Source organism: Tardiphaga sp. GW822-FHT04G09 (genome assembly GCF_058800725.1).
On the sequence record NZ_JBXAMO010000004.1, the window covers coordinates 340,514 to 453,933 of the forward strand.

Consider the following 113,420-nt stretch of genomic DNA (forward strand, 5'->3'; position numbering starts at 1 on the left):
GCTGAGTGCGGCGAGCACGGCGGGCGTCGTCACCGGCCATGGGCCGTCGTCGAATGTCAGCACCACTTCGCCGGGCTGCAGAAAATCATAATCGCGATATTGCGACAGGCCGAGGCCGGGGCCGCCGGTGGTGTCGATCTGGACGGTGCGCGACACGCCAAGCGCATTGGGATTGTTGCAGACGGGCTTGGCGATGGCCGGGCGCTTCTCCACGGCCGGAGCGGCGGGCATCGGCGCGGCAGCCGGTGCGGCTGCGACAGCCTGCACGCGCGGCGGCGGTTCGGCCGGGGCGGTCGAATTCGACTTCGGCGCGCGCGTGTCGATCGAGGCGGTGGTGATCTCGCCTTTATCGGCTTTCGCGCCGGTCTGAGCGCCGGCGGGCCCGAAGAAATGCCAGGCGCCTGCGCCCGCAGCGACAACCGCCGTGAAAGAACCTGCAACGATCAAAAAAGGAAGTTTACGCATAATCACTCCGGCGCCCGAGGCCCACCTCGTTTCACCATTGAGCGAAATAGTTAATCAGGCGTATGCGCGGCGCACTCTCAACGAGAAAATTCGTGTTTGTTCAACGCAATGCGCGTTACGCCGGTACGATGACCTTGCCGATCGGCCATAGTGCGATGCCGGCGAGCTTCAGATGTGCCCAGGCAAAGGGAATGCCGACGATGGTGATGGCCAGGGCCAGTGCCGCGAGGAGATGGCCAATCGCCAGCCACCAGCCGGCCAGCACAAGCCAGATAATGTTGCCGAGCAGGCCGAGCACACCTGTGCCGATGTCGCCGCGGCCGGTGACGGCCTCACGGTCGACGGCCCGCTGGCCGAAGGGCAGCAGCGTATAGGCGGCAATGTTGAAGGCGGCGCGGGCCCAGGGCAGGCCGATGATGGTGACGGCCATGACGACCGCCGCAATCAGCCAGCCGACCGCCATCCCCAATCCGCCGAACACGATCCAGAGGATATTCAGAAACAGCGGGACGACGGGCATGGGGGCTCTCTGGTGATGCGCGGTAGATGGCGTTGTTTCCAACCTCTTAACAGATGGGATCTGGTTGCAGGATGACAATGACGGGGAGAGGGCAGTGCCTCAATATCCCCGTCCGCCGGCGCGGGAATAGGCGGGACGGGCATTGTCCGTCGGCCGCGCCGATGTGCCGCGCATCGCGTCGCCGCCGCTGCGGGCCTGCGGCGCGAGTTCTTCCAGGAAGATCGGCTTGGAGAAATAGTAGCCCTGCGCATAACGGATCTTGGTCGCGGCCTGCAGATAGGCGAGTTCCTCGAAGGTCTCGACGCCTTCCGCGATCACGGTCATGCCCAGCGCCTCGCTGAGCGACTCGATGGCGCGGAGGATGCCCTGGCTGCGCGGACGCTTGTGGATGTCCGTGATGAAGGAGCGGTCAATCTTGATCTCGTCGGCGGTGATGTCCGCCAGCGCCGAGAGCGACGAATAGCCGACGCCGAAGTCGTCGATGGAGATGCCGACGCCGAGCGCACGGAACATCGGCAGGATGTCATCCTGAAAATGCGTCTTGGCCACGAATGCGTCTTCGGTCACTTCGACCATGAAACGCGTCGGGCAACCGGTCTCCTCGAGCGCCCGAGCAAAGGAGAGCATGAATTCCGCATTGCCGGCCTGTTTGGCCGCGACATTGATGCTGATGCTGGCGCCGGCACCGAAGGTCTCGTCGATAAGCTCGATCGATTTCATGATCTCGGCGAGCACCAGATGGGTGAGCTCGTCGATCAGGCCGAGTTCGACCGCCAGATTGATGAAAGTACCGGGCGCCTGGATTACGCCATCGTCGTTGCGCAATCGCACCAGGGCTTCGATGCCTTTGATCTCCCGGGTCCGGATATCGACCTTCGGCTGAAACGCGCAGCAGAACTGCTTGTCGAGGATCGCCAGCCGCAGCGCCTGTTCGGTGGCCATGCGGGCCAGCGCCTCGCGCTCCATGCTGGAGTCGAAGAACACCGCGGCGCCCTTGGTCTCGTTCTTCACGCGATACATCGCGATATCGGCATTCTGATGCAGCGCGTCGTAATCGCGGCCGTGTTCCGGATAGAGGCTGACGCCGATCGAGGCCGAGGCGAACACTTCGGAGCCGTCGATGAAAAATGGTGCGCGCAGCCGCTGCACCAGAAGGTCGAGATATTCGGCGACTTCCTGCTGGCTCTGGATCGGGTTCAGCAGCAGCAGGAATTCGTCGCCGGAGATGCGTGACAGCATGTCGGTGCCACGCAGGTCGAGTGCCAGCCGCTTGGCAAACTGCACCAGCAGCGCGTCGCCGACGCTGTGACCGTAATAGTCGTTGATGTGCTTGAAATTGTCGATGTCGAGGAAGGCCAGCGCGAAATGTGATGCCTTGCCGGAATGGCCAATGACATCGCCGACGTGCTTCTCGATCACACGCCGTGACGGCAGATCGGTCAGCTCATCGTAATAGGCGCGGCGAAACAGCTCTTCTTCCATCGCTTTCTGGCGACTGACGTCGGTGGCGCTGGACAGCAGCACGCTGCGGTCGCCGATCTGAACGGGGCGATGCGTTGTCAGAAACACCCGCCTGTCGCGTTCGGAATTGACGCGTTCCTCGAAGACAGCGGATCGGCCGGACTGCAGCAGGTCGAGCGCGATGGCGCGCCGATGCGTCAGTGCCTGCGCCAGAAAATCTGATTGCGGGTCGGGCCGATTGAATTGATCTGCCGATGCATTGAACTGGATTGCCGCGGCATCGTTCACCAGCAAAAAGTCGCCCTGTTCGTCCTGCACCGTGACGGATGCCGGCAGCATGCGCACGATCTCGCGCAGCATCTCCAGTTCGCGTGTGGCATCGCTATCCACGAATCCGGTGGCGACCTCGGTCGACGAGGTTGCGGTCGGGCGGTCGCTGTCCATTGGAGGGGCCGACGAGCCTGGGGCGGATGCGTTCTGCATGGTGGCCGAGCCTCGCAAAACGCCTTGTCGATTTGGTTAAATCGGTTCGCAAAACGCGGGTAGTTGCGTAAATGCCGCACGATCTGGAGCGGTAGCGGTGCTGACGTCATTAACAAAGCGTCAATGACGGCGGCGAAAGTGCCAGATTGCTCAATGACGGCCTGTACGATCATTCTCATGATGAGCCTTTGAGCAAAGCAATCTGAGTGTCAGGCGCCGCGATCTCAGCATGAAATTCTCCGCTCAGTCGCACTGATCGCCCGTCAAGCTCTTGCATTCCGACCCACGCGGTTGTGATCGCTGCGGGATCCGGGATTGGCGGAGAAAAATGCGTTGCATATGCCCGGAAGTTTGAAAGGAATGCCTCGTCATTGACCTAAGTCACAGTGCGCGCGTCGCTATTTTCCCGGGCCACTCGACAGACCCATGGCATGACACCATCCTCTCGCGGTGCCGCAATGATCGCCCGATGCGAGAGAGACGTCGCCGATGAGCAATCCATCCAAAGCCAATATTCTCTGGTTCCTGCCGACCCACGGCGATGGACGTTACTTGGCATCGACCCATGGTGCGCGCGACATCGACTTTAAATATCTTCGCCAGATCGCGCAGGCCGCCGATCAGCTGGGCTATTTCGGCGTGCTGCTGCCCACGGGGCGCAGCTGCGAGGATTCATGGGTGGTTGCATCCGCCGTGGCCCCGTGGACCGAACAGCTCCGCTATCTCGTCGCCGTCCGGCCGGGCCTGCAATCGCCGAGCGTCGCCGCGCGGATGACCGCAACGCTGGACCGTGTCACCAACGGTCGTCTCCTGATCAATGTCGTGACAGGCGGCGATCCTGTCGAGAACAAGGGCGACGGCATCTTCTTGGCCCATGACGAGCGCTATGCCGTCACCCGCGAATTCCTCAATGTCTATAACGACCTGCTCGCCGGCAAGACCGTCAATGTGCAGGGCAAGCATATCCAGATCGAGGATGGTCGCCTGATCTTCCCGCCGGTCCAGTCGCCGCGCCCGCCGCTCTATTTCGGCGGTTCGTCGGATGCCGGCATCGATGTCGCGGTGGACACCGTCGACAAATATCTCACCTGGGGTGAACCGCCGGCATTGGTTGCCGAGAAGGTTGCGCGCGTCAAGGCTGCTGCTGAAAAGCGCGGCCGCAAGCTGTCTTTCGGCATCCGTCTTCATGTGGTCGTGCGCGAGACCAATGAGGCGGCGTGGAAGGCTGCTGACGAGCTCATTCAATATGTCACCGACGATGTCATCGCCAACGCGCAGAAGACATTGGCGCGGCAGGACTCGGTCGGCCAGCAGCGCATGATGCAGCTGCATGGCGGACGTCGCGACAAGCTCGAGATCAGCCCGAATCTCTGGGCCGGCGTTGGCCTCGTGCGCGGCGGCGCGGGTACGGCGCTGGTCGGCGATGCGCAGACGGTGGCGGCGCGCATCAAGGAATATCAGGACGTCGGCGTCGATACCTTCATCATGTCCGGCTATCCGCATCTCGAGGAAGCCTATCGCTTCGCCGAGCTCGTCTTCCCGCTGCTGTCGCTGCAACAGCACGACAACGTCACATCGCTACGGACCCGCACCGGCCCGGTCGGTGAAATCGTGGCCAATGAACATCGCGCGCAGAGCGCCTCGTAATTCCGACAGGCACGCCATCATGAGCATCGTTGAAATCCTTCCCCGCGTTCGCAGCTTCCGCTTGCCTGGTATCGATGGCCTGACCCAGTGGATCGTGCCACTGGTCATCCTGCTCGTCTGGCAGGCCGCTTGCGTGACGGGCTACGTGCCGGCGCGGGTAATGCCGGCGCCGACCGATGTCGCCCTGGCCGGGTGGAAGCTGCTGCTCTCGGGTGAACTCGCCCAGAATATCTGGGTGTCGTTCTGGCGTGCGTCCGTCGGCTTTCTGATCGGCGGCAGCATCGGGTTCGCCTTCGGCCTCGCCAACGGTCTCTCGCAGCTCAGCAGCAAGCTTACTGACACGACGCTGCAGATGGTGCGCAACGTGCCGCATCTGGCGCTGATCCCGCTGGTCATCCTGTGGTTCGGCATCGACGAGTCAGCCAAGCTGTTCCTGGTCGCGCTTGGCGTATTCTTCCCGATCTATCTGAATACGCTGCACGGCATCCGTACCGTCGATCCGCAGCTCATCGAGATGGGCCGTATCTACGGCATGAGCAACAGCGAGCTGTTCCGCCGCGTGATCTTCCCGGGTGCGTTGCCGTCGATCTTCGTCGGTGTCCGCTTCGCGCTCGGCATCATGTGGTTGACGCTGATCGTGGCCGAAACCATCGCGGCGTCGTCGGGCCTTGGCTACATGGCGATGCAGGCACGCGAGTTCATGCAGATCGATGTCGTCGTCCTCAGCATCCTGATCTACGCGCTGCTGGGCAAGGTCGCCGACAGCGCCTCGCGCGCGCTGGAACGGCTGACATTGTCCTGGCACCCGGCCTTTCAGAAACATTGAGCGAAATTCGGAAGCGAGAATTTGAAATGACCGTGCAACAGTCTCTTCGCCTCAGCCATGCCGATGCTCAGGTCATCGATGCGCCCGCCGATTTCGAACAGGCCCTCGCCACGCAGGCGCGGCGCCCGTCCGAGTCGAAGTCCCGCGGGCTGTCATTGACCATCCGCGGCCTCCGCAAGTCTTTCGGCAGCAATGAAGTGCTGCGCGGCGTCGATCTGCATATTCCTGCTGGCCAGTTCGTCGCCATTGTCGGCCAGAGCGGTTGCGGCAAGAGCACGCTGCTCCGCCTGATCGCAGGCCTCGACGCCCCGACCGCCGGCACGATCAGCTTCGGTGAGGAAACCCGTGCGGAAGACATCCGCGTCATGTTCCAGGAGCCGCGCCTGTTGCCATGGGCGAGCGTACTCTCGAATGTGGAAGTTGGCCTGGGGACCGACCGAACATCGGCCGATGCCAAGGCGCGCGCTGAAAGCGCATTGACGGAAGTCGGCCTCGCCGAGAAGCGCGATCAATGGCCGTCCGTCCTGTCAGGTGGCCAGAAGCAGCGTGTTGCATTGGCCCGCGCACTGGTCAGCCATCCGCGCGTGTTGGCGCTGGACGAGCCGCTCGGTGCGCTCGATGCGCTGACGCGTATTTCGATGCAGCAACTGCTCGGCCGCGTGTGGCACGACCAGACCTTCACCTCGATCCTGGTGACGCATGACGTGTCCGAGGCCGTGGCGCTGGCGGATCGCGTGCTGGTGATTGAAGATGGGCGCATCGCACACGATATCAATGTCGATATCGCCCGGCCGCGGCAGCGCGGCTCGGCAGATCTTGCGGCGCTTGAAGGTTCGATCCTGCGCAATCTGCTCGGCCCGGGAGCCGACGCCACTGGTTTGTGAGACTATTGTGACCTGCGAGGCTGCCATGAATTCCGTCGTTCGTAATATCGTTGTCGATCGTGAGGTTTCCTCCGGTCGTGAGGTCTCTTCGCAGGAATTCCGCGGCGCCATGCGGGTGCTGGCTGGCGGCGTCAGCGTCATCACCGTCGGGCGTGGCAAGGACATCACCGGCATGACGGTGACGTCGGTCTCGTCGCTGTCGGTCGATCCGCCGACGCTGATTGTCAGCGTCAACCGGGAGTCGTCGTCCTGGCCGCTGCTGCAGCGCTACGGCGTCTTCGGCGTCAACATTCTGTCGGCTGATCAGCTCGACGTGGCCGAGCGGTTTTCGGGCAAGGGCGGATTGAAGGGCGCAGACCGTTTCGTCGGAGCGCAGTGGGTGACCCGGGTAACCGGCGTGCCGCTGCTGGCGGGCAGCCTTGCGGCAATCGATTGTGACGTCGAGGAAGTCATCGAGCGCCACTCCCACGCCATCGTCATCGGCCGCGTCCGTGATGTCATCACCTCCGTCCCGCACACCGCGCTGACCTATTGGGACGGACAATATGTTGCGATCGACCAGAACGAAGACAATCTGAAGCTCGCCGAAGTCAGCGTGCCCAGTATGCGGGCGCTCCGGGAGATCTGAGGCCCGGTCGTTACCCCTCAGTGTGTTTGCAAGACTTCTCCGCCGTCATCCGGGCGCGCGGCCGGCGCCCCGGAATAACGGCGTTGGCTCGTTCGCAAACATTTTTTCCTATATCTATTGACAATATCCCTAGAAGGATTATCCTCCGCGCGTCTGGCTCACGAGGGGCGCTTCTAGAGGCGTCTTGAAGTTGGACAGGATGCGGCGCCTGCGGGCGTAGGGCGACGTATCCTGCGCACTCGGGAGGTCCTGGGTCACCGTCCGGCCCCACTACGGGGGACTGCCACTCAAGCTGGCTGGACGTGGCATTGGTGAACGGCGGGAAACCGCCGGGATGAGCGGAGCTCTGCCCTCTGCCCTCTGCCCTTTGCCCGGAAGAACGGTCCCGGGGACAGAAATCGCCCATAGCAGTCGCAGACTGCGTAAACTTGTCTGCGGTGTGGCGCGCCGTGAGGCGTTGCGCGGTTGCAGCTTGCCGGCGTTCCGGCGGAGCGGATCGCGACAGAAACCACCCCTTGCGCCTCACGGCGCGCTGCCACCCCTCATGTTTCGAGGGGACAACCGCTCACACCTCGGGCGCCATTGGCGCCGCGAGAATGCGACAGCGTGGCTGTTTGAAATTCACATCGGCAAGGACGGGCTGACGTCAGTGAAATCCATCCTGGCAGCGCGGATGGATAAGAAAACGAGCTTCACTTCGTCAACAATGCAAACGAGCCGTTCCAGTCCGCTGGCGGCGGGGTCTCCTGATAGGTGCGGACGCGCTTCTCGTAGAGATCGTAGAGCGTCTCGAGCGCATTCGCGACATCGGACTTGCGGCCGCGATCGATGGCGAACAATACGCCGTCCCAGTCGCGACGACGATAGCAAGCGAGCATTTCTATAGTCAGGTTGCGCAGCGTCTGGAAGCGTTCCGAATGCGTCACGTCCTCGCGTCCGGCGATGGCGTAGATCACTTCCGGTTCTTTCTTGCCCTTCACCATGATGAAGTCGAGTTCGAGAATGGCGAACCTGTCCTTGACGGCGAGCGCGGTCTTGGAGCCGACGATGATCGGGAAACCGTATTCTTTCGATTGCCCTTCAAGGCGCGACGCCAGGTTGACGCTGTCGCCCAGCACCGAATAGTCGAAGCGCAGGTCCGATCCCATATTGCCGACCACGCAGATGCCGGTATTGAGGCCGATGCCGACATTGATCGGGATATAGACGTGGCCGCCCTGCGCGGCTTCGTCTTCACGCAACTTGTTCAGCGCGTCGATGCGATCAAGCATGTCGAGGGCGGCGTGGCAGGCATTGATCTGGTGCTGGTCGTCATCGAGCGGTGCATTCCAGAACGCCATGATGGCATCGCCCATATATTTGTCGATGGTGCCCTTGCGATCGAGGATCGCATTGGTCAGCGGCGTGAGAAAACGATTCATCAGCGTGGTCAGGCCGTGCGGATCGTGCTTGTAGGATTCCGATATGGTCGTGAAGCCGCGCACGTCCGAGAACATGATGGTCATCTCGCGCTCCTCGCCGCCGAGCACCAGCTTCTCCGGTGACTGCGCAAGCTGCGCGACCAGCGCCGGCGACAGATACTGGCTGAAAGCCGAGCGGATGCGGCGGCGCTGCGCCTGCTCACGTACGAAATTGCTGAAGATGAGCGTGAGATAGATCAGCGTGGTCGATAGCAGGGGGTAGGTGAAGTCGATCAGCAGGCGATGTTGCGTGTAGAAGTACCAGGACGTGCCGGCGAGCGACGCCGCGAACACTGCGCCCATGATAACCAGAATAACAGGCCCGAACATCGGGGCCAGCCAGATCACGATAATGCCGAGAATAATCGCAATGCACAGTTCGGCGCCCCGCGTATAGGCCGGCTGCGACAGAACGGCTTTTGTCAGCGCGCTCTCCAGCACCTGGGCATGAACCTCGACGCCGGGAATCACCGCATCGAGCGGTGTCGTCTTGGTATCGAGCAGGCCGACCGCCGAGGTGCCGATCAGCACCAGATGCCGTGCGATCATGCCGGGCTGTACAGTGCCGTCGAGCACGTCGGCGGCGGAGACATAGATGCCGGGATCGTGCTTGGCGAAATGCACCCAGAGCTGGCCGTTGCTGTCGGTCGGAATTTCGAAGCCCCCGGCGCGGATGCTCTTGATGCCGGCGCTATCGGACTTGACGAGGACCGTGTCGGCACCCGAGGCGACGCGCAGCATCTCGAAGCTCAGAGAGGGCATCGTCACGCCCTGGGTCAGCATCAGCATTGGCACGCGGCGCACGATCCCGTCGCGTTCGTTGCGGATGGAGAACAGGCCGCGGCCTGCGGCGGCTTTCTCCAGCACGTCGACATTGCGTAGCAGCCCCGGGAAATCCACCATAAACCGCTGCGGCTCGCCGCCAAGCGTTGCGAGGCCGGTGGTCGGCAACGCCTTGTCGAGCCCCGGAACCTCATAAGGCAGGCCGGACTCGCCGAGCACCACGCGGGATCGCCGGATGGCGTCGGCGAATACCTGATCGTTACTTGGCAGCGTCTTCAGCCGGGCTCGCAGCTCGTCGTCGAGGCCGGCAAAGCTGTCGGCAGCCAGCGCCGGATTCAGCCGGTCGGGCTCGGGGAACACGACGTCGAAGGCGATGACGACGGCGCCGAGTTGAGTCAGCCGCATGACCAGTTGCGCGAGCAGCGTCCGTGGCCATGGAAACTGGCCGTATTTGGCAATGCTCTTCTCGTCGATATCGACGATGGTGACGGGTTTCGCCGTCTTCACGCGCGGCTGAATCACCTGATAGGTATCGAAGACGCGCAGCCGCAATTCCTCGATCGCGGGCGGGTCGGCGATGCGCAGCACTGCGAGGCCAAGCAGCAAGACAAGACAGAATGCACGTGCGCGACCGAACTGCGACGCCAGCCGTCTCACTTGCTGCATGCGCTTCATGGTTGCTGGATCATTTCTCGCGGAAGGCGCGCATCAACTGATCGCTCAGCGGCTTGGCGAGATAGGACAGCATGGTACGGTCGCCGGTCTGCACGAAGGCTTCGACGGGCATGCCCGGGATCAGGCGCACATCGCCGAGCTTGGCGACTTCCGACGCCGGCATCGAAATCCGGATCGTGTAATAGCTCTGTCCGGTGCGCTGGTCGGTCGTCGTATCCGGCGAGACGCGGCTGACGGCGCCGTTGAGCTCCGGCGTGGTGCGCTGGTTGAAGGCGGAGAGCCGCAGCAGCGTCTTCTGGCCGATCTGCAGCTTGTCGATATCCTGCGGATTGACCCGGGCTTCCACCGACAGATTGTCCGTCTGCGGCACGATCAGCATGATGGCGTCGCCGGCGGTGATCACGCCGCCGATGGTGTGCACCGTGGATTGCAGCACCATGCCGTCCTGCGGTGCGCGGATGTCGATGCGGCGCAGCTGGTCCTCGGCGGTGACCTTGCGTTCGACGAATTCACCGATCTTGTCATTGGTCTCGCGCAGATCCTTGGAGACCTCGCTGACGAGATCCTTGTCGATCTGGAAAATCTGCAGCTCGATTTCGGTGATCTTGCCCTTAGCTTGCGCGCGGGCAGCGATGAACTGCGCGCGTTCGCCGGCGAGGCGCGCGGCGTCGCGCTCCAGCACGGTCAGGCGCGAGATTTGCACGAGTTGCTGATCGAACAGGCCACGGACGCCGACCAGCTCCTTCTCGACCAAGGCGATCTCGCGGGTCTTGGCGGTTTCCTGCGCCGTCAGGCCGGCAATCTCCTCGTTGAGCTGGGCGATGCGTTCACGCAGCTGCTGCTTCTGGCCGACGCGGCCGGTCGAGCGGACATTGAACAGCTTTGTTTCGCTGGCGATGACATTCTTCACGTCGTCGTCGGCGATCTGCTCGAGCAGCAGCGTCGGAAAGGTGATGAATTCAGCACCGCGCTGCTCCGCTTCCAGCCGTGCCGCGCGGGCCCACAATCCGTTGAGGTTCTTGGTGACGATGGCGAGGCCGGCTTTGGTCACGGTATCGTCGAGGCGCACCACGACATCCCCGGCTTTCACCACGTCGCCGTCGCGCGCGCGCACTTCGCCGACGACGCCGCCGGTCGGGTGCTGGACTTTCTTGACGTTGGAATCGACCACCACGGAGCCCGGCGCAATCAGGGCGCCGGAGATCTGCGCAGTCGAAGCCCAGCCGCCCAAACCTCCGGCCAGAATGAGCACGACGGCAAGGCCGATCATGAGATGGAGGCGAATGGAACGGCGCGATCCCGTGAGCGGGGCGGTCATGGCTTGGCTACTCCGCCGTCGGCAACGATCTTGATCGGCTGCGGCGCCGGGCGTTGCAGCACCTGGCCGAGCACGGTTTCCTTCGGTCCGAAGGCCTGCATGCGGCCGTCCTTCAGCACCAGCAGCATGTCGACGCCTTCGATGCCGATCGGCCGGTGTGCAACGACGATGACGATGGCGCCGCGCGTGCGGGCCGCGCGGACGGCCTTGGTCAGCGCTTCGTCGCCTTCGGTATCGAGATTGGAATTGGGTTCGTCCAGAACGATCAGGAACGGATCGCCGTAAAGCGCGCGCGCCAGCGCGATGCGTTGCGCCTGGCCGGCCGAGAGAACGCCGCCGTGATCGCCGACCTGTGTGTCATAGCCTTCGCGCATGCCGACGATGAGGTCATGTACGCCGGCCTGCCGTGCGGCAGCGATGATATCGTCGTCCTTCGCGTCGGGATCGAAACGGCAGATATTGTCGGCAATGGAGCCTGCGAACAGTTCGACGTCCTGCGGCAGGTAGCCGATATGGCGGCCGAGATCGTCCGGCGCCCATTGCTCGAGCGCCGCGGCGTCGAGCCGAACATGGCCACGCACCGGCTTCCAGACGCCAACCAGCGCGCGCAGTAGCGACGACTTGCCGGAGCCCGACGGTCCGATGATGCCGAGGCCGTTGCCGGCCGTGAGTGCAAAAGTGATGTCGCTGACCGTGATCTTCTGCTCACCCGGCGGGGCGATGCTGACGCCTTCGATCGTCAGTTTCTGCGACGGGTTCTGCAACTGCGTCACGGCCGCCTGTGCCGGCAAGGCGTGCAACAGCCCGTTGAGCCGACGCCAGCTCTGCCTTGCGGTGACAAAGCCCTTCCAGTGCGCAATCGCCAGATCGACCGGCGCCAGCGCGCGGGCGCTGAGAATCGAGCCGGCGATGATGATGCCGGCGGTGGCTTCCTGATTGATCACGAGATAGGCGCCGACGCCGAGCACTGCCGATTGCAGGATCATGCGCATCACCTTGGCGATGGCGCCGAGGCCGCCGGCCACATCGCTGGTGCGCTGGTTGCCGGCCAGATAGGTCTCGTTGGCTTCGCGCCAGCGCTCTGTCAGCCGTCCGGCCATGCCCATCGCGACGACGACTTCGGCATTGCGCCGGCTGGCCGAGGCAATCCCGCTGCGGCGAGCCGCAAGACCGTTGGCCTCGCGCGCCGGTTCGCGGGTCATGATTTCGGTGAGGATCGTCAGGCCCACCAGCAGCAGCGCGCCGACCAATGCAGTGACGCCGATCATCGGATGAAAGGCAAAGCAGATCGCCAGATAGAGCGGCAGCCAGGGCAGGTCGAACAGCGCGCTCGGCCCCATGCCGGAGAGGAATGAGCGAACGTTGTCGAGATCGCGCAGCGGCTGCAGACCTTCGTTGTGTCCGCCGGCAAGGAGCGGAAGCCTCACGACAGTCTGGAACACGCGGGGGCTCAGCGCCTCATCCAGCGAACTGCCGATCCGCACCAGAATGCGGCCGCGCAGCAGGTCGAGAATACCCTGGGCCACGTAGAGTCCGCCGGCAAGGATGATGAGACCGACGAGGGTCGGCACGCTGCGGCTCGGCAGCACGCGGTCATAGACCTCGAGCATGAAAAATGAGCCGGTCAGATACAGGATATTGATCATGCAGCTCATCAGCCCGACGCCCAGAAAGGCGCCGCGGCAGGCGCGCAAGGCATCGCCGAGCTCGGTCCGCGCCGGCAGGCTGGAGGTTCGTGACAGGCTACGCTGCATCGTCAAACCTTTGCGGATCATGCGGAGAGAAGTCGTCAGGCGCCAAGCACCACCCCAAGCCTCGATCAGGCGGACATTATGCCATCAGTCAGGCGATTTGTGCAGGTGGCCGAACGCGGAACAGTTAACGCGCGGCGTGCGCTAAGCCACGCTGGAATAGGGGTGCACGATGAAGTCGCTGGCGTGCAGTTGGGACATGTGCACGTTAGTGAGTTGCAGCGTGTCACCGCCATCGAGGTGGATCAGGGTATTATTTCCCTTTTGCTCGATTCCGCCGGACAGCTCCCAAAGGGTTAGCTTCAAATCGCCGAAGGGGCCTGAAAGATTGGGCACACCACGAATGTGGTCGAGCACGATCTTGTCGATGCCGACTTCGAAGTCCTTGATGACATCCTTGTCAGCCGAGCCGCTATGTGGCCCGAAGACAAATTGATCGGCGCCTTTGCCACCCGTCAACGTGTCGCTATTGCCCGTCGCGAAGATGACGTCATTTCCGGCCGTGCCGTTCAGTGACACCTGTGTATTGGACTGAAGAGGCGCTGTATTGAAGATGAAATTGACATGATCGCTGGCGCCGAACCCGTCGGTGACCGTGACGGAAACCGTTGCCTGAGGCGTGTCCGAGTTGGTCGGCTTAAAAATGAAGCCATCTTCGAGATAATGATCGATGGACGACAGCGATCCTGACTTCACCACCGTGCCGTTGATGTCCAGCTGATAGTTCTCGCCGCCGGACCAATCCTTGTCCGACACCGAGATATCGGAAATCTTGAAAGAGCCGTCGCGGAGTTTGGAAAGTTCAGTCGATGACGTGTCGATGTCCGGCGCGTCGTTCTTCCAGGTCATCTCGGTGCCGCCGTGGTGGTCGGAGTCGATATCGAGATGTTTCAGTACGCCTGGATCGGTCAGGGTGAAGTAGTCGTTCTTGCCCCAGCCGTAATGGACGTCGACGACACCGTTGTGCTGGTCGAACCAGAGCTGCCAGGGTGAAATGCCCTGCAATTCGATCGAGTCGCCATAGGACAGACCGGAGACAGTCCCGACGAAGTGGGATCCGCGATCCAGGATCAATTCGTCGCTGCTGATGCCGGAGAATGTCACATTGGCATCCGACCAGCCGCCGAATTCCAGCGTGCCGCCGTTGATTTTCGCAGTGCCGTGACCGGTGACATTGCCGCCGATCTCGAACAGGCCGGCATAGGCTTCGATGGTCCCGTAATTGACCAGATCGCCCTTGATTTCGAGACCGCCGGTGGCCATCGACGCGATGACACCGAAATTGATCAGGCTGCCCTTGCCGGTGTCGATGATCAGCGCATGCGAATGGTCCGATGCGATGATCTTGCCGTCGCATTCATTGACGATGCTGAGCTTGCCGTCGCCGAGCTTGCCGTAGCCGTTGATCGTATTGTCTGCATTGATGAGCTTCGAGCTGAGCGAATCGCCGGTGATCCGGTCGGCGCTTCCGTCGAGCGTCACGGTGCCTTCGCCATCGAGCGTGACCGTGCCGTGGATCAGCAGGGTCGCGCCCGCCGTGTGATCATCGATCAGCAGCGTACCGGTATTTTGCACGACGCCATGGACTTCGAGCGTCGTGCCCGGTGCGAGTTGGATATCGCCGTCATTCACCAGTGTGCCGGTGACATTCAGCGTTCCGGTGCCGGTCAAATCGAGCTCGGCCTGGGGGCCGATGTGCAGCCCGGCGATTTCCAGCAGGCCGTTGAGATTGAAGGTGACTGTCCCCGTACAGATATAGACGATCTCGTCTGCCGTCGGGACGATTCCGAGCGACCAGTTGCCGGGCGTGTTCCAGTTGTTGTTGACGGTGCCAGTCCAATAGTTGGACGCTCCGTAGGGCGGCGGCGCAGGGATGATCACATCGGTTGGGCCACTGGTGACCATCTCGGGGGTTCCGCCGCCGTCGATGTAGCTGACGATAACATAGACGGTCACGCCGACATCTGCGGCAGTGAGGACGTAGCTGCTGCCCGTGGCCTGCGAAATCGCGACGGGTGCACTGGAGCCGGGGCTCAAGCGATACCATTGGTAGTGAAACGTCTCCAGCCCATCGACATCGGCCACGCTGCCAGTCTGGGCGGTGATCGTCGCGCCCTCCTGAAATGTTCCGGCGATCGTGACCTCTCCGGTGGGCAAATCATTGACCGGCGTGACGTCGAGCGCCGCATGGCCATCAACCGACGTCACGCCGTCGGAGATCCGATACGTAAATGACACGGGTCCGTTGTAATTGGCCGAAGGCGTGAAGGTCCAGGTGCCGTCTTCGTTTGCGGTGAGTGTTCCGCAGCCGTTCGCAATTTCAAGGCCGGTCACATGCAGCGTCTGGCCGTCGGCATCCGTGGCATTGGCCAGCAGTTGCGCTTCTGTGATGATCAGACAGTGGTCTTCCGCGATGGGCGCGAGCGCCACGTCGCTCCCGGCAACCGGGGCGTGGTTCTGGCCGGGCGCGACCGTGCCCTCATAGGGGGCGCTGTGATTGTTGTGGCTGCCGCCATCGTCCACCTGCACCGTAAAGGTGGGCTGACTGGTGTAGCCGTCACTGACAAAGCGGACATGATGTTGGGCGAGCTGTTCGCTCGTGAAGGTGTAAGAGGTCTCGGAGGTGCCCGTCTCGTTGGCTACACTCAGGCGCTGAAACACGGAATTCGTTGCCGGCACCCATTCGGTGCCGTCCCATATTTCAAACGCGCCGCCACTGACGTTGCTCACCGTGAAAGTGAAGTCGGTCGTTCCGTCGGGATCGCTGACCGTGAAGCTTGTATCGCTCAGCACCGTCACGCCGCCGAGGACGACTTCGATCGACGTGCCGGTGATCACCGGTGCGTCGTTGACGCCCGTGATCGTGATCGTCTCGGTCTGCGCCACGCTCGCGCTGTGGGCGTCGATGATATTGTAGGTGACAGTGATCGTCACCGTCTGGCCTTCGCCAAGATAGGCAAAGGCGTGTGGATCGACATGGAGGGTGGTGCCGGTCAGCGTCACGCCGGTCGGTGCTGCCGGCTGTGCGGCGCCGCCATTCAGCGCAAACTTGACGTTACCAACGGTCAGCGTCGCCGTTTCGCCGAGATCCGCGTCGGAAGCGCCGGCCAGCAGGTTGAAGCTCTGCGCGCCGTCATCCTGGTTGGCCGCAGCCGTCAGCGCAGACGCAACGACCGGCGCGTCATTGGTGCCATCGACGGTGAAGGTCAGCGTCTGATGCGTCGTATCCGGCCCTGACTGACTGTCGAAGCCGATGGTGTAGACGGCCTTCTGTCCTGCGGCGAGGAATTTGAACGCTGCAGGATCGTAGCTGACATGGCCGCTCACCGGATCGACTGTGATCAGTGTCTTGAGGTCGAGCGAACTGGGCGTGCCGCTCGGGCCCGTCGCAGAAATGATATGTGCAGTACCGGGGACGTAGGGAGTCGGAACGTCGCCAACGTCCGGATCGGTGATCTGGACCTGATCCTTGATCTCGAAGCTGGTCTTGTCGATCGGCAGCATCACGACAACCGGCGCAACGGTGATGGTCGGCGCCGTGTTGAAGCGCGTAACTGTAACGATGGTCGGTGGCGTAATCGGGGAGTCGCCCGGCAGGTTGATTGGCACCTGGAAGGGCTGGCCCGGCAACACATCTGGCAGCGGAATGAATTTCAGCGGGTCCGGGCTGGTGCCGGAATTGGGATCGGCCGGCGAAGATCCGCCGCCCGAGCCATTGCTGCGCGGATTGGCGTTCGGAACGTAGTTTGGAAAATAGGTCTGTAGCGTTTGCTCAATGATCGCCCGCGCGATCGGCGTCAGCGGGTCGGCGATGCCGGTGGACGTATCACCATTGCCGAGCACGCTGGTCACCTGACCGGCTGCATTCACGGTGCCGATGATCTGGCCGCTCGTCTTGCTATACAGCACGTAGGAACCGGTCACGCCGTTGGGCTCGACCAGAACCTGGAATTTCACCGGCGGCGCACTGCCTTGTCCCGGAACCTCGAAACCGATTTCGACCAGCACGGCGGTGCCGCGAATGCCCATGGTGGCAACCGGCGTATCGACGCGCATGTTGCCATGCTTGGCAGTTTCGCCGGCAACGAAGGTGATCGTGCCCTGAACGAGGCTGAGCAGAGATGAGTTTGACGATCCGTTGGGATCGTAGACCATCTCGTTCAGTACCATGCGTGCGTTGGCCGAGAGGCCAAACACGGTGCCATCGACGAAAGTCAGGGTCAGCGATGAGTCCCCGCCAGCCTGGACCACGTCGCCCTTCTGCACCTGATCGCCGACATTCAGCATCACCGACACGCCGTTGCGGATAGCGGTAGCGCTGCCGCTCAGCTTGCTGACGGTGCCGATGACCTGGGCTGCAGCATTGGCGCCGCCGCCGAGCTGGGCGAGCTGCACTTCGCCAACAAGGGCGGTGACGAGATCGCCGGACAGCTGCGCACCATCGGGCGACGACAGAGCTGCGCGCAGCGAACCCTTGAAATAGTCGGAGACGACGTGTTCGTGCCCGTCCTTGGACAACACGAGATCGAGGCCGGAGCGCTTGTAGTCGCCGGAGAACAGCAGGTTGGCATCCTGCACGACAATCGTGGGGCCGGCTGTATGGGCGGAAAACGTATGGCCAATACCACCGCCGCCAGCTGCCGGTTCAGTCGGCGCAGCGCTAGATTGCAAAAAATCGAATGTACCCGCGTAGCTCAATTCCGACCGCGCATGGTTATGGTTATTAATTGGCTAATTTGCGAGCCATGCATACCACCGCAGGGTGCAATGCGATAGTGGACGCCCGCGCATCTTTTTTCTGTCTATCGACTGATTTGTGAAATCATCCGGATATCACTGATCCATATAGTGAATTTCCGTTAACGATAAATCGAGTTCAGTCGGTGTTCCCTGTTGGGGAACTCGATACCTGCGGAACGAATGCCTGAGGTAATATAATCCTCCAGATAGCAGCTTGTCGACGATTTCGATAAAATTGTCGCCAAACCGGCGAGGCCCTTTTCAGCCTGTCCACGAACTTCGTCGACCCGGCTAACCCCTTTTAATCAGGCCGAAAATCAGCCGCCTCATGATCGCCCCACAAACGATCCGGTCACGTGTGAGCAGTCCCGCTCGCCGATGCTCGGACAGACGGGGCGTCTATCATGTGGACTTCTGCTGTTATGCGCGCGCGCTGCGCGTCTGTGCTGGCTCTGGGGCTGGCGATTTTCGCGGCGCCCGCTGATCTCATGGCCGGAACGGCCTTTCCTGACCAGGCAATCGGCGCTGTCGAACGGCCTTCGGAGCCGTTTGGCCTGGCCACATCGACGCTGCCGGACGGCGAACTCAAAACCAAGTGGCGTGGGGTGGAGCGCGAGCAGGACGACGAACAGCTCGCCCTCGAGCTTTGTGCCGAGACGCCTGCCCGCTGCTCGCCGGAGGCGGCGCAGTTCCTGGCCATCATCGGCGACGCCAGCGCACGTGACGGGCGCGCCCGCATGGGCGAGGTCAATCGCTCGATCAATCTGGCCGTTCGACCGGGTGATGATCTTGCGCTCTATGGCGCAATGGATGTGTGGCGCTCGCCCCTGGCACTGCTCGCCACTGGCGCAGGCGATTGCGAGGACTATGCCATCGCCAAGTTCACCGCGCTGCGCGCCGCCGGTGTCGCGGCCGATGACCTGCGGGTCGTGATCCTGCGCGACACGCTGCGCCAGGAAGACCACGCCGTTGCGGCAGCCCGTCTCGATGGCCGCTGGTTCATGCTCGACAACCGTCGCATGGCGATGGTCGAGGACGTCAACATGAAGAACTCAAGGCCGCTCTTCGTGATGGATCACAACGGTATCCGGCAATATGTCGATGCGCCGCTACTCGCAGCTACGCAGGGTCCCGTTGCGGATGAAGCGGCTCTGACCACGCTGGCATACAGCGCCAAAAGAGCATCGGGCCGCCCCGCGCTGTAAGCGGAACGGCCCGTATCGATCGAAGCTTCGATCGGTCGCCTGATTCAGGCCGCGCGGACCTTGGTGAGGAACTCCGTCACCGCCGATTGCAGCATGCCGGCCTGCCCGTCGAGTTCACGCGCGTCGTTAAGAACCTGGCCGGCCGCTTGTCCTGTGGCGGAGGCTGCCGCGTTGACGCTGCCGATATTGGTGGCGATTTCGCTGGAGCCAGTGGCCGCTGCCTGAATATTGCGGGCGATTTCACGGGTCGCAGCGCCTTGCTCCTCGACGGCCGACGAGATTGCCATCGAAATTTCGCTCATCTTCTCGATGGTCGCACTGATATTGCCGATCGCCGAGACGGCATCGCCGGTTGTCGATTGCATGCTGGCGACCTGCGCCGAGATTTCCTCCGTCGCCTTGGCCGTCTGCGTTGCCAGGGCCTTCACTTCCGAGGCGACGACGGCGAAGCCACGCCCGGCTTCGCCGGCACGGGCGGCCTCAATGGTGGCATTGAGCGCCAGGAGGTTGGTCTGTGCGGCAATCGTGTCGATCAACTGAACCACAACGCCGATCTTCTCAGCCGCGCCGGACAGGAGCTGAACCGTTGCGTTGGTTCGGTCGGCTTCGCCGACGGCCTGCCGCGCGATCTCGGTCGATTGTGCGACCTGCCGCGAGATTTCCTCGACCGACGCGGTCAGTTCTTCCGCTGCAGCGGCAACGGTCTGTACGTTGCTCAGCGCCTTCTCGGATGCCATGCTGACGCTGGCGACGCGATCGGTGGTTTCGGTTGCCGTGCTGGTCATGGACGATGCGGTGGCCTGCATTCCGGCCGCGGACGTCGCAACCGATTTCACGACGCCGTTGACGCTTTGCTCGAAGCCATCGGCAAGGCTGTTCATTGCCGACTTGCGTTCTGCAGCAGCGCGCTGCTGGACGGCGACCTCTTCCTGCTCAAGGCCATGCATGCGGATAGCGTTGTCCTTGAACACCTGCACCGTCGTGGCCATCGCACCGATCTCGTCGCGGCGGCCGGCGCCGGGAATCTCGGCTTCCAGCTTGCCGTCAGCGAGGTCTCGCATGCGGGTGCCGAGCTGGCTCAGCGGTTTCGTGATGCTGCGGGCGATGAACCAGGCGATCAGTCCGGCAATAACAGCGATACCGAGGATCGCTGTTGCCAGTGACCAGATGATCGGCGTCAGCTTCGCATCGAGATCGTCGAGATAGGCGCCGGTGCCGACGAACAGATTCCAGTCGGGCACGGCAACCGCATAGGAGAACTTGCGGATCGGCTCGGTCGTACCGGGCTTCATGTATTCATAGTACAGCGTGACATCGCCCTTGGCGGCGACGCCATCGCGCAACTCGCGGGTCAGGGCACGGCCGTTGGTCGGGATGTCCAGTCTGTTGGTGCCGTACTGTTTCGGATCCGGCGTCACCAGCGCGATGCCGTTCATGTCATAGGAGAAGATGTAGCCGTTGCCCTTGTCATAAGTCATCGTGCGGGCGCGCTTGAGGAATTCCTGGATCGCAGCGTCCTTTGTCAACTCGCCGGCCGCCACCTGCTTCTGCAGGCCGAGTGCCATATTGCGCGCCGTTTCGACAATGGCGTGAACCTGCTCCATGCGGGCAGTGCGCATCTCGGCGCTGACAAGGCGCGTCGCTTGCAGGCCGGCCACGCAGAGGCCGAGCAGAGTGACGGTGAGGAGAAGTCCAAGCTTGGCAGAAATCGGAAGATTATTGAGCAACTTCACGGAAAGGTTCTCCAGCAATCGCGAGCCATGCTTGGATGGCGGTACAATGCTGCACGATACGCAGATGCGTCTTAGAACTTCCTTAATCGTAATCTTCGTGCGTCAACGATGGTTGCGGCTTTGAAAGTTCGCCACGACGCCTGCAAATTCAGTGGGCTGCGGGTGGCGCTGACTCCAAATACGCCTTGCGCTGTCACGCTTCAGAGGCGTCAAATACAGTTTATAAAAACAACGGGGAAACGATCATGGGGCGTCTCGACAACAAGGTCGCTGTCATCACCGGTGCGACGAGCGGTATCGGGTTCCGTACGGCGGAAATCTTCATCGAGCAGGGTGCGAAAGTTGTGATTGCCGGGCGTCGTGCTCCGGAAGGCGAGGCACTTGCTTTGAGGCTCGGTGCAAATTGCAGTTTCCGTCAGACCGATGTCACCGATGAAGCGCAGATGAGTGCACTGATCGGTCACGCGGTCGAGAAATTCGGCCGCATCGATTGTCTGTTCAACAATGCGGGTGGTCCGGCGCAGACCGGCGGTATCGAAGGCCTCGAAGTCGATCGTTTCGATGCAGCTATGGCGACACTCGTGCGCAGCGTCATGCTCGGCATGAAACACGCCGCCCCGCATATGAAGAAGCAGGGCTCGGGCAGCATCATCAACAATGGCAGCATTGCCGGCCGGCTCGCCGGCTATTCGTCCTCGGTGGTCTATGGCGCCGCCAAGGCCGCGGTCATCCATTTGACCAAATGCGTGGCGATGGAGCTCGGCGAGAGCGGCGTGCGCGTCAACAGCATCTCGCCGGGCGCCATTGCGACCGGAATCTTCGGCAAGGCGCTGGGACTATCGGTGGAAGCAGCCGAGCAGACGCCGACGCAGATGCGCGAGGTGTTCAAGGCTGCACAGCCGATTCCGCGCGCGGGTCTGCCCGACGATATCGCCCATGCCGCCGTCTTTCTCGCCAGCGACGAGTCGTCTTTCGTCAACGGCAACGACCTGGTGGTCGATGGCGGTGTCACCGGCGGCCGCAACTGGAGCCAGCAGCAGCAGGGCTATGTCGCGATGCGCAAGGCGTTCGGCCAGGACAATGGCTGACGGGCAGGGGAGCCAAGAATGTCCATCCCATGCGATGCGATCGTACCGAGGCTGCCTGAAACACGGTTTGTGTCTGTGGCCGATGAAGGCGCGCAGCTTACGATGCCGCTGAACTAGTTGCGGTGGTTGAGGCTGGCGTCTTTGGCGCGATGCGGCCATGCTGTTGCAGAAAGGACAAACCTGCACCGGTCACCTGAACGACGGAGCCACGTCCGGCGATGTACCTGCGCGTGGCAAATCCACGGTCGGTGCAGTCTTCCCACACCGTCAGTCGTGGGCACGACGTCCGCCATGCATCGAGCACGTCAGCATAGGATCTGGGTTCGCGCGCGATCCATTCCAGGAGATCGAGGATCAGGGGATCGAGGTCATGAGAATCGAAGTCTTTGGGCATGGCTACACCGCCCTGTGCTATCGATACGCCTATAATTAGAACCGCGAGGCATTCCATGTCCAGAACTTTGCGAGCCATACTTGTCGCTGTGGCGACCCTTGTTGCTACGGCCGGTATGCTTGTTGCGGCGCAGGCCCAAACCAAACCCAAGGTCACGACGCTTGGTCCGGATTTTCCGAAGACCGAGATCTTCATCGGCAACAGCTTCTTCTATTTCAACAACAGCATGCACAGCCACGTGTTGGGAATGGTGCGTGCCGCCGATCCCGCTAACAGGACGAGCTATCAGGCGACCTCGGTGACCATCGGCGGCTCCGGCTTCGAATGGCACGATGTCGAGAGCTATTTCCGACCCAACGCCATCGCGTCCTATTCCTTCGACGATAATAACAACATCATCTTCAACAAGCGCGAGCCGTTGTTCGATGCTGCGATCATGATGGATTGCAGCCAGTGCCCGATCCATCCCAAGCTGAAGTCGGTCTTTACTGAGTATGCGAAAAAGGATGCGGACATCGTCAGGGCGCATGGCGCGAAACCGGTCTTCTTCATGTCCTGGGCCTATGAAGACAAGCCGGAGATGACGCAGCAACTGGCTGAGGCCTATACTGTTGCCGGCAATGAAAATAATGCCCTGGTGATTCCGGCAGGTCTGGCATTTGCCAGGATGCGCGCGAAGCAGCCCGAGCTCACTCTGTACCAGCCCGACAGGCGTCATCCGAGCATGGCAGGCACATACCTTGCGTCCTGCGTGGTCTTCAGTGCGCTGACGGGCCGCTCGCCGGTGGGCAATCCCTATCTCGCGGGTCTCGATGAAGCGACTGCGAAGATACTGCAGACGGCGGCGTGGGAAACGGTGCAGGACTATTACGGAAAGTAAGCGCCACATTCTCAGTCATGGCCGGGCCTGCCCCGGCCATCTACGTCTTTGCCCGGCAATTTAAGACGTGGATACGCGGGACATCTAGCGAAGCTCGCTTCGCGCTGCCCGCGCATGACGGAATTCCAGCTACCCTTTCTTCTGCAGATCCGGCGCATTCACCAGCGGGATCGCCACGCGTCCCGGCCCCGTCAGTGGCAATGCCGCGGCAGCCCTGTCATTGGCCATGATCTTGGCCATCACGGCTTGTCCGGCGCGCTCGAACACCTCGCGATTCTCGATGACGAATTGCTGCGACTTCCGCAGGCTCGCGATGTAGCCGTTGATCTCCGGCACTACATAGCGTGCCACCATGTCCCAGCTACGCCGTGTGTTCTCCGGATTGGCCCAGTCATGCACGAAGCCGATGATGGTGCCGACGCCACCCGAGACCTGCATCAGGTTCTTGATGGTCTTCACGAGATCATCGGGCGTGCCGATGGTGGAAGCGGCGGCTTCTCCGCCCGCGGTCTTCTCGACAGCGTCTTCCGGCGAGGTGAAGGGCTGCAGGCCCGGCCGCTGCAGCGTGCCGACATTATATTCGTTGTGCCAGCGCATCAGGCCGGGGCCGGCTTCGCGCGCGGCCTGTTCGCGGGTCTCGGCGATATGCCAGGACAGCAGCACGCGCCAGTTGGCGCGATCCACAGTGGTGCCGTGCTTCTTCGCGGCATCCTCGGCAAAGCCCCATTGCGTCGGCAGCGCCATCAGCCCCTGCGTCGACATCGAGCCAAGCGAGATGATGCCGATGCCGTATTTCCCGGCCAGCGTCATGCCCGAGGGCGAAATCTGCGACGCCACCACGAACGGCATCTCCTCCTGCAGCGGCAGGATCTGCAGCGCGGCGTCGTTCATGGTGAACCAGTCGCTCTTCGCGGTAACGCGCTCGCCGTTGAACAGACGGCGGATGATGGCGATGGCTTCGTCCTGGCGGTCGCGCTGGGTCATCGGGTCGATGCCGAGCGTATGCGCGTCGGAGGCGAGGGCGCCCGGCCCGGAGCCGAAGATCGCCCGGCCGCCGGTCATGTGATCGAGCTGCACCATGCGCTGCGCGACATTGTAGGGATGGTGGTAGGGCAGCGAGATCACGCCGGTGCCGAGCCGGATCCGCTTGGTGCGTTCGCCGGCGGCGGCGAGGAACATCTCCGGCGAGGCGATCGTCTCCCAGCCCGACGAATGATGTTCACCGCACCAGAATTCGTCATAGCCGAGGGCATCGAGCTGCTCGACGAGATCGAGATCCCGACGGAACTGCAGCATCGGGTGTTCGCCAATGGGGTGATGTGGTGCGAGAAAGGCGCCGAACTTCACGCGAGCCATAAGTATTTCCTCTTTGTAATGTTTTTTAATGTTTTTCGTGGCGCGCAGCCTATGGCCGCAGGTCGCAGCATTCAATGCAGTCCGCTGCATGGCCGCGACGCGCTGCCGCACAATGCTGCCTTGCGGAACGATTGGGCGGATCACCATTTGATGCCTGTACCGCAGCGCATCGCGCGGTCAGGAGGACAAATGAGCTACTTCAAGACGGCGATATTGCTGGCCGGTATGACCGCCCTGTTCATGGGCGTCGGCTATCTCATGGGCGGCGCGTCGGGTGCGATGATCGCGCTGGTGGTTGCGGCCGGCATGAACATGTTCGCCTACTGGAATTCCGATCGCGCGGTGTTGTCGATGCACGGCGCGCAACCGGTCGACGCACGCAATGCACCGGACCTGTATCGCATGGTCGGTGAGCTCGCCCACAATGCCGGCCTGCCGATGCCCAAGATCTACATCATGGACAATCCGCAGCCGAACGCGTTCGCGACCGGTCGTAATCCGGAGAATGCCGCCGTCGCCGTCACCACCGGCCTGATGCAGCAGCTGTCGCGCGAGGAACTCGCCGGCGTGGTGGCGCATGAGCTTGCGCATATCAAGCATCACGACACTTTGCTGATGACCATCACCGCGACAATCGCCGGTGCGATCTCGATGATCGCCCAGTTCGGCATGTTCTTCGGCGGCAACCGCAACAATAATGGTCCGGGCATGATCGGCCAGATCGCGCTGATGATCCTGGCGCCGCTCGCTGCCATGCTGGTGCAGATGGCGATCAGCCGCACGCGCGAATATGCCGCCGACGACATGGGCGCGCGAATCTGCGGCCAGCCCATGTGGCTCGCCTCTGCACTGGCCAAGATCGACAACGCCGCGCATCAGATACCGAACGAGGATGCCGAGCGCGCACCGGCGACCGCGCATATGTTCATCATCAATCCGCTGTCGGGCCGCGCCATGGACAACCTGTTCACCACGCATCCGGCGACACAGAACCGGATAGCGGCGCTGCAGCAGCTTGCGGGACAGATGGGTGTTCAGTCGCGCACGTCTGTGCGTCCAGCACCGCCCGCGGCCGGCCCGTGGAGCGGCGGTCCGTCGCGCCGGGGTCCGTGGGGCTAGCGAACGGTTCGACTTAACGATTGGTGCTTCTGCGCTACCGTGCCGTCATTCGATTCCACGCATCCAGCCCGGCGATCTTGTAGGCCTCGGCCAGCGTCGGATAGTTGAACGTGTTCTGGATGAAGTAGTCGATCGTGCCTTTGAGATTGAGCACGGCCTGGCCGATATGGATCAGCTCGGTGGCGCCCTCGCCAAGGATATGCACGCCGAGCAGGCGGCGGGTCCTGGTGGAGAAAATCATTTTCATCATGCCGCTATCCAAGCCCATGATGTGGCCGCGCGAGGTTTCACGAAAGCGCGCGACGCCCACCTCGTAGGGAATGCCCTTCTGGCGGACTTCCTCTTCGGTGAGACCGGTGGTTGAGATCTCCGGCACCGAATAGATGCCGTAGGGAAAGAACTCCGGCGGCGCCAACGGATCCATTCCGAGCGCGTGGCAGGCGGCCACGCGGCCCTGCTCCATGCTGGTGGAGGCCAGCGACGGGAAGCCGATCACGTCGCCGGCCGCATAGATGTGCGGCACGCTGGTCTGCAGCGTGACGGGATCGACATTGATACGGCCACGGTGATCGACCGCGATACCGGCGGCTTCGAGATTGAGCCGGTCGGTGGCGCCGACGCGGCCGGCGGCGAATAGCAGCATTTCCGAGGTGACGTTGCGGCCGTCTGCGAGTTTGGTCACGATGTGCCCGCTCGGTGCGTGCTCGATCGCATTGACCTTGGAGCCGAGCCGCAATGCGACATTGCGGTCGCGCAACTCATGCATGAATTCGTCGATCAGCTCCTTGTCGATGAAATCGAGAAAGGTCGGCCGCGGCTCGATCAACGTCACGGCGACATCGAGCGCGCTGAATATGGTGGCATATTCGACGCCGATCACGCCCGCGCCGATCACCGCCAGGCTACGTGGCAGTTTCGGCAGGTCGATGATCTCGTCGCTGTCGAACACTGTCTTGTTGTCGAACGGCACGTAATCGGGCCGGAACGGCCGCGTGCCGCAGGCGATCAGGATATGACCGGCGGTGACATTCTTGATCTCGTTCTTCTCATTGGCGATCTCGATCTGGTGCGGTCCGGTGAAACGCGCCTCGCCGAGCGCCGTCTTTACGGCATTGCGGCTGAACTGATGCTCCAGCACCTCGACCTCGTGGTCGAGTGTCTTCTGCAGCCGCATGATCAGGTCGCGGGCGTCGATGTCCTGTTTCACCCGATAGGAACGGCCGTAGAAGCCACGCTCGCGCCAGCCGGACAGGTTGAGCACGGTCTCGCGCAGGGTCTTCGATGGAATGGTGCCGGTATGGACGGAGGCGCCGCCGACCCGCCGGCCCTTCTCCACCACCAGCACCGATTTACCGAGCTTGGCGAATTGGACGGCTGCGCGCCGGCCCGAGGGGCCGGAGCCGATCACGATCATGTCGTAGTCATACATCGAAGAGGCCTCGAAACCGGAAGGGCCGGCATATGCAATCGTTTCGCCATGCAGCAATCGGGCCACTGGCGGTATCTTCCTGCATGAGGAATGCAAATTCGGTGTGACTTGGATGGGGAGATCAACCCGCGAAACCGGGCCCGCGGTCTGCGCGCCACCAGGTACGACGGGGAGAGTTCAATAAAGCTACCTCCGAGGTAATCGACGCGATGACTGGAAGCTGGGATCAAAGTGGACGGCTGCTTCAGGCCGAACCGTTGAGCGAGGCGCTTCCATGCACCAGATCGTTGCCAATCCCGTCGACTCCGCGCGCCGCTGGTGGGTGCTGGCGATCGTCGTTGCGGCGCAGTTCATGTTTGGCGTCGATGCCTTCATCGTCAATGTCGCGATCCCGACCATCGCGGTCGAGCTTCGTGCCAGCGCGGCGCAGATCGAGGCGGTGATTGCGGTCTATCTGATCGGATATGCGACGCTGGTGATCACCGGTGGCCGGCTCGGTGACATCTACGGCACCAGGAACACCTTTCTCGCCGGCGTGCTCGGCTTCACTCTGACGTCGCTGTGGTGCGGGCTCGCGCAATCCGGACCGGAGCTGATTCTGGCGCGGCTGGCACAGGGCGCCACCGCGGCGCTGATGGTGCCGCAGGTGCTGGCCACCATCCATGTGCTGTTTGTCGATGAAGCCCGCGCCCGGGCCTTCGCCGTTTACGGCATCGTGCTTGGCCTTGCCGGCGCTGCGGGCTTTCTGCTCGGTGGCCTGCTGGTGACGATGGATCTTGCAGGCCTCGGCTGGCGTGCGGTGTTCTTCGTCAATGTACCGGTGGGACTTGTCATCATCGCGGCGGCATGGCGGCTGATGCCATCCATTCCCCGCCGTCCAGGCACGCGGCTGGATATACCGGGCGCGCTGGTGCTGTTCGCCGGATTGCTCGGTCTGATCGGCCCATTGCTGTTCGGGCACGAATTGCACTGGGCGCCGTCGGTGTGGCTGGCGATGGCTGCGGGTGCGGCAGTGATCGCCGGCTTCGTCAGGCTGGAACGCCGCGTCGCGTTGCGCGGTGGCATGCCGCTGATCGATCTGGCGTTGCTCGCGGATGCTGCTTTCATGCGCGGGCTGTGCGCGGTGTTCTTTTTCTTCTTCGCCAATCTGTCATTTTATCTGGTGATGACGTTGTTCATGCAGAACGCGCTGCACATGCCGCCGCTGCGGGCCGGTCTCATTTTCATACCGCTGGCGCTGGCGTTCGTTGTCGCATCGCGTCACAGCGGTATGCGGTCGCGCCAGCGTGGCACGCTGGTGCTGATCGAGGGTTGCGTGGTGCAGGTCATCGGTCTTGCCGCGCTGGCTGCAACGGTACTGGCGGTGAATGCATCGTCTGCATTGCTGCTGGCGGTGCCGCTGGCCGTGTTCGGTTACGGCCAGGGTCTGGTCATGGCGCCGCTGTCCAGCGCCGTGCTGTCGACCGTGCAGACATCGAGCGCGGGAGCCGGCTCGGGCATGTACGGCACCACGACGCAAATCGCCAACGCCGCCGGCGTTGCTGCGATCGGCGCGGTCTATTTCGCGGTGCAATCCGCAGCATCGGCAGGCATCGCGCTGCTCGCAAGCTTAGCATTGTGCGTGTTGTCGGTCGCCGCCTGTGTGGGTTTTCTGCTGTGGATGCGCCGTGCCGGCAACGCATAAATCCAAGTACGGCAATCCAAAGACGGCGTTTGACCGTCCAGCACGCGCCTTGACAGGTCAATCGCGATGGCTTGATATTAGGGGCATGGGGACAAAGCGATCTCCCCACGAGGCGACATGCCCAAGTATCGCGTCCCGCACTCTTGCAAGGACGCGCCCATGTCATCGATTAACAGCATTTCCGTTGAAAAACTCGTTCGCCTGATTGGCACCCCGAAATGTCCCGCGCTCGTCGATGTCCGCACCGACGAGGATTTCGCTCTGTCGCCGTTTCTCCTGCCAGGCTCGGTCCGGCGGCCATTCGGCGACGTGAATGGTTGGGCGGCGGCGCTGCGCGGTCGGTCCGCCGTGGTGATCTGCCAGAATGGTTTCAAGCTCAGTCACGGCGTTGCCGCGCTGCTGCGCGATGCCGGTATCCCGGCAGAGGTTCTGGAAGGCGGATACCTCGGATGGGAGAGTGCAGGCCTGCCGCGCATTCCCGGCGGCAAGTTGCCGCCGCAAAACCCGCAGGGCCGCACGTTGTGGGTGACGCGGGAGCGCCCAAAGATCGACCGCATTGCCTGTCCCTGGCTGATCCGGCGTTTCATCGATCCGGCGGCACTGTTCATGTTCGTTGCGCCGTCGGAAGTCTCGGCCGTCGGCGAGAAATTTGATGCTGCGCCTTTCGATATCGAAGGCGTGTTCTGGAGCCATCGCGGCGAGCTCTGTACCTTCGATGTGATGATCGAGGAATTTGGCCTCGCCACACCGCCGTTGCTGCGGCTGGCTACCATCGTCCGCGCGGCGGATACAGCGCGGCTCGATCTCGCCCCGGAAGCGCCGGGCCTGCTGGCGGCATCACTCGGCCTGTCGCGAATGTATGCCGACGATCTCGAGCAGCTTGAGGCTGGACTGGGTCTGTACGATGCGTTCTATCGCTGGTGCCGAGATGCCAGCACCGAAACCCACAACTGGCCGACAGCAAAGACGAAAGCTTGAGATGGCAGAAGCAACTTCGGTCACACCACCGGCCATTCCCGAGCCGCAGACCCACGGCGTTTCCTTCTCGGAGGCATTTTCTGTGTGGCTGCGGATCGCGTTGCTTTCCTTCGGAGGTCCGGCCGGGCAGATCGCTGTGATGCATCGCATCCTCGTCGACGAGAAGCGCTGGGTGTCGGAAAGCCGTTTTCTGCATGCACTGAACTACTGCATGCTGCTCCCCGGTCCCGAAGCGCAGCAGCTTGCGACCTATATCGGCTGGCTGATGCACCGGACCGCTGGCGGGCTGATGGCTGGCGGGCTGTTCGTCCTTCCCGGTGCGATCTGCATCATGGTGCTGAGCTGGATCTATGCCGCCTTCGGGCAGGTCGGGTTTGTCGTGGCTGTGTTCTTCGGCCTCAAGGCGGCGGTCCTGGCGATCGTTCTGCAAGCCGTGGTGCGGATCGGTGGTCGCGCATTGAAGAACAACATGATGCGGACTTTGGCGGCGATTGCCTTCGTCGCGCTGTTCTTTTTCGATGTGCCGTTCCCGGTGATCGTTTTTGGTGCGGCAGCAATTGGTTTCTTCGGCGGCCGGGCCGGTCTGTCGGCCTTCACGGTGAATACGGGCCACGGGTCATCGGGCGGCGGCGATGCTGATAGTTTGCTCGGAGATGAGCTTCCCCTCCATGCCCGGTCGAGCGTCCGGCAGTCGCTCGGCGTTGCGGCCGTCTGGCTGGTGCTGTGGCTCACGCCCGTCGCAGTGCTGCTCGTGGCGTTCGGCAGCAATGACGTGTTCAGCCAGATTGCCGTTTTCTTCTCCAAGATGGCGATGGTCACTTTTGGCGGCGCTTACGCGGTTCTCGCTTATGTCGCGCAGCAGGCCGTCGATCACTACGCATGGCTGAAGCCGGGCGAGATGCTCGATGGTCTCGGCATGGCCGAAACCACGCCAGGTCCATTGATCATGGTGCTGCAATTCGTGGGGTTCATGGCCGCCTTCCGCGCACCGGGTATGTTGCCGCCGCTGCTGGCGGGCACGCTTGGTGGATTGCTCGCGACCTGGGTGACCTTTGTGCCGTGCTTTCTCTGGATCTTCCTCGGGGCGCCGTTCATCGAAACCATTCGTGGCAACCGCGCGCTGAGTGCTGCGCTGGCGGCGATCACCGCCGCAGTGGTCGGCGTCATCCTGAACCTGGCGATATGGTTCGCCATCCACACGATGTTTCGCGAGGTGAAACCAGTTCGTGCGCTCCGACTCAGCTTCGACATGCCGGTTCTGCACAGCGTCAATGGATGGGCTGTCGCGCTGTCGGTCGCGGCCCTGATTGGGGTATTCTATCTGAGGATTGGTCTGCTGCAGATACTGTTGGCTTGTGCCGGCATGGGCGTGCTTTTGCACATCGCCGGTCTGGTATGACCTCGCGAAACCGTGTGCGGAACTGGTAATTAACGGCCGACGGAACAGGAACGTTTCGAACCACTTCGCGTTATGCCGTTGACTCAACAGGAGCTGATCATGCGGAAAACCATTCTTGTTGCGATCTGCGCCACGGCCATTGGCGCTGCCCCGTTCGCCGCTTTCGCCCAGGCCACCGGCCCGTCCGGTCAGGATTCGACCAAGATGGGCACCGGCACCATGTCGAAGGACGGTGAGTCCAAAACCACCGGTACGCAAGGCATGTCGAAAGACAGGATGAAGAAGGATTCCATGCACAAGGACGGCATGAAGAAAGACCACATGATGAAAGACGAGATGAAGAAATAACTCGTCATTTTCTCCCCGACTCGCCCCATATGGCCCGGCCTGTTATGGCCGGCCATATGGGGTTTCCTTTGCATTAAAGGTAATTTTCGAAAGCCTCGCGCTTCAGTGATAGGTATATTGAAACCGTATTTGTTTTATTTTGCAGTGCAGCAACCATATGTCAGCAGTGCTGTTGTATAAGCCTGACGACCCAGGAGCTGCCGTGTCTCTCGCCGATAATATCGATTTCCTCCGCAACCTCCCAAAACTGCCCGGAATCAACACCTTGGACGGGTTGGCGCGGGGCCGTGCGCCTGCAGGCACGAGCCCGATCAGCGAATCAACGGGTTTCGGCAGCAATCCCGGCGACCTCCGGATGTTCAGTTACGTGCCCGCCACGCTGACGGCGAAGCCGGCACTGGTCGTCGTGCTGCACGGCTGCACACAGAACGCTGCTGGCTATGATGTCGGCACCGGCTGGTCGATGCTGGCCGATCGCTATGGCTTTGCGCTGCTGATGCCCGAGCAGAAATCATCCAATAACGGCAATACCTGCTTCAACTGGTTCAATGCCGATGACATCGCGCGCGACAGCGGCGAGGCGCTCTCGATCCGGGAAATGATCGAGCAGATGGCCGTGGACCATGATGTGGATCGCAAGCGCATTTTCGTGACGGGGCTCTCGGCCGGCGGCGCGATGACCTCGGTGATGCTGGCGACCTATCCTGAAGTCTTTGCTGCCGGCGCAATCATTGCCGGTTTGCCCTACGGGATCGCTACCACCATGCAGGAGGCGCTGAGCGGCATGTATCGCGCGGCGCCGCGTGCCGCGAACGATCTCGGCAATCTCGTGCGCAAGGCATCGTCGCATACCGGTGAGTGGCCGAAAGTGTCGGTCTGGCATGGCAGTGCCGATCGCACCGTCAATCCTGCCAATGCGGGCGAAATCGTCAAGCAATGGCTCGATCTTCACGGCCTAGCGTCCGCACCGATGTCCGCCATCGACGTCGACGGCTATCCGCGCGAGGTGTGGTGGAACAAGGACGGCGAGACCGTTGTCGAATCCTACACCATCACCGATATGGCGCATGGCACGCCGCTGGCGATTGCCGGACAGGACGAACCCTATGGTGCCGCGGGTGCCTTCCTGCTCGAAGTCGGCATCTCATCGTCCTATCATATTGCGCAGTTCTTCGGCCTGACCCGGCAACTCGCACCACGCAATGTCGAAACTGCAGCCGTGGAACCCGCGGCTCCGGCGGGTGCCATTGTCTCATCGGTGACGCAGAAGCCGCGCTCTGCAGGTGATCGACGCGACGCGCGAGGCGATCGTGCTGGCCGGCGGTCTATCGATATCAACACTGCCATTACCCGGGCACTCACGGCTGCCGGCCTCATCAAGTCACCCTGACAAGTAACAGGGCGCGATCGACGACGATTTGCGCGGGGTCTGACAGGGCGCTAAGTTCCCGAGATACGCCAGACTGGTCTTGCGTACCGATTGCTCGCAGATGTTGGACGTCCATCCATCGAACTCAGTCGATTTCCTCGCCGGTGGCGGCGAGATGGGCGCGCTCATGCGTGCTTACGACTGGAGGAGCAGCCCGCTCGGCGCACCGGATACCTGGCCGCAAGGTTTGCGGACGGCGATCCGCATCATTCTCAATACGCGCCATCCGATGTTCATCTGGTGGGGCCCGGAGCTCATCCAGTTCTACAACGATGCCTATAGCGAGACGATGGATGCACAACAGCATCCGCGCGCGCTGGGCAGCCGGGGCCGGGAATTCTGGCAGGAAATCTGGCCCATCATCGGCCCGCAGATCGAGCAGGTGATGTCCGGGCAGGGCGCCACCTGGCATGAGCACCAGCTGGTGCCGATGACCCGGCACGGGAAAGTCGAAAACAGCTACTGGACCTATGGCTATAGCCCGCTAGATCTCGATGACGGCATCGGCGGCGTGCTTGTCATTTGCAGGGACGTCACGCAGGACCACAGAGTCACGGTAGCTTTGCGTGAACGCGAGGCGGAGCTCGCGCGCGTGCAGGAGATCGGCCAGATCGGCGGTCTCGAAGTCGATCTGCGCACCGGATTCCGCAATCGCCGTTCGCCTGAATATCTGATCGTTCACGGCCTGCCACCGGACGCAGCAAACGAGTCCCACGAGGATTGGGTTAGCCGTATCCATCCCGAGGATCGTGAGGCGACCGAGCAGAAATTTCGCGAGGCCGTGAACAGCGGCGTGCGTGATTACACGGCGCAGTATCGCATCATTCGTCCGAGCGATGGTGAGACCCGCTGGATTTCCGTGCGGTCGTATATCGAGCGCGACGAGGCGGGAAAACCGCTGCGTCTGGTCGGTGCACATACGGACGTCACCGATCAGGTGCTCGCCGAGAAGGCTCTTCGCAAGAGTGAGGAAGAAGCGCGTCAGCTCGCTGCAAAACTCGCAGACCTCAATGCGACGCTGGAGCAGCGCGTGCGCGACAAGACGCGCGAGCGCGACCGGATCTGGAGCGTGTCGCAGGATTTGTTGATGGTCTCCGACTATGACGGCGTCTGGCGCACGGTGAATCCTGCGTGGACGCGTACGCTCGGCTGGAGCGAGGCGGAGCTGCTCAACAAGACCTCGCGCTGGCTCGAACATCCCGACGATCAGGCCAGGACGGTGGCCGAGATCGACAAGCTTGCCAGGGGGCAACCGACGATCCGCTTCGAGAATCGCTTCCGCCACAAGGATGGCTCCTATCGCTGGCTGTCCTGGACGGCGGTGCCGGATGAGAACCAGATCTATTGCGTGGCGCGCGACGTCACCGCCGAGAAGGCCGCCACCGAGCGGCTGAAAGTGACTGAAGAAGCGCTGCGGCAGTCGCAGAAGATGGAAGCCGTCGGTCAGCTCACCGGCGGAATCGCGCATGACTTCAACAATCTGCTCACCGGCATCGTCGGCTCGCTCGACCTGATGCAGACACGGCTCGATCAGGGCCGCACCGACAATATCACGCGCTATATCAACGCTGCGATGACCTCGGCCAATCGTGCAGCGGCGCTGACGCATCGGTTGCTGGCCTTCGCACGGCGGCAACCGTTGATTCCAAAATCCGTCGACGTCAACGCGCTGATCGTGTCGCTGGAAGATCTGCTGCGCCGGACCATCGGTGAGACGCTTGACCTCGATATCGCCGCAGCACCGGATCTGTGGTGCACATTGTGCGATCCGAACCAGCTGGAGAGTGCACTGCTCAATCTTGCGATCAATGCGCGCGATGCGATGCCCGATGGTGGGCGGTTGCAGATCGCGACACGGAATATGCGCGTCGATGCCGTCAATGCCGATGCCCCGGCACTGATGCCTGGCGATTATATCTGCATCAGTGTGAGTGACAGTGGCATGGGCATGAGTCCGGAAGTGGCGGCGCGCGCCTTCGATCCGTTCTTCACGACCAAGCCGATCGGGCAGGGCACCGGCCTTGGCCTGTCGATGATCTACGGCTTCGCGCGCCAGTCCAATGGACATGTCTGCATCGACAGCAGGCTCGGCGTCGGGACGACCGTGAAACTGTACCTGCCGCGTCATGAAGGCGACGCTGCCGCTCATGATGCCAATCCCTTGAAGGGCGATCAGCACGCGGCCACAGGAGAAACCGTGCTGGTGGTCGAGGATGAGCCGGTGGTGCGCTCGGTCATTATCGAGATGTTGCAGGACGAGGGCTACCGCGTGCTCGAAGCCGTCGACGGGCCATCCGGCCTGCGGGTTCTGCGCGAGACACCGCAGATCGATCTTCTGGTCACCGATGTCGGACTGCCGGGCATGAACGGCCGTCAACTCGCAGATCAGGCGCGCGAGACGCGACCGAATCTGAAAATCCTGTTCATTACCGGCTATGCCGAAAGCGTTGCCATGGCGAAGGGCTTTCTGCTGCCCGGCATGGAAATGATCACCAAGCCGTTCGACCTCGACAATCTCTCCCAGCGCATCCGCGCGATGGTCACGGACTGATCGTTCGGTTCCATATATCTCCCAGTATTTCAGTCTCTACGCGTGTGTTCGGACAGTTCAATCTCCGGAACCATTGCGCGGTCGCGAACTTGTATCGGCGTAATACCGATCAATCAAAACTGGAGATCATCATGATCCGCCGTCTTCTTGGAACCGCTGCCATCGTCGCCACGATGGCTCTTCCCGCTGTTGCTCAGGCTCAGGGTGTCCCCGGAGGCATTGAGCGTGGTGCACGCGATGGCGAGCGCGCCGCCGGCCCTGTTGGCGCTATCGTGGGTGGCACCATCGGTGGTGTCGTCGGCGGTGTGGCCGGTGTGCTCGGTGTCGACGACCGACCCCGTTTTCGCAACTATGTCGTGGAACAGCGTCGCCCATCCTACACCTATCGCGACGAAGTCCGTGTCGGCGCCGTGCTGCCGGAGAGCGGTGTGACCTATTACGAGGTTCCCGCCGAATATAGTTCCGCCCGTGAATACCGCTACACCGTGGTCAATGGTCGCACGGTTCTCGTCGAGCCGCGCACCCATCGTATTGTCGAAGTGATCGATTAAGCCGATCAATAAACGACTTTTCGAACAGGCCGCCGTCCGGCGGCCTGTTTTGTTCCGCCCCTTGCTGACAGCGTGTCTATGGTCAGTACCGATGTTCTCGCGTAGAGAAGTGTCGGGGAATCACACGAGCACCACGCGGCGATCAATCGCCCGGATGCGGAGTTAAATGGCCGTCAGCAATCGCGACCAGATCACCCCTGCCATCGCACTCGATGTTCCACTAGCCGATCGCGCCGAGACGGGTCTTGCATTACCGGATGGCGTGCAGCCCTATCGCATCGATTGGCTCAATACGCTCACCATTGGTGTTTTTCACGCGCTCGCACTGCTCGCTCTGATGCCAATGTTCTTCAACTGGACTGCGGTGATTGTCGCGATCATCGCAGCGCGGTTGTTCGGCCTCATCGGCATCAATATCGGCTATCACCGGCTGCTGACCCATCGCGGTTTCAAATGCCCGAAATGGCTGGAGCATGCCTTCGTTGTGGTGGCGATCTGCTGCGCCGAGGATACGCCGGCGCGCTGGGTTGCGATCCATCGCCGTCATCACGAGAAGTCTGATGAACAGCCGGATCCGCACAGCCCGCTCGCCGGCTTCTTCTGGGGCCACATGGGCTGGCTGCTGGTGAAGAATCCGGATCTGTCCCGTCTCGGTATTTATGACCGTTATGCGAAGGACGTCCTGCGCGACCCGTTCTATGTCGCGCTGGAGCGCAATCTCTGGCAGCTGAAGATCCTGCTGATCCAGATCAACGTGTTCTTCTTTGCGGGCCTGGTTGGCAAATTGCTGTGGGGCGGCTCATGGCCCGAGGCAGTGCAGTTCGCTCTCAGCATCGTCATCTGGGCGGTCTTCGTGCGAACCGTCTTCGTCTGGCACCAGACCTGGGCGGTCAATTCGGTCACCCATATCTGGGGTTATCGCAACTACGCGACCGATGAGGACAGCCGCAACAATCTGTTTATCGGCTACCTCGCCCATGGTGAGGGCTGGCATAACAACCATCATGCCGATCAGCGCTCGGCGCGCCACGGTCATCGCTGGTGGGAGTTTGATACCACCTATCTGACCATTCGCCTGTTGGAGAAGCTCGGGCTGGTATCGGACATCGTCCAGCCGCGGCATACGACGAAGAGCTAAGCGCGGTCAGGTCCGGCTATGCCACACGAGGTGCAACTTTTCGTCACAATCGACGTTAGTTCCCCATGATGACGAAGCCCGATATCTGGTACGTGGCATTTGGCCCCGACAAGTCCGTGAAATCCGATACCCGCGTGGCAAACGGTGTGCGGACGACCAGGACTTTCAAATCCGAAATCGATGCGAAGCTGTTCGCCCGGGAAATCCTCGCCAAGGGCTGGACCGCGACAGCCGGCACACTCAATCCCTACCAGCCCAAGCGCACCATTGCGGCATCGCAGGTCGAGGATTGGGCAAATCCTTGAAAGCCCTGGGAAGCATTCCTTGCTCCCCAAAGGCCCAGTCGCCGCTCATGGCAGGATTACGCCTGGCCGGTGAGGAACGGGTTGGTCATGCGCTCCTGGCCAATGCTGGAGCCGGGGCCGTGACCGCAGATGAACCCGACATCGTCGCCGAGCGGCAGCAGCTTGGTGGTGATGGAATTGATCAGCGCCTCGTGGCTGCAGCCCGGGAAATCGGTGCGGCCGACCGATCCGGCGAACAGGACGTCGCCGACATGGGCGAATTTCATCGCCTTGCTGTAATACACAACGCTGCCGGGTGAATGGCCGGGGCAGTGCAGGATGTCGAATGAGAGGCCGCCGACGCTGACGGTGTCGCCTTCCTCGAGCCAGCGGTCCGGCTTGAAGTTCCTGACGCCGGTCATACCATATTTGGCGCCGCTGTCCTCGACGAGATCGAGCAGGAACTCATCGGCGCGATGCGGGCCGATGATCTCGACCTTCAGTGCCTCGCGCAGTTCGTCGGCCCCGCCGACATGGTCGATATGGCCGTGGGTCAGCCAGATCTGCTCGACCTTCACATTGGCCTTGGCAATGGCGTCCAGGATCAGCGGCACGTCGCCGCCGGGATCGATCACCACGGCCTGTCGCGTGGCTTCATCCCACAGCAGCATGCAGTTCTGCTGAAACAGCGTCACCGGAATGATGGTGCCGCCGGCCTGGGCTTTATGTTCGGTTTCATCTGTCATCGCGCCACAATGCTGATTTTTGCGGGCGAGAAAAGGGGAATCTGGGCGTTTCTGCCCTGCCGTCATTGCCGGGCTTGACCCGGCAATCCGTCGTTCGAAGGCAGATGAATACGCCGGCTGAGCCCGCATATGGCTGCCTTTGCTTCTCGACTACTTCTTCAACTGCACCTTCAACGTCGCTTCCACCTCGCGGTCGAACGAGGATGCCTTGGCCGGCGCCTTGTCGCGCTGGGTCATGAGATATGCATCGCGCTTGGCCACCAGCACGGTCAGCCTGTCGTTCAGCGCCTTGCGATCGTTCATTTGCTTGTCGAGTTCATCGGCACGCTGCTGCGGCGACAGTTTGCGAATGGCCTCGGGCAATTCATCTTCCTTCACGCTGTCGAGCTTCTGCTTGCCGGCGGAGACGTCGCTGACAAGATCGCCGCCGCCAGTCACGGCTTCCGACGACACTTTCGCGCGCTTGTTGATATAGCTCGCCATATCGGAGGCAGAAGCCGGTGCCGCTGCTGCGACTTCCGACAGCTGCCGTGTCTGGGTTTCGGTGCGCTTCTGTAGCGCGCGGGGACCATAGGGGATCACCGTCTTGTTGATGTCGTTCTGCAGGATGATGATCTCTTCGTCATAGGGCGTTTCGATGATCACCACTTGCCCGCCATCCTGCGGGATCGCGATGAAACGGCCGTCGCCGCGCTGTGCGATATCGCGCCAGGCCTTTTCTGTATCGCGGGCGCCACCCGCCAGCACGGCATTGACGATGATGTCCTTCTGCTTCGCGACCTCAAGCGTGGTCATGTATTTGGTGTCCTGCGCGTAATCCATATGCGGCGGCGCATCGCCGACCAGGAAGACGATACGGCGGGCGGCGCTGCTCTTGGTCCATTGCAGCTTGTTGACGGCGACATCGAGCGCCTCGTTGACGCTTTCCGGCCAGTCGCCGCCGCCCTGGGCACGCACCTGCAGCAGGTTGGCATACAGATCCTGGATATCGGTGGTGAGCTCGAAGGTCTTGGTGACGTAATCGTCGCCGATGTCGCGATAGGCGACGAGGCCCATGCGGATGTCGGCATCGGGATTGCTGTCGAGGATCGTGGTCGCGATCGACCAGATCTTGCGCTTGGCACCCTCGATGAGCCCGCTCATCGAACCGGTGGTGTCGAGCACGAAGGCGACTTCGACGGTCGGCTTTGCATGCGCGGAACCGGCGAAAATCGCTTGCGGCAAAGTTGCGGCAGCGGCGATCAGGATGACGCGACTGATATGGGCTAAGCTCATGGGATTTCTCCGTAATCCGGGCTGCTGCGATGATTTTGGCACACGCCGTCGCTTGCGGCCGGCTTGCGACATCCGTGCGGCTGACTTGCGGGAGACGTGATGGGCGGTCCCGCCGAAATCGGCTAAGTTTGTCGCTATGGAATCGAATGCCGTTCACACCCCCGCGCTGATTTTCGACCGCCGTCAGTCGGAGACGGCGTTGGCGATCGCGCGCGGAACCACCCGATTGCTGCGGTCGCTGGGATTTTCATGCGTCAGTGAACTGTCATTGCCGTCCGGACGGCGCGCCGATCTGGTGGCGCTGAACGAGCGCGGCGACATCTGGATCGTCGAGATCAAATCCTCGATCGAGGATCTGCGGGCGGATCAGAAATGGCCCGACTATCGCGCCCATTGCGACCGGCTGTTCTTCGCCTTCACGCAGGATCTGTCTTGCGATATTTTTCCCGGCGACACCGGCCTGATCGTGGCGGATGCCTATGGCGCGCATGTGCATTGCGATGCGCCGGAGCATCGCCTGCCGGCGCCGACACGCAAGGGCATGATGCTGCGCTTCGCGATGACCGCAGCGCACAGACTCAATAGGCTTCACGACCCTCAGGGTCATGCAGCCTATCCGAACGAGATCTAGCTTTTAAGGAAGGCTCAGCGCGGCGCGCGCTTGGCGAGAATGCGCTGCAGCGTACGGCGATGCATGTTCAGACGACGTGCGGTCTCCGAGACATTGCGATTGCACATCTCATAGATCCGCTGGATGTGTTCCCAGCGCACGCGGTCGGCCGACATCGGATTGTTCGGCAATTCGGACTTGTCGTTGTCGATCGCGAGCAGGGCCGCAACGACGTCGTCGGCGTCGGCCGGCTTTGACAGATAGTCGACGGCGCCCATCTTCACCGCGGTCACGGCGGTGGCAATGTTGCCATAGCCCGTGAGCACGATAGCGCGCGCATCAGGGCGTTGCTGCTTCAGTGCCGATACGACATCGAGGCCGTTGCCGTCACCGAGGCGAAGATCAACCACGGCAAAAGCGGGCGCCGATTTGCTGATCTGGGCAAGACCTTCGGAAACGGAGTCGCAGGAGGTGACCGTGAAGCCGCGCGTTTCCATCGCACGCGAAAGACGCTCCAGAAACGGCTTGTCGTCCTCCACGATCAGGAGCGAGCGGTCGGTCTGTTCAGTCACTTCGGCGAGCGCATTCACGGTTCAAAATCCTCCATATCCAATACTCTATCATATGGCGGCGCTGAATGCAGCTGCCAAGGGTGTGAAGATTTGAATGGCTTGATTGTGAAGTTAATCCAATCGCGATTTTCACCGGTAAAACGGGTGGTTAATTCCGATCAGGATGGTACATCAGCGCGGCGTGTTGTCGCACAGCGGCATCATGGAGGAAACGTAATGAAAGCAGATCCGGAATGGACGCGACTTCACCTGAGATAAATGACGAGACATCGGCTCGTTACGACGGCTGGCGTATCGTCGGTGTTTGTTTCCTGCTCGCAACATTTGGCTGGGCGCTCGGCTTCTATGGCCAGAGCGTCTATCTCGCGGAACTTCAGCGCGTGCATGGCTGGCCGGCTTCGACCATCGCAACGGCCACCACGTTCTTCTATCTCGTCGGCGCATTTCTTGTCGCATTTGTGAGCGAGGCGATGCGTGCGCTCGGGCCACGCAACTGTTTGCTGGCCGGCGTCGGTGTGATGGCCTTTGCTACCATTCTGCTCGGACAGATCACGTCGCCGTGGCAACTCTACGCGGTGAATGTGCTGCTCGCATGCGGTTGGGCCGGCACCAGTCTCGGTGCCATCACCAACACGCTTGGTCTGTGGTTCGACAAGAAGCGCGGCATGGCCATCAGCCTTGCGCTGAATGGTGCCAGCTTCGGCGGCATCGTCGGCGTGCCCTTGATGGTCGCGGCGAGCAATGCTTTCGGCTTCGGCGGCGCAACCATCGCCGCAGCCGTCGCGATGCTCGTGCTGCTCGTCCCGGTGATCATCATCTTTGTCGGCCATCCGCCGCATCGCGCACTATCCGCTGCGCAGGGCGGTGCTGCCGCCACGGCCAATGCGCCATCGTCGACGCGGATTCGCGCGGAGGCGATGCGCAACGTGGCGTTCCTGACGCTCACCACTGCCTTCGCATTCGGATTGTTTGCGCAGGTCGGCTTCATCGTTCACCTGATCTCGTTTCTCGATCCGGTGATCGGCCGCGAACGTGCAGCGGCCGCAGTATCGCTGCTGACATTGATGGCGGTGGTCGGACGCGTGCTGTTCTCCACGGTGATCGACCGGCTCAATCAGCGACTGGCCTCGGCGCTGTCGTTTCTCAGTCAGGGCGTTGCGCTCGCCATTGTCATCAATTCGCGTAACGAGGCGCTGTTGTTCTTTGCCTGCGCACTGTTCGGATTCTCGGTCGGAAATCTGATCACGCTGCCGGCGCTGATCGTGCAGCGCGAATTTGCTGCACGGTCGTTCGGGGTGCTGGTCAGCCTGATCACGGCGGCGACGCAAGTCACCTACGCCTTCGGTCCGGGCATCGTCGGCTGGCTGCGCGATTTTTCGGGCAATTACGCCGTGCCGTTCTACGTCTGCATGGCGTTGCAGGTGGCCGCCGCCATGTTGATCATGGTGCGGGGGAAAAAGGCGAGCGTCTAGCTCACCCGCTGCTTCAGCAGCTCCTCGACGTCCAGCCGCTTGGTGAACATCGCAATGTCGCCATTGGCGTCCCGCGGCCACTCTGCCTCGGGGCGATCCCAATACAGTTCGACACCATTCTCGTCGGGGTCGCGCAGGTAAAGCGCTTCGCTGACGCCGTGGTCGCTGGCGCCGTCGAGCTGAATGCCCGCCGAGAGCACGCGGTGCAGGGCGTCGGCCAGCGCCGCCCGGGTCGGATACAGGATCGCGGTATGAAACAGACCTGTCGTGCCGGGCGCCGGCGGATGACCCCCTTTGCTCTCCCAGGTGTTGAGGCCGATGTGATGATGGTAGTCGCCGGCCGCGATGAAGACAGCCTGATCGCCATAGCGCGCTTTGATCTGAAATCCCAGCACGTCGCGGTAAAAGCCGAGCGAGCGCTCAAGATCGGCAACTTTCAGGTGAACGTGCCCGATCCGAGTACCTGCGGGGATCGGTCGGATTTGGTCGGGCATGGGAAGCTCCTGAGTGGCGTGACGCTCACGATGACTTAGTCACGCGATCGCAGGATGGGTAGAGCATCCCGGCGAAACCCATCGTTTCCGGAAACTGGATTGGTGGGTCTCGCTCCGCTCTACCGCATCCTGCGGGGACTCACGCGAGCTCGGAGACCTGCCCGTCCGGCAGGCCGAACTCGTAGGTGTTCAGCGTCATCGAGACCATTGTGTAATAGCCGCACAGGCCGATGATCTCGACGAGGCCCTGCGCGCCCAGTGTCTCGTTGGCTTCGTCATAGAGTGGCTTGGAGAGGCCCTGCGCTTCGTGCAGCGATTTGGCGACATCATAGATCACCCGCGCCTTCTTCTCGCTGAAACTCGGCGTCCGCCGGTTCTTGATATCCTCGATGATGGCCGGATCGAGCCCGCCATCCAGCGCCATCTTCTTGTGTGCGTACCATTCGAAATGCGCGGTCCAGTGCCGCGCTGTAACCAGGATCGCCAGTTCGGCATGCGCCGGTGTCAGCGTGGTGTCATAGCGGAGAAAGGCGCCGAGGCGCGCCGCATGCCGTGCCATGGTCGGGCTGGCGAGCCAGGCCATCATCGGCTCCGGCGGGCGTCCGCGCTTGCTGGCGATCGACTCGTCATAGATTGACTTCTGATCTTCGGACATTTCGCCAGGCGAAAGCAGCTTGATGCGCATGTTGTTTCCTCGTGTGGTTTGTTGGCTGTCGCTTCCGCGATACACCGGAACGCCGGTGCTGGCCACACTCTCTGCGCCTCGCAGCAGGCCATTGAATTCCGCGAACTGGCGAGTAAGCTCGCCGGCAACAACAAAGCAGATGCGCCAGCATCTTGCGCCAAAGTGGATGGAAACCCTGATGTCGGATCTCGAAAAATTCCGCAGCGATACCCGCGCCTGGCTCGAGGCCAATTGCCCGCCGGAAATGCGCAAGCCGATGAGCTCGGACGAGGATACGTTCTGGGGCGGCCGCAATGCGAAGTATTCATCGGAGCCGCAGCGCATCTGGTTCGAGCGGATGCGCGACAAGGGCTGGACCGTGCCGCATTGGCCAAGGGAGTATGGCGGCGGGGGACTCGACGGCGAACAGACGAAGATCCTGCGGCAGGAAATGGCCGCGATCTCCGCGCGCCTGCCGCTGGTGTCGTTCGGCATTTCCATGCTCGGGCCGGCGCTGCTGAAATACGGCACCGACGCTCAGAAGAAAGAGCATTTGCCGAAGATCGCCGCGGGCCTGATCCGCTGGTGCCAGGGTTATTCCGAACCCAATGCCGGCTCCGATCTGGCCTCGCTGCAGACGCGCGCCGAGAGCGACGGCGATGACTACATCATCAATGGCCAGAAGATCTGGACGTCCTACGCGAACTATGCCGACTGGATATTTTGTCTGGTGCGTACCGACGCATCCGGCAAGAAGCATGACGGCATCAGCTTCATCCTGTTCGACATGGCATCGAAGGGCGTTTCGACCAAGCCGATCCTTTTGATCTCCGGTAAGTCGCCATTCTGCGAGACCTTCTTCGACAATGTGCGCGTACCGAAATCCCATGTGCTCGGCACCGTCAATCGCGGCTGGGACGTCGCGAAATATCTGCTGCAGCATGAGCGCGCGATGATCTCCGGCATGGGCGAGCGCGGCGCCGGCCGGCCGCTCGGCCAGGTCGCAGCGGATTCGATCGGCTCGGACGCGCAGGGCCGTCTCGACGATGCAATGCTGCGCGCACAGATCGCCAGCTTCGAAGTCGATGAAGCTGCATTGGCCTGCGCAGCGGAGCGCGCGGTCGATCTGGCCAAAGCCGGGCAGGCGCATCCGGCCTTTTCGTCGGCCATGAAATATTACGGCACCGAGCTCAACAAGCGTCGCCATGAAATCCTGATGTCGTCAGGCGGCATCGATGCGCTGGAATGGGAAAGCCAGCGCTCGCATGAGGGTGCACGTCCGCGTGCGTGGCTGCGCACCAAGGCGAATTCGATCGAAGGCGGCACCAGCGAGGTGATGCTGGGGATCGTTGCGAAGCGCATTCTGGATTTGCCGGGGGCGTAGAGCGCGATCCTCATCCTGAGGAGCCGCGCTCTTTGCGCGGCGTCTCGAAGGATGTGCCAAGCAACTCATGGTTCGGGACGGCGCAAGAGCGCCTCCTCACCATGAGGCCTGCGAGTTTCACGTTATTCACGTCAGCAGTTACTCCGAACCACCGGGAATCAAAATGGCCCTCCTCCTCAACGAAGAACAGACAATGCTGCGCGACAGCGCCCGCGGCTTTATCGGCGACAAAGCGCCGGTCAGCCATTTCCGGCAGTTGCGCGATAGCAAGGATGCGACCGGATTTTCCCGCGACCACTGGCGCGCATTCTCCGAAATGGGCTTTGCCGGACTGCTGGTGCCGGAAGCCCTGGGCGGCAGCGGGCTCGGCGCTGTCGAGGCCGGCGTGGTGATGGAGGAAATCGGCCGCACGCTGATGCCGTCGCCATTCTTCTCCACCGGCGTGCTGGGTGTCTCGGCGCTGAAGGGCGGCAGCGATGCGCAGAAGGCGGAATACCTGCCGAAGATTGCCGGTGGTGCGCTGCTGGCGGCGCTGGCCATCGACGAAGGCGCGAAACATCGCCCGCTGCAGACGGCGATGAAGGCCGCGCGCTCCGGCAATGGCTTCAAGCTGAACGGCGCGAAGGCCTTCGTCGTCGATGGTCACACGGCAGATCTCCTGATCGTCGCGGCGCGCAGCGCAGGTGCGCCGGGCGAGCGCGACGGGCTTACGCTGTTTCTGGTGGATCCGAAGGCCAAGGGCATCGCGCTGGAGCGCACCGCGATGGTGGACTCGCACAATGCGGCGCGGGTCACGTTCGAGAATGTCGAGGTTACCGCCGACAGCGTACTCGGCGATGTCGATCAGGGCGGCGCATTGCTGGACGGCGTGCTGAATATCGGCCGGGGCGCGGTGGCGGCTGAGATGGTCGGCCTGTCAGACGAAGTGTTCGGCCGCACCGTGACCTATCTCAAGGAGCGCAAGCAGTTCGGCAAACTGATCGGTGAGTTCCAGGCGCTGCAGCACCGCGCCGCGCATCTCTATACCGAGATTGAAGTGACTCGTGCTGCGGTACTGAAAGCGTTGCAGCTCATCGACGACGGCGCACCGACGGTGGCTGCCGCGATTGCTGTCGCCAAGGCCAAGGCCGGCACCACAGCGACGCTCGCTGTGCAGGAAGGCGTGCAGATGCATGGCGGCATGGGCATGACGGACCAGTTCGACATCGGCTTCTTCATGAAGCGCGCGCGGGTCTGCCAGGAATTGCTCGGGGACAGCAATTACCACGCCGATCAACTGGCGCGGCTGAAGAATTATTGAGGCGCTGCCCTTAACCTCTCCCCGCCCGTGCGAAGCGAAGCTTCGCTAGGCGGGGAGAGGTTGGAAAGAAGTAGCTTACCTGATCGGCGGCGCGTATTGGATGCCGCCGGCGCTCCAGATCTGGTTGAGGCCGCGCGGGATCTTCAGTTTCGAGCCCTCGCCGATATTGCGATCATAGACTTCGCCGTAGTTGCCGACATGGCGGATGATGCGTGCAGCCCAATCCTTCGGGAGGTTGAGGTCTTCGCCATAAGCGCCTTCGGTGCCGACCAGGCGCATCACGTCGGGCTTCTTGGACTTCAGGGCCTCGTCGATGTTCTTCGAGGTGATGCCGAGTTCTTCCGCATTGATCATGGCGTAAAGAGTCCACTTCACGATCATCATCCAGTCGTCGTCGCGCTGGCGCACGACAGGCGCGAGCGGCTCCTTGGAAATGACATCGGGCAGGATCACATGATCGTCGGGCTTGCCCATGGTCAGCCGCAGCGCATAGAGCTGCGATGCATCCGCCGTGAAGGTGTCGCACTGGCCGGAATTATAGGCCTTGAGGACTTCGTCCAGCTTGGGAAGCTTCACTTCGGTGTATTTGATGTTGTTGCTGCGGAAGTAGTCGGCGAGGTTCAGCGCCGTCGTGGTGCCGTCCTGGACGCAGACCTTGCTGCCATCGAGCTCCAAGGCGGAATCGATCTTGCGGGACTTCGGCACCATGAATCCCTGGCCGTCATAATAGGAGACCGCGGGGAAATAGAGATCGTAATTGGTTTCGCGCGACATGCTCCAGGTGGAGTTGCGCGACAGGATATCGACCTTGCGGCTCTGCAGTTCCTTGAAGCGGTCTGAGGCGTCGAGCGGAACGAAGGTCACCTTCTTCGGATCGTTGAAGATCGCAGCGGCGACGGCGCGGCAGAAGTCGACATCGAAGCCGGTCCAGTTGCCTTGCGCATCCGGGGCCGAGAAGCCGGGCAGGCCGGTATTGACGCCGCACAGCACGGCGTCGCGTTTGACGGTGCGCTTCAGCGTCTTGGTGTCGTAGCGCTCATAGGTGATCGCAGCTGCGGCCACCGCCGTGGCAACCACCAGGCCAATGGCCAGCCCGGTCGTAAAAGTCCGCTTCATCCCCATGCGAAGTCCGCCCCGTAATCAGAGAAAGATATGTCAGTGAAAAACTGGATCGAAGAGCTGCGCGACGAGGCGCAGATCAGATTTCAGGCTTCTGCCGCACGATGACCTTGGTGCCCACGGGGATCCGGTCATAGAGGTCGGCGACATCCGCATTGACCAGCCGGAAGCAGCCGGACGATACGGCGGTGCCGATGGTGTCGGGCCGGTTGGTGCCGTGGATGCGATAGACGGTGGCGCCGAGATAGAGCGCACGGGCGCCGAGCGGATTGCCGGGGCCGCCGGCCATGAAACGTGGAAGGTAAGGCTGGCGCGCGATCATTTCCGGCGGCGGCGTCCAGTCCGGCCACTCCGCCTTGCGCGAGATCTTCAAGAGGCCCTGCCAGGTGAAGCCGTCGCGGCCAACACCGATACCGTAGCGCAGCGCGCGGCCATTGCCCTGCACCACATAGAGATGGCGCTCGGCGGTGGCGATGATGATGGTGCCCGGCGCTTCGGTGGTGCGGTACAGCACCATTTGCTTCTGGTATTCCGGCGGCAGTTCAACGCCATCATCAGCGATCAGGCCGGGCTCGTCGCCGACATCGGGGCGCTGCTGTTGCGCGACGCTGTGCGTGATCGACAACATCAAGCCGGCTACGACGGCAAGCTGAAGCCCAAGCAGGCGGCGGATGTTGATCATCGCAGGGATCTCCGGTTTCGCGTCCGTCAATTTTGTACCACCCCAGCCAAATCACGGGAACCATGAAATCATGGGCACTGCAACAGCGCTGCGTGTGCGCGCTGGGTTGTGCGGCAGTCTTGCCGGCCGCGAGTGACGATTTGATTAAAAGCCGCCGTGTTTATTTCGACGCGATCCAGAGGCGCAGCGCATAGCTGACAAGCGTCACGCTCGCGACGCCGCCGAGCCACAGGGCAACGAACCATAGCAGGCGCTGCATCAGCGGGCGTTTATCCGAAGGAACAGGCTCTTGCTGCGACGCAGGTGTCATCAGTGATAGCCCGCGCCGGCGCGAACCTTGCCGCGAAACACGTAATAGGCCCAGGCGGTGTAGCCGAGGATGACCGGCACCAGCACGGCGACGCCGTAGCTCATGAAATGCAGGCTGTTGTCGGGGGACGCCGCCTGCCAGATGGTGATGCTGCGCGGCACGATATAGGGCCACATGCTGATGCCTAATCCCGCATAGGACAACGCGAACAGCGCCAGCGACAGGAAGAACGGCCGATGATCCTGTTTGGCGGCGAGGCTGCGCATCAGCAGCGCGGTGATCGCGGCGACCGCGATCGGCACCGGCGCCGTCAGGAGCAGGTTGGGCCAGGCGAACCAGCGCCGCGCATATTCGGCATCCAGAAATGGCGTCGCTATGCTGACAAGGCCGATGGCGGCGAGCATGGCGAAGAGCAGCCACCAGCTCAGCCGATAGGCCTGATCACGCAATGCGCCTTCGGTCTTCATCACCAGCCAGGTGGCGCCGAGCAGACCATAGCCGGCCATCAGCGCGAGGCCGGTCAGCACGCTGAACGGCGTCAGCCAGTCCCACCAGCCGCCGCCATAATGCCGGCCGTTGACGGTGATGCCTTGCAGGATCGCGCCCAGCGCCACGCCCTGCGCCAGCGTGGCTATCAGCGAGCCGCCGGCAAAGGCGATGTCCCACAGATTGCTCTCGCGCGTGGTGCGCCAGCGAAACTCGAAGGCGACACCGCGAAACACGAGGCCGAGCAGCATCACGATCATCGGCGTGTACAGCGCCGGCATCAGCACCGCATAGGCCAGCGGAAACGCTGCCATCAGCCCGCCGCCGCCGAGCACCAGCCAGGTCTCGTTGCCGTCCCAGACGGGAGCGACCGAGTTCATCATGACGTCGCGGTCTTCCTTTTTCGGAAACAGCGGAAACAGCATGCCGAGGCCGAGGTCGAAGCCGTCCATCACGACATAGACGAACACGGCAAAGGCGATGATGAAGGCCCAGATGACAGCGATGTCGATCATGACGCGTGCCCCGATGCGGCTGCGCCGACAGCCGGTGTGATGCCCGCCGCACGGCTCGGGACGTCGCCGGCCGGGCCCTGCTCACCATGATGCGGTGGCGCGGCCATGAGTCGCAGCATATAGATCGTGCCGGCGGCGAACACCGCGAAATAAACAATAGCAAATGCAATCAGCGACGACGCAACGGCCGGTGCCGCCAGCGGCGAGACGGAGTCGCTGGTCCGCAGCAGGCCGAATACCGTGAAGGGTTGCCGCCCGGTTTCGGTGGTCACCCAGCCGGCCAGCACGGCGATGAAGCCGGCCGGTCCCATTGCGAGGGCGAAGCCGTGGAGGAAGCGCGACTCATAGAACTTGCCGCGGAAGCGCATGAACAGGCTGAGCAGTCCTAATCCCAGCATCAGGAAGCCGATGCCGACCATGATGCGGAACGACCAGAAGGTCACCGGCACCGGCGGCCAGTTTTCGCGCGGAACAGTATCGAGCCCGGCCATCGGTGCATTGAGATCATGCTTCAGGATCAGCGATCCGAGCTTGGGGACTTCGATGGCGTAGTTCACTTTGCCTTCAGTCTGGCTCGGGATGCCGAACAGGATCAGCGGCGCGCCGTGAGGGTGGCTCTCGAAGTGACCTTCCATGGCCATGATCTTGGTCGGCTGATGCTCAAGTGTGTTGAGGCCGTGCTGATCGCCGGCCAGGATCTGCAGCGGGGCGACCAGCGTGGCCATCCACATTGCCATGGAGAACATCACGCGAGGGCCCGGCAGGCGCGAGTCCTTGAGGAGATGCCAGGCGCCGACTGCACCCACCACGAAGGCCGTGGTGAGATAGGCCGCCAGCACCATATGCACGAGTCGATATGGGAAGGACGGATTGAAGATCACCTTCCACCAGTCGGCCGCAACGAACTGGCCCGCGTCGTTGATGCTGTAGCCGGCCGGCGTCTGCATCCAGGAATTGGCTGAGAGGATCCAGAATGCCGAGAACAGCGTGCCGATCGCAACCATCAGTGTGGCAAGGAAATGTAGCTTGTGACCGACACGTTCGAGTCCGAACAGCATGACACCGAGAAAGCCTGCTTCAAGGAAGAAGGCGGTGAGGACTTCATAGGCCATCAGCGGCCCGATGATCGGCCCGGTCTTGTCGGAGAAGGCCGACCAGTTGGTACCAAACTGGTAGGACATCACGATGCCCGAAACGACGCCCATGCCGAAAGCGATGGCGAAAATCTTGAGCCAGTAGTTGAACAGATTGATGAAGACGTCGCGCCCGGTCCACAGCCATAGCGCTTCCAGTACGGCGAGATAGCTTGCAAGTCCGATCGAGAACGCCGGGAAGATGATGTGAAACGATACGGTGAACGCGAACTGCGCTCGGGCTAATATGACAGGGTCAAAGCCTTCGAACATTTGCATCCGTCCAATTTTAGCTACTGGACGGATGCTATCATGCGGTTCTGGCTACGCCTACACGGCAATAATTTCGCGCGTTAGCTGCTCGCGCTCAGCAACTTCTTGATAATACTATCCATCTGCTCATATTGGCCTTCGCCGTCGTGCTGGTAGACAATTTGTCCACTCTGGTCGACGATGTATTGCGCGGGCCAATAGCGGTTGCCGTAGGCGTTCCAGGTCTTGGACTCATTGTCCTGTGCTACGGGATAGGTGATGCCGTGGCGCTTCAACGCGTTCTGCACATTGCTGGCGGATTTCTCGAAAGGGAATTCCGGCGTGTGAACGCCGACAATGACGAGGCCGCGATCCCCATATTTGGCGTGAAGCGCCGTGACATGCGGCAGCGTGTTGACGCAGTTGATGCAGCCATAGGTCCAGAAGTCCACCAGCACGACCTTGCCGCGCAGGTTCTTGATATCGAGCGGCGCGGAATTGAACCAATTGCTGATGCCGGTGAAATTCGGCGCACTGCCTTGTACCGCTGCGATCTGCACCGGTGCGGTTTCGGCGCCAAATCCCGGCGCGGTCGCACCAAACAGGCACAGCGTGATCAGTGAGGCCGATGTCGCGAGCGAACGTATCGTCATGGCAATCTCCGTTGTCTCAGGGTGTCAAAGGCCGATCTGGCCGCTTGGGTAAAATCCTGTCAGCCACGCGACGATCAGCGTGTCGTACTGAAAGTAGGAGGCGATCGCGAAGCCGATCACGAGGACGCCGAAGGCCTGCTGCAGCCGCGGCGTGATGCGGGCGAGGCTGCGCACGCGCGTCGTCACGGCCTGTCCGCCATAGGCGATGATGAGCATCGGAATGGCGGCGCCGATCGTATAGGCAATGAGAAGGACACTGGCCCAGACGACGTCCTTCGACGTGGCGATGATGGTCAGGATCGAACCCAGCACGGGGCCGGCACAGGGTGTCCAGACAAGACCCAGCGTGGTGCCAAGCACGAAGCCGCCGAAATTGCTGAGATCCGTGCCGGTGGAATGGCTGGCGAGCCCGCCGATCCGGCCCGTCAGCCATTCGAACGGCGTGGGGAAGATCATCAGTAGTCCGAAGCCGAGCAAGAGCACAGCGGCAGCGGTCCGCAGGATATTCGGATCGAAGTCGAAGATCTGCGTCAGCCCGCCGAGCAGCAGCGCGACGGCCGAGAACGATACCACGAAGCCGAAGGCGATCAGCGCCGGGCGAATCCGGCTGGTCTCGCCCACGGAGGATCCGAGCAGGATCGGCAATACGGGGAGCGTGCAAGGTGTCGCGATCGTTATGATACCAGCGAGCACAGCGAGCAGAAGATTGAGCATTGGTCTCATCCATCCAGCGCCGGCGATCAGGCCTGTTGGCATGACGCGCGCTTGATGGTCTTCGGCTGATGCCGGACGGATGTTACGCGGCGGGCGTCACGTGTTCGTGTTCTCGCTTATAGGGCCAGACAAAGAACGACCCGGAAGGGGGCATCCCGTCCGGGTCGTTGGAGGCTGGAGGTTCAACGCGAAATCGGGTCGGAAACGGGGAGCGAATACGGATTACGCTGCGATGCTGTCGATGCCGGCGGTCTTCAGGAGATCGGCGAGCTGCTTGCGGGCGTAGAACATGCGGGTCTTGACCGTCGATGCGGGGATACCGATCATGCTGGCGACCTCTTCCACTGACTTCTCATGATAATAGACGAGGTTGACGATCTCGCGATGCGCCGGCGACAGCTTGGCGACACAGGCGCGAAGAATGGCGCTGGTGCGGCTGCGATCGAGCGAGGCTTCCGGCGTGTCCGCATGGTCGGCGATTTCCATGACATCGTCCTGATCGATGTCTTCATATTTGCGCTGGCGCAGCGCGGTCAGCGCCTTGAAGCGCGCGATCGACAACAACCAAGTGGAAACCTGCGAACGGCCTTCGAACTGGCTGGCGGTCCGCCACACGTCGAGGAATACCTGGCTGACTAGATCTTCCGCCGCCGACGTGTCACGCAGCATGCGGAGAACGAAGCGATAGACCCGCACATTGTGCCGGGCATAAAGCGTGTGCATCGCCGAGCGGTCGCCGCCCGCGATATTCTCAAGCAGCATCTCGTCCGAGGTGGCGCGGGCCGTAATGATACCCTGCTGACCGGCGGCATTGAGGGCGATGACGTTCTGCATGACTAGCTCCCGTAAGAGACCGCGTTGCGGCTTCGTTGGGAGGATTGTTAAGGAGCCCGGGTTTCAGGACGTCTGCTCCAAAAGCGGAAAATGGTTTCATGGAACCGGAGAATTGTTTCGTCGCAGGATGAGCGACGAAACATTCAGAGGTGAAATGCGTGCAATTTTAATGAGATAGATTCTAGAAGGTGCGCTCAGGCCTTCTCGCCCACGGGCGAGAACAAATAGCCCCCGCCGCGAATTGTACGGATCACGGCGGGTTTCGTCGGATCGGGCTCGATTTTGCGGCGGATTCGCATGATCCGCAGGTCGACCGCCCGGTCGAAAGCCTCGGCATCCCTGGCATTGGCCAGTTCAAGAAGTCGTTCGCGCGAGAGCACGCGCTTCGGATTGGCGGCGAATACCTTGAGCAGGCCAAATTCGGAAGCAGTCAGCGGATGTTCGTTGCCTTCATCATCACGCAAGGCCTGCGCTTCCAGATCGAGCCATTTCGTGCCGAAGCGCACGAGATGGTCCCTGTTCTCCTTGGCAGGCGTCGCATCGGCTGCCGCGCCCTTCGCTGGCGTGCTTCGACGCAAGACCGAGCGGATGCGCGCCATCAATTCGCGGAGTTCGCAGGGCTTGGCGATATAATCGTCGGCGCCGAGCTCGAGGCCGACGACGCGGTCGATCGGGCTTGCGGTGGCAGTCAGCATGATCACCGGCACATTGATGCGGCTCTTGAGGTCACGGATGATCGAGAGCCCGTCCTCTTCCGGCATGTTGAGGTCGAGCACCACGAGATCCGGCACCTTGGTCTCGATTTCGCTGCGCAGGCTCTTGCCGCCGTCGCACAGGGTCACGGCAAAGCCGTGCATCTTGAGATAGTCGCCCACCATTTCGCGGGCGGGCGCTTCGTCGTCGACAATGATGATATGCGGGCTCTGGCTCATGACAGGCCCTCACTGGTGGCTGGCAGCAGGATGGTGAAGGTGGCGCCCTGGCCCGGGCCGGGACTATGTGCGTTCACTTCGCCGCCATGCATGTCGATGATGCGCTTGACGATCGACAGGCCGAGGCCGGTCGAGCTTTCGCCGCCGGTCGGCTTGGCCGACAGCCTCTGGAAGCGGCCAAACAGCCGGTCAAGATCTTCCGGCGACAGGCCGGCACCTTCATCGCTGATGCTGATGCGGACATAACCGGCCTCGTCCGTGATGAGCAGCGCGATCTTGCCGCCAATCGGGCTGTATTTGATGGCGTTGCTGACGAGGTTGTCGATGGCCTCGCGCATCCGGTCGGCGTCGCACATGGTGAGATCGTGGTGAGCGGGCGCGGAGACGGAGAGATCCTGCTGCTTGTTCATGGCAGACGGCCGGTTCGCTTCCGCGACGTCCCGGACCAGTGTCGCCAGATCCACCGGCTCGCGGCGGATGGTGATATCGAAGGCGTCCGCCATGGCGTCGGAGATCAGGTGATCGACCATCGAGGTCAGTCGCCTGGTGGCGTCACGGATGTGATCGACCTGCGCGGCGACATTCTCCTTCGGCGATCCTGCCGATATCAGCTCGGTCAGCATCTCGGTGCGGCCGAGGATCACGCCGAGTGGATTCTTCAGGTCATGGGCGACGGTGCCCAGAATCTCGTTCTTAAAGCCGTTGGCGCGTTGCAGCCGCAGCCACTGCGCAGAGAGCCGGCGATTGGCCTGCATCAGCGCGCGGGTGCGCTGTGCCACGCGATCTTCCAACTGCGTATTGGCCTCATGCAGTTGCTGATAGAGGATCACATTGTCGAAGGCGATCGAGAGCCGGCTGCCGAAGATCTCCACCAGCGAGCGATCGGTCTCCGACAGCGGCCGTTCTGCCTGCAGCAGCACGACAACCTCGCGGCCGCTTCCGGTGCGGATATAGAGCGCGGTTCGATGGTCGGCAAAATCATGCTTGCGGCGCCTGAAGGCCTCTTCGACCATCTGGCGCAGGTCCGGGTCGAGCGAATGCGAGGTCGCAGTGCCCATGAAGCGGCTGTAGCAGCCTGATCCGGCGAGGACGGCATAGTCGTCGCCGATGGCGCCGCCGTCGCGCAGCACCAGAATGCCCGCGCAATCCACATTCAGCAGCGACGCCATCTGCGTCAGCACGCCTTCGGCGAGCCGCTGCATCGATTTGAAATCGTACAGCGTCGAGGCAGCGTCGATAATGATTTCGAGGCCGCGCCGGGTCTGCACCATGCGTTCGAGCTGCTGATAGCTGCGCAGCGCCGCCGTCAGCGAGGTGAACAGCTTGTCGGCGGTCAGTTCCGTCTTCGCCTTGTAGTCGTTGATGTCATAGTCGACGATGACGCGGCGCTCCGGCGCCTGACCGGGCTGGCCGGTGCGCAGGATGATGCGCACCGTTTCGTTGTGCAGTTCGTTGCGGATGAATTCGACCAGTTCGAGGCCGGCCGCGTCAGTCTCCATGATGACGTCGAGCAGCACGGCCGCGATATCCGGATGCGCGCGCATCAGGGCCTGGCCTTCCGCGGCGGAATAGGCCGACAGGATTTCCAGCGACTGGCCGTTCAGCGTGTAGTCGCTCAGGGCGAAGCGCGTGCCTTCATGCACGGCCTGGTCATCGTCGATGACCGCGATCTTCCATTTTCGGTTATTGGATTCTTCCGGAACCTCGCCGGAGTCTTCAATCAGGTAGAGGACATCGTCCTGGTCGGCCATTGCGTCGTCCCGTCAAATGATCCCGCGGCGCCAGTGGCGGCCCGCGGCATGATAATGCGAAATGTCGTGCCTTGTCCCAATCTTGACTCCAGCATCATCCGGCCCCCCAGCTGCTGGGTCACCAGATTGTAGACGATGTGGAGGCCAAGGCCGGTGCCGCCTTCGTTGCGGCGCGTGGTGAAAAACGGATCGAATGCCTGCCGCTGCACGTCCGGGCTCATGCCCGCGCCGTTGTCGGAGAAGCTGATCTCGATATCGTCGGCGCCGCGCGGCTTGGCGGTGATGGCAATGGCGCCGGGCTTGCCGTCCGGGAATGCGTGATTGGCCGCATTCAGGAACAGGTTGGTCAGGATCTGGCCGTAGGAACCGGGATAGCCGTCGATCATCAGCCCGTCCGGTACATCGACTGTCAGCGTGATCGGCGCCTTCTTCAGGACCGGGCGCAGGCTGGCGATGATCTGATCGGTGGCCTCGGAGAGGCTGAACTGCCGCCGCTCGGCATGGGAACGATCGACGGCGACCTGCTTGAAGGACTGAATAAGTTCGCCGGCACGATGCAGGTTGGCGACCAGTTGCTGCGCCGCATCGCGTGACGTCTTGACGAACTCTTCGAGTTGCGAGCGCCGCAGCGGGGCATTGGAGCGCAGCTCCGCCTCGAACATCTCCGTGCGCCGTGCAAAGCTGGAGGCCACGGTCAGGCTGATGCCGATCGGATTGTTGACCTCGTGGGCGACGCCCGCGACTAGCCCACCAAGGGCGGCCAGCCGTTCGGCATCGATCAAATTCTGCTGGGCGGCATTGAGCTCGAGCAGGGCGCTCTCGGCCTTCTCCTTCGATGCGCGCAGCTCGTTCTCGGCTTCGCGCTTGGCGACCGCATTCTCGCGGAACACTTCCACGGCGCGGGCCATGGCGCCGACTTCGTCCTTGGCGGCGGTGCCCTGGACCTTGCGATCATAGTCACCCGAGGTGATCGCGCGCATCGAGGCCATGATCTGCTGCAGCGGCAGCCGGATGCTCAGCGCGATGATGATGCCGGCCGTGATGATCAGCCCGAGGAATGCCGCAGCGATGACCATGACATTGCGGGAGATCGCCGTCAGCGTGCGGTCGAAGGTGGCCTGCGCGGATTGTTCGCGCTGCCGCATCTTGACGGACAGGCCATCGATGGCCGCGATGGTGTCGGCCTGGCTGGCGTCGATTGAATTGCGCAGCAAATCCGTACGGCCGGAGAGCTGCTCGGACAGTTTCGCGAGCCCCTGGCGCAGTGCAACTGCGCGGCCCTTGAGCCGCTGCAATGCGATGCGCTGCAGGTCATTGTCGGCGAGATCCGTCATGACCGGGATGGTGCGTTCGATCGTTTCTGTGTTGCGCCGCGCATCCTCGGCCGAGGCGGATGCCAGCGACAGATAATAGGCGTTGGCGGCGACCAGCATCGCGGTGAATGCCTCACGCGATTTGCCCAGCGCAGGCCAGATCAACGCGTCGCGCTGGCCGGTGGCGCCTTCGATGATCGAGTACAGCCCCGCCATATCCTTGGCAGGACCGAGCACCTGTTCCTCGTAGGTCTTGGCGATGGTGGTCTGAAGCGTGCGCAATTCGCCGAAGCCGCTGAGGAAGCGCTCGGTGACTCGCTCGAGCTCGGCAACGGAACCAGACAGCATGGGGTCGGTCGAGGCGCGGGTGTTCAACGTGCCGAGCACAGCCTCGCGGAGCAGCAGGATTTCGGCGAACAGTTCGGGGCTGGGCTGATTGATATAGCGATGGATCAGGTTCTGCAGCCGGCCGGTCTCGCTCTCAAGCAGGGCCAGAACCTGATCGGATTGGCGAACCTGGCGCACATCGTCCCAGGCGGAGGACAGCACCCGCGAGCCGCTCCAGATCAATCCGGCAAGGACGAGGACGACCGCCGAGTTCAGCGCTGCGATGGACAGAATGCGCCAGCGGATCGGGATCGCACGGACAGCCGCAACGATGCCGGTCCGGCCTCGCGCCGCCAGCTCGTCCTGTCCTTCAGCAACTCCGTTGTGCGGGCTCGTCACCACAGGTGTGTCATTTCGCCTTGCGAAAGGTTCAATCGGTGAGGCAGCCGTGCGTCACAACCCGGCAACTCGATTTTTATAGTCTGAAAGAGTTTCGTTGAGGTTGCGAGACAGTTCAATGTAGCAAATAGCGGTGTTGCTGGCTATTGATCTGCAACGACTGGTTGAATGGCGGCCGGCCCGATTGAACCGACCGTCGCGCAGACGCAACAGAGTGCTGTGGCAAACAGTGTCCGGCGCACGCCGCTGCGCGGGGCTATTCAATCAAAATGATAGTGGAATCATTATTTTATTGGGTGGAGACGTTTTGTCTCCCAATAAGACTGATCGCACAGCAGGCCGGCAGCCGACGGCATTGAAGGGGCAGGATGAGATGAAGTTGAAGGCGGTGCTCGGATATCTCGCGCTTGCGGTGACAGTCAGCCAGGTGGCGACGCCTGCATGCGCCACCGACATCCAGTGGTGGCACGCGATGTCCGGAGAACTCGGCCGGCATGTCGAAAAGCTGGCCGCAGATTTCAACGCCACACAGACAGGCTACCGCATCGTTCCGGTCTACAAGGGCAACTATACCGAGACCGTCACCGCCGCCATCTTTGCCTTCCGGTCGCGGAGCCAGCCGGCCATCGTCCAGGTCAATGAAATCGCGACTGCCACCATGATGGCCGCGAAAGGGGCGACCTATCCCGTCTATGAGCTGATGCGCGATCAGGCGGAGGCGTTCAATCCATCGGCCTATCTGCCGGCCGTTACGGGTTACTACACCGATATGGCCGGCAATATGCTGTCGTTCCCGTTCAATGCGTCGACGCCGATCCTCTACTACAACAAGGATCTGTTCCGGGCTGCGGGGCTCAACCCGGACGAGTCGCCGCGGACCTGGCCCGAACTGGGCGCCGCTGCCAAGCGATTGCGGACGGCAGGCGCAGTTTGCGGTTTCACGACGGCGTGGCCGTCATGGATCAATGTCGAGAACTTCTCGGCGTTCCACGACATTCCGGTGGCGACCCGGTCCAATGGTCTCGGCGGTCTGGACGCGGTCCTGACCTTCAACAATCCGCTGATGGTGCAGCATATTACGCAACTCGCCGAATGGCAGAAGACCAAGGTCTTCGACTACAGCGGCCGCGCGACAGCGGCCGAACCGCGCTTTCAGAAGAGCGAATGCGGAATCTTCCTGGGTTCGTCAGGCACCCGCGCCGACATCCTCGCCAATGCGAAATTCGAGGTTGGCTACGGCTTGATGCCATATTGGCCGGATGTCACGGCCGCGCCGCAGAATTCGATCATCGGCGGCGCAACGCTCTGGGTACTGCGTGATCGCCCGCGCGAAGAATATAAAGGCGTGGCGAAGTTCTTTGCGTTTCTGTCGCAGCCCGAAGTGCAGGCGACCTGGCATCAGAAGACGGGCTATTTGCCGATCACGCGCGCCGCCTATGAACTCACACGCCAGCAGGGCTTTTACGACCGCAACCCCGGCACCGTGAAATCCATCGAACAGATCACGCTTAAAACGCCGACGGAAAACTCGAAGGGATTCCGCCTCGGCTCGTTCACGCTGATCCGTGACGCCATCGAGGATGAGCTGGAGCTGGCCTTTGGCGGCAAGAAACCCGCGCAGGAGGCACTCGATGCAGCAGCAGAGCGCGGCAACAAATTGCTGCGCCAGTTCGAGCGTGCCAATCCCGTGCAGTGACGAAGGCAAACGGGCGCGCCGCTGTATCGAAAGGGTGCGATCTTCGCGAGCTGCTAACGAAGGTCATATCGCAGCGGAACGTTGAACGAATCCGTGCCGCCGATCTTTTCCGGTGGAAATGCCGGAAACGGCTGTGCCCGGCGAACCATGGCCAGCGTTTCGGCATCGAGCGCCTGATTTCCTGAGGATCCCAGAAGGCGAGAAGACACCACGCGACCGCCGCGATCGAGGGTAAAGGCGATCCTGACAATTGCCGTGCCTGACTGGCCGGTGCGGGCACTCTGGGGGAATTGCTTGAAGCGTTGCAAGTGTGATTGAACGAGCTGATTGTAAGACGCAGACGCTGCCCTGGAGGCACCGGCCGCTGCCGCCGATGCTGCCGGCGCGATACGCTCCGCGCGCGGCGCTGCGGTGGTCCGCGGTGCAGCCGGCGTATCGCTTGGTTTCTTTTTGACCTCGGCGCGTACCGGTTTCGGCCTGGGTTTCTCAGGCACCGGCTTGGGCGGATCGGGAACAATCTTGGCGGGCTCCGGCGCCGGCTCCGCCTTCTGTTCGAGCGGTGCCTCGACGACCGGCTTCTCCATCGGCGGCGTCGGCGGGATCTGTTCTTCTGCCTGCTTCTGCTGAACCGGTTCAGCCGGCGGCTCGGACGGCGCTTCCGACTGCTGCATCTCGGGGCCGGGCGCGACGTCGAGCGGCTGCGTTTCCGGCGCAGCAGTCGCCGGCGCCATGTCAATCATGATGGCGGGAATTGCGACGCCCGGAGGGCTTGGTTGACGATACCACCAGATGCCGGCGGCGATCAGGCCGGCATGGATCGCGATAATGGCCATGGCCGAACCAGCCCAACGAAGACGGACGCTGTCGGTCGGCGCATGCAGCGCAAAGACGTTCATGGTGCCGAGGTTCGTCCGTCGAGGCCGACCAGTGCGACCTTGAGATAACCTGCATTGCGCAGCAGGTTCATCACGTCCATCAGGTCGCCATAGCTCACGACCTTGTCCGCGCGCAGGAAGATGCGCTCGTCCTTGTTGTTCTTGGTCGCAGCATCCAGCGTGCCGCTCAGCGTATCGCGCGGAATGATGTCTTCGCCGACGGCGATTGTGAGGTCGGGCTTGACGGTGACGAAGACCGGCTTGTCGGGGCGCGGCTGCGGTTCTACGGCGCTTGCCGGCAAATCGACACCGAGATCGACCGTCGCCAGCGGCGCTGCCACCATGAAGATGATCAGCAGAACCAGCATCACGTCGATGAAAGGCGTCACATTGATTTCGTGATTGACTTCGAGGTCATCACCGCCGCTTGGGCGTCCACCCAGTCTCGTCGCCATGATCTATTCCGCCGCGCGCGAGATCGGCATGCCGCGACGGCCATGATCGCGGCTGATCAGCAGCATGACTTGCGCCGACGCATCACCCAGGAGTGCGCGATAGGTCGTGATGTTGCGAACGAGCTGGTTGTAGATGATCACCGCCGGAATGGCCGCAACGAGACCCAGCGCCGTCGCCAGCAACGCTTCGGCGATGCCAGGCGCGACCACCGCAAGGTTGGTGGTCTTTGTTTCCGAAATGCCGATGAAGGCGTTCATGATGCCCCAGACCGTTCCGAACAGGCCGACAAAGGGCGCAGTCGCACCAATCGTTGCGACCACGCCGATGCCGCGGGCGATACGCCGCGACATCGCCTGCTCGACGCGCTCGAGCCGGAGTGCGATGCGCTCCTTGAAGCCGTCATCGAACAGTCCGTGGGACAGTGCAGTCTCGCGAACCGCCGAATGAATCAATTGCGCCACGGGATCGCGGGCATCGGTGCTGTCGCGCTCGACCTGTGCCAGCGTCGTGTCGCTCTCAAGTACTTCGAGGCGCCGCTTGGCGGAGCGTGTTTCGCGGCCGAGTTCGATGGTCTTTGCGAGCCAGACCGTCCAGGTCACCAGCGAGGCGATGGCAAGACCGATCATGACGGCCTTCACGACAATGGCGGCATTCATGAACATGCCCCATGGGGACAGGTTATGTGGCAGCAAATTGTGTGGCAGCAAGGCTTCCGCGGTCGCGGCCATGGCAGCGTGGGGAACAGCTACAGTTCCGAAAACCGCGACGAATGCAGCAGTGAGGAGAGATCGGTTTGTTGTCATAGAGGCTGCATTCCGTCGGTGGAAGTTTGCATTTGTGGGCTGCTGATCCAGAATAGCTTTGCGGGCGAAGGATGTCGCCCTCCGTGGGGCCGAGTTGAGGCCTAAACTGGAGCGATTCCAAGGTCATTGGGCTCAAAATCTCATACTCGTGAAGAGCCGCACGCCGCGTCCGGGCTGCAGCACCTCCGCCTTCTTGAAGGAGATGTGGTTGCGGACCTGCTCGTCGAGCAGATTGTCTCCGGTGACGCCGAAGGTGATGTCGCGCAGGCCGCCGTCGATCTTCGCGAATGTATGGGTGTAGCTCACCTCGGCCTTCAGCAGATTGTAGCCGGCGGTCGAAGTTTCATTGAGCGCAATGTCGTTCTGCGTGAATGCATGCAGGACACCCAGGCGCGCATACCATTCGGAGCTGCGCCACCAGATGCCGCCGCCAACGCGCATCGGTGCGATGCGCGGAACATTGCTGCCATCGGCAAAGGTCGCGCGGACCACGTCGAACTGGGTGTCGATCCCGAACATGCCGTCGCTGAGCGGCGTCACATCGAGTTGGGCCATCAGCTCGGCGCCGCGAAAATTCGCATCCCGCTGGCCATAGGCCACTTGCAGCAGCGGACCTGTCGCGCCGCAGCTTGCGAAAGTATCGGTGCAGAAATTGCCGGTCACCTGTTTGAAAATGAAATCGAGATAGCGCGTGTAATACAGGCTCGCTTCGAAGCGAAGCTGGCCGGTGCTGCGCTTCAGGCCGACTTCGACCGATTCTGCGGTTTCGATTTTCAGATCCGGGTTGCCGATGACGAAGGTGCCGGATGCGCCGTCGGAGCCGCGCGAATAGAGTTCCGGCGCGGCCGGTGCGCGCTGCGCTCGCTGGACACTCAGATTGGCGACCATGTCCCAGGGCAGTGATTTCAGCAGCCCGAAGCTGAAGCTCTTCGGCGTGAAATCGCGCGTCGCTGCGGTTTCGGAGAATGTGTCGGGCGGGGGCAGGAAGTTGCCGGGGAAAATCGGCGCCATGCCGGACACCGAAAGATGTTCGATGCGGCCGGCGGCCTGGAATTTCAGGGTGTCCGAGAGCTGCAATTGTTCGAACACGAAGCCCGCGGCTGTGTCTGTATTGGTGGGCGCAAGCAAGCCGCCGAGCAGGCCGGCAGTGCCGAGCTTGCGATTGCTGGCCTGCACGCCCCAGCTTCCGGTCAATGCACCGAGCGGGGTTGCGACCGCGGCGTGGTCCAGTTCGAAGCGGCCTTCGATTTCCTTGTTGGTGATGGTGTTCTGCAGGCCATCGACGCCGTTGCTGCCGATGCCGAGCTCGCCATGCTTGTAGTCGCTGACGCCGAACGTATAGCGGATCGCGGCGATGCCTTCGGTCGGTGCACGCCATTCGCCCTTGCTGGTCACCTTGGTCTGTTCGAGATCGATGCGAGTCCGCGACGCGGATTCGGCGATGCCGGGGATATGATACAGGCTGGTGATGTGCTGGATCGCGGTGCCGATATAGCCGCCATCGAAGATGTAGGAGCCGCCGACCGACTGGCCCTCCGAGCGGAGCCTCGTATTGGCCTGTACGCCGCCGCCAGGAATTCTGTAGTCGCCGGCGCTGCGGCCGAAGGCGTCGACGTGAATGGCGACGTTGTTGCCTGACGCATCGATGCTGGCTGCGCCGTCGATGCTGCTATCCACCGAGGAGCCACCGCCCTTGATACGCGCGCTGAAATTGTCGGGGACCAGATTTTCCGGAATGCGGTTGTTGCTGGCATTGACGACACCGCCGATGGCCTGATTGCCGTAGCGCAGCGTCGCCGGACCGCGGATCACCTCGATCTTGTCGGCGGATAGCGGATCGACCGGCACCTGATGGTCCTGGCTGAAATCCGACGCGTCCTGGCTGCCGATGCCGTTCTCCTGGATGCGGACGCGATAGTCGTCGAGGCCGCGAATGTTCGGCCTGCTTGCGCCCGGCGCGAAGGTCGATGCCGCGATGCCCGGCTGGGTGGCCAGCAGGTCGGCGATGGACGCCGAGGTCGTGCGCTGCAGGGCGTCGCCGGTCAGCAGGGTGATGGACTGGAAGCCGTCAGCTTCTGTCTGCCGCTCGGCGCTGACCACGATTTCCGACAGCGTTTGCCCTTCCTGGGCCTTTGCCTCGCCAATCCAGACCGACGAGAGGCACGCCGCCCCCGTGATCGATGCCGTCGACGCCCACCACTTCAAACTCACGCCATTCCCCAAACGCTCTGATCTGATGCAAATGCTAATGCGAACTATTCGCAGTAAGGGGTTGGAACCCGTGTATGTCAAGCCGTAGATCGACCGAGCAATGATGAGGCGGGGGCTCAAGAGAGATGAGAAAATGTGCACATCAATATCTTTGTATGCAATTTGAAGCTCCGCCTGAGTCGGCCGGTCGTGAGGGTTGGCCAGGAAATGTCAGTCTAATCAATCGCATAAATGGAGATTAGGCCTTCGTTAAGCTCTGGCACGAAGTTTGCGATGTCTGTTCCCAAACCGATCTGTTCGCGCCTTTGGGAGAGCAAAAATGAAGCGTCGTGATTTTCTGAAAACCGCCACAGGCGCCGCGGCCGGCGCCATGGTCTCCGGCCCGGCGATCTTTTCGCCAGCCAGGGCGGATGCCCGGTCCGAAACCCTGCTGGTCGTTTCCGAAAGCGGACCCAACAATCTCGATATCCATGGCGTCGGCACCAACGTGCCCGGCTATGAGGTGTCGTGGAACTGCTACGACCGTCTGATCGGCCACGAGATGAAGGCAGGCCCCGGCGGGGTGCCCTATTACGACCGCGACAAGTTCAAGCCCGAACTCGCTGAGGACATGACCATCAGCGACATGTCGGCGACCTTCAAGCTGCGCAAGAACGCGAAGTTTCACGACGGCGCGCCGGTGACGGCGAAAGACGTGAAGTGGTCGCTGGATCGCTCTGTGAGCGTCGGTGGTTTTCCGACCTTCCAGATGAGCGCCGGCTCGCTGAAGAAGCCGGAGCAGTTCGTGATCGTCGACGATCACACCGTGCGGGTCGATTTCGCGACCAAGGATCGCCTGACGATTCCTGATCTCGCTGTCATCGTGCCCTGCGTCATCAATTCCGAACTGGTGAAGAAGAGCGCCACCGAGAAGGATCCGTGGGGGCTCGAATACACCAAGATGCAGACCGCCGGCGGCGGCGCCTACAAGGTGACCAAGTGGACCGCTGGCACCGAAGTGGTGATGGAGCGCAATGACGACTGGGTCTGTGGTCCGATGCCGAAGATCAAGCGCGTGATCTGGCGCATGGTGCCGCAGGCCGGCAACCGGCGTGCGCTGCTGGAGCGCGGCGATGCCGACATGTCCTATGAATTGCCCTACAAGGATTTCCAGGAGATCAAGGCCAACGGCAAGCTCGATGTCGTGTCGCTGCCGTTCTCCAACGGCATCCAGTATATCGGCATGAATGTCACCAAGCCGCCGTTCGACAACCCGAAGGTGCGCCAGGCCGTGGCCTATGCGCTGCCCTATCAGAAGATCGTCGATGCCGTGTTGTTCGGTCTCGCCAATCCGATGTTCGGCGCATCGGCCGACAAGCCCACCGAAGTCGCGTGGCCGCAGCCGCACAAATACAATACCGACATGGCCAAGGCGAAGGCATTGCTCGCGGAGGCCGGCTATCCCAACGGCTTCGAGACCACGATCTCGTTCGACCTCGGCTTCGCCGTGGTGAACGAGCCGCTCTGCGTGCTCGTACAGGAAAGCCTCGCGCAGATCGGTATCAAGACCACCATCAACAAGATCCCCGGCGCCAACTGGCGCACCGAGCTGAACAAGAAGGAGATGCCGCTCTACACCAACGTGTTCTCCGGCTGGCTCGATTACCCCGAATACTTCTTCTACTGGTGCTATCACGGCGACAATTCGGTGTTCAACACCATGAGCTACAAGTCGCCGGAAATGGACAAGCTCATCAACGGTGCGCGCATCGCTGCCGCAACCGGCGACAAGGCGGCCTATGATGCCGACGTGAAGGGCTTCGTCGATCTCGCTTTCGCCGACATGCCGCGGATCCCGCTGTACCAGCCCTATGTCAACGTGGCGATGCAGAAGAACATTTCGGGCTACCAGTACTGGTTTCACCGCCGGCTCGACTACCGCGCGCTGGTGAAGGCGTGAGCGGGCGCGTAGCGAATGGGGAGTAGCGAATAGTGACAGAAAACATCCTGGCTCCATTCGCCATTGACCATTCGCCATGCGCGCGAACCGACGGGAGCTCCGCATGCTGAGCCTGATCGGCAAACGCCTGATGTTCGCGATCCCCTCCCTGATCGGCGTCGTGATCGTCACGTTTCTGCTGACGCGCGCGCTGCCCGGCGATCCCGCGGCCTATTTCGCAGGACCCTCGGCAGACAAGCAGGCGATCGAGGAAATCCGCAAGAAGCTCGGCCTCGACAAGCCGCTGATCGAGCAGTTCTTCCGCTATACGGCGGACCTCGCCAAAGGCGATTTCGGCAATTCGCTGACCACCGGCCAACCGGTGGCCACCGAAATTCGCAATCGCCTGCCGGCCTCGGCGGAGCTGACGCTGCTGGGCCTGCTCGTCTCGGTCATGATCGCCATTCCGCTCGGTATTCTCGCAGCCACCCGGCCGGGCTCGTGGATCGATCACCTCTGCCGGGTGACGACGACGGCGGGCGTGTCGCTGCCGGTGTTCTTCACCGGCCTGGTGCTGGTCTATGTATTCTATTTCAGGCTGGGCTGGTCCCCGGCGCCGCTCGGGCGACTGGATGTGTTCGCATCGACGCCTCCCAATGTGACCGGCTTCTATCTGATCGACAGTCTCATCGCCCGTGACTGGGAAGCCTTCAGGTCCGCCTTCAACCAGTTGATTTTGCCGACGGCGACGCTGGCGATCTTCTCGCTGGCGCCGATCGCCCGCATGACCCGCGCCTCGATGCTGGCGATCCTGTCGTCCGATTTCGTCCGCACGGCCCGCGCCAGCGGTCTGTCGCCGCGCGCCGTGATCGTCACCTACGCGTTCCGCAACGCCATGCTGCCGGTGATCACGACGCTGTCGATGACGTTCTCGTTTCTGCTCGGCGCCAATGTGCTGGTCGAGAAGGTTTTCGCCTGGCCGGGTATCGGCTCATACGCGGTGGAGGCCCTGATTTCGTCGGACTTCGCGCCGGTGCAGGGCTTCGTTCTGACGATGGCCGTCATGTATGTGCTGATCAACCTGGTCATCGACATTCTCTACGGCGTGATCGATCCCCGCGTGCGGCTGGAAGGCTGAGGTGTAAACCATGAACGCTGTCACGCCTGTCGATTCCGAAGCCGTTCCTGCACCGCAGCCTGCGCCCGCAAAACGCACATCCGGCCTTGCCGCGACGCTCTCGCACACGCGCTACATTCTCGGTGAGAATCGCGTCACGGCGTTTGCGTTCGGGCTGCTGGTGCTGATCGTGTTCGCGGCGCTGTTCGGTCCCTATATCGTGCCCTACGATCCGCTCGCCAGCGACACGGCGCAGGCGCTGAAGGCGCCGTCTGCGGCGCACTGGTTCGGCACCGATCAGCTCGGACGTGATATTTTCAGCCGTGTCATTGTCGCGACCCGGCTCGATTTCTTCATTGCCATTGCCTCGGTGGCCCTCGTCTTCGCCATGGGCGGCCTCGCCGGTATCGCCTCGGGCTATTTCGGCGGCTGGACCGATCGCATCGTCGGTCGCATCGCCGATACGATCATGGCGTTTCCGCTGTTCGTTCTGGCGATGGGCATTGTCGCTGCGCTCGGCAACACCGTACAGAACATCATCATCGCCACGGCGATCGTGAATTTCCCGCTCTATGCGCGTGTCGCGCGCGCCGAGGCCAATGTCCGCCGCGAGGCCGGCTTCGTGCAGGCGGCCCGGCTGTCAGGCAATAGCGAGCTGCGCATCCTACTGGTGCATATCCTGCCGAACATCATGCCGATCATGATCGTGCAGATGTCGCTGACCATGGGTTACGCGATCCTCAATGCCGCGGGCCTCTCCTTCATCGGTCTCGGTGTCCGGCCGCCGACTGCGGAATGGGGCATCATGGTCGCCGAAGGCGCGTCCTTCATGGTCTCGGGCGAATGGTGGATCGCGCTGTTTCCCGGCCTCGCGCTGATGATCGCGGTGTTCTGCTTCAACCTGCTGGGCGACGGTCTGCGCGACATCGTCGATCCGCAGCGACGCACGTGAGGGCCCGTTCATGACTGCTCAACCGCTTCTCGACGTCAGCGATCTCACTGTCGAATTCGCTACACGGCGGGGCATCGTCAAGGCCGTGCAGCACGTCAATATTTCCGTGGCCAAGGGCGAGACGCTGGGCATTGTCGGCGAATCCGGCTCGGGAAAATCCGTGACGTCCTATGCGGTGATGCGCATTCTCGACCGCGCCGGCAAGATCGCCGAAGGCTCGGTGATGTTCTCCGGCGTCGACATCAAGGGCGCAACCGAGAACCAGATGCGCGATCTGCGCGGCCGCGAAATCTCGATGATCTTCCAGAATCCGCGTGCGGCCCTGAATCCGATCCGCAAGGTCGGCGACCAGATCGAGGACGTGCTCCGTCAGCATGCACAGGCGGGCAGTGGCACCCGCGCCGAGAAGGCCATCGAAGCTCTCGAACAGGTCAAGATCGCGCGGCCGCGCGAGCGCTATCACGCCTATCCGTTCGAACTCTCCGGCGGCATGTGCCAGCGCGTGGTGATCGCTCTGGCGCTGGCCTGCAATCCGCAGCTCCTGATCGCCGACGAGCCGACCACCGGCCTCGATGTCACGACGCAGAAAGCCGTGATGGATCTGGTCGTCGAGCTCACCAGGAGCCGCGGCATGTCGACGATCCTGATCACTCATGATCTCGGTCTTGCCGCTGCCTATTGCGACCGGGTCGTGGTGATGGAGAAGGGCAGGGTGGTGGAGACGGCGCTGTCGGCCGATATCTTCGCCAATCCGCAACACGCTTATACCAAGAAGCTGATGCAGGCGACGCCGCGGCTCGGCGTCTCGCTGCGCGATCTGCTGCCGGCCGAAGAACGCGCGGCGATGCCGGTGTTCGTCGTCCCCTCCCCCCTTGCGGGGGAGGGTGGCGCGCAGCGCCGGGAGGGGGGTGAGCCACAAGTGCCGTCGCCTGCGGCACCCCCCTCCCCGACCCTCCCCCGCAAGGGGGGAGGGAGCAGCCAGGCCACCGCGCCGCTGTTGGTGATCGACAACCTCGTCAAGGAATATGCCCGCCAGGGCGCGACCGCCTCACTTGCCAGACTGTTCTCGCGCAAGCCGCCGACCGAGCCCGATAAATTCCGCGCGGTCGATGGCATCAGCTTCACGGTCGGGCATGGCGAGAGCGTCGGTCTTGTCGGCGAATCCGGCTGCGGCAAGTCGACGACGTCGATGATGGTGATGCGGCTGATCGACAAGACCTCCGGCCGTATCTCGTTCGACGGTGATGAGATCGGTGAGATCGCTCCGAATGCCTTTGCGCGGTTGCCGCTGCGCAAGAGCATTCAGATGGTGTTCCAGGATCCCACCGACAGCCTCAATCCGCGCTTTACGGCTGCGCGCGCCATCGCCGACCCGATCATGCAGCTCGGCGATATCAAGGGTGCCGATGCCCTGCGTGCAAAATGCGAGGACCTCGCGCGACAGGTCGGCCTGCCGCTCGAATTGCTCGATCGCTTTCCGCACCAGATGTCCGGTGGCCAGAAGGCGCGTGTCGGCATCGCCCGCGCCATCGCGCTGCAGCCGAAGCTGATCATCCTGGACGAGCCGACCGCGGCGCTCGACGTGTCCGTGCAGGCAGTGGTGCTGAACCTGCTGCAGGACCTCAAGCAGTCGATGGGGATGAGCTATTTGTTCGTATCGCATGATTTGAATGTGGTGCGTTTGCTGTGCGATCGTGTCATCGTGATGCGCGCGGGGCGGATCGTCGAGCAGGGCCTGACCGAGGCCGTGCTGGATGCGCCGCAGGATAACTACACGAAGGAACTGCTGTCGGCGATCCCGCATCCGCCGCTGCCGGTTCATTGAGACGAGATCGAGAGAGGGACCGTGGCCGAACCGCTTGATGACTATATCGACGCCGTCGCCGGGGCGTTGGGACTGCCGATCGAAGACGCGTGGAAGCCGTCCGTCCGTGCTAATCTCGCGGTGACGCTGAAGATGGCCGGCATGGTCGATGAATTCCCGCTGCCTGATGAAACCGAGCCCGCGAGCATCTATGCAGCTTGATCCCGTCATCACCCCCGAAGGCGATTGGCGCCCGGCGTCGGACATCGCGCAGGCAGTCGCCGCGAAGAAGATCCCGGCACTTGCGGTCACTGAAGCGGCGCTTGCGCGGATCGCGCAGCACAATCCGGTCCTGAACGCCTTCACCGACGTGACTGCCGACCGCGCGCGCGCCACGGCGAGGGCGCTGGATGCCGCGATTGCCGCGGGCAAAAAGATTGGTCCGCTCGCGGGCGTGCCGTTTGCGGTGAAGAACCTGTTCGATGTCTCCGGCCTGCCGACCCGCGCCGGCTCCAAGATCAATCGGGATCGCCCGGCCTCGACCCGTGATGCGACGCTGGTCGAGCGCATGGAGGCCGCCGGCGCCGTACTGGTCGGCGCGCTGAACATGGGCGAATACGCCTATGACTTCACCGGCGAGAACATTCATGACGGCCCGTCGCGGAATCCGCATGACGTGACCCGGATGACCGGAGGCTCTTCGGGCGGCTCCGGCGGCGCGGTCGGCGGCAGTCTCGTGCCGCTCGCCCTGGGGTCGGACACCAACGGCTCGATCCGCGTGCCATCGTCGTTCTGCGGCATTTTCGGCCTGAAACCGACCTATGGCCGGCTGTCGCGCGCGCGCTCGTTTCCGTTTGTCGCGAGCTTCGATCACCTTGGTCCGTTCGCGCGATCGGTCGAGGACCTCGCGCTGTCCTATGACGCCATGCAGGGACCCGATGATGAGGACGCTGCATGTTCGACCCGTGCCATCGAGCCGGTGACGGCGCTGCTGGCCCGGGACATCGGTGATCTCAGAATCGCTGCGGCTGGCGGATACTTCCGCAAGAATCTGTTTCCGGAGGCCCGGGAAGCCGTTGCCCGCGTCACCAAGGCGCTCGGTGTGACACGCGACGTCGAATTGCCCGAGGCCGCGCGCGCGCGTTCCGCGGCCTATGTCATCTCGACCGTTGAAGGCGCCTCACTGCATCTGGATCGCCTGCGCACGCGGCCGAATGATTTCGATCCGGCGGTGCGAGATCGGTTGCTGGCCGGCGCCATGGTGCCGGCGCCGCTGGTCGACCGTGCGCAGAAATTTCGTCGCTGGTACCGCGCGAAGGTGCTCGAATTGTTCAAGGACGTCGACGTGATCATCGCGCCGGCCACGCCCTGCATCGCGCCGAAGCTGGGGCAGGCGACTTTCCTGCTCGACGGCGTCGAGCTGCCGGTGCGCGCCAATATCGGCATCCACACCCAGCCGATCTCCTTCATCGGCCTGCCCGTGGTCGCCGTCCCGGTCCCGCTCGATCCGATGCCGATCGGTGTGCAGATCATCGCGGCGCCGTGGCGGGAAGACATCGCGCTGCGCGTCGCTTATGCATTGGAGCGGGCCGGCGTCGTCGCCGCTCCATCAGCAAAAGGGTTTTGATATGGAAATTGATCTGCCGGACGTCATCGCCGAAGTGGGCGCGGCTTTCGCACGTTATGAAAAAGCGCTGACGACCAATGATACTGCGGTGCTCGGCGAGCTGTTTCGCAACGATCCGCGAACGATCCGTTACGGGATGGGTGAAAACCTCTACGGCTATGACGAGATCCAGGCCTTTCGCGGTGCACGCTCGCCGGTCGGTCTGATGCGCCGCACCGCACGCACCGTGATCTCAACCTATGGCCGCGACACTGCGGTCGCCTCGACGCTATTTTATCGCGACACGGCTCCGGGTAAGGTCGGCCGACAGATGCAGACGTGGATCCGCTTTCCCGAAGGCTGGCGAATCGTGGCGGCCTCTGTCAGCCTGATCGACGAACCGCAGGGCGCCAAGGGATGAGCTTCGACGACATGCTGATCCAGCCAGGCAAGCCACGCCGCAAGGCGGGCATGACCGGGCCGGTCAGCCGGGTTGATCGCGCTGGTGCGACCACCGGCAAGATGACGCGGGCCGAAGAACTTCGCCTGCAACTGGCCGACGAGATCGTACGCGGCGTGCTGGCCCCCGGCGCCTCTCTCGACGAGACGGATCTGGCGCAACGTTTCAATGTCTCGCGGACGCCGGTTCGCGAGGCGCTGCGCCAGCTCACGGCAAGCGGACTTGTCGACGCGCGCGCGCATCGCGGTGCCGTCGTGGCGCAGCCGTCGGTCGATCGTCTTACGGGGATGTTCGAGGCGATGGCCGAACTCGAAGCGCTATGTGCCGGCCTTGCGGCCGAACGGATGCCGGCGGTGCAACGTCACGGGCTCGAGGCGATCCATGAAGAGCTCCGGGTGCTGAGCTATGACGGCAACCCGGATCGCTTTCACGAGGTGAACGAACGCTTTCACAACGCGATCTATGCGGGCTCGCAGAACGAATATATCGCGGAGATCACCTTGGCGACGCGGGTCCGCGTGCAGCCGTTCCGGCGCGCCCAGTTCCGCAATCTCGGCCGTCTCGCCAAGTCGCAGGCCGAGCATGATCGCGTCGTCGTCGCCATCATGCGCGGCGATCGCAGCGGCGCGGCGGCTGCCATGCGCGCCCATATCGAACTGGTGCGCGGTGAGTACGAGCATTACGCGGTGTCGTTGTAGTCTTGCGGCCGGTCATGCGCGGCCGAATTGATGCTTCAGCTCGGCCTTGGCGCGTTCGAGCCGTCCGAGCTGGGTCTTCGGCAGGTTCTTGCCGGCGCGGTTGATATAGAAAGTCAGCATCGATAGCGCCGAGCGATAGGCACCGGCCTTGCGGCGTGTGCTATGTTCCGCCGAGCGCTTCAGGGAGATCGCGATCTCTTTTGGATCGCGAAGTTTGAACACGCCATGTTTCAGATCAAGCGCATCGCTTGTGTCGGTCACATGCTGCGACCAGCGCTTCGCCGATTTCGATGATCCCGCCTGTTGCCTGGCTGGAGCTCTGCGCGAAGCGGTCTTTCTTGCAACCTTCTTCTTTGCGGTTCTGGCTTTCGGTGCCTTTCGCGAGCCTGTCTTGCGCGATGACACTTTGCGACGGTCGGCCATGATCATCTCCTGAGATCGGCATTTTTCCCGTCAACGGTTGCAGGCGAGACGCGTTCCCACAGGCAAGGCGGAACCATCGGCGACGCCGGTGGTTTATTCAGGGCGAGTTTAAACCGCCGGACACCTCGAGCCCGTGCCGGAAGGCGTCGGGATGTTTGGTGTTTTCAAGCCATGTTTTAAGGTCTTGCCACAGCTGAGGGGGCCCAACACCATGCTTCAGGCCAGTGCGGCATGCCCCGCATAAGCAGTGCGGCCATCCTGATGCCCGAGACGGCAGCCAAGGAAAATCGCATTGTCGAGACGGATATTCCCTCGCGTCTCGACGCATTGCGATGGAGCGGCTTTCACACGCGTGTGGTTCTGGCCCTTGGCATCACATGGATCCTCGACGGTCTTGAGGTGACGCTGGCGGGTGCGCTGTCCGGCGCGCTGAAGGAAGATCCGGCGCTCAAGTTCTCGAACTTCGATGTCGGCTTTGCCAACAGCGCCTATCTCGCTGGCGCCGTGATCGGTGCCCTGGGATTTGGCTGGCTGACGGATCGTATCGGTCGGAAGAAACTGTTCTTCATTACGCTTGCGCTTTATCTCACGGCGACTGCCGCGACGGCGCTGTCATGGAATCTTGCCAGCTATGCCCTGTTTCGATTCCTGACAGGTGCGGGCATCGGCGGGGAGTATACCGCGATCAATTCGACCATTCAGGAGCTTGTACCGGCGCGTTATCGCGGCTGGACCGATCTGGTGATCAATGGAAGCTTCTGGCTGGGCGCTGCCATGGGCGCGGTTTGCGCCATCGTCTTGCTGGACCCCGCAGTGATCTCGCAATCCTACGGCTGGCGGCTGGCCTATTTCACCGGTGCTGTCCTGGGCCTCATCGTGCTGTTCATGCGGATGTGGATTCCGGAAAGCCCGCGCTGGCTGATGATCCACGGTCAGCCGCAGCGCGCCGAAGAGATCGTGGCCGATATCGAAACCTCCGCGGATCAGAAGGCCAAGCCATCTGCTCTGTCCGCGCTGCCGAAGATCAGGCTGACGATGCGCCATCATACGCCCCTGAAGGACGTCGCACGGACGCTGTTCGTGCTGTATCGCCAGCGGTCGCTGGTCGGACTTGTGCTGATGGCGTCGCAGGCGTTTTTCTACAACGCGATCTTCTTCACCTATGCGCTGGTACTGACGGATTTCTTCGGCATCCCGTCCAACCATGTCGGCTGGTACATCCTGCCCTTTGCCGCAGGTAATTTTCTCGGGCCGCTGCTGCTCGGCCGGCTGTTCGATACGCTTGGACGCCGCTTCATGATTGCAGTCACCTACGGTGTGTCGGGTGTGTTGCTCGCGATCTCCGGCTATCTGTTCTCGATCGATGCCTTGAGCGCGCAGAGCCAGACCATCGCCTGGATGGTCATCTTCTTCTTCGCCTCGCCGGCGGCGAGTGCGGCCTATCTCACCGTCAGCGAGACTTTCCCGATCGAGGTCCGCGCATTGGCGATCGCTCTGTTCTACGCCATCGGTACCGGGATCGGCGGCGTTGCCGGGCCGGCGCTGTTTGGCGTGCTGATCGATACCGGCTCACGCAACAGCGTGTTTGCCGGCTACCTTTTTGGCGCTGTCCTGATGATCGCGGCCGCGATCGTCGGCTGGCGCTATGCCATCGCAGCGGAACGCCAGCCGCTTGAATCAGTTGCACGGCCGCTGGCCGTAGTGGAGTAGTCTTATGAACATGCCTCAGAAAATTATCGAAATTCCTGTCGACGATGCGCCGCATTCCGAAGAGGTGCTGTATCCGGGTGCGGAATTGCCGCGGCTCAGCGAATGCGCGCTGCTGCTCGATATCGACGGTACGCTGCTCGATCTGGCGCCGACGCCGCGTGAGGTTTGGGTGCCGCCGGATCTGGCGACGTCCATGGGCAAGCTGCTGCAGCGCACGAATGGCGCCATGGCGCTTGTCTCAGGCCGTTCGATCAACGACATCGATCTGATTTTCGCGCCGATGCAGTTTCCGGCGGTCGGTGGTCATGGTGCCGAGATGCGACTGTCGGCAGAGAATGAATCGGTTGCGGCCGGTGCGCCGCCGATGGACAAGGAATTGAAGCGTCGCCTTGCTGCCATTGCGAAGTTGAGCCCGGGTATTCTGCTCGAGGACAAGGGCTATGCGCTCGCGCTGCATTACCGTCTCGCGCCGCATGCGGAGAAGGCGATCTATGATGCGGTCTCCGCGATCCGTGCAGACCTGCCGAATGCGCCGATTGAAGTGCTGCCCGGCAAGGCTGTCTGCGAGATCAAGCCGGCTGGTGTGACCAAGGCGACGGGCGTGATCGAGTTGATGACGCATGAGCCGTTCAGCGGGCGTCGTCCGATCTTTATCGGCGATGACGTTACCGATGAATCGGTATTTGCGATCATGCCCGGCATGAATGGTCTCGCATTCTCCGTCGGCCGCCGTGCGCAAGGTGTGTCGGGTCACTTCGACGAGCCGCGCGACGTGCGTGCGTGGCTTGCACGTTTGCTGATCGACGATGCAGCGAAATCGAAATAGCGGCGCGCAACGCCATCCATGCTGACGTGAATGGAACCCGTTGAAAGGGTGGTTCCATTGTCGCATGCCCGAATTTGGTTTCAATTGGGTCGAATGGTGACGAGGAACCATATTGATGAACGGACGTTTATCAATGTGTGCAATCAGGAGGGGACCCTGTGAATCTCGTCGTCGTCTCAAACCGTGTATCGCGCGCCTCGGCGAATGAGCCGATGACCGGCGGTCTGGCAGCAGCGTTGCTGCCTGTGGTGGAGAACTCTGGCGCGATTTGGGTGGGTTCCAGCGGTCGTGTGCGCGACGGCGCGCAAAAGGAGCCGTTTGCTGAAATAGAGGCGCTGGGCGCCGGTGCGCTGGCGATGCTCGATCTCCCGGCAGCACATTATGGCGGTTACTATGAGGGCTTCGCGAATTCAGCGTTGTGGCCGGCCCTGCATTCCCGCACCGATCTGATCCGGACCTGTCACGACGATTATCAATCCTATCGCGAAGTGAACTCGTTTTTTGCGCGCGCGCTGCTGCGGTTCCGCAAGCCGGATATCGCATTCTGGGTTCAGGATTACCATTTCCTTGCGCTCGGTGCGGAATTGCGCGCGCTTGGCGTGACGCATCCGCTTGGCTTCTTCCTGCACACGCCCTGGCCGACGCGCGACATTTTCGGCGGCGTGCCGCATCATCGCGCGCTCGTCGAGGCGATGCTCGCTTACGATCTGATCGGCTTCCAGACCGAAGGCGATCGCGACAACTTCCTGTCCTATGTCGATGGCGAACTGTGCCTGGACACGACCGGTGGCGTGGTGATGTCGCGCTATGGCGCGTCGCGCTGCGCCGTGTTTCCGATCGGTATCGATCCCGCAAAGTTTGCTGCGCATGCCGCCAAGGCGGCGTCGCATCCCGATGTGTCGCGTCTGCGCCGCAGCCTGAACGGCGAGAAGCTTGCCATTGGCGTCGATCGCGTGGATTATTCAAAAGGTCTCGTCAATCGTATCGAGGCGTTCGACCGCATGCTGGAGCTGCAGCCGCAGTTGAAGCGCACGGTGTCGTTGCTCCAGATCGCGACGCTGTCGCGCGGCACGATCGAGGCCTATGGCGATCTGCAGAGCCAGCTTGCGAAACTGGTGAGCGACGTGAACGGGCGCCACGGTGAAGTCGACTGGACGCCGATCCGCTATCTCAACAAGGGCTTCAGCCAGACGGTGCTCGCTGGCCTCTATCGCACCGCGCAGGTCGGTGTGGTCACCCCGCTGCATGACGGCATGAATCTGGTTGCCAAGGAATATGTCGCAGCGCAGAACCCGGTCGATCCCGGTGTCTTGGTGCTGTCGAAATATGCCGGTGCCGCCCACGAACTCGACACGGCCCTGCTGGTCAATCCGCATGATGTGGACGGCATGGCGCGCACCATCGCGACTGCGCTGTCGATGCCGTTGCTGGAGCGCCGCATGCGCTGGGAAGCCATGATGGCGAAACTGCGCGCCAGCACCATTCAGGACTGGTTCGCCGATTTCGTCCATGCGCTTCAGCAGGCCCATGCCGCCAATGACAAGATGCCGCTGGATACGCTGCCGGTTGAGCCGCCCGTACTCTGGCCGGTGCGGTCGCTGGGCGCCGGGGTCGGGAGCCGATTCCACTGATCGGCTGTGTCGGTCTGCCAGACGGTGCGGTCCTTCGGGGTCTGCTGGCGCCCGGATTGCTGCGCCAACGCGTCCCAGGCCGATTCGCCGCTCGCCAGGGCGGCCAAGCCGCCCCCAGACTCCTCCGAATTCCCTATATCCTTCAATAATTTGAGAAAAACCGCCCGGGCAACCCGGCGGTCCCTTGCAAATCTCGCTCCGGCCCGTCATGAGAAGGCGCGCCGGAGAGATGGCCGAGTGGCTTAAGGCGCACGCTTGGAAAGCGTGTGTGCGGGAAACCGTACCGTGGGTTCGAATCCCACTCTCTCCGCCAGCCGATCGCGCCCATAGACATGGCGGACCGCGCGCTCGGCGGCCGCATAGATCATGCTGCGGATAGGGTCGCGATGTGGCTGCATCATCGGATGGGTGACGTCGACCATCACGAGGTCTGCCTTGCAGCCGGCTTCGAGTTTGCCGATGTCGTCGCGGCCGAGCGCCTTCGCGCCGACCGTGGTGGCAGCCTCAAACAGACCGGTCGAATTCAGTCCGCGCGGATGCCCGGCCATGAGCCGCGAGGTCATGGTCACGTTGCGCATTTCCTCGATCATGTTGTGCGGATAGGTGTCGGTGCCGATCGCCACGGCGATGCCGGCAGCCCGATAGCGGCCGGCGTCGCGCAGCGCGATGCCGCGGCGCATGAATACGGTCGGGCAATGCGCGACGGTCGTCCCGGTCTCCTGCAGCAGCGCGAGATCGCGCCGCGTGTGCCACGGCGTCAGTGGGTGATCGTCGACGAAGATGGCGTGGCCGACCAGCGTTGTCGGGCCGAGCACGCCGAGTTCGCCGAGCCACTGGATCGGCGTCACGCCATGACGGCGGACGATCTCATGGAATTCCGACACCGACTGGCCGGCATGGGTCTGCCACGGAATGCCGCGGCGTTTGGCTTCGGCATAGCTGTCGCGCATCAGAGCGGGCGTACAGGTGTCGATCTGCGCCGGGCACATCATGCCGGAGAGACGGCCTGACGGATGCGCCTCCGCTGCGTCGATGACGGAGAAGGCATGCAGCATGGCGTCCTCGCCGGCCTTCTCGTTCCATTCGTAGTCGACCAGCGTGCCGTTCGGCGTGAACCAGCGCGCCGAGCGGAACATCGGCGCGAGGCAGACGCGCAATCCGCTCTCGGCGGCGAGATCGAGCCATTGCGGATGTGCAATCGAAAGATCGGCGACGGTGGTCACGCCGGAAAGCAGCAGTTCCGAATAGGCGACGCGGACGCAATCCGGCACGCCCTCCGGATCCGGGCGCAGGATCGGCATGTATTCGTAGAGCGATGAATTATAGAGCCCTGGCGAGCCGATCTCGTCGAGGAACCCCTTGTTGAGCGGTTCGCTGGACGGGTGTGAGTGGATATCGACCAGGCCGGGCATGACCATGAAGCCGCGGCCGTCGATGGTCTCATCAGCCTCGCCCTGATAGCTGCGGCCGGCAAAGACGATCCTGCCGCCGTCGAAAGCCACGTCACCGCCGGTGACATAGGTGTGGCTGTTCTGCGCAGCGTCCCATGCCACGACATAGTCGGCATTGCGGATGACCGTGATCGTCATGGCGATATTCCCCCTATGCGTTTGGCGCTTCAGCTCGATGTCGAGATCCGCACGATTGCACGGCGCAGCATCTCGCGCGCTCCTTATTCGGCTGCGACCGCGATCTGACCGAGCCTGTCGAAGACGACGTCGCCACCCAGAATGGTGAGGTCGCAGCGGGTGTCCGTCTCGACCTCATCGGGCGCGCAGCTGAAGACGTCGTGGCTGAGCACGGCGATATCCGCGAGCTGGCCCGGCACAAGGCGGCCGACACGCTCTTCGGCGAATTGCGTATACGCCCCGAAATAGGTGTAGGCGTGGATGGCTTCTGCCATCGACAGCTTCTGCCCTTCGCCCAGCAATGTATGTCGGTTGGACATGCGCGTCGTCATCGTGAACAGGTTCTTGAACGGATCGGTGGTGGAGACCGGCGCATCCGAGCTTGCTGCCGGATGCAGACCTGCGTCGAACCACTTGCGCATGGGATAGGCGACGTCGGTGCGGGCCTGGCCGAGATTGGTGATGTAGAGATCGCCGAATTCATACATGAAGACCGGCTGCGGCACCGGATCGATGCCCGATGCAGCCATGCGTGCGATCTGGCCGTCGCTGAGGAAGCCGCAATGTTCGATGCGATGGCGGCGGCCGAGGATCGGCTTCTCCGCCGTCGAGGCTTTCTCGATCCCTGACAGCACCTGCTCGATGGCGGCGTCGCCGATGGCGTGGATGGCGAGCTGGTAGCCGAGATTGTGATAATGCGCGAGATAGTCGTGCATTTCCTTGTCGGTGTAGCAGAAGATGCCGCGGTTATCGGGATCGCCGACCAGATACGGCTCGCTCATCGCGGCGGTGAGGCCGCCGGCGCTGCCGTCGCCGAACACTTTCATCGCGCCGTAGCGCAGCATGCCGACCTCGCGCCCGAAGCGATAACCCGCGGCATGTGCCTGATCGCCGATGCCGTCGGTATTGCCATAGATGCAGACCCAGGTGCGGATCGGCAGCGCGTTCGATTTCGCGAGATGCTCATAGGCATCGATCTCGTCCATGCCTGCGGACATGCCGACGGCGGCGTCCATCACGCTGGTGAAGCCCTGCGACAGCATGAAGCGGCCGGCGCGGTCGATCGCGTCGCGCAGGCGCTCGGCGCCCGGCTTCGGAGCGGCATCGACGATCAGGCGCAGCGCGCGTTCCGCGAGCAGGCCGGTGAGCTTGTTGTCGCGGCGCTCGATCATGCCGCCATCGGGCTGCGGCGTGTTGTGGCCGATGCCGGCCGCGCGCATCGCCTGGGTGTTGATCACGGCGACATGGCCACAGGTGCGCTTGAGATAGACCGGATTGTTCGGTGCAACCTGATCGAGCTCTTCGGCAGTGGGGTGGCGCTTTTCCGCGAGTTCGTAATGGTCGTAGCCGCGGCCATTGATCCATTCGCCGGGCTTGGCGGTCCTGGCCTGTTCGGCGACGCGGCGCAGGATCTCGCCGATGCTGTTGGCACCGGTCTCCGGCCGCAGGTTGATTTCGGTCATGGTCAGGCCGAGCGGCAGCAGATGCATATGCGCATCGTTCAGGCCCGGGATGGCGGTGCGGCCGGCGAGTTCGATGATGCGCGTCTCCGGGCCGGCAAGCTCGGCGATGGTCGCTGCGCTGCCCGTGGCCAGTACGCGTCCCGATGCGATCGCGATGGCTCCGACGAAACCTTCGTTGAGACCACAGAACACGCGTCCTCCGGTCAGGATGAGGCTCGGCTTTTCCATTGCTACTCTACCTTTTATTCACGGAATCGATTGCAGCGACGGGTACGCCAGAAATAATCAGCGGAGCAAGATCGCAGATTGTGCAGTGTGAGCCTGCAGACGGGGCAACGTGCGGCATATCGCGCTTTATGCTGGAATTTTTCTCGCAGGACAGGAATTGGACACCTGCCATGCGCGTCACGCAGCGACATTTGCGTGAGGCGCGCGTCGGTGTAGGATTCTCCGAATGTCCGGAGTCGATGTGATGACGACCAATACTCAAGCTGCAACCCGTGCGACGGTCGAAATCCCGAGCATCCCCCGTGACGCCGAGGGTCCGGTGTTTCGCGAGCCGTGGGAGGCCCAGGCCTTTGCCATGGCCGTGACGCTGCATGAGCGCGGCGTGTTCACCTGGCCGGAATGGGCTGCGGCGCTGGCTGCCGAGATCAAGCGCGCCCAGGCCGGTGGCGATGCCGACACCGGCGAGACCTATTACCGACACTGGCTGGCGACGCTGGAAAATCTGATCGCCGAGAAGGGCGTGACGACGGCGGATGCGCTGCATCGCTATCGTGATGCGTGGGATCACGCCGCCGATCGCACGCCGCATGGCCAGCCGATCGAACTGACGCCGGCGGATTTCCATTAGCCGTAGGATGGGTAGAGCGCAGCGAAACCCATCGACTCCCTGCGCGACAGTTGATGGGTTTCGCTTCGGCGCTGTGCGCCTGCGCTCTCCCCATCCTACGCGCTGAAAACTACGCCAGCGCCTTCACCAGTGCATTGAAGAACGCATTGTCCGCCACCGCCGGGTTCACCATCGTCGGTGGCTTCGACCGCGCGCTCAGCACCGCGCAGATCACGCGATGCTTCGGGTTGATATAGAGCATCTGCCCGAAGATCCCGCGTGCGGTGAAAGCGCCGTCATCGAGCGAGCCGTCCGCGCCCGGTACGATCCACCACATATAGCCGTAATCGACGCGCTGGCCGTTGATCTCACGCGCGGCGCCGGCCGCACGCATCCAGCCTTCCGGCAGCACGCGCTCTCCATCAATCACGCCGTCGTCGAGAATGAAACGGCCGAAGCGTGCATAGTCGCGCAGGGTGGCGAACAGGCCGCTGCCGGCGACCTCGAGGCCATCAGGGGCTTCCAGCCACCAGCATCCATCAGCTTCCATGCCGAGCTTCGACCAGATCTTCTCGGAGAGATAATCGCTCAGCCATTTGCCGGTGGCGGCCTTCACCAGCGCGCCGACCACATGGGTGTCTCCGGTCGAGTAGCACCATTGCGTGCCGGGCGCCGCGGCGCGCGGACGCTCCGCCATGTAGCGCATGATGGCGCCGGGCTGCTGGGCCACCTGCAATTCGAGCATCTTGCGGCGTTCGGACTGCGCGTCGGTCTGGTCGTCGCTCCAGCGCACGCCTGACGTCATCTGCATCAGCGTTTTCACGCTGACCCCCTCGAAGGCGGTGCCGGAAAATTCGGGAAGATAAGTCACCAGCGGATCGTCGACGCTCTTGATGTACCCGTCCTGGATGGCAGCGCCGATCAGTGTGGTGCTGAAAGATTTCGCCATCGACATCGACAGCCAGCGTGTCGATGCCTCAATACCGAGATCGTAATGTTCGAGCAGAACCTCGTCGTCCTTCATCACCAGAATTCCGGCGACGCGGTTGCGCGAGACATAGTCGTAGATGTCGTAACTCGCGCCATTGGAGACGATCGGAAAGTCAGGCAGCGTGTGCTTGCTATAGATCAGTGGCCGCACCGGCGCGCCCGCCTTGATGGTGCGGGTCGCGAAATTCATCTCGGGCGTGACGAAGGTCCGCAGGTGATCGATCGGCATCGACTTGCCGGCATAGGATCTGACGATCGCGTCGGTTGCAGTCGGGGTCTCTGTCGCGGAAGCCTGACGAATGGTGCTGCCGGCTTCGCCTGCACCCGGCGCCTCATGTGTCACAGTCAACGGTCTGTCCTGTATCTTCGGGCGCGTCGATACGCCTGCAGATTTACTATGGCAGGGCAGAGGGGCTGTCGAGGGTGCAGAGGTTGAAACGCGCGGTGCGCCGGGATCGCCGGCGAGTCCCGCTGATCTCGGGATCACCTGCGCATCACGCTGATTTACGTCAAATCGTTCCGGTGTCCTGATGCGACAATCAGCGGACCGCCGTGGTGTTCGAGCTGGTGAGCGCGGTCGGCTGGCCGGCCTTGATGATCCGGGCCGTCTGGGTGCCGTCGCTGGTGCCCGTGCGGGCGGCGATGCCGAAAGCTGCAACCGCGATGCCGGCAACCAGGGCGACAACGACGATCTTCAGATGCGTGCTGCGGTCTGCGCTGTGGATCGAGTGGTTCATGGCGGCCTCCTGCCGTCTACGCGGCTACCTGTTGCGTGGACGTGTAGTCCCGGCCGGTTTCCAGCCGATGGCGTCCATGTAGAAAATTGTTTCGTGGATGCGGAGATTTGTTTCGTCGCGTAACCGGATACGTACGAGCAGAGCGTTTCAGGTCGGTCGGCGGTACTGCGTCACCCCTATTGTTCGAGGCCGGGGAATGACGCGTGTGGCCGGGATTGCCTCAAACATTTTTTCCTATCTCTATTGACAACATCCCCATCTTGATTATTTTCCCCTTCGTCCCGCCCCACCGAGAGGGGCGATCGCGATCGTCACGATTGCGGGGCGGGATGCGGTGGACGCCGGAGATGCGGCGTCACGGGATGTGTGGGGTACCGGCTGTCTGCGGGCAGGCCGCATCGCCTGTGGTCAGGATACCACTGGGACAGGCGCACGGCTTGCCTTCGGATGGAACGGGCCCGCGGATCAAGTGACGGACGACCAGATTCGAAACGCGTCCGGCCCAAGAGCTGCGCTCCCCCGGCCCTGTCGCGCAGGGCCAAACAAGGGTGACCTTGATCGGTTGCTTGGGCAAGCATCGGCAAGTCGACAAAACACCGCAGGCGGAACGTCGGGCAGTCGCCCGTGCTTTCCGAAAGTCCTGATGCATATCCTTGCGGAAGACCGCATCGGCATCAGGCCCAGGGGTGCATCGGGCACCCGGCGTTCCGCACGCCCTCTCACAAGGGGGCGGGAAGGAATGCGCAAAACTCGGACGCGCAAGCGCCGCGAGAATGCGAACACATGTTTTCAACTCACCGTAGCACCGGCGGTCAGCCCCGCTCAATTTAGGTAAGCACTGCTGCTTGTCATTGTGGAGGACGGACCTAAAAACTCCCCCCGTGAAGATCATGGGCAGACGAGGATCAGAATGATCATCAAGCCCAGCACATCATGGCACAGCCGCTCGCCCCTCAGCAGGTTGGCGCACGTCCTCGAACGGATCGGACTCGCTTTGCTCGGGGCTGCCTGCGGGTTGTTCGTTGCCGAGGCCAGTCGCTTCATCGACCTCATTGGTTCGGGTGAAGCCGTGCTCGCCATGATCATTTACGGAGCTGTCGGCTTCTATCTCGGGATCGATCTGCCCCAGATTCCTCCGGATTACCGCACGCGTCTGCCGCAATGGCGCGGGCTGGGCAACAGTGCGGATATGGTGGAGCTGCTCACTGCGGCCGGTACTTTCATAACGTCGGTGACGGCTATCACGTCAGTCTCCAGTATCATTCTGGGCGAAACAATGGGTGCCCGCACGGCTGGCATCATCTGCGTGAGCTGGGCAATCGGCGCCACCATGCAGATCGCCGCCGGTATCATCGCGCGAATAACGTTGGGCCGTGCCGTGAAAAAGGCGAAGCTCGCGCTCTTCTTCCGGTGAAAGGTCAGGACCATCTCGACTGACGGAGTTCGAACATGCCGCTCTATATGTATCAGGCTGCCTACACGCCGGAATCATGGGCCGCGCAAATGAAGAATCCACAAAACCGCGTTGAATCTGTTGGACGGCAGACGACGGAGGTAGTCGGAGGACAATTGATCGGTGGTTGGTATTGCCTCGGCGAATATGACGTGATGCTGATCGCCGATGTGCCGGATATCGAGAGCATGGCGGCCATCGCCGTTGCGATCGCGGCCGGTGGCGCCATCAAGTCCAGCCAGACGACGGCATTGATGACCGGGGCAGAACTTGTGGCGGCCCTGAAGAAGTCGGGGGCCGTCATCAAGGGTTACAAGCCTGCCCGATAGACATCGGTGGCTTTGATCGCCCGAATTGGACCGAGCCCATTGACCTTTTGATGCTGGAGACGTTCGTGCTCCGGGCGCAGAACCGCTGCTATTGTCCCGGCGTCGCATTCACCAGAGCGAGAATCTCCGCGCCGTAATGTTCCAGCTTCTTGTCGCCGATCCCCGGGATTTCGCGAAGCTGGTCGAGCGTTGTGGGATGCGCGCTTGCGATGCCGTCGATGGTGGCGTCGTGCAGCACGACATAGGCGGGCACGTTGCGCTTCTTCGCCACTTCGGAGCGCCAGGCGCGCAGCACGGCGAGCAGATCGGGATTGGCATTGTCGCTGCGCGGTGCCGCGAGATCACCGCGGCGGGATTTGCTGCGCGGGGCACGGCCGGTGCCGCCGGTTTCCTCGCGGAACATCAGCTCGATCTCGCCCTTCAGCACACCGCGCGCTTCTTCGGTGAGCTTCAGCGCATTGAACGCGTCCGCATCCGCATAGAGAAAGCCGCGCGCCACCAGTTGCCGCATCACCGCACGCCATTGCTTCTCGGTGAGCTCGCCGCCGATGCCGAAGACCGAGAGCTTGTCGTGGCCGAATTGCTTGACCTTGTCGGTGAGGCGGCCGATCAGCACGTCCACCAGATGCATGGCACCGAATTTCTGCCCCGTACGATAGGCGCAGGACAAGAGCTTCTGCGCGGCGACGCTGCCGTTCCAGACCTTGGGCGGCGTCAGGCAATTATCGCAATTGCCGCAGCGCGTGCCGGTGGTCTCTTCGCCGAAGTAACCCAGCAGCCGCGTGCGCCGGCAATCGACGGTCTCGGCGAGGCCGACCAGCGCATCGAGCTTGCCGATGGACACGCGCTTGAAGGTCTCGGAGCCGGTGGACTCGTCGATCATGCGGCGCTGCTGCACGATGTCGGACAGGCCATAGGCCATCCAGGCATTGGACGGCTTGCCGTCGCGGCCGGCGCGGCCGGTCTCCTGATAATAGGCCTCGATGCTCTTCGGCAGATCAAGATGGCAGACGAAACGCACGTCGGGCTTGTCGATGCCCATGCCGAAGGCGACGGTGGCGACGATCACCACACCGTCTTCATTGATGAAGCGGTCCTGATTGGTCTCGCGCAGGCGCGCGTCGAGACCGGCGTGATAGGGCAATGCGAGAATGCCCGCCTTGTTCAATGCGGCTGCGGTGTCCTCGACCTTGGCGCGCGACAGGCAATAGACCACGCCGGCTTCGCCGGAATGCCGGTCGCTGATGAAAGCCTGCAACTGCTTCTGCGCGTTGGTCTTGTCGACGATTTCGTATTTGATGTTGGGCCTGTCGAAACTCGCCACGAAATTCGGGGCGTCGTCGAGACCCAGCCGCTGCACGATCTCCTGCCGGGTCAGATCGTCGGCGGTGGCCGTCAGCGCGATGCGCGGAACGTTCGGGAACCGTTCGGCGATGACCGAGAGGCCGATATATTCGGGCCGGAAGTCGTGGCCCCATTGCGCCACGCAATGCGCCTCATCAATGGCAAAGAGGGCGATCCGGGCACGGCCGAGCATTGCGAGGCAGCGCGGTGTGACCAGCCGCTCCGGCGCGACATAGAGAAGGTCGAGTTCGCCGGCGAGCAATTGCCGCTCGACCTCGTTGGCTTCGTCCCAGGAGAGCGTGGAATTCAGCACCGCCGCCTTGACGCCCGCTTCGAGGAGGCCAGCGACCTGGTCGCGCATCAGCGCGATCAGGGGCGACACGACGATACCGCAGCCCGGGCGCAGCAGGGATGGCAACTGATAACACAGGGACTTGCCGCCGCCGGTCGGCATCAGCACCAGGCAATTGCCGCCATCGGTCACGTGGCGAACAATATCTTCCTGCGCACCGCGAAACCCCGGCAGGCCGAACACCGAATGCAGCACGGAAAGTGCGTCCGAGGTCTGGAACGCGTCTGGCTGATTTTTCGATTGACGCGAGGCGCCGGCGGGAACGGACATGGCGCAGGTCTATTCCTGATTCGCCGGTCGCGTATATCCTGGGGGATGCGTCGTTCCCTGGGAAAATGGGCATTTCGCGGGGAATGTCTCAGTCCCTGACATCGCGACGTTTCGCCTTGATCGCGCCGCTTTACCCCTGTCGATGAACCGGTCTAAGACAGGACAGCGCAAGCGCGCCGGCGTCGCTGCAATCGGGCAAAAAGAAAAGCCGTATGCCATTCATTTTGCGAATCTTTTCATGGCTTCTGAACCGTCGTCGCGGACCCAGGATCCGTTGGCTGGCGGCCAATGAGAATGCCGCGCGAAAAGCACGCCGGAAATTCAGGAAGGGGCCGAAATCCGCGATCCTGTCCCATGTCATCGCGCATCGGCCGCCGGTGACGCTGGTGGGGCGGCTGCCCGCGGTCGAAATCTGGAACCTGTCCGATCCGAAGCGTGTCGCGCTGTTATATCTGCAGCATGGCCGCCGGTTGCGGCTGCCGGCACCAAAGGCGCTGATGGACGATGCGGTGAAGCGGGCCCGCGCCGCGGAATAGAGCAGCTCTCGTTTGCCGGACTGCGGACACCCTTGACGCACGTTCCCTGAGCGGGGAAGGTTCGCGCGTTTCCACGTTCCAGCAATGAAAGACTTCTGCATGATCAAGCGTCTCGGTCCCGGCAAGCGTCTCAGCCAGGCTTCCATCCATGGCAACACCGTCTATCTCGCCGGTCAGGTTCCCGATGAATATAGCGGCGACGTCAAGACGCAGACCAAGCAGGTGCTCGACAAGATCGACGCGCTCCTCAAGGAAGCCGGCACCGACAAGAACAACATCCTCAGCGCCACCGTCTGGCTGCCGAATATCAACGATCGCGATGCCATGAACACGATCTGGGATGCGTGGGTGCCCGACGTCGGTCCGGCACGCGCCTGCGTCGAGTCGAAGCTCGCCGACCCTGCCATCAAGGTCGAGATCGCCGTCATCGCAGCGATTCCGTAAGCGATGTCACCCGTTGCCATTGCGGTCGCCCCCAACGGCGGCCGCAAGGTCAAGGCCGACCATCCCGCCGTGCCGCTGACGCCGGCGGAGCTGGCGGTGGCGGCCGCGCATTGCTGTGAGGCAGGTGCGGCCATGATCCATGCTCATGTCCGCAATCCCGATGGCAGTCATCTGCTCGATGCGGCGGCCTATCGGGACGCCATCGCGGCCATCCGCAGCGCAGTTGGCGACAGGCTCGTGATCCAGATCACCTCCGAGGCGCTCGGCAAATACACGCCCGCGCAGCAGCGCGCCGTGGTGCAGGCGGTGAAGCCGGAAGCGGCGTCGCTGGCGCTGCGCGAACTGGTGCCCGATGCCGGCGAGGAGCAGGCCTTCGCCGATCTTCTCGGCTGGATGAAGCGCGAGCGCGTGACGCCGCAGATCATTCTCTACGATGCGCAGGATGCCATCAGGCTGGCCGAGTTTCGCAAGCGCGGGCTGGTGCCGTTCGAGAAGCTGCCGGTGCTGTTCGTGCTCGGCCGTTATACGGCGGGGCAGACATCAAGCCCGGCCGATCTGTTGCCGTTCGTGGATGGTGCTGCGCCAAAATTCGAGCATTGGAGCGTCTGCGCCTTCGGTGCGCAGGAGACCGCCTGCGTCACCGCGGCCGCATTGCTCGGCGGCCATATCCGCGTCGGCTTCGAGAACAACGAGTTGTTGCCGGATGGCTGCCGCGCCAAGGGCAATCAGGATCTGGTTGCCGCCGCGCGACGCGCGATCGAGGCGGTTGGATTGAAGCACGCGACGGCGGATGAGCTGCGCGCCGCAACGGCAGAGTAATCCACGCGCCGCGCATTCTTCCTTCTCCCCGCTCTGCGCGGGGAGAAGGAGCGCACTGCCGGCGCCAAGATGACTTATTCCTACGATTACTTCCTCAAACCACCACTCACTCGAACCACGGCCATTCCGCGCCGCCATCATGGGTGACGGCGCCGCCCGGTGCCTGGCCCACGAGCCTGGCATATTTCGCCAGCGCACCGGCGCGGTGCCGCGGCGGGCGCTGGGTCCATGCGGCCTTGCGCGCCGCAAACTCCGCCTCACTGATCATCAAATCCAACCGCTTCGCCGGGGCATCGATGCGGATCGGATCACCATCGCGCACCAGCGCGAGTGGACCGCCGATATAGGCCTCCGGCGAGACATAGCCGATGCACATGCCGCGCGTTGCGCCGGAGAAGCGGCCGTCGGTGATCAGCGCGACCTTCTCGCCCATGCCTTGGCCGTAGATGAGCGCGGTGACTCCGAGCATCTCGCGCATACCGGGGCCGCCGACCGGACCCTCGTTGCGGATGATCAGCACGTCGCCTTCCTTGTAGCTGCGATCCTTCACGGCGGCGACGCAGCTCTCTTCATCCTCGAACACGCGCGCCGTGCCCTCGAACACCGTCTTCTTCAGGCCGGCGACCTTGATCACCGCGCCATCGGGCGACAGATTGCCCTTCAGCACCGCGACGCCGCCATCCGGCTGGATCGGCTTCGATGAACTGTAGATGATCTCGCCATCGGCCTTGTTGGCGTTGCCGTATTCTTCCGCGATGGTTCGGCCGGTGATGGTGATGCAGGAGCCATCGATATGGCCGCTCTCGACCAGTGCACGAATGACGACCGCCGTGCCGCCGATGTCATGGACATCCTTGGCGACATATTTGCCACCGGGCCGCAGGTTGCCGATCAGCGGCGTGCGGGCGAACACCTCACCGACATCGTCGATAGTGAATTTGATGCCGGCCTCATTGGCGATGGCCGGCAGATGAAGTGCGGCATTGGTCGAGCCGCCGGTGGCAGCGACGATGGCGGCGCCGTTCTCCAGCGACTTGCGTGTGACGATATCGCGCGGTAGCGGGCCATTGTTGCGCAGCATGTCCATCACCAGACGTCCGGCGCGCCGGGCGAATTGTGCGCGCTCCGCATAGACGCCGGGGATCATCGAGACATTGGGCATGGTGATGCCCAGCGCTTCGGAGACCATCGCCATGGTATTGGCGGTGAACTGGCCGGCGCAGGCGCCGATGGTCGGCAGACACGCGCGTTCGATGGCGTCCAGCTCCTGCTTGTCGATATCGCCGGTCATGAAGGCGCCGACGGCCTCATAGGAATCCAGCGCGGTCAGCGTCTTGCCTTTGTGCAGTCCCGGCAGCGAGCTGCCGCCATAGATGAAGATCGACGGTACGTTGCAGCGGACCATGCCCATGATGACGCCGGGCAGCGTCTTGTCGCAGCCGCCAAAGCCGATCAGCGCATCATAAGCGAGGCCGTGCATTACGGCCTCGATGGAGTCGGCAATGATCTCGCGCGAGAGCAGCGAGAACTTCATGCCCTCGTGGTTCATGCTGATGGCGTCGGAGACGGAGATGGTCGAGAACTCGCGCGGCGTGCCGCCGGCTTCGGAAATGCCGGTCTTGGCAGCATCGACCTGAAAGTCGTGGGTCATGTTGCAGGGCGTCTGCTCGCCCTTCATCGATACGACGCCGATCATCGGCCTCGCGATCGCCTCGTCGTCGAGACCCATGGCGCGCATGAAGGCGCGGTGCGGGGCACGGTCGAGGCCGTCGGTGGTCACGCGGGATCGCAATTTTTTCATCACTCGTATCTTTCGGTTTCTTGGTCTTGTCGTCGAATGCATTGAGGCCACGCCGCGGGGCGTGGCCTCAGGACATCATATAACGAGATGCCGCGTTTTGCCTTACTGGATCGGCGCCACGATGGTTGGGTGCTTGAACTGCATCACGTCCATCTTCGGCAGCATGCCGGCCTCCTGGTAGATGTCGAGCATCTTCTGCATTGCCGGGAAGTTCGGCGCGGCACCGGGATCCCTGGCGAAGTCATTGTCCTTCAGCAGATAGGTCTCGAGCACCGGGATCGGCGCCTTCATGACTTCGTTGACGACCTTCAGCGTCTCTTCGCGGTTGGCGAGCGCCTTTTTCATGCCAAGGGTGATGTCGGCGACATATGCCTTGGCGATTTCCGGGTTTTTGTCGACGAAATCGGCGCGGCAGGCTTCGAGGATGTGCACGATGTTCGGCATCGCCTCGTTCAGCGAGAATAGCTTGCGCGTGCCGCCCTTGGCTTCCATGCGCGCGGCGAAAGGCTGGTTCATGTTGATCGCATCGACGCGGCCCTGACGCAAGGCATCCTCGGAAGCGGCGAAGCCGATTTCGATCAGCTTGACGTCCTTCTCGGGATCGACGCCTGCCCCCTTCAGCAGCATCTTGAACGGTCCATAGGTGCCGCCGCCGATGACGGAGATGCCGATATTCTTGCCCTTGAGATCGGCGATGGTCTTGATCGGCGAGTCGTCCTTCACGGCCCAATAGACCGAGAAGCTGCCGGGTTTTTCCGACACGTGCTGCGCGACGATATAGGCCTTGAGGTTGCCGCCGGTGACGCCGTTGGCGAGCGACAGTACGCCCTGGGTGGCGCAGTCCAGCGCGCCGGCGGCGAGCGCCTGCGTCATCGGCGAGGTGCCCTGAAACTGGGTCCATTCGATATTGTAGGTCTTGCCGAGATTGGTGAATTCGGTCGGGCGCTTCATCATCCAGTATTTGGATTCTTCGGCCGGAATGGTCCAGCCGACCCTGATGGTCGGGATCGTCTGCGCCTGCGCTGCGCCCGACAGGGCTCCCACCGCGAGAGCCGCCGCCATCAGCCACTTCGAAGAACCCAGCTTCATGCTCGCTCGCTCCGTTTGATGATGGCCAAACATGGCCATGAATGGATGATGGCCGAACTTGCCACCTGGAAAGCCCGTTGTTCTGAAGCCTTTCATGCTTCAAATATTCTGGCAAGCGAGGTCCGTGCCCAACATTCATTCGTGCTGTGGCGCAACATTTGGCAGGCCCGCTGGCGCTGATATCGTCGTTGCTGCGGCTGCGGACGCGGCGTAGATAGCTCGCAGATGCGAGCAGCGTGGCTCGGCAGCAGAAGGACAGCGACGTCAAAATGGCGGAAGCAGCAGGCGATAAACAGAAGCTTGGTTACCTCGGCCTCGGCCTGATGGGACTGCCGATGACCAAACGGTTGCTGGGTGCCGGCTACGATGTGGCTGTGTGGAATCGCTCGCCGGGCAAGGTCAATGCTCTGCTAGAGGCCGGCGCGAAAGCTGCCGCCAGTCCACGTGATGTCGTCGCGCATGCCAGCATCATCTTCATGTGCCTCACCGATGCATCGGCGGTGGAGGAAGTGGTGTTCGGCGACAACGGCCTATCCGGCGCCGATGGCAACGGCAAGCTGGTCGTCGATTTCTCCTCGATCCATCCGGACAAGGCTAGGTCCATCGCAGCGCGGCTGAAGGCCGCGAATGGGATGGGCTGGATCGATGCGCCGGTGTCAGGCGGCACCAAGGGCGCTGAGGAAGCCACGCTGGCGATCATGGCCGGCGGCGACGCTGCCGATGTCGAGCGCGTGCGTCCCTATATTCTGGCGATGGCGCGCAACTTCACGCATATGGGACCGACCGGCGCCGGGCAGATGACCAAGCTCTGCAACCAGGTGATTGTCGGTTGCGCCATGGCCGTTCTGGCAGAAGCGACGCGACTTGCCGTGAATGCCGGCATTGACGCCAAACGCCTGCCGGAAGCGCTCGCGGGCGGCTTTGCGGATTCGATCCCGTTGCAGCTGTTCGTGCCGCGCATGGCGCAAGGCATTCACTCGCCGCCGCTGGGCCACATCCACACGATGCTGAAGGATCTCGATACGGTGGTCGATGTGGCACAGGACACATCGACGCCGGTACCGATGGCCGCGCTCGCGGCGCAGATTTTCCGCATGGGCAAGGCGGTGCGCGGTGCCGATGCCGATGCGCTGGAGATCTACAAGCTGTCAGCACCCAAAGAGTGAAGATCAATAAATGAAGGTTCTGGTGATTGGCGCGGCCGGCATGATCGGCCGCAAGCTCTGCGAGCGGCTGCTCAAGGACGGTCATGTCGGCGGTGGGGAAATCGGCGATCTGGCGATGGCCGATGCGGTCCCCAGCGATCTGGTCGGCGCGCGCAGCATCATGGTCGATCTCGCAAAACCGGATGCGCCGGCAGCACTGCTGGCGTCAAAGCCCGATCTGATCTTCCATCTTGCTGCGGTCGTCTCCGGCGAAGCCGAGCAGAATTTCGACAAAGGCTACGCGGTCAATCTCGACGGCACGCGCAATCTGTTCGAGGCGATCCGCGCGATGGGTGACGGTTATCGCCCCCGCATCGTCTATACATCGTCCATCGCGACCTTCGGCGCGCCTTATAACGGACCGATATCGGACGAGTTCTTTCACACGCCGCTGTCGAGCTACGGGACGCAGAAGGCGATTTGCGAATTGCTGCTGGCGGACTATACGCGCCGGGGTTTCTTCGACGGCGTCGGAATTCGCCTGCCGAACATCTGCGTGCGGCCCGGTAAACCCAATGCTGCCGCGTCGGGTTTCTTCTCCAATATCATCCGCGAGCCGCTTGCCGGGCGCGAGGCAGTGCTGCCGGTAACCGACGACGTCGGGCAGACACATGCCAGTCCGCGCGCGACGACGGAATTCCTGCTTCATGGTGCGACGCTCGACAGCGCCCAGCTCGGCGCACGCCGCACCGTGATGACGCCCGGCGTGCGGGCATCGGTCGCCGACATGATCGCGGCGCTACGCCGCGTCGGAGGTGACAGTGTTGTGACACGCATCAAGCATGTGCCAGATCCCGCCACTATGGCGATGGTTGCGGGATGGCCCACGATGTTCGATACCAAACGTGCACTGGCGCTGGGTTTCCAGCCGGAACCGGATTTCGATTCCATCATTCATGCCCATATCGAGGATGACCTCGATGGCGTCTTTGTGCGTTAGCGGTTAAGGACAATCATGGCGCGCGATATCATCATGGCGGCGGGAGGCATTGTCGTACAGCGGGGTGAGACGCCGCTATTTGCCGTGGTGTGCCTGCGCAAGCGTGGCGACTGGGTTTTGCCGAAAGGCAAACTCGACAATGGCGAGACGCCGCGCGATGCGGCCGAGCGCGAGGTGCTGGAAGAGACCGGCCACGCCGCGTCGGTGCATGATTTTCTTGGTACACTGGCCTATCCACTCGGCGAACGGACCAAGGTTGTACATTTCTGGCATATGGAGGCCGCGCCCGCGCCATCACGCAAGCTGATGAAGGACATCAGTGAAGTCGCGTGGCTGCCATTTGATGCCGCTCTGGCGCGGCTGACGCGCAGCCATGAATACGCGTTCCTCGCGCAGGTCGGGCCCATGGCGCTGGCCGCAGCAAGCACGGCGCCGGTCGTCGATGGTGAGCCGGTGCGGCCGGTTGCCGCGGGGCCTGTCAGCGTGCGGCGTGACACGGGATTCTTCGCGAAGATCAGGAACTGGCTGAACGGGTAAGTTCTCTCGTTGCAGCGATGGCTGAAGCGACAGGCTCAGTGCATGTTGGTTGCGTCGTCGAAGCGCAGCACATTGCCGAACGGGTCGGTGATCTTCGGGGCCGTATCGGTCGGATCAGGGCGCGCAAAACGGGCCTGCTTGTCGTTGAGTTCCTTCGCGAAGGACGCAATATTGCTGCCGCGATATAGACAACGCTGCCCGGTGTGCCATCGCCATAGTGTTCGCTGAGATGCAGCTTCAGGCCGCCGCGCGACACCTGCATATAGAGCGGGAAGTCTGGTCCGTAGCGATGTTCCCAGTCGATCGCAAAGCCGAGGAAGTCGACATAGAACTCCTTCGCCTTGGCGATGTCGTAGATACGCAGCACCGGGATTGCCGGCTCGAAGGCGACGTCGGTCATCGTTGTCTCCCGCTTGTAACGTGCGGGAGATTATCGCAGCGAATCCGTCATTGACTAGATCGTGCGCCTACGCCCCGCGCATGATCACGCCGTACCAGCCGAGACCTTTGTAAGTCTCATAGCCTGGCGTGGCGTGGAAGGCGACGAGGCCTCCCGAGCGGTCGTGATAGAAGCCGCTGCGACGGCCGTTCAGAGCCAGCGCGATGCGTTCGCTGAGCAGGCCCTGTCCGTCCGACGAGGCGATCACCCGCATGTTCGAATCCACCAGCAGCACGCGGGTCTTGTCGTCGTCGACGCGCACGCCTTCGACGATGGCGCGCGCCTGGGCTTCCCAGTCGAAATGAATCGCGAGCACGCCGATGGCGCGACCATTGGCCTTGCCGCCCTCGCGCACGCTGGCGCAATAGGTCGCGACCTGCGCATTGTCCAGGAGCGGCTGGCGCTCGACGTCGCCCGCGGTGTAATCGTCGCCGGAGCGCAGGGTGCGGGCATCGCGAAACCAGGCGGTGCCGGCGATGTTCTGGCCCCGTACATTGAAACGGTCACCACGGCCGCTGGCGACGACATTGCCGTTGAGATCGCAGAGCCACAAATCGAGATAGACGGTATAGGCACCGAGAATCACTGCGAGGCGCTCCGATACATGCGCGACGGTGGCATCGCTCGGCGCGGCCGCGCAGTCGACCACGGCGGAGTCGGTCGCCCACCAGCGCACGTCGCAGGTGCGTTCATAGAGATTGCGGTCGATCAGCTCGATGGCATTGAGAGACAGGTCGATCATGCGTTCGCCGCGCGAGCGTTCGGTCATCTTCTCGATCGACGCCATCAGGCTGCCGGTGCGCGCGGTGAGCTGGGATTCCAGATCGCGCGCGATGGTCTCGACCTGCTGGCCGACATTGCGCACTTCCTGCGCCACCACGGCGAAGCCGGCGCCCTGCACACCGGCGCGCGAGCTTTCGATCAGTGCGTTGAGCGCCAGCATCTTCATCTGGTTGGTGATGTGCTGGATCGACCTGGTCTTCTCGCAGGCGATCTCGTTGACCTCGGCGGTCAAGCGCCGGATCAGTGCAGAGATATCGGAGCTGTCGTCGGTCACATCAGTCGCATTGGCATGCGCAGAAGTGTTGCTGCGGTTCATTGCCAAGACCATTGTTGCATCCCCGTTGACAGCAACCAGTTACCTCTCGGTTATCGCCCGGTCATGGTTAATCCGAGCTTAATTTTCCGTGCTGCGGGCGGTGGCAACCGTGCACGAATAAGCGGCAGGAACGCGCAACAGGCAGTCTCATTGCGTCTGATCGCGCGTGGACCACGTTCGCAGGAAGTTCGGCGCCCCTGACCGCACAAATTAGGGCGTCATTAGTGATGCTTACGCACATGCTCCCGATTGTTGTGCCGAACAACACGATATCAACCAGACTCGGGCAGGCTCAGGGTTTCATAGGCTGAGCCATTGTGATGAGCGTTCTCGAAGACCTGACCGGTGCGACCACGTCGGAAATATCCGACGAACTGATCTTTCTGATCGCCTCGGCCTCCAGTCCCGAGCAGCGCAAATATGCGGCTGACCTGTTTCGCTATTTCGCCAAACAGCTCGAATTCGAGTCCTATCGGCGCGGGCAGCAGAGCATGGCCGTTCCACAACTTCCGTCGCCGGCCATGATCATCGATGCGACGCCCGAACAGGACGAGGCGCCGGCGATCCAGCCGTCTGACGACCCTTGTGAGGACCTGTCCGTCAGCCTGATCCCGCCGGTGCGCTGGCGGGATTGACGGCGGCGCGACAGTTTTACGTCAGATCCGTTGCTTCCTAACGATTGGCTTAACCATTCGCAGGCCAAATAGTCGCGAGTGATTCGAGCGTTGCAATCGTGAAGAGTGGGCGTCCCAGTGAGTGTAGTTATTCCCTTCCCCATGCGTGCGGTGGCCCCCCAGGCCGATGAGTGCGAAATCGATCTGCTGAGCGCCGTCGATCTGGCAATCCGCGATCTCCGTGAAATCTCCCAGACCGCCAATGACATCGCGCAGGCACGTGCGCGTGAATGCCTGGCCATGCTGGAAAGCGCCTATCACGGCGCCCTGCAGGGCTGACGCATTCTGATTCAGAGAAGAGAAAATCAGCGATGCTGTTTCTGGTGATCTCGAATCCACGCGCGGATCGTCCGTCCGACATGGCGGCAAGCCGGCAAAGCTTCTGGCCGTGGATGGCGGGGTATCAGGCGTCTGGCATCTGCCAGCACATCTACCCCCGCGTCGGCCGCGGCGTGGTCGTGGTGTTCAAGGTTGACAGCAATGATGTGCTGCATCGCATCCTGAATGAATGGGCCGATATCATTCCGGCGCAATTCGAGGTCTATCCGCTGGTCGATCGCGATGCGACGGCGAAGCTGCTGGCATCGCAGGTCGCGGCTTCAAAATAAGGTCCCAGCTACAGTTCCCGACCCGTCATTTCGCGCCGAATCCATCGCCTGATGCCATGGACTCGGCAAATCCGCGTCGCTATATGCGTCGTCTCTCCCTTACCAGTATCGGGTACTTTCCATGACGACCACTGATACCGCTGCACCCGTTTCCCAGCCGTTCCAGGCCGAAGTCGCTGAATTGCTGAACCTGATGGTTCACTCAGTCTATTCCGAGACCGACATCTTCCTGCGCGAGCTGGTCTCCAACGCGTCGGATGCCTGCGACAAGCTGCGCTACGAGGCGATCGCGAACCCGTCGCTGATCCCCGACGGCCAGTCGCCCAACATCACGATCGTTCCGGACAAATCAGCCAATACCCTGTCGATCGTCGATACCGGCATCGGCATGGATCGCCAGGAGTTGATCGACAATCTGGGCACCATCGCGCGTTCCGGCACCAAGTCGTTCCTGTCGCGCCTCACCGAAGCCAAGGATGGCTCGAACCTGATCGGCCAGTTCGGCGTCGGCTTCTATGCGGCCTTCATGGTGGCCGAGAAGATCGTCGTCACCAGCCATCGCGCCGGTACCCACGATGCCTTCACCTGGACCTCCACCGGCGGCGCCGGTTTCGGGATTGGCCAGGTCGCTGACGGCATGAGCGTGCCGACCGGCACGTCGATCGTGCTGCATCTAAAGGACGACGCGAAGAAGTATCTCGAAACCTACGAGATCGAGCGCATCGTGTCAGCCTATTCGGACAACATCCAGTTTCCGATCATGCTCAAGGACGGCGATGCCGAGCCGCGCCAGATCAATTCGGCGAGCGCGCTGTGGCAGCGCTCCAAGTCGGAACTGAAGCCGGAAGACTACAGCGCGGCCTACAAGTCCATTGCGCATGCCTATGACGAACCGGCGATGACGCTGCATTACCGCGCAGAGGGCCGCTATTCCTATGCGGTGCTGCTGTTCGCGCCGTCGCAGAAGCCGTTCGACCTGTTCGAGCCGAACCGCAAGGGCCATGTGAAGCTCTATGTCCGCCGCGTGTTCATCACCAATGATGCGGATCTGCTGCCGTCCTATCTGCGCTTCATCCGCGGCGTGATCGATGCCGAGGATCTGCCGCTGAACCTGTCGCGTGAGATGCTGCAGAACAATCCGCAGCTGACGCAGATCAGAAAGGCCGTAGCCACCCGCGTGATCGGCGAGCTTGAGACGCTCAGCGAGAAGGACGCCGAGACTTTTGCCAAGATCTGGGACGCTTTTGGCCCGGTGATCAAGGAAGGCATCTATGAAGACTTCGAGCGCCGCGAGAAACTGCTGGCGCTGTCGCGTTTCACCACGACATCAGGCGAGAAGCGCTCCCTGAAGGACTATGTCGCCGACCTGAAGCCGAACCAGACCGAGATCTATTACCTCGCCGGCGACAGCCTCGATCGTCTGAAGTCGAATCCGAAGCTGGAGGCCGCCAAGTCGCGGGGCATCGAGGTGCTGCTGCTGACCGACGCTGTCGACGCGTTCTGGAGCTCGGCGCCGCTCGATTTCGACGGCAAGCCGCTGAAGTCGCTGAGCCAGGGCGAGGTCAATCTCGACCTGATCCCGCGCATTGATGAAGACGCGACCAAGGACGAGCCGAAGACCGAGACCGACGAGGCCGCGACCATAGCCGTCATCAAGGAAGCGCTCGGCGAGCGCGTCTCCGACGTGAAGGCCTCGACCCGCCTGACCAGCTCGGCGTCGTGTCTGGTTGCCGGCGGTGCCGGCCCGGACCGCGAGCTGGAGCGCATGCTGGCGATGCAGAACAGAGGCTCCGTGACCAAGCCGATCCTGGAGATCAATCTGCGCCATCCGCTGGTGGCGAAGATTGCGGGCGCCGACAAGGCGGCTGGCGGCGAGGCGTCGGATATCTCGTTCCTCCTGCTCGAGCAGGCGCAGATTCTCGACGGCGAATTGCCGGAAGATCCTGCGGCCTTTGCAAACCGTCTCAACCGGCTGGTGCTGCGCGGGCTGTGATCGCTGACCATTCACGGCGCGGGGCGTTGGTCCCCGCGCTTTTGATGCCAAGGAATTCCACCATGAGCACCGTCTTCGAAAAACTCATTGCGAAATACGCCGAGCGCGGCGATTTCGAGCGCCTGCAGGGTTATCGGGACGATCGTCTGGCCATCCTGAAGAGCATTCAGGATGGGACATACGAGAAGATGCACCTGATCTCCGACACCGATCCTGTCTCGATGGTCGCGGAGATCGAGCGGGAACTCGCCTGTATCGACGCCGCGCTGAAAAAGCGCATGCAGTGACCGCGCGCGTGCGTTGCAGCAATCGTCGTTGGGCGTGGTCTTGAACTAACGCAAAGCTGATCTGCACATTTCGGCTAAGTCGAAAGATTATCTGGTTCGTCCCGAGCTTCTCACATAGCGTGCGCCCAAATTGAAAATCTGGGAGGCATTGATGAAATTCGGACGGTTGTCGACGGCTGCTGTGTGCGGTCTTCTTTTTGCAACATCGGCTTCGGCGCAAGGCGTCAAGATCGGCATTCTCAACGATCAGTCCGGCGTCTATGCCGATTACGGCGGCAAATATTCGGTCGAAGCCGCGAAGATGGCAATCGAGGATTTCGGCGGCGAGGTGCTCGGCAAGAAGATCGAACTGGTCACCGCCGATCACCAGAACAAGCCCGATCTCGCCGTCTCCATCGCGCGGCGCTGGTACGACGTCGAAGGCGTCGACATGATCACCGAACTCACCACCTCGTCGGTGGCGCTGGCGGTGCAGGAACTGTCCAATCAGGAAAAGAAGATCGACATCGTGGTGGGCGCGGCCTCGTCGCGCGTCACCGGCGATGCCTGCACGCCCTATGGCTTCCACTGGTCGTTCGATACGCGTGCCTTGGGCGTCGGCACCGGCGGCGCGCTGACCGAAGCCGGTGGTGATACATGGTTCTTCCTCACGGCGGACTATGCCTTCGGCTATTCCCTGGAGAAAGACACCGGTGACATCGTGAAGTCCAAGGGCGGCAAGGTGCTCGGCGCCGTTCGCCATCCGCTGAACTCGTCTGACTTCTCGTCGTTCCTGCTACAGGCTCAGGCTTCCAAGGCCAAGGTCATCGGCCTTGCCAATGCCGGCCTCGACACCACCAACGCCGTGAAGCAGGCGGCTGAATTCGGAATTGTCGCCGGCGGCCAGAAACTCGCGGGCCTCCTGCTGACGCTGGCCGAAGTCAACGGCCTCGGGCTACAGGCCGCGCAAGGCCTGGTGCTGACGGAATCGTTTTACTGGGATCGCGACGACAAATCCCGTGAGTTTGCCGATCGCTTCTTCAAGCGCACCCAGCGCATGCCAAACATGATCCAGGCCGGTACCTATTCGTCGACGCTGTCCTACCTCAAGGCGGTGAAGGCAGCCGGCACAAAGGATTCCGACGCGGTCGCCAAGAAGCTCAAGGAACTCCCGGTTGACGACGCCTTCGCCCAGGGCGGCAAGGTGCTTGCCAATGGCCGCATGGTGAAGGACCTCTATCTGTTCGAGGTCAAGAAGCCGTCGGAATCGAAGAAGCCGTGGGACTACTACAAGCAGCTCGCCGTGGTGCCCGGCGACAAGGCCTATCCGACCGCAGCCGAGAGCGGTTGTCCGCTGACGAAGTAAGCTTCGCTTCCTTAACCTCTCCCCGCTTGCGGGGAGAGGTTCGGAAACAGCCTCAATACCCCGTCATTTCCAGATAGCCCGTACCGCTGTGGCTGCCGGTGAAGCTCATCGGTCCTTCCCAGTACGGGAAACTCGTCGCCATCCAGCTCTTGGAATTCAACGGCGAGGTTGCGATCTGTAATCCGCGCGATGCGATCGATACCTTCCATGACGTCGGGATCCTGCGGCCGGCGATCTCCGTCATGACTGTCGGCGCCATATCTATAGCGCCTGGGGCAAGCTGTTCGGATTTTCCGTCCGCGGTGATCCAGTTGCCGGCAAAATAATGCGCGCCATCCTTCTGCCTCAGACGAAACAGCATCAATTTCTCGTTTTCCGGCAGGTGCAGTGAGAACCAGTCCCAGCCGGTCTGGTCCGAAGCCAGCGGCTGGCTGGAATATTCCCTGTCCATCCAGGCGCGGCCGGTGACGGCGATCTCCTTGCCGTCGATAATGAGTGCACCACGCGCAGTGAAATAAGGCTGGCTGTAATAATATGAGGCCTGACCACGTTCGGACTTCCGGCTGTAGCCGTTGTCGCCTTGCAGTACGAGCGGCTGCAGTGCATCGAGACGGAGCCGGTAGCTGAATTCCGCCGACGATGCGGATAGGTCGAGCGGCGCAACCGACATGTCGTCGAAGTTCTCGAGCCCGCGCATCTCCCACGCATCGATCCACGCGCGGAACGGCACCGCGGTCACGCCGGCTTGTCCGACTCCGCCGCGGGCAAAGGTTTCGGCCGCATGATGCGTCGTTGCCGATGTCACCGCCGCATGGCCCATCCAGATCTGCGGCGTTGCCCAGCCATCGCCTTGCGCGCCGGAGGCCATCACCTGACGAAACAGCGTCCACTGCGCACCATAGGCATTGCCGGAGGCGTCAGTGAGATTGGCGGTGAGGTACCACCATTCGATGCGGTAGTCCGGGTGCGGGCCGTGATCTGCGGGGAACGCGAGCGCGCGGCCTGGCAGGACAGCCGTAAAGCCCTCGGCATCGCGGCCGAGACCTGCAAAGCCCTGTGCGAGCACGCGCGAACCGCCGAGGCCGAGCAGCGCGGCGGCGCCGATGAGGCTACGACGCGTGAGGCGGCTACCGCTCATTGGCGAATACCTTCACCAGAGCGGCGGGCTGCATGCGCAGCAGTTTCAGGATCGGGAGCAGGGCTGCGAGCAATGAGGCCAGCATGGCGACGCCGAGCAACTGGACCAGCTGCAGCGGAAAGACATGGAACGGCAGCCGCCAGCCGAAGGCCTTCACATTGACGATGGCGATGAGGCACCACGCCACCAGCAGGCCGAGCGGCAACGCAAGCAGTGAGGTGATCAAGGCGACCGACAGCGTTTTCAGCAATTCGATGCCGGCGAGACGGCGGCGCGTGATGCCGATGGCCCAGAGCGGCGCCAGTTGGGGCAGGCGCGAATTGCTCAGCGTGAGCAGGCTGGTGAGCAAGGCGACGCCGGCGACGCCGAGCGTGAAGGCGTTGAGCGCGGCGGTCACCGCGAATGTGCGGTTGAAGATCGCCAGTGATTCCGTTTTCACCGTCGTCTGATCGGCGAGGTTGCGGCCATCGAGACCGAAGCGTGCGCGAATGGCCGTGATCAGCGCCGGGACATTCGCGGGCGCGACGCGCAGGCCCATGCGGGTCTGCGAAATGTCAGGGAAATGTTTGACCAGCGCATCGATGTTGACGCCGATCTGGCCTTTCGGATTGCCATAATCCGCATACACGGCAACGACGTCGAGCGGCCAGTTGCCGGTCGGCGTCGGCACATCCAGGCGATCGCCGGGTTTGAGCTTCATGCGCAGCGAGAGTTGTTCGCTGATGAGCGCGCCGTCGCTGCTGCGCACGCGATCCCATGCATTGCTGGTGGAATCCAGCAGCGGCCATTGATCGCGATAGGTGGCGTGATCGGCGAAGCCGAGAAGCTCGATCGGCGCGCCGTTGAACTGTACGTCGGTGCGGCTGCCGGGCAGAACTGCCTGCACGTCGGGGCGGGTTTTCAGCCAGGTCTTGATCTCGATCGCCTGTGCTTCGCTCGCGGCGTTCAGATAGATCTCCGACGCCAGCCGTCCGTCGAGCCATCCCGTAAAGGTCCGGCTGAAACTCTCGACCATGGTACCAACGCCGACATTGACGGCGAGCGCCAGCAGCAATGCCATCAGCGCCAGCGACAGGCCGGAGAGTTGCAGCCGGCTGTCGGCCCAGAACCATGTGACGAGGGGCCGTCGCGTGCTGCGTTCGCCGCCGGCAAGGACGATGCCGAGGATCACCGGCAATGCGAGTGCCGCGCCGAGCAGCAGCGCCGCCAGCACGAAGAAGCCCGCCATCAGGGAATCACCGAGCCACAGCGAAAGTCCTGCAGCGATGAATACGAGCAACGCGCCCGCGCCTTGCAGCCGTAGCCAGCGATGCTGTGCCTGTTGCCAGGCGTAGGGCTGCGCGGTGGCGAGCAAGGGGAGGCGAACAGCTTTCAGCAGGCTCGATGTCGCGGCCAGCAGCGCGCCGATGATGGAAATCGCGAGACCGGCGAACCACCATTCGGGCTTCAGTGTCAGTTGCCCCGGGATTTGCGCGCCATAGAGTCCGCGCAGGCTGGCGGCGACATCGGGCAGCAGCGATGCGGCGATAAAGTAACCACAGACGAGGCCGATGACACCGGCGATCAGCGCGATGCTGACAAGTTCCAGCACCAGCACGCTGTTGAGCTGCCGCGCCGAGACGCCGCAGGCCCGCAAGGTGCGCAGCATCGGCAGGCGCTGTTCGAAGCCAAGGCCGATGGCGGAGTTGACGATAAACAGGCCGACGAAGAAGGACAGCAAGCCGAAGGCGGTGAGATTGAGATGGAAACTGTCGGTGAGACGTTCGAGGTCGGTCTCGGCATCCGGCTGCACCAGCCGCAACCGATCGCGGGCGACGCTCTCAAGCGACGCGCGGGGGCCCTTGGCGCTGCCGATCAGCAGACGCGAGATCTGGTCCGGCATTTTCAGCAGTTTCTGGGCGATGCCGATATCGACGATCAGCACGCCGGGTGCGAGCTGCGGCTGCAGCTTCAATGGCGGCAGTAGCGCTCCGTCATTGAGCGCAGGCGTCGCACCCTCAGTAAGGCCGAGGCTGGCCAGTGTTTCCGGCGCGATCAGGGCTTGTCCGGGCGGTGTGAGAAAGGCCTGTGCGCCGGTCCTGCCGATCTCCGCCGCGGCGCTGGCTTCTACGGGCATGGTCACCGGCTCGATGCCGAGCAAGCGCACAGAGCGGCCGGCGATTTGCACACGGCCTTCGACCACGGGCGAGACCGGCCAGCCGGCGCGGCGCAGATCGACGAAGAGTTGTTGCGCAAACGCGCTGCCATTGCCGGCCACCAGCATCGGCGTGCGCGTGCCGCCGAAAGCGGCGGCGGCGCGATCATAGCTGGTGCGGGCCTGCTGGTTGAGCGCCTGCACGCCGCTCCACAATGCAGTGGCGGCGATCAGGCCGATCAGGAGCGTCGCGAACTGCATCGGATGCCGGCGCCAGTGGCTGAGCAGCACCGCGAGGATCCAGAGCGCGCGTCTCACGCGATCAGTCCGGCATGAAGATGGACGTGGCGATCCAGCGTGGCGGCGAGGCGCTCGCTATGGGTCACCATCAGGAAGCCGCAGCCTGTGCGTGCCACCAGATCGCGCGCCAGTTTCAACACCTCATCGGCAGTGTCTTCGTCGAGATTGCCGGTGGGCTCATCGGCTAGCAGCAGCAGCGGTTTCGAAGCCAGCGCGCGGCCGATGGCGACGCGCTGCTGCTGGCCGCCGGAGAGCTGTTCGGGATAGCGTCTGAGCAATGCGCCGAGGCCAAGCCGTTCGGTGAGTTCGTTCTGCCAGGCCGCGTCATGCTTTCCGGAGATGCGCGACTGGAACGCCAGATTGTCGGCGACCGACAGCGAGGGGATCAGGTTGAATTGCTGGAACACGAGGCCGAGGCGATCGCGGCGCAAGGCGGCGCGGGCGGAATCGTTGAGACCGGTGACGATGATGTCGCCGAGCTGGATCGCGCCGCCGTCGACCTCATCGAGGCCAGCGATCAGATGCAGCAGCGTGCTCTTGCCGCTGCCGGATTCGCCGGTCAGCGCCACGCTCTCGCCAGCGGCAACCGTGAGATCGACGCCGCGCAGCACGGCGACCTGTTCCTGGGCTGAACGATAGGATTTGGTGAGATGGCGAACCGTGAGCATGCGGCGCCATCATAACAGAAGCATGGCGCCTGCGCGATGACGCCGGCGTTACCGCTTGCGTTCCGACACCAGCGCCAGCAGTACCGTGGCCGCCATGAAGCAGGCGGAGGCGCCGAAAACCCAATGCGGCAGCGCATGGTCCATGAACCAGCCGAAGAGAATAGGGCTGATGATGCCGCCGAAATTGAAGCCGGTGGAGACGATGCCGAAGGCACGGCCGGCAGCGCCGGGAGGGGCAGCCTCGCGGACCAGCATGTCGCGTGACGGCGTCAGCACGCCGCCGAGGAAGCCTGCGATAGTCATGGCGGCGACGATCACCGGCGTCGGCAATGTGAACACTGCGATGGCACAGATGATGGCGGCGTTGATGGTGAAGCACACCGCGGCGACCCGGCTGTGATGCCGGGTACGATCGGCCAGCCAGCCGCCGGCGAGCACGCCGATGGCGCTGGCAGCGAGGAAAGCGGTGAGTGCGATATTCGCCGATGACAGCGACGTGCCGTAGCCGTTCATCAGTGCGACGATGCCGAAGCTGTTGATGCCATTCTGCGACAGCGACAGCAGCGTGAAGAACAGCGTCAACATCAGGATCGCCGGGGTCATCATGCTGACCTTCGGCGACTCGGAGCCCTTGGCGTCATCGCCATCCGCCATCGCGCCGGCATCGGGAATGCCGACCACGATCAGCATCAGTGCAATGGCCACGCCGATGGCGCCGGCGACGATCAGCGCGCCCTGGCCGCCGATGCCGACCAGCAACGCAGCCATCAGCGGCGGTGCGACGGCGCCGCCGACAAAGCCGGCAAAGGTATGGATCGAGAAGGCGCGGCCCATCTTCGACTCGTCCATATGGGCGGCGAGGATGGCGTAGTCGGCCGGATGATAGACGCTATTGGCAAGGCCGAGCAGCGCGGCGCAGACAATCAGCGCGGGATAGCTCAGCAACAGGCCGAGCGCGATCAGCGCGCAGCCGCCGAGCATGACGCCGAGGATCAGGATCTTGCGCGCGCCGATACGGTCGACGAGATAGCCGATCGGGGCCTGGGTGAGGCCGGAGACGACGGCAAAGGTGGTCAGCGCGAAGCCGAGCTCGATATAGCCGACGCCGAGCCGGTCCTTCAGGAACGGGAACAGCATCGGCAGCACGAAGATGTGGAAGTGGCTGACCCAATGCGCGGTGGAAATTGCCGCCAGCGTCCGCGTCGCCGAAGGGGCGTGGTCTCGCGATGCGAGATGCGAGGTCGAGGCCGGAATATCGACCATATGCGTTTCCACCCAAGGCGGCTGATGGCCGCTTTTTGCAGCCTCGAAAAGATGCGCTATGCCTACGTTCGCAGCAGGTTAATGTCCATGAGCGCTGCGGCATGCAGGTGTTGCGGCCCGTGCAGGACGGCATCGGCCCAGGCGACCGAGGCCTGAAAATGCGACATGATTGAGCAGCATGACGAGCCGCCCGATTTTTAAGCCGCTGCGTATTCTGCTGTCGGAAGGCACCAGCACCTCCGCGCGGGAGGCTGTCACCGTGCTCGGCCTCGCCGGCCATGTGCTGGATGTCTGCGACCCCGCTGCCGCCGGGCTGGCGCGGTTCTCGGGATTTGTCCGATCCTATCACCGCTGCCCGGGGATGCGGGACGACCCATTGGGCTTCCTGCGCTTTATCGAAGATCTGTTGGCGACAGGTGACTACGACGTGCTGCTGCCGATCCACGAACAGGGCTTTCTGTTCGCGAAAGTGCAGGAGCGGTTGAAGACGCGCACGGGCCTCGCGCTGCCGACCTTCGATAGCTACCGCAGGGCGCATAGCAAGGCTGGCTTCAGCCGCGTATTGAGCGAGCTGGGATTGCCGCAGCCGGAGACGCGGATCGTCGCCAGTGTTGATGCATTGCGCGCTTCTGTCCGCTTTCCCTGCGTCATCAAGACGGCGATCGGCACTGCCAGCCGCGGCGTCTGGAAGGTGCGTGACGACGCTGACCTTGCTCTGGCCGTGAGAGAGGTCGAGGCTGGCAACGGCTTTGTCGGCGAGGTGCTGGTGCAAGCATGTGTCACCGGCGCAACCGAGAAGGCTCAGGGTGTGTTCTGCCGCGGCGAACTCGTCGGCTTTCACGCCTATCGCCAGATCATGGAGGGGGCCGGCGGCGGTGATGCCATCAAGCGCAGCGTGCGACGCGACCGCGTGCGCGACGACCTCGCGGCCATCGGCCGGCATCTCGCCTGGCACGGCGCTCTATCCGTTGACTTCATCATGTCCGGCGACGGCAGCGGACCATTCTATATCGACTGCAATCCGCGGCTGGTCGAGCCGATGGCGGCTTATCTGGCCGGCGTCGATCTGGTCGCCCTGTTGCTGCGTGTTTCGCTAGGCGAGACCCCGGAGGTCGCGCCGGCAAGGTGCGAGGGCGTCGTCACGCATCAGGCCATGCAGGTGCTGCTTGGCAGCGCACAGCGCGGCGGCGACAGGCGCGTTCTGCTGCGCATCTGCCGCGATATCTGGTGCCGGCGTGGCGACTACGCCGGCAGTACCGAAGAGCTCACGCCGATTCGCATGGACTGGTTCGGCGCAGTGCCGCTGGTGATGACTGCGCTGTTGCTGCTGGCGTCGCCAAGGCTGTCGCATGTACTGGCGAAACGCGGCTGGGGCGCGCATCTGCTCGATGCCAAAACGGTTGCGACGATCGAAAGCGAGGCGTTCTAACATTCACAATCGCAGGGATTGATGTGTATCAATGTACGTCATGCCCATCCGGCTATCCCAAGGTGCCCCGCAACTCCGTGCGGCCAATAGAAACCCGGGATGCGCATGACAAAGCTGATGGCTGCATCGTCGTTCGCGGTGCCTTGTGCAAATGCAGCCGCGCAGCCGGGCGGCTTCCTGTCCCACCTTGGCCCGGCCGATCTGCGCCAGTTGTTGGCGCTGGGCGAGCGGGTGCCTTACGCCGCACAGGATGTCCTGTTCACGCAGGGAGACCCGGCCGGCAAATGCTTCAGCGTGGTCGAGGGTGTGGTCGGCATCTACAGGACCGAATGCGATAATCGCCGCCAGATCATAAGTTTTGCGCTGCCGGGCGACATCCTCGAGATCGCAACACAGGGGCATCATGACGTCTCCGCCGTTGCAATCGGTCCTGCAGTGGTATGGGAAATTCCGCGTGAGAAATTCGCGCAATTCGCCAGTCACCGGCCCTATGTGCTGAACGAGATCGTTGCACTGATGGCAACCGAGATTGCCGAAGCGCATGACAGAATGTTCTCGCTGGGCCGCCGTGCGGCGGAAGAGAAACTCATCGTGTTTCTGACATACTGGCGCAACCGGCTAGTGCAGCTCGGCCGCGATGTCGATCCGCTGCCGGTGCCAATGAGCCGGCGGGATATTGCCGATTATCTCGGCCTCACCGTCGAGACGGTCTGCCGGACGCTGGCCAAGCTCGAACGCCGAGGTGCGATCGAAATTCTGCCGGGCAGAGTCCGGTTGTTGGACACCGAATTCGCCCTGGCTTCCGCTTTTGCCTGACCCAGAGCGCTTGCGACGGGCCATCTCCCTGCAACTTTGATTTCGATCAATTCACTGAGCGCACCGCCGTGATTGATGGACGCGTGTTCGGGGAAGAATCATCATGACGAAACAGATTGACAGCGTGAAGTGGATGACGATCGGTGAGGCCGGTCTGGCCGTGATCTTCGCGGCCACCGTGTTTCTCTCCATCATCGCGGCGGCCAAGGCGGAAGATACGGCCTTTGCCTTCCACGTGACGCTGGCCGGCTTCGCCAGCCTGGCTTCCGTGTTCGTCATCCTCAATCGCTATTTCGAGCGCGGCGAGCTGCCGCCGCAGGAGATTGACGGGCGGCCGAATTACAATTTCGGGCCGATCAAGTTCGCCACTGCGGCCTCGGTGTTCTGGGGCATCGCCGGCTTCACCGTGGGCCTCCTGATCGCCATGCAACTCGCCTGGCCGGATCTGAATTTCAATCTGCCCTGGACCAGCTTTGGCCGGTTGCGGCCGCTGCACACCTCGGCAGTCATTTTCGCCTTTGGCGGCAACGTGCTGATCGCCACCTCGTTCTTTGTGGTGCAGAAGACCTGTCGCACCCGTCTCGCTGGCGATCTCGCGCCGTGGTTCGTCGTGCTCGGCTACAATTTTTTCATCGTGATCGCCGGCACCGGCTATCTGCTCGGTGTCACGCAATCCAAGGAATATGCCGAACCGGAATGGTATGCCGATCTCTGGCTGACCATCGTCTGGGTGACTTATCTGCTGGTGTTCCTGATGACGCTGGTGAAGCGCAAGGAACCGCATATCTTCGTCGCCAACTGGTTCTATCTCGCCTTCATCATCACCATTGCGGTGCTGCATCTCGGCAATAACCCGGCGCTGCCCGTCTCGATCTTTGGCTCCAAGTCATACGTCGCCTGGGCCGGCGTGCAGGATGCCATGTTCCAGTGGTGGTATGGCCATAACGCGGTGGGCTTCTTTCTCACCGCGGGCTTCCTCGCCATCATGTATTACTTCATCCCGAAGCGAGCGGAGCGGCCGGTCTATTCCTATCGCCTGTCCATCGTGCACTTCTGGGCGATCATCTTTCTCTATATCTGGGCCGGCCCGCATCACCTGCACTATTCGGCGCTGCCTGACTGGACGCAGACGCTGGGCATGACCTTCTCGATCATGCTGTGGATGCCCTCCTGGGGCGGCATGATCAATGGCCTCATGACGCTATCCGGCGCATGGGACAAGCTGCGTACCGATCCGGTGCTCCGCATGCTGGTGGTGTCGGTGGCGTTTTACGGCATGGCGACCTTCGAAGGCCCGCTGATGTCCATCAAGGTGGTCAATTCGCTCAGCCATTACACCGACTGGACCATCGGCCACGTGCATTCCGGTGCGCTCGGCTGGGTCGGCTTCGTGTCCTTTGGCGCGCTCTACTGTCTCGTGCCGTGGCTGTGGAATCGCAAGCAGCTCTACAGCCTCAAGCTGGTCGAGTGGCACTTCTGGATCGCGACGCTGGGCATCGTTCTGTACATCTCGGCGATGTGGGTGTCGGGCATCCTTCAGGGACTGATGTGGCGCGCTTACACGTCGCTGGGCTTCCTGGAATATTCATTCATCGAAAGCGTCGAGGCGATGCACCCGTTCTACATCATTCGCGCAGCGGGCGGCGGGCTGTTCCTGATCGGGGCGCTGATCATGGCCTGGAATTTGTGGATGACCGTGCGCGTTGGCGAGGCGGAAGAGGGCGCGCTATCGAGCCCCGGCGCCACGTTGCAGCCGGCAGAGTGAGGATCAATCATGTCATTCTGGAGCCGGCACCAAATCTTCGAGAAGAATTCGATCGTCCTGATCGTAGGTATCATTCTCGTCATCGCCATCGGCGGCATCGTCGAGATCGCACCTTTGTTCTATCTCAAAAGCACCATCGAGGCGGTCGAGGGCATGCGGCCCTATACGCCGCTCGAACTTGCGGGACGCAATGTCTATGTCCGCGAGGGCTGTTATCTCTGTCATTCGCAGATGGTGCGGCCGCTACGCGACGAGGTCGAACGCTACGGCCATTACTCGCTCGCCGCGGAGAGCATGTATGACCATCCGTTCCAATGGGGCTCGAAGCGGACCGGGCCGGATCTGGCCCGTGTCGGTGCCAAGTATTCCGATGAATGGCACGTTACGCATCTGAGCAATCCGCGCTCGATCGTGCCGCAGTCGGTGATGCCGTCCTACAAGTTCCTGGCCGAGACGCCGGTGAACACCGAGAACGTGGCTGATCACCTGCGTACCAACCGCGCCGTGGGGGTGCCCTATACGGATGAACAGATCGCGAATGCGGTGGCCGATCTGAAGACCCAGGCCGATCCCGATAACGGCGACACCGATGCGCTGCTCAAGCGCTATCCGAAATCGGTGGCACGGAATTTCGACGGCAAGCCCGGCCTGCCGACCGAGATGGATGCACTGGTCGCCTATCTGCAGATGCTCGGCACGCTGGTCGATTTCAAGCTCTACAACGAAAAAGCAAACCTCCGCTGAGGAGATGAAAGCATGCGCGCAATCCTGACCGTCGAGAACTTCGCGTCGAACCTTGTCCTGACATTCTGGACGCCAGTGTTCGTCGGGATCTTCATCGCAATTCTGACCTACGCATTGTGGCCCCGCAACAAGGCGATGTTTGACGCAGCCGCGCGTCAGCCGTTGCGAGAGGATTGATCAGATCATGAGCGATCACGAAGGCGAATTTGACAAGGCGACCGGTAAGACCACCACAGGTCACTCCTGGGATGGTATCAAGGAACTCAACACGCCACTGCCGCGCTGGTGGGTGATGACCTTCTATCTCACCATCGTGTGGGCGATCGGCTATTGGATCGTGTATCCGTCCTGGCCGCTGGTGCAGAGCTATGCGACGGGCGTCTTGGGCTATTCGTCACGTGCGGATGTCGCTGCCGATCTCGCCAATCTCGAGAAGATCCGCGGAGGCAAGATGGCGGTGCTCGGCGCTGCACCGCTCGCGGAAATCCAGAAGGATCCAGCGCTGCTGGCACTGGGGCGCGCCAGAGGCCGTGTGGTCTTCGGCGACAATTGCGCGCCGTGTCACGGCACTGGAGCTGCCGGTGCCAAGGGCTTCCCAAACCTGAACGATGACGACTGGCTGTGGGGGGGCACGCTGGAGCAGATCGAGAAGACTATCCAGTTCGGCGCGCGTTCCGCTCATGCGGAAACGCGTGAGGGATCGATGCTGGCCTTCGGTCGTGACGGCATGTTGAAGAAGCCGGAGATCGAGACGGTTGCGAACTACGTGCGTTCACTGTCGGGGTTGCCGACGGCCAAGGGTTACGACGCCTCTACCGGCCAGAAACTGTTCGCCGACAACTGCGCCTCATGTCACGGCGACGCCGGCAAGGGAAATCCCGAAATGGGGGCGCCGAACCTGACCGATAATATCTGGCTTTACGGTTCGGACGAGGCGACCATCGTGGAGACCATCACCAATGGCCGCAACGGCGTGATGCCGGCCTGGATCGGCCGTCTCGATCCGGCGACCATCAAGGCACTGACGATCTACGTCCACTCGCTGGGGGGTGGACAATAAGTCATAGCGTGCGCGGGCAATCCCGCGCGTGCCTTTGATGTACATCAATTGCATCGCACTGACGAAGTCTAGGGTCATTCCAGAGACGAGAGTGATCGCCATGAACAAGCCTGTTGCGCCCGAGGAATTCGATTACGGCCCGCTCTATGCGGCGCAGAAGAAAGTCTATCCGCAAAAGGTCGCCGGCACGTTCCGGCGCATCAAATGGGCGCTGATGGCGGTCTGCCTCGGCATCTACTACCTGCTGCCCTTCGTGCGCTGGACCCGTGGCCCTGGCGCGCCCGATCAGGCCGTGCTGGTCGACCTGCCGAACAGCCGCTTTTATTTCTTTTTCATCGAGCTGTGGCCGCAGGAAGTCTATTTTTTCACCGGCCTGCTAATCCTCGCCGCGCTGACGCTGTTCCTGATGAATGCCGTCGGTGGTCGCGTCTGGTGCGGCTATCTCTGTCCGCAGACGGTCTGGACTGATCTATTCTTTGCCGTCGAGCGGCTGATCGAAGGCGATCGCCGCGAGCGGATGAAGAAGGAGGCCGAAGGTCTCACGCTGCAGCGTGTCGTCGAACTGACGATGAAGCACTCCATCTGGCTCATGATCGCATGGTGGACCGGTGGCGCCTGGGTGCTCTACTTCAATGACGCGCCGACTTTGGTGAAGGAGCTCGTGACGTTCCAGGCGCCGGCGCTCGCTTACATCTGGATCGCCATCCTGACGGCGACGACCTATGTGCTGGCCGGCTGGATGCGCGAACAGGTCTGTCTCTATATGTGCCCGTGGCCGCGCATTCAGGCGGCACTGACGGATGAGTGGGCGCTCAATGTCACCTACAAGACCGATCGCGGCGAGCAGCGGATGTCGCTCAAGAAGGCCAACGAGCTGCGTGCACTCGGTCAGCCCGCGGGCGACTGTGTCGATTGCTATCAATGCGTGAATGTCTGTCCCGTGGGCATCGACATCCGCAACGGGTTGCAGATGGATTGCATCCAGTGCGGGTTGTGCATCGACGCCTGCGACGGTGTGATGAGCAAGATCGGCCGGCCGACCCGGCTGATCGGCTATGACACGGACATCAATATCGCCAGGCGCAAGGCAGGCAAGCCGGAGATCTACCGGATCATTCGTCCGCGCACGGTGGCCTATGCCGCCCTTATCATGGCCGTCGGCGCCGTGATGCTCTACGCGCTGCTGACCCGCACCCTGCTCGACATCAATGTGCTGCATGACCGCAATCCGGTCGCGGTTCGCCTCAGTGACGGCTCGATCCGCAATGCCTATACGGTACGGTTGCTGAACAAGCGCGGGGCCGGGCGCGTGGTCACGCTCGATGTCAGCGGGCCGGTGAATGCCACGGTGCATGTGGTGGGCATGGATGCCGTGTCATCCGGGCGACCGGAAATCGTGCTCGGCCGCGACCAGACCACCGAACTGCGCGTGCTGGTGACGGCGCCGGCGGCCAGCAATCCCGACAGGTCGATCCCGCTGGTGATGCGCGTGAGCGATGCCGTTCATGGCGATATGGCGTCGGCGATCGATCATTTCGTCGCACCGTGAAGGAGAACAGTATGAGCAGCGCCGTGGCCACACCGCGTCCCATCACCGGCCGATTCGTTCTGATCTGCCTGATTTTGTTTTTCGGCATGATTATCGGCGTCAACATCGTGATGATGAAGTTCGCGCTGGAAACGCTGCCGGGTGTCGAGGTGGATAGTCCCTACACCGCCAGTCTTGCTTACGGCAACGAGATCGAGGCTGCGCGGGGCCAGAGTAGCCGCGGCTGGAAAGTCAGCGCGCATGTCGAGCGCGACGCAGCTGGCGATGCCGCGGTGCGCGTCGAGGCGCGCGACCGCAACGGCAATCCGATCACGGGGCTGAGCTTTACCGGGCGACTTGAACGACCGGCGGATCGTCGCGCCGACCGGCCGGTTGAGCTGGTCGACATGGGCTATGCGGTCTATCGCGGCAAGGTCGCCGAACTGGCGCCGGGCCTGTGGGATCTGGTGCTGGAAGGTGAGGCCGGCGGCGAGCGCATGTTTCTGTCGAAGAACCGCCTTGTGCTGAAATAGGCCCGGGCATGCAGTCCCTCATCGTCCTCGTACCACTGGCACTCGCGCTCGGGCTGCTCGGCCTGTGGGCCTTCATGTGGTCGCTGAAAAGCGGCCAGTATGAGGATCTGGAAGGTGCCGGATGGCGCGCGATTCTCGATGAGGATACGCCCGCGAAGAAGCCCCGCGATCCCGGCTGAGGCCGCCTGCCGTTCAATTTTTTATCTTTACAACTTTATGGCTATGCCTTTGTCGCGTGTTGCCTCTGCAACGCGCCTGCTAGCGTCTGCTGTGCGCCCGGCGCATACTCCCGGGAACGGGTTTTGCACGCGTTGTGCCGGTCGAGACCGGTGCGATGCGCCTCAGCAGAAAGAAATGAAGCACTATGTATGATGTGATCGTCGTCGGCGGTGGATCTGCCGGCGCTGCCGTGGCTGCCAGGCTCTCCGAAAATCCAGCCACGCGCGTGCTGCTGCTCGAAGCCGGCCTCGACTGGCGCGCGGCGGATGCGCCTTG

General features: G+C 62.3%; 103 protein-coding genes, 1 tRNA gene and 2 pseudogenes (2 of these 106 running past the window's edge). 61 read left to right on the plus strand and 45 right to left on the minus strand.

Features of this window, described 5'->3' with window-relative positions; all coding sequences use genetic code 11:
- The 3 genes from AC1RLZ_RS10740 to AC1RLZ_RS10750 form a co-directional block, all read right to left on the minus strand.
- Positions 1 to 465: the start of a polysaccharide deacetylase family protein gene (locus AC1RLZ_RS10740; RefSeq protein WP_493188591.1), read on the minus strand. 597 nt of this gene lie to the left of the window's left edge; the window shows 465 of its 1,062 coding nt (coding positions 1-465); its start codon is at positions 463 to 465; its stop codon lies beyond the left edge, outside the window.
- Between the two features lie 115 nt (positions 466 to 580).
- Positions 581 to 985, minus strand: coding sequence for a YccF domain-containing protein (locus tag AC1RLZ_RS10745; protein WP_493188592.1), 405 nt, complete (start codon positions 983 to 985; stop codon positions 581 to 583).
- Between the two features lie 99 nt (positions 986 to 1,084).
- Positions 1,085 to 2,806 carry a putative bifunctional diguanylate cyclase/phosphodiesterase gene (locus tag AC1RLZ_RS10750; RefSeq protein ID WP_493188691.1) on the minus strand — a complete coding sequence of 574 codons (1,722 nt, stop codon included), beginning with the start codon at positions 2,804 to 2,806 and terminating at the stop codon, positions 1,085 to 1,087.
- Between the two features lie 612 nt (positions 2,807 to 3,418).
- Between AC1RLZ_RS10750 and ssuD the strand changes: the two genes are divergently transcribed.
- The 4 genes and pseudogenes from ssuD (at position 3,419) to AC1RLZ_RS10770 (ending at position 6,914) form a co-directional block, all read left to right on the plus strand.
- Complete coding sequence (gene ssuD, locus AC1RLZ_RS10755) at positions 3,419 to 4,576, plus strand: FMNH2-dependent alkanesulfonate monooxygenase (protein WP_371424035.1); 1,158 nt, start codon at positions 3,419 to 3,421, stop codon at positions 4,574 to 4,576.
- 19 nt (positions 4,577 to 4,595) lie between these two features.
- Positions 4,596 to 5,402 (plus strand): aliphatic sulfonate ABC transporter permease SsuC, encoded by an 807-nt coding sequence (gene ssuC, locus AC1RLZ_RS10760; RefSeq protein ID WP_493188593.1) that lies wholly within the window; start codon positions 4,596 to 4,598, stop codon positions 5,400 to 5,402.
- 239 nt (positions 5,403 to 5,641) lie between these two features.
- Positions 5,642 to 6,286 (plus strand): annotated as a pseudogene (locus AC1RLZ_RS10765) (ATP-binding cassette domain-containing protein); the annotation flags it as partial.
- A gap of 25 nt (positions 6,287 to 6,311) precedes the next feature.
- Positions 6,312 to 6,914, plus strand: coding sequence for a flavin reductase family protein (locus tag AC1RLZ_RS10770; protein ID WP_493188594.1), 603 nt, complete (start codon positions 6,312 to 6,314; stop codon positions 6,912 to 6,914).
- A gap of 692 nt (positions 6,915 to 7,606) precedes the next feature.
- Here AC1RLZ_RS10770 and AC1RLZ_RS10775 read toward each other — a convergent pair.
- From AC1RLZ_RS10775 to AC1RLZ_RS10790, 4 genes are all read right to left on the minus strand, one after another.
- Positions 7,607 to 9,832 carry a CHASE2 domain-containing protein gene (locus AC1RLZ_RS10775; protein WP_493188595.1) on the minus strand — a complete coding sequence of 742 codons (2,226 nt, stop codon included), beginning with the start codon at positions 9,830 to 9,832 and terminating at the stop codon, positions 7,607 to 7,609.
- 10 nt (positions 9,833 to 9,842) lie between these two features.
- Complete coding sequence (locus tag AC1RLZ_RS10780; RefSeq protein WP_371424039.1) at positions 9,843 to 11,150, minus strand: HlyD family type I secretion periplasmic adaptor subunit; 1,308 nt, start codon at positions 11,148 to 11,150, stop codon at positions 9,843 to 9,845.
- Positions 11,147 to 12,904, minus strand: coding sequence for a type I secretion system permease/ATPase (locus AC1RLZ_RS10785; RefSeq protein ID WP_493188692.1), 1,758 nt, complete (start codon positions 12,902 to 12,904; stop codon positions 11,147 to 11,149). The genes AC1RLZ_RS10780 and AC1RLZ_RS10785 overlap by 4 nt, the downstream gene beginning before the upstream one ends.
- A gap of 141 nt (positions 12,905 to 13,045) precedes the next feature.
- Entirely contained in the window at positions 13,046 to 17,479 is a 4,434-nt protein-coding gene (locus tag AC1RLZ_RS10790) for a cadherin-like domain-containing protein (protein ID WP_493188596.1), read from the minus strand.
- Between the two features lie 566 nt (positions 17,480 to 18,045).
- Here AC1RLZ_RS10790 and AC1RLZ_RS10795 point away from each other — a divergent pair.
- Positions 18,046 to 18,846 (plus strand): transglutaminase-like cysteine peptidase, encoded by an 801-nt coding sequence (locus AC1RLZ_RS10795; RefSeq protein WP_493188597.1) that lies wholly within the window; start codon positions 18,046 to 18,048, stop codon positions 18,844 to 18,846.
- Between the two features lie 44 nt (positions 18,847 to 18,890).
- Here AC1RLZ_RS10795 and AC1RLZ_RS10800 read toward each other — a convergent pair whose 3' ends face one another.
- Entirely contained in the window at positions 18,891 to 20,579 is a 1,689-nt protein-coding gene (locus AC1RLZ_RS10800) for a methyl-accepting chemotaxis protein (RefSeq protein ID WP_493188598.1), read from the minus strand.
- A gap of 245 nt (positions 20,580 to 20,824) precedes the next feature.
- Here AC1RLZ_RS10800 and AC1RLZ_RS10805 point away from each other — a divergent pair, with 245 nt between their 5' ends.
- Positions 20,825 to 21,667 (plus strand): SDR family NAD(P)-dependent oxidoreductase, encoded by an 843-nt coding sequence (locus AC1RLZ_RS10805; protein ID WP_493188599.1) that lies wholly within the window; start codon positions 20,825 to 20,827, stop codon positions 21,665 to 21,667.
- Between the two features lie 97 nt (positions 21,668 to 21,764).
- Here the strand turns inward: AC1RLZ_RS10805 and AC1RLZ_RS10810 are convergent, their stop codons facing one another.
- Complete coding sequence (locus tag AC1RLZ_RS10810; RefSeq protein WP_493188600.1) at positions 21,765 to 22,061, minus strand: hypothetical protein; 297 nt, start codon at positions 22,059 to 22,061, stop codon at positions 21,765 to 21,767.
- A 55-nt stretch (positions 22,062 to 22,116) separates the two neighbouring features.
- Here AC1RLZ_RS10810 and AC1RLZ_RS10815 point away from each other — a divergent pair, with 55 nt between their 5' ends.
- Complete coding sequence (locus AC1RLZ_RS10815; protein ID WP_493188601.1) at positions 22,117 to 22,941, plus strand: hypothetical protein; 825 nt, start codon at positions 22,117 to 22,119, stop codon at positions 22,939 to 22,941.
- Positions 22,942 to 23,070: 129 nt separating this feature from the next.
- Here the strand turns inward: AC1RLZ_RS10815 and AC1RLZ_RS10820 are convergent, their stop codons facing one another.
- Entirely contained in the window at positions 23,071 to 24,297 is a 1,227-nt protein-coding gene (locus AC1RLZ_RS10820; RefSeq protein ID WP_493188602.1) for an LLM class flavin-dependent oxidoreductase, read from the minus strand.
- A 189-nt stretch (positions 24,298 to 24,486) separates the two neighbouring features.
- Between AC1RLZ_RS10820 and htpX the strand changes: the two genes are divergently transcribed.
- Positions 24,487 to 25,416 carry a zinc metalloprotease HtpX gene (htpX, locus tag AC1RLZ_RS10825; protein WP_493188603.1) on the plus strand — a complete coding sequence of 310 codons (930 nt, stop codon included), beginning with the start codon at positions 24,487 to 24,489 and terminating at the stop codon, positions 25,414 to 25,416.
- Positions 25,417 to 25,450: 34 nt separating this feature from the next.
- Here htpX and sthA read toward each other — a convergent pair whose 3' ends face one another.
- A complete protein-coding gene (gene sthA, locus AC1RLZ_RS10830) occupies positions 25,451 to 26,845 on the minus strand; it encodes a Si-specific NAD(P)(+) transhydrogenase (protein ID WP_493188693.1) in 1,395 nt (464 codons plus the stop codon).
- A gap of 274 nt (positions 26,846 to 27,119) precedes the next feature.
- Between sthA and AC1RLZ_RS10835 the strand changes: the two genes are divergently transcribed.
- From AC1RLZ_RS10835 to AC1RLZ_RS10875, 9 genes are all read left to right on the plus strand, one after another.
- Positions 27,120 to 28,529 (plus strand): MFS transporter, encoded by a 1,410-nt coding sequence (locus AC1RLZ_RS10835; RefSeq protein ID WP_493188604.1) that lies wholly within the window; start codon positions 27,120 to 27,122, stop codon positions 28,527 to 28,529.
- A gap of 159 nt (positions 28,530 to 28,688) precedes the next feature.
- Positions 28,689 to 29,507, plus strand: a complete 819-nt coding sequence (locus AC1RLZ_RS10840; protein WP_493188605.1) for a chromate resistance protein ChrB domain-containing protein — start codon at positions 28,689 to 28,691, stop codon at positions 29,505 to 29,507.
- A gap of 1 nt (position 29,508) precedes the next feature.
- Positions 29,509 to 30,906 carry a chromate efflux transporter gene (gene chrA / locus AC1RLZ_RS10845; RefSeq protein WP_493188606.1) on the plus strand — a complete coding sequence of 466 codons (1,398 nt, stop codon included), beginning with the start codon at positions 29,509 to 29,511 and terminating at the stop codon, positions 30,904 to 30,906.
- Positions 30,907 to 31,005: 99 nt separating this feature from the next.
- A complete protein-coding gene (locus tag AC1RLZ_RS10850; protein ID WP_493188607.1) occupies positions 31,006 to 31,254 on the plus strand; it encodes a pentapeptide MXKDX repeat protein in 249 nt (82 codons plus the stop codon).
- 202 nt (positions 31,255 to 31,456) lie between these two features.
- Entirely contained in the window at positions 31,457 to 32,644 is a 1,188-nt protein-coding gene (locus tag AC1RLZ_RS10855; RefSeq protein WP_493188608.1) for an extracellular catalytic domain type 1 short-chain-length polyhydroxyalkanoate depolymerase, read from the plus strand.
- A 100-nt stretch (positions 32,645 to 32,744) separates the two neighbouring features.
- The gene (locus tag AC1RLZ_RS10860; RefSeq protein WP_493188609.1) at positions 32,745 to 35,234 is read left to right on the plus strand and encodes a PAS domain-containing protein; all 2,490 of its coding nucleotides are present in this window, start codon (positions 32,745 to 32,747) and stop codon (positions 35,232 to 35,234) included.
- A 131-nt stretch (positions 35,235 to 35,365) separates the two neighbouring features.
- Entirely contained in the window at positions 35,366 to 35,785 is a 420-nt protein-coding gene (locus AC1RLZ_RS10865; RefSeq protein ID WP_493188610.1) for a DUF1236 domain-containing protein, read from the plus strand.
- A 166-nt stretch (positions 35,786 to 35,951) separates the two neighbouring features.
- A complete protein-coding gene (locus AC1RLZ_RS10870; protein WP_371424055.1) occupies positions 35,952 to 36,923 on the plus strand; it encodes an acyl-CoA desaturase in 972 nt (323 codons plus the stop codon).
- 65 nt (positions 36,924 to 36,988) lie between these two features.
- Positions 36,989 to 37,228, plus strand: coding sequence for a hypothetical protein (locus AC1RLZ_RS10875; RefSeq protein WP_371424056.1), 240 nt, complete (start codon positions 36,989 to 36,991; stop codon positions 37,226 to 37,228).
- A gap of 56 nt (positions 37,229 to 37,284) precedes the next feature.
- Here AC1RLZ_RS10875 and AC1RLZ_RS10880 read toward each other — a convergent pair whose 3' ends face one another.
- Both AC1RLZ_RS10880 and AC1RLZ_RS10885 read right to left on the minus strand, forming a co-directional pair.
- Positions 37,285 to 37,953 carry an MBL fold metallo-hydrolase gene (locus AC1RLZ_RS10880; protein ID WP_493188611.1) on the minus strand — a complete coding sequence of 223 codons (669 nt, stop codon included), beginning with the start codon at positions 37,951 to 37,953 and terminating at the stop codon, positions 37,285 to 37,287.
- 150 nt (positions 37,954 to 38,103) lie between these two features.
- Positions 38,104 to 39,228 carry a vWA domain-containing protein gene (locus AC1RLZ_RS10885; protein ID WP_493188612.1) on the minus strand — a complete coding sequence of 375 codons (1,125 nt, stop codon included), beginning with the start codon at positions 39,226 to 39,228 and terminating at the stop codon, positions 38,104 to 38,106.
- Positions 39,229 to 39,364: 136 nt separating this feature from the next.
- Between AC1RLZ_RS10885 and AC1RLZ_RS10890 the strand changes: the two genes are divergently transcribed.
- Complete coding sequence (locus AC1RLZ_RS10890) at positions 39,365 to 39,859, plus strand: MmcB family DNA repair protein (protein ID WP_493188613.1); 495 nt, start codon at positions 39,365 to 39,367, stop codon at positions 39,857 to 39,859.
- A 14-nt stretch (positions 39,860 to 39,873) separates the two neighbouring features.
- Here the strand turns inward: AC1RLZ_RS10890 and AC1RLZ_RS10895 are convergent, their stop codons facing one another.
- Positions 39,874 to 40,428 carry an ActR/PrrA/RegA family redox response regulator transcription factor gene (locus AC1RLZ_RS10895; RefSeq protein WP_089263491.1) on the minus strand — a complete coding sequence of 185 codons (555 nt, stop codon included), beginning with the start codon at positions 40,426 to 40,428 and terminating at the stop codon, positions 39,874 to 39,876.
- 215 nt (positions 40,429 to 40,643) lie between these two features.
- Here AC1RLZ_RS10895 and AC1RLZ_RS10900 point away from each other — a divergent pair, with 215 nt between their 5' ends.
- Positions 40,644 to 41,882 (plus strand): MFS transporter, encoded by a 1,239-nt coding sequence (locus AC1RLZ_RS10900; RefSeq protein WP_493188614.1) that lies wholly within the window; start codon positions 40,644 to 40,646, stop codon positions 41,880 to 41,882.
- Here AC1RLZ_RS10900 and AC1RLZ_RS10905 read toward each other — a convergent pair.
- Positions 41,879 to 42,376 carry a VOC family protein gene (locus AC1RLZ_RS10905; protein WP_493188615.1) on the minus strand — a complete coding sequence of 166 codons (498 nt, stop codon included), beginning with the start codon at positions 42,374 to 42,376 and terminating at the stop codon, positions 41,879 to 41,881. The two genes, AC1RLZ_RS10900 and AC1RLZ_RS10905, sit on opposite strands and share 4 nt — an antisense overlap.
- A 139-nt stretch (positions 42,377 to 42,515) precedes the next feature.
- Complete coding sequence (locus tag AC1RLZ_RS10910; protein WP_493188616.1) at positions 42,516 to 43,061, minus strand: carboxymuconolactone decarboxylase family protein; 546 nt, start codon at positions 43,059 to 43,061, stop codon at positions 42,516 to 42,518.
- Positions 43,062 to 43,239: 178 nt separating this feature from the next.
- Between AC1RLZ_RS10910 and AC1RLZ_RS10915 the strand changes: the two genes are divergently transcribed.
- Together AC1RLZ_RS10915 and AC1RLZ_RS10920 are read left to right on the plus strand one after the other, a co-directional pair.
- The gene (locus tag AC1RLZ_RS10915) at positions 43,240 to 44,424 is read left to right on the plus strand and encodes an acyl-CoA dehydrogenase family protein (protein WP_493188617.1); all 1,185 of its coding nucleotides are present in this window, start codon (positions 43,240 to 43,242) and stop codon (positions 44,422 to 44,424) included.
- A 163-nt stretch (positions 44,425 to 44,587) separates the two neighbouring features.
- Positions 44,588 to 45,724, plus strand: coding sequence for an acyl-CoA dehydrogenase family protein (locus tag AC1RLZ_RS10920; protein ID WP_493188618.1), 1,137 nt, complete (start codon positions 44,588 to 44,590; stop codon positions 45,722 to 45,724).
- 75 nt (positions 45,725 to 45,799) lie between these two features.
- On the opposite strand, the gene AC1RLZ_RS10925 is transcribed toward AC1RLZ_RS10920, so the two are convergent.
- From AC1RLZ_RS10925 to AC1RLZ_RS10975, 11 genes are all read right to left on the minus strand, one after another.
- Positions 45,800 to 46,840, minus strand: a complete 1,041-nt coding sequence (locus tag AC1RLZ_RS10925) for an amino acid ABC transporter substrate-binding protein (RefSeq protein WP_493188694.1) — start codon at positions 46,838 to 46,840, stop codon at positions 45,800 to 45,802.
- An 82-nt stretch (positions 46,841 to 46,922) separates the two neighbouring features.
- Positions 46,923 to 47,525 carry a L,D-transpeptidase gene (locus AC1RLZ_RS10930; RefSeq protein ID WP_371423918.1) on the minus strand — a complete coding sequence of 201 codons (603 nt, stop codon included), beginning with the start codon at positions 47,523 to 47,525 and terminating at the stop codon, positions 46,923 to 46,925.
- A gap of 160 nt (positions 47,526 to 47,685) precedes the next feature.
- Positions 47,686 to 47,835: a DUF2474 domain-containing protein gene (locus tag AC1RLZ_RS10935; protein ID WP_493188619.1), complete on the minus strand. Its 150-nt coding sequence runs from the start codon at positions 47,833 to 47,835 to the stop codon at positions 47,686 to 47,688.
- A complete protein-coding gene (gene cydB / locus AC1RLZ_RS10940; RefSeq protein WP_493188620.1) occupies positions 47,835 to 48,836 on the minus strand; it encodes a cytochrome d ubiquinol oxidase subunit II in 1,002 nt (333 codons plus the stop codon). Before cydB ends, AC1RLZ_RS10935 begins: the two co-directional genes overlap by 1 nt.
- Positions 48,833 to 50,242: a cytochrome ubiquinol oxidase subunit I gene (locus AC1RLZ_RS10945; RefSeq protein ID WP_493188621.1), complete on the minus strand. Its 1,410-nt coding sequence runs from the start codon at positions 50,240 to 50,242 to the stop codon at positions 48,833 to 48,835. Before AC1RLZ_RS10945 ends, cydB begins: the two co-directional genes overlap by 4 nt.
- 80 nt (positions 50,243 to 50,322) lie before the next feature.
- Positions 50,323 to 50,874 (minus strand): thioredoxin family protein, encoded by a 552-nt coding sequence (locus AC1RLZ_RS10950; protein WP_493188622.1) that lies wholly within the window; start codon positions 50,872 to 50,874, stop codon positions 50,323 to 50,325.
- A 24-nt stretch (positions 50,875 to 50,898) separates the two neighbouring features.
- Entirely contained in the window at positions 50,899 to 51,588 is a 690-nt protein-coding gene (locus tag AC1RLZ_RS10955; RefSeq protein ID WP_493188623.1) for a cytochrome c biogenesis CcdA family protein, read from the minus strand.
- A gap of 222 nt (positions 51,589 to 51,810) precedes the next feature.
- The gene (locus AC1RLZ_RS10960; protein WP_371423924.1) at positions 51,811 to 52,422 is read right to left on the minus strand and encodes a sigma-70 family RNA polymerase sigma factor; all 612 of its coding nucleotides are present in this window, start codon (positions 52,420 to 52,422) and stop codon (positions 51,811 to 51,813) included.
- A gap of 194 nt (positions 52,423 to 52,616) precedes the next feature.
- Entirely contained in the window at positions 52,617 to 53,354 is a 738-nt protein-coding gene (locus tag AC1RLZ_RS10965; protein WP_493188624.1) for a response regulator, read from the minus strand.
- On the minus strand, positions 53,351 to 55,105 hold the full coding sequence (locus tag AC1RLZ_RS10970) for an ATP-binding response regulator (protein WP_493188625.1): 1,755 nt from the start codon (positions 55,103 to 55,105) through the stop codon (positions 53,351 to 53,353). The genes AC1RLZ_RS10965 and AC1RLZ_RS10970 overlap by 4 nt, the downstream gene beginning before the upstream one ends.
- Entirely contained in the window at positions 55,075 to 57,102 is a 2,028-nt protein-coding gene (locus tag AC1RLZ_RS10975) for a sensor histidine kinase (protein WP_371423945.1), read from the minus strand. Before AC1RLZ_RS10975 ends, AC1RLZ_RS10970 begins: the two co-directional genes overlap by 31 nt.
- Before the next feature lie 415 nt (positions 57,103 to 57,517).
- On the opposite strand from AC1RLZ_RS10975, the gene ugpB reads away from it, so the two are divergent.
- Positions 57,518 to 58,840: a sn-glycerol-3-phosphate ABC transporter substrate-binding protein UgpB gene (gene ugpB, locus AC1RLZ_RS10980; RefSeq protein WP_493188626.1), complete on the plus strand. Its 1,323-nt coding sequence runs from the start codon at positions 57,518 to 57,520 to the stop codon at positions 58,838 to 58,840.
- Positions 58,841 to 58,893: 53 nt separating this feature from the next.
- Here the strand turns inward: ugpB and AC1RLZ_RS10985 are convergent, their stop codons facing one another.
- The 4 genes from AC1RLZ_RS10985 to AC1RLZ_RS11000 all read right to left on the minus strand — a co-directional run bounded on the left by AC1RLZ_RS10985 (position 58,894) and on the right by AC1RLZ_RS11000 (position 63,185).
- Positions 58,894 to 59,736: an energy transducer TonB family protein gene (locus AC1RLZ_RS10985; RefSeq protein WP_493188627.1), complete on the minus strand. Its 843-nt coding sequence runs from the start codon at positions 59,734 to 59,736 to the stop codon at positions 58,894 to 58,896.
- Entirely contained in the window at positions 59,733 to 60,170 is a 438-nt protein-coding gene (gene exbD, locus AC1RLZ_RS10990; RefSeq protein ID WP_371423929.1) for a TonB system transport protein ExbD, read from the minus strand. Before exbD ends, AC1RLZ_RS10985 begins: the two co-directional genes overlap by 4 nt.
- Before the next feature lie 3 nt (positions 60,171 to 60,173).
- Positions 60,174 to 60,899, minus strand: coding sequence for a tonB-system energizer ExbB (gene exbB / locus AC1RLZ_RS10995; RefSeq protein WP_493188628.1), 726 nt, complete (start codon positions 60,897 to 60,899; stop codon positions 60,174 to 60,176).
- Positions 60,900 to 61,106: 207 nt separating this feature from the next.
- Positions 61,107 to 63,185, minus strand: coding sequence for a TonB-dependent receptor (locus AC1RLZ_RS11000; protein ID WP_493188629.1), 2,079 nt, complete (start codon positions 63,183 to 63,185; stop codon positions 61,107 to 61,109).
- 319 nt (positions 63,186 to 63,504) lie between these two features.
- Here AC1RLZ_RS11000 and AC1RLZ_RS11005 point away from each other — a divergent pair, with 319 nt between their 5' ends.
- The 8 genes from AC1RLZ_RS11005 (at position 63,505) to AC1RLZ_RS11040 (ending at position 71,740) form a co-directional block, all read left to right on the plus strand.
- The gene (locus tag AC1RLZ_RS11005) at positions 63,505 to 65,124 is read left to right on the plus strand and encodes an ABC transporter substrate-binding protein (RefSeq protein ID WP_493188630.1); all 1,620 of its coding nucleotides are present in this window, start codon (positions 63,505 to 63,507) and stop codon (positions 65,122 to 65,124) included.
- A gap of 103 nt (positions 65,125 to 65,227) precedes the next feature.
- Positions 65,228 to 66,241 carry an ABC transporter permease gene (locus AC1RLZ_RS11010; protein ID WP_493188631.1) on the plus strand — a complete coding sequence of 338 codons (1,014 nt, stop codon included), beginning with the start codon at positions 65,228 to 65,230 and terminating at the stop codon, positions 66,239 to 66,241.
- 10 nt (positions 66,242 to 66,251) lie between these two features.
- A complete protein-coding gene (locus AC1RLZ_RS11015; protein WP_493188632.1) occupies positions 66,252 to 67,172 on the plus strand; it encodes an ABC transporter permease in 921 nt (306 codons plus the stop codon).
- A gap of 10 nt (positions 67,173 to 67,182) precedes the next feature.
- Positions 67,183 to 68,997 carry a dipeptide ABC transporter ATP-binding protein gene (locus tag AC1RLZ_RS11020; protein WP_493188633.1) on the plus strand — a complete coding sequence of 605 codons (1,815 nt, stop codon included), beginning with the start codon at positions 67,183 to 67,185 and terminating at the stop codon, positions 68,995 to 68,997.
- 21 nt (positions 68,998 to 69,018) lie between these two features.
- The gene (locus tag AC1RLZ_RS11025) at positions 69,019 to 69,198 is read left to right on the plus strand and encodes a DUF4089 domain-containing protein (protein ID WP_493188634.1); all 180 of its coding nucleotides are present in this window, start codon (positions 69,019 to 69,021) and stop codon (positions 69,196 to 69,198) included.
- The gene (locus AC1RLZ_RS11030) at positions 69,188 to 70,603 is read left to right on the plus strand and encodes an AtzE family amidohydrolase (protein WP_493188635.1); all 1,416 of its coding nucleotides are present in this window, start codon (positions 69,188 to 69,190) and stop codon (positions 70,601 to 70,603) included. The genes AC1RLZ_RS11025 and AC1RLZ_RS11030 overlap by 11 nt, the downstream gene beginning before the upstream one ends.
- A 1-nt stretch (position 70,604) precedes the next feature.
- Positions 70,605 to 71,003, plus strand: coding sequence for an oxalurate catabolism protein HpxZ (gene hpxZ, locus AC1RLZ_RS11035; protein ID WP_493188636.1), 399 nt, complete (start codon positions 70,605 to 70,607; stop codon positions 71,001 to 71,003).
- 50 nt (positions 71,004 to 71,053) lie between these two features.
- Positions 71,054 to 71,740, plus strand: coding sequence for a GntR family transcriptional regulator (locus AC1RLZ_RS11040; RefSeq protein WP_371423946.1), 687 nt, complete (start codon positions 71,054 to 71,056; stop codon positions 71,738 to 71,740).
- A gap of 12 nt (positions 71,741 to 71,752) precedes the next feature.
- Here AC1RLZ_RS11040 and AC1RLZ_RS11045 read toward each other — a convergent pair whose 3' ends face one another.
- Positions 71,753 to 72,163, minus strand: coding sequence for a DUF3175 domain-containing protein (locus tag AC1RLZ_RS11045; RefSeq protein WP_493188637.1), 411 nt, complete (start codon positions 72,161 to 72,163; stop codon positions 71,753 to 71,755).
- Between the two features lie 231 nt (positions 72,164 to 72,394).
- Here AC1RLZ_RS11045 and AC1RLZ_RS11050 point away from each other — a divergent pair, with 231 nt between their 5' ends.
- The 4 genes from AC1RLZ_RS11050 to AC1RLZ_RS11065 all read left to right on the plus strand — a co-directional run bounded on the left by AC1RLZ_RS11050 (position 72,395) and on the right by AC1RLZ_RS11065 (position 76,643).
- Positions 72,395 to 73,873, plus strand: coding sequence for an MFS transporter (locus AC1RLZ_RS11050; RefSeq protein WP_493188638.1), 1,479 nt, complete (start codon positions 72,395 to 72,397; stop codon positions 73,871 to 73,873).
- Between the two features lie 10 nt (positions 73,874 to 73,883).
- A complete protein-coding gene (gene otsB / locus AC1RLZ_RS11055) occupies positions 73,884 to 74,699 on the plus strand; it encodes a trehalose-phosphatase (RefSeq protein ID WP_092149122.1) in 816 nt (271 codons plus the stop codon).
- 158 nt (positions 74,700 to 74,857) lie between these two features.
- Positions 74,858 to 76,330: a trehalose-6-phosphate synthase gene (locus AC1RLZ_RS11060; RefSeq protein ID WP_493188639.1), complete on the plus strand. Its 1,473-nt coding sequence runs from the start codon at positions 74,858 to 74,860 to the stop codon at positions 76,328 to 76,330.
- A 223-nt stretch (positions 76,331 to 76,553) separates the two neighbouring features.
- Positions 76,554 to 76,643: transfer RNA gene (locus AC1RLZ_RS11065), tRNA-Ser, on the plus strand.
- A gap of 79 nt (positions 76,644 to 76,722) precedes the next feature.
- Here AC1RLZ_RS11065 and AC1RLZ_RS11070 read toward each other — a convergent pair.
- Positions 76,723 to 77,748 (minus strand): annotated as a pseudogene (locus AC1RLZ_RS11070) (amidohydrolase family protein); the annotation flags it as partial.
- Between AC1RLZ_RS11070 and AC1RLZ_RS11075 the strand changes: the two are divergent.
- Positions 77,719 to 78,027, plus strand: coding sequence for a hypothetical protein (locus AC1RLZ_RS11075; protein ID WP_493188640.1), 309 nt, complete (start codon positions 77,719 to 77,721; stop codon positions 78,025 to 78,027). The pseudogene AC1RLZ_RS11070 and the gene AC1RLZ_RS11075 overlap by 30 nt on opposite strands.
- Here AC1RLZ_RS11075 and AC1RLZ_RS11080 read toward each other — a convergent pair.
- Positions 78,003 to 79,649 (minus strand): amidohydrolase, encoded by a 1,647-nt coding sequence (locus AC1RLZ_RS11080; protein ID WP_493188641.1) that lies wholly within the window; start codon positions 79,647 to 79,649, stop codon positions 78,003 to 78,005. The genes AC1RLZ_RS11075 and AC1RLZ_RS11080 overlap by 25 nt on opposite strands.
- Before the next feature lie 244 nt (positions 79,650 to 79,893).
- Between AC1RLZ_RS11080 and AC1RLZ_RS11085 the strand changes: the two genes are divergently transcribed.
- A complete protein-coding gene (locus tag AC1RLZ_RS11085; protein ID WP_493188695.1) occupies positions 79,894 to 80,277 on the plus strand; it encodes a nitrile hydratase accessory protein in 384 nt (127 codons plus the stop codon).
- A 109-nt stretch (positions 80,278 to 80,386) separates the two neighbouring features.
- On the opposite strand, the gene AC1RLZ_RS11090 is transcribed toward AC1RLZ_RS11085, so the two are convergent.
- On the minus strand, positions 80,387 to 81,589 hold the full coding sequence (locus AC1RLZ_RS11090; protein WP_493188696.1) for a serine hydrolase domain-containing protein: 1,203 nt from the start codon (positions 81,587 to 81,589) through the stop codon (positions 80,387 to 80,389).
- Positions 81,590 to 81,785: 196 nt separating this feature from the next.
- On the minus strand, positions 81,786 to 81,983 hold the full coding sequence (locus tag AC1RLZ_RS11095; protein ID WP_371423944.1) for a hypothetical protein: 198 nt from the start codon (positions 81,981 to 81,983) through the stop codon (positions 81,786 to 81,788).
- A gap of 910 nt (positions 81,984 to 82,893) precedes the next feature.
- Here AC1RLZ_RS11095 and AC1RLZ_RS11100 point away from each other — a divergent pair.
- Both AC1RLZ_RS11100 and AC1RLZ_RS11105 read left to right on the plus strand, forming a co-directional pair.
- The gene (locus tag AC1RLZ_RS11100; RefSeq protein WP_493188642.1) at positions 82,894 to 83,397 is read left to right on the plus strand and encodes a hypothetical protein; all 504 of its coding nucleotides are present in this window, start codon (positions 82,894 to 82,896) and stop codon (positions 83,395 to 83,397) included.
- 35 nt (positions 83,398 to 83,432) lie between these two features.
- Positions 83,433 to 83,765 (plus strand): GYD domain-containing protein, encoded by a 333-nt coding sequence (locus AC1RLZ_RS11105; protein ID WP_371423207.1) that lies wholly within the window; start codon positions 83,433 to 83,435, stop codon positions 83,763 to 83,765.
- Between the two features lie 88 nt (positions 83,766 to 83,853).
- Here the strand turns inward: AC1RLZ_RS11105 and recQ are convergent, their stop codons facing one another.
- Positions 83,854 to 85,731 (minus strand): DNA helicase RecQ, encoded by a 1,878-nt coding sequence (recQ, locus tag AC1RLZ_RS11110; protein ID WP_493188643.1) that lies wholly within the window; start codon positions 85,729 to 85,731, stop codon positions 83,854 to 83,856.
- 212 nt (positions 85,732 to 85,943) lie between these two features.
- Between recQ and AC1RLZ_RS11115 the strand changes: the two genes are divergently transcribed.
- From AC1RLZ_RS11115 to AC1RLZ_RS11125, 3 genes are all read left to right on the plus strand, one after another.
- Positions 85,944 to 86,267, plus strand: a complete 324-nt coding sequence (locus AC1RLZ_RS11115; protein WP_371423209.1) for a hypothetical protein — start codon at positions 85,944 to 85,946, stop codon at positions 86,265 to 86,267.
- A 99-nt stretch (positions 86,268 to 86,366) separates the two neighbouring features.
- Entirely contained in the window at positions 86,367 to 86,711 is a 345-nt protein-coding gene (locus AC1RLZ_RS11120) for a RidA family protein (protein ID WP_493188644.1), read from the plus strand.
- A gap of 3 nt (positions 86,712 to 86,714) precedes the next feature.
- A complete protein-coding gene (locus AC1RLZ_RS11125; RefSeq protein ID WP_493188645.1) occupies positions 86,715 to 87,530 on the plus strand; it encodes a beta-keto acid cleavage family enzyme in 816 nt (271 codons plus the stop codon).
- A 106-nt stretch (positions 87,531 to 87,636) separates the two neighbouring features.
- Here AC1RLZ_RS11125 and ilvD read toward each other — a convergent pair whose 3' ends face one another.
- The gene (gene ilvD / locus AC1RLZ_RS11130) at positions 87,637 to 89,331 is read right to left on the minus strand and encodes a dihydroxy-acid dehydratase (protein ID WP_493188646.1); all 1,695 of its coding nucleotides are present in this window, start codon (positions 89,329 to 89,331) and stop codon (positions 87,637 to 87,639) included.
- Between the two features lie 102 nt (positions 89,332 to 89,433).
- Positions 89,434 to 90,420 carry an ABC transporter substrate-binding protein gene (locus AC1RLZ_RS11135; protein ID WP_493188647.1) on the minus strand — a complete coding sequence of 329 codons (987 nt, stop codon included), beginning with the start codon at positions 90,418 to 90,420 and terminating at the stop codon, positions 89,434 to 89,436.
- A gap of 48 nt (positions 90,421 to 90,468) precedes the next feature.
- Here AC1RLZ_RS11135 and AC1RLZ_RS11140 point away from each other — a divergent pair, with 48 nt between their 5' ends.
- The 4 genes from AC1RLZ_RS11140 (at position 90,469) to AC1RLZ_RS11155 (ending at position 93,102) form a co-directional block, all read left to right on the plus strand.
- A complete protein-coding gene (locus AC1RLZ_RS11140; RefSeq protein WP_493188648.1) occupies positions 90,469 to 90,600 on the plus strand; it encodes a hypothetical protein in 132 nt (43 codons plus the stop codon).
- Positions 90,601 to 90,689: 89 nt separating this feature from the next.
- A complete protein-coding gene (locus AC1RLZ_RS11145) occupies positions 90,690 to 91,586 on the plus strand; it encodes an NAD(P)-dependent oxidoreductase (RefSeq protein WP_493188649.1) in 897 nt (298 codons plus the stop codon).
- Between the two features lie 10 nt (positions 91,587 to 91,596).
- Positions 91,597 to 92,565 carry a D-erythronate dehydrogenase gene (denD, locus tag AC1RLZ_RS11150; protein ID WP_493188650.1) on the plus strand — a complete coding sequence of 323 codons (969 nt, stop codon included), beginning with the start codon at positions 91,597 to 91,599 and terminating at the stop codon, positions 92,563 to 92,565.
- Positions 92,566 to 92,580: 15 nt separating this feature from the next.
- Positions 92,581 to 93,102, plus strand: coding sequence for an NUDIX hydrolase (locus tag AC1RLZ_RS11155; protein WP_493188651.1), 522 nt, complete (start codon positions 92,581 to 92,583; stop codon positions 93,100 to 93,102).
- Here AC1RLZ_RS11155 and AC1RLZ_RS11160 read toward each other — a convergent pair.
- Together AC1RLZ_RS11160 and AC1RLZ_RS11165 are read right to left on the minus strand one after the other, a co-directional pair.
- Complete coding sequence (locus AC1RLZ_RS11160; protein ID WP_493188652.1) at positions 93,080 to 93,502, minus strand: glyoxalase superfamily protein; 423 nt, start codon at positions 93,500 to 93,502, stop codon at positions 93,080 to 93,082. The two genes, AC1RLZ_RS11155 and AC1RLZ_RS11160, sit on opposite strands and share 23 nt — an antisense overlap.
- Before the next feature lie 67 nt (positions 93,503 to 93,569).
- Positions 93,570 to 94,640 (minus strand): methyl-accepting chemotaxis protein, encoded by a 1,071-nt coding sequence (locus AC1RLZ_RS11165; RefSeq protein ID WP_493188697.1) that lies wholly within the window; start codon positions 94,638 to 94,640, stop codon positions 93,570 to 93,572.
- Positions 94,641 to 94,960: 320 nt separating this feature from the next.
- Between AC1RLZ_RS11165 and AC1RLZ_RS11170 the strand changes: the two genes are divergently transcribed.
- From AC1RLZ_RS11170 to AC1RLZ_RS11195, 6 genes are all read left to right on the plus strand, one after another.
- On the plus strand, positions 94,961 to 95,275 hold the full coding sequence (locus AC1RLZ_RS11170) for a hypothetical protein (RefSeq protein WP_493188653.1): 315 nt from the start codon (positions 94,961 to 94,963) through the stop codon (positions 95,273 to 95,275).
- Between the two features lie 117 nt (positions 95,276 to 95,392).
- Positions 95,393 to 95,593: a hypothetical protein gene (locus AC1RLZ_RS11175; RefSeq protein WP_493188654.1), complete on the plus strand. Its 201-nt coding sequence runs from the start codon at positions 95,393 to 95,395 to the stop codon at positions 95,591 to 95,593.
- A 32-nt stretch (positions 95,594 to 95,625) separates the two neighbouring features.
- Positions 95,626 to 95,922 (plus strand): DUF3303 family protein, encoded by a 297-nt coding sequence (locus AC1RLZ_RS11180; RefSeq protein WP_371423220.1) that lies wholly within the window; start codon positions 95,626 to 95,628, stop codon positions 95,920 to 95,922.
- Between the two features lie 121 nt (positions 95,923 to 96,043).
- A complete protein-coding gene (gene htpG, locus AC1RLZ_RS11185; protein WP_493188655.1) occupies positions 96,044 to 97,915 on the plus strand; it encodes a molecular chaperone HtpG in 1,872 nt (623 codons plus the stop codon).
- A gap of 62 nt (positions 97,916 to 97,977) precedes the next feature.
- On the plus strand, positions 97,978 to 98,202 hold the full coding sequence (locus AC1RLZ_RS11190) for a hypothetical protein (protein WP_089267813.1): 225 nt from the start codon (positions 97,978 to 97,980) through the stop codon (positions 98,200 to 98,202).
- Between the two features lie 151 nt (positions 98,203 to 98,353).
- Positions 98,354 to 99,547, plus strand: coding sequence for an ABC transporter substrate-binding protein (locus tag AC1RLZ_RS11195; RefSeq protein WP_493188656.1), 1,194 nt, complete (start codon positions 98,354 to 98,356; stop codon positions 99,545 to 99,547).
- Between the two features lie 52 nt (positions 99,548 to 99,599).
- Here AC1RLZ_RS11195 and AC1RLZ_RS11200 read toward each other — a convergent pair whose 3' ends face one another.
- From AC1RLZ_RS11200 to AC1RLZ_RS11215, 4 genes are read right to left on the minus strand one after another with little or no spacing between them, the layout of a single operon-like run.
- Entirely contained in the window at positions 99,600 to 100,685 is a 1,086-nt protein-coding gene (locus AC1RLZ_RS11200; RefSeq protein ID WP_493188657.1) for a lipocalin-like domain-containing protein, read from the minus strand.
- Positions 100,675 to 103,137, minus strand: a complete 2,463-nt coding sequence (locus tag AC1RLZ_RS11205; RefSeq protein WP_493188658.1) for an FtsX-like permease family protein — start codon at positions 103,135 to 103,137, stop codon at positions 100,675 to 100,677. The genes AC1RLZ_RS11200 and AC1RLZ_RS11205 overlap by 11 nt, the downstream gene beginning before the upstream one ends.
- Positions 103,134 to 103,787, minus strand: coding sequence for an ABC transporter ATP-binding protein (locus AC1RLZ_RS11210; RefSeq protein WP_371423225.1), 654 nt, complete (start codon positions 103,785 to 103,787; stop codon positions 103,134 to 103,136). Before AC1RLZ_RS11210 ends, AC1RLZ_RS11205 begins: the two co-directional genes overlap by 4 nt.
- 48 nt (positions 103,788 to 103,835) lie before the next feature.
- A complete protein-coding gene (locus AC1RLZ_RS11215) occupies positions 103,836 to 105,050 on the minus strand; it encodes an MFS transporter (RefSeq protein WP_493188659.1) in 1,215 nt (404 codons plus the stop codon).
- 178 nt (positions 105,051 to 105,228) lie between these two features.
- On the opposite strand from AC1RLZ_RS11215, the gene AC1RLZ_RS11220 reads away from it, so the two are divergent.
- The 10 genes from AC1RLZ_RS11220 to AC1RLZ_RS11265 all read left to right on the plus strand — a co-directional run.
- Positions 105,229 to 106,479, plus strand: coding sequence for a hypothetical protein (locus AC1RLZ_RS11220; RefSeq protein WP_493188660.1), 1,251 nt, complete (start codon positions 105,229 to 105,231; stop codon positions 106,477 to 106,479).
- Between the two features lie 105 nt (positions 106,480 to 106,584).
- Positions 106,585 to 107,295, plus strand: a complete 711-nt coding sequence (locus AC1RLZ_RS11225) for a Crp/Fnr family transcriptional regulator (protein ID WP_493188661.1) — start codon at positions 106,585 to 106,587, stop codon at positions 107,293 to 107,295.
- 133 nt (positions 107,296 to 107,428) lie between these two features.
- Complete coding sequence (ccoN, locus tag AC1RLZ_RS11230) at positions 107,429 to 109,060, plus strand: cytochrome-c oxidase, cbb3-type subunit I (protein ID WP_493188698.1); 1,632 nt, start codon at positions 107,429 to 107,431, stop codon at positions 109,058 to 109,060.
- Positions 109,061 to 109,069: 9 nt separating this feature from the next.
- Entirely contained in the window at positions 109,070 to 109,804 is a 735-nt protein-coding gene (ccoO, locus tag AC1RLZ_RS11235; RefSeq protein WP_493188662.1) for a cytochrome-c oxidase, cbb3-type subunit II, read from the plus strand.
- A gap of 12 nt (positions 109,805 to 109,816) precedes the next feature.
- Positions 109,817 to 109,981, plus strand: coding sequence for a cbb3-type cytochrome oxidase subunit 3 (locus AC1RLZ_RS11240; RefSeq protein WP_068729582.1), 165 nt, complete (start codon positions 109,817 to 109,819; stop codon positions 109,979 to 109,981).
- 7 nt (positions 109,982 to 109,988) lie between these two features.
- Positions 109,989 to 110,864 carry a cytochrome-c oxidase, cbb3-type subunit III gene (ccoP, locus tag AC1RLZ_RS11245; protein WP_493188663.1) on the plus strand — a complete coding sequence of 292 codons (876 nt, stop codon included), beginning with the start codon at positions 109,989 to 109,991 and terminating at the stop codon, positions 110,862 to 110,864.
- A gap of 100 nt (positions 110,865 to 110,964) precedes the next feature.
- On the plus strand, positions 110,965 to 112,413 hold the full coding sequence (gene ccoG, locus AC1RLZ_RS11250; RefSeq protein WP_493188664.1) for a cytochrome c oxidase accessory protein CcoG: 1,449 nt from the start codon (positions 110,965 to 110,967) through the stop codon (positions 112,411 to 112,413).
- Positions 112,414 to 112,424: 11 nt separating this feature from the next.
- Positions 112,425 to 112,925 (plus strand): FixH family protein, encoded by a 501-nt coding sequence (locus AC1RLZ_RS11255; protein WP_493188665.1) that lies wholly within the window; start codon positions 112,425 to 112,427, stop codon positions 112,923 to 112,925.
- Positions 112,926 to 112,933: 8 nt separating this feature from the next.
- Positions 112,934 to 113,104 (plus strand): cbb3-type cytochrome oxidase assembly protein CcoS, encoded by a 171-nt coding sequence (ccoS, locus tag AC1RLZ_RS11260; RefSeq protein WP_371423233.1) that lies wholly within the window; start codon positions 112,934 to 112,936, stop codon positions 113,102 to 113,104.
- A 185-nt stretch (positions 113,105 to 113,289) separates the two neighbouring features.
- Positions 113,290 to 113,420, plus strand: the start of a protein-coding gene (locus tag AC1RLZ_RS11265) for a GMC family oxidoreductase (protein WP_493188666.1). 1,453 nt of this gene lie beyond the right edge of the window; 131 of the gene's 1,584 nt are visible here — the first part of the coding sequence; it begins with the start codon at positions 113,290 to 113,292; the stop codon falls past the right edge of the window.

Excerpts from the sequence above, each read along its gene's own strand:
- AC1RLZ_RS10745 (WP_493188592.1), bottom strand. The coding sequence starts at position 985 with ATGCCCGTCGTCCCGCTGTTTCTGAATATCCTCTGGATCGTGTTCGGC.
- AC1RLZ_RS10750 (WP_493188691.1), bottom strand. The coding sequence starts at position 2,806 with ATGCTGCGCGAGATCGTGCGCATGCTGCCGGCATCCGTCACGGTGCAG.
- ssuD (WP_371424035.1), top strand. The coding sequence starts at position 3,419 with ATGAGCAATCCATCCAAAGCCAATATTCTCTGGTTCCTGCCGACCCAC.
- ssuC (WP_493188593.1), top strand. The coding sequence starts at position 4,596 with ATGAGCATCGTTGAAATCCTTCCCCGCGTTCGCAGCTTCCGCTTGCCT.
- AC1RLZ_RS10770 (WP_493188594.1), top strand. The coding sequence starts at position 6,312 with ATGAATTCCGTCGTTCGTAATATCGTTGTCGATCGTGAGGTTTCCTCC.
- AC1RLZ_RS10775 (WP_493188595.1), bottom strand. The coding sequence starts at position 9,832 with ATGAAGCGCATGCAGCAAGTGAGACGGCTGGCGTCGCAGTTCGGTCGC.
- AC1RLZ_RS10780 (WP_371424039.1), bottom strand. The coding sequence starts at position 11,150 with ATGACCGCCCCGCTCACGGGATCGCGCCGTTCCATTCGCCTCCATCTC.
- AC1RLZ_RS10785 (WP_493188692.1), bottom strand. The coding sequence starts at position 12,904 with ATGCAGCGTAGCCTGTCACGAACCTCCAGCCTGCCGGCGCGGACCGAG.
- AC1RLZ_RS10795 (WP_493188597.1), top strand. The coding sequence starts at position 18,046 with ATGTGGACTTCTGCTGTTATGCGCGCGCGCTGCGCGTCTGTGCTGGCT.
- AC1RLZ_RS10805 (WP_493188599.1), top strand. The coding sequence starts at position 20,825 with ATGGGGCGTCTCGACAACAAGGTCGCTGTCATCACCGGTGCGACGAGC.
- AC1RLZ_RS10810 (WP_493188600.1), bottom strand. The coding sequence starts at position 22,061 with ATGCCCAAAGACTTCGATTCTCATGACCTCGATCCCCTGATCCTCGAT.
- AC1RLZ_RS10815 (WP_493188601.1), top strand. The coding sequence starts at position 22,117 with ATGTCCAGAACTTTGCGAGCCATACTTGTCGCTGTGGCGACCCTTGTT.
- AC1RLZ_RS10820 (WP_493188602.1), bottom strand. The coding sequence starts at position 24,297 with ATGGCTCGCGTGAAGTTCGGCGCCTTTCTCGCACCACATCACCCCATT.
- htpX (WP_493188603.1), top strand. The coding sequence starts at position 24,487 with ATGAGCTACTTCAAGACGGCGATATTGCTGGCCGGTATGACCGCCCTG.
- sthA (WP_493188693.1), bottom strand. The coding sequence starts at position 26,845 with ATGTATGACTACGACATGATCGTGATCGGCTCCGGCCCCTCGGGCCGG.
- AC1RLZ_RS10835 (WP_493188604.1), top strand. The coding sequence starts at position 27,120 with ATGCACCAGATCGTTGCCAATCCCGTCGACTCCGCGCGCCGCTGGTGG.
- AC1RLZ_RS10840 (WP_493188605.1), top strand. The coding sequence starts at position 28,689 with ATGTCATCGATTAACAGCATTTCCGTTGAAAAACTCGTTCGCCTGATT.
- chrA (WP_493188606.1), top strand. The coding sequence starts at position 29,509 with ATGGCAGAAGCAACTTCGGTCACACCACCGGCCATTCCCGAGCCGCAG.
- AC1RLZ_RS10850 (WP_493188607.1), top strand. The coding sequence starts at position 31,006 with ATGCGGAAAACCATTCTTGTTGCGATCTGCGCCACGGCCATTGGCGCT.
- AC1RLZ_RS10860 (WP_493188609.1), top strand. The coding sequence starts at position 32,745 with ATGTTGGACGTCCATCCATCGAACTCAGTCGATTTCCTCGCCGGTGGC.
- AC1RLZ_RS10865 (WP_493188610.1), top strand. The coding sequence starts at position 35,366 with ATGATCCGCCGTCTTCTTGGAACCGCTGCCATCGTCGCCACGATGGCT.
- AC1RLZ_RS10870 (WP_371424055.1), top strand. The coding sequence starts at position 35,952 with ATGGCCGTCAGCAATCGCGACCAGATCACCCCTGCCATCGCACTCGAT.
- AC1RLZ_RS10875 (WP_371424056.1), top strand. The coding sequence starts at position 36,989 with ATGATGACGAAGCCCGATATCTGGTACGTGGCATTTGGCCCCGACAAG.
- AC1RLZ_RS10880 (WP_493188611.1), bottom strand. The coding sequence starts at position 37,953 with ATGACAGATGAAACCGAACATAAAGCCCAGGCCGGCGGCACCATCATT.
- AC1RLZ_RS10885 (WP_493188612.1), bottom strand. The coding sequence starts at position 39,228 with ATGAGCTTAGCCCATATCAGTCGCGTCATCCTGATCGCCGCTGCCGCA.
- AC1RLZ_RS10890 (WP_493188613.1), top strand. The coding sequence starts at position 39,365 with ATGGAATCGAATGCCGTTCACACCCCCGCGCTGATTTTCGACCGCCGT.
- AC1RLZ_RS10900 (WP_493188614.1), top strand. The coding sequence starts at position 40,644 with ATGGACGCGACTTCACCTGAGATAAATGACGAGACATCGGCTCGTTAC.
- AC1RLZ_RS10905 (WP_493188615.1), bottom strand. The coding sequence starts at position 42,376 with ATGCCCGACCAAATCCGACCGATCCCCGCAGGTACTCGGATCGGGCAC.
- AC1RLZ_RS10910 (WP_493188616.1), bottom strand. The coding sequence starts at position 43,061 with ATGCGCATCAAGCTGCTTTCGCCTGGCGAAATGTCCGAAGATCAGAAG.
- AC1RLZ_RS10915 (WP_493188617.1), top strand. The coding sequence starts at position 43,240 with ATGTCGGATCTCGAAAAATTCCGCAGCGATACCCGCGCCTGGCTCGAG.
- AC1RLZ_RS10920 (WP_493188618.1), top strand. The coding sequence starts at position 44,588 with ATGGCCCTCCTCCTCAACGAAGAACAGACAATGCTGCGCGACAGCGCC.
- AC1RLZ_RS10925 (WP_493188694.1), bottom strand. The coding sequence starts at position 46,840 with ATGAAGCGGACTTTTACGACCGGGCTGGCCATTGGCCTGGTGGTTGCC.
- AC1RLZ_RS10930 (WP_371423918.1), bottom strand. The coding sequence starts at position 47,525 with ATGATCAACATCCGCCGCCTGCTTGGGCTTCAGCTTGCCGTCGTAGCC.
- AC1RLZ_RS10935 (WP_493188619.1), bottom strand. The coding sequence starts at position 47,835 with ATGACACCTGCGTCGCAGCAAGAGCCTGTTCCTTCGGATAAACGCCCG.
- cydB (WP_493188620.1), bottom strand. The coding sequence starts at position 48,836 with ATGATCGACATCGCTGTCATCTGGGCCTTCATCATCGCCTTTGCCGTG.
- AC1RLZ_RS10945 (WP_493188621.1), bottom strand. The coding sequence starts at position 50,242 with ATGTTCGAAGGCTTTGACCCTGTCATATTAGCCCGAGCGCAGTTCGCG.
- AC1RLZ_RS10950 (WP_493188622.1), bottom strand. The coding sequence starts at position 50,874 with ATGACGATACGTTCGCTCGCGACATCGGCCTCACTGATCACGCTGTGC.
- AC1RLZ_RS10955 (WP_493188623.1), bottom strand. The coding sequence starts at position 51,588 with ATGCTCAATCTTCTGCTCGCTGTGCTCGCTGGTATCATAACGATCGCG.
- AC1RLZ_RS10960 (WP_371423924.1), bottom strand. The coding sequence starts at position 52,422 with ATGCAGAACGTCATCGCCCTCAATGCCGCCGGTCAGCAGGGTATCATT.
- AC1RLZ_RS10965 (WP_493188624.1), bottom strand. The coding sequence starts at position 53,354 with ATGAGCCAGAGCCCGCATATCATCATTGTCGACGACGAAGCGCCCGCC.
- AC1RLZ_RS10970 (WP_493188625.1), bottom strand. The coding sequence starts at position 55,105 with ATGGCCGACCAGGACGATGTCCTCTACCTGATTGAAGACTCCGGCGAG.
- ugpB (WP_493188626.1), top strand. The coding sequence starts at position 57,518 with ATGAAGTTGAAGGCGGTGCTCGGATATCTCGCGCTTGCGGTGACAGTC.
- AC1RLZ_RS10985 (WP_493188627.1), bottom strand. The coding sequence starts at position 59,736 with ATGAACGTCTTTGCGCTGCATGCGCCGACCGACAGCGTCCGTCTTCGT.
- exbD (WP_371423929.1), bottom strand. The coding sequence starts at position 60,170 with ATGGCGACGAGACTGGGTGGACGCCCAAGCGGCGGTGATGACCTCGAA.
- exbB (WP_493188628.1), bottom strand. The coding sequence starts at position 60,899 with ATGGCCGCGACCGCGGAAGCCTTGCTGCCACACAATTTGCTGCCACAT.
- AC1RLZ_RS11005 (WP_493188630.1), top strand. The coding sequence starts at position 63,505 with ATGAAGCGTCGTGATTTTCTGAAAACCGCCACAGGCGCCGCGGCCGGC.
- AC1RLZ_RS11010 (WP_493188631.1), top strand. The coding sequence starts at position 65,228 with ATGCTGAGCCTGATCGGCAAACGCCTGATGTTCGCGATCCCCTCCCTG.
- AC1RLZ_RS11015 (WP_493188632.1), top strand. The coding sequence starts at position 66,252 with ATGAACGCTGTCACGCCTGTCGATTCCGAAGCCGTTCCTGCACCGCAG.
- AC1RLZ_RS11020 (WP_493188633.1), top strand. The coding sequence starts at position 67,183 with ATGACTGCTCAACCGCTTCTCGACGTCAGCGATCTCACTGTCGAATTC.
- AC1RLZ_RS11030 (WP_493188635.1), top strand. The coding sequence starts at position 69,188 with ATGCAGCTTGATCCCGTCATCACCCCCGAAGGCGATTGGCGCCCGGCG.
- hpxZ (WP_493188636.1), top strand. The coding sequence starts at position 70,605 with ATGGAAATTGATCTGCCGGACGTCATCGCCGAAGTGGGCGCGGCTTTC.
- AC1RLZ_RS11040 (WP_371423946.1), top strand. The coding sequence starts at position 71,054 with ATGACCGGGCCGGTCAGCCGGGTTGATCGCGCTGGTGCGACCACCGGC.
- AC1RLZ_RS11045 (WP_493188637.1), bottom strand. The coding sequence starts at position 72,163 with ATGGCCGACCGTCGCAAAGTGTCATCGCGCAAGACAGGCTCGCGAAAG.
- AC1RLZ_RS11050 (WP_493188638.1), top strand. The coding sequence starts at position 72,395 with ATGCCCCGCATAAGCAGTGCGGCCATCCTGATGCCCGAGACGGCAGCC.
- otsB (WP_092149122.1), top strand. The coding sequence starts at position 73,884 with ATGCCTCAGAAAATTATCGAAATTCCTGTCGACGATGCGCCGCATTCC.
- AC1RLZ_RS11080 (WP_493188641.1), bottom strand. The coding sequence starts at position 79,649 with ATGGAAAAGCCGAGCCTCATCCTGACCGGAGGACGCGTGTTCTGTGGT.
- AC1RLZ_RS11085 (WP_493188695.1), top strand. The coding sequence starts at position 79,894 with ATGACGACCAATACTCAAGCTGCAACCCGTGCGACGGTCGAAATCCCG.
- AC1RLZ_RS11095 (WP_371423944.1), bottom strand. The coding sequence starts at position 81,983 with ATGAACCACTCGATCCACAGCGCAGACCGCAGCACGCATCTGAAGATC.
- AC1RLZ_RS11100 (WP_493188642.1), top strand. The coding sequence starts at position 82,894 with ATGATCATCAAGCCCAGCACATCATGGCACAGCCGCTCGCCCCTCAGC.
- AC1RLZ_RS11105 (WP_371423207.1), top strand. The coding sequence starts at position 83,433 with ATGCCGCTCTATATGTATCAGGCTGCCTACACGCCGGAATCATGGGCC.
- recQ (WP_493188643.1), bottom strand. The coding sequence starts at position 85,731 with ATGTCCGTTCCCGCCGGCGCCTCGCGTCAATCGAAAAATCAGCCAGAC.
- AC1RLZ_RS11115 (WP_371423209.1), top strand. The coding sequence starts at position 85,944 with ATGCCATTCATTTTGCGAATCTTTTCATGGCTTCTGAACCGTCGTCGC.
- AC1RLZ_RS11120 (WP_493188644.1), top strand. The coding sequence starts at position 86,367 with ATGATCAAGCGTCTCGGTCCCGGCAAGCGTCTCAGCCAGGCTTCCATC.
- AC1RLZ_RS11125 (WP_493188645.1), top strand. The coding sequence starts at position 86,715 with ATGTCACCCGTTGCCATTGCGGTCGCCCCCAACGGCGGCCGCAAGGTC.
- ilvD (WP_493188646.1), bottom strand. The coding sequence starts at position 89,331 with ATGAAAAAATTGCGATCCCGCGTGACCACCGACGGCCTCGACCGTGCC.
- AC1RLZ_RS11135 (WP_493188647.1), bottom strand. The coding sequence starts at position 90,420 with ATGAAGCTGGGTTCTTCGAAGTGGCTGATGGCGGCGGCTCTCGCGGTG.
- AC1RLZ_RS11140 (WP_493188648.1), top strand. The coding sequence starts at position 90,469 with ATGGCCGAACTTGCCACCTGGAAAGCCCGTTGTTCTGAAGCCTTTCAT.
- AC1RLZ_RS11145 (WP_493188649.1), top strand. The coding sequence starts at position 90,690 with ATGGCGGAAGCAGCAGGCGATAAACAGAAGCTTGGTTACCTCGGCCTC.
- denD (WP_493188650.1), top strand. The coding sequence starts at position 91,597 with ATGAAGGTTCTGGTGATTGGCGCGGCCGGCATGATCGGCCGCAAGCTC.
- AC1RLZ_RS11155 (WP_493188651.1), top strand. The coding sequence starts at position 92,581 with ATGGCGCGCGATATCATCATGGCGGCGGGAGGCATTGTCGTACAGCGG.
- AC1RLZ_RS11160 (WP_493188652.1), bottom strand. The coding sequence starts at position 93,502 with ATGACCGACGTCGCCTTCGAGCCGGCAATCCCGGTGCTGCGTATCTAC.
- AC1RLZ_RS11165 (WP_493188697.1), bottom strand. The coding sequence starts at position 94,640 with ATGAACCGCAGCAACACTTCTGCGCATGCCAATGCGACTGATGTGACC.
- AC1RLZ_RS11170 (WP_493188653.1), top strand. The coding sequence starts at position 94,961 with ATGAGCGTTCTCGAAGACCTGACCGGTGCGACCACGTCGGAAATATCC.
- AC1RLZ_RS11180 (WP_371423220.1), top strand. The coding sequence starts at position 95,626 with ATGCTGTTTCTGGTGATCTCGAATCCACGCGCGGATCGTCCGTCCGAC.
- htpG (WP_493188655.1), top strand. The coding sequence starts at position 96,044 with ATGACGACCACTGATACCGCTGCACCCGTTTCCCAGCCGTTCCAGGCC.
- AC1RLZ_RS11190 (WP_089267813.1), top strand. The coding sequence starts at position 97,978 with ATGAGCACCGTCTTCGAAAAACTCATTGCGAAATACGCCGAGCGCGGC.
- AC1RLZ_RS11195 (WP_493188656.1), top strand. The coding sequence starts at position 98,354 with ATGAAATTCGGACGGTTGTCGACGGCTGCTGTGTGCGGTCTTCTTTTT.
- AC1RLZ_RS11200 (WP_493188657.1), bottom strand. The coding sequence starts at position 100,685 with ATGAGCGGTAGCCGCCTCACGCGTCGTAGCCTCATCGGCGCCGCCGCG.
- AC1RLZ_RS11210 (WP_371423225.1), bottom strand. The coding sequence starts at position 103,787 with ATGCTCACGGTTCGCCATCTCACCAAATCCTATCGTTCAGCCCAGGAA.
- AC1RLZ_RS11215 (WP_493188659.1), bottom strand. The coding sequence starts at position 105,050 with ATGGTCGATATTCCGGCCTCGACCTCGCATCTCGCATCGCGAGACCAC.
- AC1RLZ_RS11220 (WP_493188660.1), top strand. The coding sequence starts at position 105,229 with ATGACGAGCCGCCCGATTTTTAAGCCGCTGCGTATTCTGCTGTCGGAA.
- AC1RLZ_RS11225 (WP_493188661.1), top strand. The coding sequence starts at position 106,585 with ATGACAAAGCTGATGGCTGCATCGTCGTTCGCGGTGCCTTGTGCAAAT.
- ccoN (WP_493188698.1), top strand. The coding sequence starts at position 107,429 with ATGACGATCGGTGAGGCCGGTCTGGCCGTGATCTTCGCGGCCACCGTG.
- ccoO (WP_493188662.1), top strand. The coding sequence starts at position 109,070 with ATGTCATTCTGGAGCCGGCACCAAATCTTCGAGAAGAATTCGATCGTC.
- AC1RLZ_RS11240 (WP_068729582.1), top strand. The coding sequence starts at position 109,817 with ATGCGCGCAATCCTGACCGTCGAGAACTTCGCGTCGAACCTTGTCCTG.
- ccoP (WP_493188663.1), top strand. The coding sequence starts at position 109,989 with ATGAGCGATCACGAAGGCGAATTTGACAAGGCGACCGGTAAGACCACC.
- ccoG (WP_493188664.1), top strand. The coding sequence starts at position 110,965 with ATGAACAAGCCTGTTGCGCCCGAGGAATTCGATTACGGCCCGCTCTAT.
- AC1RLZ_RS11255 (WP_493188665.1), top strand. The coding sequence starts at position 112,425 with ATGAGCAGCGCCGTGGCCACACCGCGTCCCATCACCGGCCGATTCGTT.
- ccoS (WP_371423233.1), top strand. The coding sequence starts at position 112,934 with ATGCAGTCCCTCATCGTCCTCGTACCACTGGCACTCGCGCTCGGGCTG.